The organism is Agarivorans sp. 2_MG-2023, assembly GCF_030548085.1.
In the GTDB taxonomy this organism is placed as follows: Bacteria; Pseudomonadota; Gammaproteobacteria; order Enterobacterales; family Celerinatantimonadaceae; genus Agarivorans.
Window position 1 is genome coordinate 1 of the sequence record NZ_JAUORQ010000015.1, and the last position, 87,397, is coordinate 87,397.

73 protein-coding genes, 5 tRNA genes and 1 other annotated feature are annotated in these 87,397 nt (G+C 44.7%); of the genes, 41 read left to right on the forward strand and 37 right to left on the reverse strand.

The genetic code is table 11. The annotated features are described in order from the left end of the window. The first annotated feature begins 107 nt into the window (after positions 1–107). From Q4549_RS18785 to Q4549_RS18810, 6 genes are all read left to right on the forward strand, one after another. A tRNA-Gln gene (locus Q4549_RS18785) sits at positions 108–182 on the forward strand. 126 nt (positions 183–308) lie between these two features. Beyond that, positions 309–383: transfer RNA gene (locus Q4549_RS18790), tRNA-Gln, on the forward strand. Positions 384–524: 141 nt separating this feature from the next. Next, a tRNA-Met gene (locus Q4549_RS18795) sits at positions 525–601 on the forward strand. Positions 602–622: 21 nt separating this feature from the next. After that, positions 623–707, forward strand: a tRNA-Leu gene (locus tag Q4549_RS18800). Between the two features lie 38 nt (positions 708–745). After that, positions 746–820 (forward strand) — tRNA-Gln (locus Q4549_RS18805). 133 nt (positions 821–953) lie between these two features. Then, complete coding sequence (locus tag Q4549_RS18810; RefSeq protein WP_303553931.1) at positions 954–2,798, forward strand: hypothetical protein; 1,845 nt, start codon at positions 954–956, stop codon at positions 2,796–2,798. A gap of 4 nt (positions 2,799–2,802) precedes the next feature. Here Q4549_RS18810 and Q4549_RS18815 read toward each other — a convergent pair whose 3' ends face one another. After that, a complete protein-coding gene (locus Q4549_RS18815) occupies positions 2,803–3,957 on the reverse strand; it encodes an FAD-dependent monooxygenase (protein WP_303553932.1) in 1,155 nt (384 codons plus the stop codon). Between the two features lie 215 nt (positions 3,958–4,172). Between Q4549_RS18815 and miaB the strand changes: the two genes are divergently transcribed. Genes miaB through lnt form a run of 5 tightly spaced genes read left to right on the forward strand, consistent with a single transcriptional unit; the run spans position 4,173 to position 9,648 of the window. Beyond that, the gene (miaB, locus tag Q4549_RS18820) at positions 4,173–5,600 is read left to right on the forward strand and encodes a tRNA (N6-isopentenyl adenosine(37)-C2)-methylthiotransferase MiaB (protein WP_137671530.1); all 1,428 of its coding nucleotides are present in this window, start codon (positions 4,173–4,175) and stop codon (positions 5,598–5,600) included. 59 nt (positions 5,601–5,659) lie between these two features. After that, the gene (locus tag Q4549_RS18825) at positions 5,660–6,721 is read left to right on the forward strand and encodes a PhoH family protein (RefSeq protein WP_137671531.1); all 1,062 of its coding nucleotides are present in this window, start codon (positions 5,660–5,662) and stop codon (positions 6,719–6,721) included. A 2-nt stretch (positions 6,722–6,723) separates the two neighbouring features. Then, positions 6,724–7,170: an rRNA maturation RNase YbeY gene (gene ybeY, locus Q4549_RS18830; RefSeq protein WP_137671532.1), complete on the forward strand. Its 447-nt coding sequence runs from the start codon at positions 6,724–6,726 to the stop codon at positions 7,168–7,170. 35 nt (positions 7,171–7,205) lie between these two features. Continuing rightward, the gene (corC, locus tag Q4549_RS18835; RefSeq protein ID WP_137671533.1) at positions 7,206–8,090 is read left to right on the forward strand and encodes a CNNM family magnesium/cobalt transport protein CorC; all 885 of its coding nucleotides are present in this window, start codon (positions 7,206–7,208) and stop codon (positions 8,088–8,090) included. A 1-nt stretch (position 8,091) separates the two neighbouring features. Further along, the gene (gene lnt, locus Q4549_RS18840; protein WP_303553933.1) at positions 8,092–9,648 is read left to right on the forward strand and encodes an apolipoprotein N-acyltransferase; all 1,557 of its coding nucleotides are present in this window, start codon (positions 8,092–8,094) and stop codon (positions 9,646–9,648) included. A 78-nt stretch (positions 9,649–9,726) separates the two neighbouring features. On the opposite strand, the gene Q4549_RS18845 is transcribed toward lnt, so the two are convergent. Beyond that, positions 9,727–10,221 (reverse strand): hypothetical protein, encoded by a 495-nt coding sequence (locus tag Q4549_RS18845; RefSeq protein WP_137671535.1) that lies wholly within the window; start codon positions 10,219–10,221, stop codon positions 9,727–9,729. A 175-nt stretch (positions 10,222–10,396) separates the two neighbouring features. Between Q4549_RS18845 and leuS the strand changes: the two genes are divergently transcribed. The 14 genes from leuS to lipA all read left to right on the forward strand — a co-directional run bounded on the left by leuS (position 10,397) and on the right by lipA (position 24,114). Next, complete coding sequence (leuS, locus tag Q4549_RS18850) at positions 10,397–12,976, forward strand: leucine--tRNA ligase (RefSeq protein ID WP_303553934.1); 2,580 nt, start codon at positions 10,397–10,399, stop codon at positions 12,974–12,976. Between the two features lie 46 nt (positions 12,977–13,022). Then, positions 13,023–13,517, forward strand: a complete 495-nt coding sequence (gene lptE / locus Q4549_RS18855) for an LPS assembly lipoprotein LptE (RefSeq protein ID WP_137671537.1) — start codon at positions 13,023–13,025, stop codon at positions 13,515–13,517. After that, positions 13,518–14,528 carry a DNA polymerase III subunit delta gene (gene holA / locus Q4549_RS18860; RefSeq protein ID WP_303553935.1) on the forward strand — a complete coding sequence of 337 codons (1,011 nt, stop codon included), beginning with the start codon at positions 13,518–13,520 and terminating at the stop codon, positions 14,526–14,528. Continuing rightward, positions 14,515–15,162, forward strand: coding sequence for a nicotinate-nucleotide adenylyltransferase (gene nadD, locus Q4549_RS18865; protein WP_303553936.1), 648 nt, complete (start codon positions 14,515–14,517; stop codon positions 15,160–15,162). Before holA ends, nadD begins: the two co-directional genes overlap by 14 nt. 57 nt (positions 15,163–15,219) lie before the next feature. Next, a complete protein-coding gene (rsfS, locus tag Q4549_RS18870) occupies positions 15,220–15,564 on the forward strand; it encodes a ribosome silencing factor (RefSeq protein ID WP_303553937.1) in 345 nt (114 codons plus the stop codon). After that, positions 15,561–16,031, forward strand: coding sequence for a 23S rRNA (pseudouridine(1915)-N(3))-methyltransferase RlmH (gene rlmH / locus Q4549_RS18875; RefSeq protein ID WP_303516428.1), 471 nt, complete (start codon positions 15,561–15,563; stop codon positions 16,029–16,031). The genes rsfS and rlmH overlap by 4 nt, the downstream gene beginning before the upstream one ends. 10 nt (positions 16,032–16,041) lie before the next feature. After that, positions 16,042–17,904: a penicillin-binding protein 2 gene (gene mrdA, locus Q4549_RS18880; protein ID WP_303553938.1), complete on the forward strand. Its 1,863-nt coding sequence runs from the start codon at positions 16,042–16,044 to the stop codon at positions 17,902–17,904. A gap of 2 nt (positions 17,905–17,906) precedes the next feature. Next, positions 17,907–19,019, forward strand: a complete 1,113-nt coding sequence (gene rodA / locus Q4549_RS18885; RefSeq protein ID WP_303516426.1) for a rod shape-determining protein RodA — start codon at positions 17,907–17,909, stop codon at positions 19,017–19,019. An 8-nt stretch (positions 19,020–19,027) separates the two neighbouring features. Further along, positions 19,028–20,005, forward strand: coding sequence for a lytic murein transglycosylase B (gene mltB, locus Q4549_RS18890; protein ID WP_303553939.1), 978 nt, complete (start codon positions 19,028–19,030; stop codon positions 20,003–20,005). Further along, positions 19,995–20,816: a septal ring lytic transglycosylase RlpA family protein gene (locus Q4549_RS18895; protein WP_303553940.1), complete on the forward strand. Its 822-nt coding sequence runs from the start codon at positions 19,995–19,997 to the stop codon at positions 20,814–20,816. Before mltB ends, Q4549_RS18895 begins: the two co-directional genes overlap by 11 nt. 94 nt (positions 20,817–20,910) lie before the next feature. Next, the gene (locus tag Q4549_RS18900; RefSeq protein ID WP_303516422.1) at positions 20,911–22,089 is read left to right on the forward strand and encodes a serine hydrolase; all 1,179 of its coding nucleotides are present in this window, start codon (positions 20,911–20,913) and stop codon (positions 22,087–22,089) included. Positions 22,090–22,229: 140 nt separating this feature from the next. Continuing rightward, entirely contained in the window at positions 22,230–22,493 is a 264-nt protein-coding gene (ybeD, locus tag Q4549_RS18905; RefSeq protein ID WP_137671546.1) for a DUF493 family protein YbeD, read from the forward strand. Next, positions 22,493–23,149: a lipoyl(octanoyl) transferase LipB gene (gene lipB, locus Q4549_RS18910; protein WP_303553941.1), complete on the forward strand. Its 657-nt coding sequence runs from the start codon at positions 22,493–22,495 to the stop codon at positions 23,147–23,149. Before ybeD ends, lipB begins: the two co-directional genes overlap by 1 nt. Next, complete coding sequence (lipA, locus tag Q4549_RS18915) at positions 23,146–24,114, forward strand: lipoyl synthase (RefSeq protein ID WP_368411621.1); 969 nt, start codon at positions 23,146–23,148, stop codon at positions 24,112–24,114. The genes lipB and lipA overlap by 4 nt, the downstream gene beginning before the upstream one ends. Before the next feature lie 62 nt (positions 24,115–24,176). Here the strand turns inward: lipA and Q4549_RS18920 are convergent, their stop codons facing one another. After that, entirely contained in the window at positions 24,177–24,422 is a 246-nt protein-coding gene (locus Q4549_RS18920) for a hypothetical protein (protein WP_137671548.1), read from the reverse strand. Positions 24,423–24,532: 110 nt separating this feature from the next. Continuing rightward, entirely contained in the window at positions 24,533–25,123 is a 591-nt protein-coding gene (locus tag Q4549_RS18925; protein WP_137671549.1) for a PEP-CTERM sorting domain-containing protein, read from the reverse strand. A gap of 735 nt (positions 25,124–25,858) precedes the next feature. On the opposite strand from Q4549_RS18925, the gene Q4549_RS18930 reads away from it, so the two are divergent. Further along, positions 25,859–27,202 carry a glycosyl hydrolase family 8 gene (locus Q4549_RS18930; RefSeq protein ID WP_303553942.1) on the forward strand — a complete coding sequence of 448 codons (1,344 nt, stop codon included), beginning with the start codon at positions 25,859–25,861 and terminating at the stop codon, positions 27,200–27,202. Between the two features lie 49 nt (positions 27,203–27,251). Here Q4549_RS18930 and Q4549_RS18935 read toward each other — a convergent pair whose 3' ends face one another. Continuing rightward, complete coding sequence (locus tag Q4549_RS18935; protein WP_303553943.1) at positions 27,252–29,021, reverse strand: sigma-54-dependent Fis family transcriptional regulator; 1,770 nt, start codon at positions 29,019–29,021, stop codon at positions 27,252–27,254. A gap of 251 nt (positions 29,022–29,272) precedes the next feature. Between Q4549_RS18935 and Q4549_RS18940 the strand changes: the two genes are divergently transcribed. Beyond that, positions 29,273–30,793 (forward strand): aldehyde dehydrogenase family protein, encoded by a 1,521-nt coding sequence (locus tag Q4549_RS18940; protein ID WP_303553944.1) that lies wholly within the window; start codon positions 29,273–29,275, stop codon positions 30,791–30,793. Between the two features lie 78 nt (positions 30,794–30,871). On the opposite strand, the gene Q4549_RS18945 is transcribed toward Q4549_RS18940, so the two are convergent. After that, positions 30,872–31,594, reverse strand: coding sequence for an SDR family oxidoreductase (locus Q4549_RS18945; protein WP_303553945.1), 723 nt, complete (start codon positions 31,592–31,594; stop codon positions 30,872–30,874). Between the two features lie 136 nt (positions 31,595–31,730). Here Q4549_RS18945 and Q4549_RS18950 point away from each other — a divergent pair, with 136 nt between their 5' ends. Then, complete coding sequence (locus tag Q4549_RS18950) at positions 31,731–32,573, forward strand: LysR family transcriptional regulator (RefSeq protein WP_303553946.1); 843 nt, start codon at positions 31,731–31,733, stop codon at positions 32,571–32,573. A gap of 7 nt (positions 32,574–32,580) precedes the next feature. Here Q4549_RS18950 and Q4549_RS18955 read toward each other — a convergent pair whose 3' ends face one another. Continuing rightward, positions 32,581–34,995, reverse strand: coding sequence for a glycoside hydrolase family 2 protein (locus Q4549_RS18955; protein ID WP_303553947.1), 2,415 nt, complete (start codon positions 34,993–34,995; stop codon positions 32,581–32,583). Positions 34,996–35,445: 450 nt separating this feature from the next. Between Q4549_RS18955 and Q4549_RS18960 the strand changes: the two genes are divergently transcribed. From Q4549_RS18960 to Q4549_RS18970, 3 genes are all read left to right on the forward strand, one after another. Then, a complete protein-coding gene (locus Q4549_RS18960) occupies positions 35,446–36,906 on the forward strand; it encodes a hypothetical protein (protein ID WP_303553948.1) in 1,461 nt (486 codons plus the stop codon). Positions 36,907–37,037: 131 nt separating this feature from the next. Beyond that, on the forward strand, positions 37,038–37,409 hold the full coding sequence (locus tag Q4549_RS18965) for a RidA family protein (protein ID WP_303553949.1): 372 nt from the start codon (positions 37,038–37,040) through the stop codon (positions 37,407–37,409). A 147-nt stretch (positions 37,410–37,556) separates the two neighbouring features. Continuing rightward, a complete protein-coding gene (locus tag Q4549_RS18970; RefSeq protein WP_303553950.1) occupies positions 37,557–37,934 on the forward strand; it encodes a hypothetical protein in 378 nt (125 codons plus the stop codon). A gap of 102 nt (positions 37,935–38,036) precedes the next feature. Here the strand turns inward: Q4549_RS18970 and Q4549_RS18975 are convergent, their stop codons facing one another. The 6 genes from Q4549_RS18975 to Q4549_RS19000 form a co-directional block, all read right to left on the reverse strand. Beyond that, positions 38,037–38,564, reverse strand: a complete 528-nt coding sequence (locus Q4549_RS18975; RefSeq protein WP_303553951.1) for a histidine phosphatase family protein — start codon at positions 38,562–38,564, stop codon at positions 38,037–38,039. Between the two features lie 64 nt (positions 38,565–38,628). Next, positions 38,629–39,882, reverse strand: a complete 1,254-nt coding sequence (locus Q4549_RS18980; RefSeq protein WP_303553952.1) for a glutamate-5-semialdehyde dehydrogenase — start codon at positions 39,880–39,882, stop codon at positions 38,629–38,631. Between the two features lie 9 nt (positions 39,883–39,891). Continuing rightward, positions 39,892–41,001, reverse strand: a complete 1,110-nt coding sequence (gene proB, locus Q4549_RS18985; protein WP_303516396.1) for a glutamate 5-kinase — start codon at positions 40,999–41,001, stop codon at positions 39,892–39,894. 106 nt (positions 41,002–41,107) lie between these two features. Then, the gene (gene crl, locus Q4549_RS18990; RefSeq protein WP_303516395.1) at positions 41,108–41,542 is read right to left on the reverse strand and encodes a sigma factor-binding protein Crl; all 435 of its coding nucleotides are present in this window, start codon (positions 41,540–41,542) and stop codon (positions 41,108–41,110) included. 34 nt (positions 41,543–41,576) lie between these two features. Then, entirely contained in the window at positions 41,577–42,806 is a 1,230-nt protein-coding gene (locus Q4549_RS18995; protein ID WP_303516393.1) for an alpha/beta hydrolase, read from the reverse strand. A 97-nt stretch (positions 42,807–42,903) separates the two neighbouring features. Continuing rightward, on the reverse strand, positions 42,904–44,193 hold the full coding sequence (locus tag Q4549_RS19000) for an NCS2 family permease (protein ID WP_137671563.1): 1,290 nt from the start codon (positions 44,191–44,193) through the stop codon (positions 42,904–42,906). A 403-nt stretch (positions 44,194–44,596) separates the two neighbouring features. On the opposite strand from Q4549_RS19000, the gene Q4549_RS19005 reads away from it, so the two are divergent. Together Q4549_RS19005 and Q4549_RS19010 are read left to right on the forward strand one after the other, a co-directional pair. Next, positions 44,597–46,060, forward strand: a complete 1,464-nt coding sequence (locus Q4549_RS19005) for an aminoacyl-histidine dipeptidase (RefSeq protein ID WP_303553953.1) — start codon at positions 44,597–44,599, stop codon at positions 46,058–46,060. Between the two features lie 194 nt (positions 46,061–46,254). Further along, positions 46,255–47,646: an SPFH domain-containing protein gene (locus Q4549_RS19010; protein ID WP_303553954.1), complete on the forward strand. Its 1,392-nt coding sequence runs from the start codon at positions 46,255–46,257 to the stop codon at positions 47,644–47,646. Between the two features lie 5 nt (positions 47,647–47,651). Here Q4549_RS19010 and dinB read toward each other — a convergent pair whose 3' ends face one another. Next, positions 47,652–48,731, reverse strand: coding sequence for a DNA polymerase IV (dinB, locus tag Q4549_RS19015; RefSeq protein WP_303553955.1), 1,080 nt, complete (start codon positions 48,729–48,731; stop codon positions 47,652–47,654). 164 nt (positions 48,732–48,895) lie between these two features. On the opposite strand from dinB, the gene Q4549_RS19020 reads away from it, so the two are divergent. The 3 genes from Q4549_RS19020 to Q4549_RS19030 all read left to right on the forward strand — a co-directional run bounded on the left by Q4549_RS19020 (position 48,896) and on the right by Q4549_RS19030 (position 52,405). Beyond that, positions 48,896–50,773, forward strand: a complete 1,878-nt coding sequence (locus Q4549_RS19020; protein ID WP_303553956.1) for a hybrid-cluster NAD(P)-dependent oxidoreductase — start codon at positions 48,896–48,898, stop codon at positions 50,771–50,773. 57 nt (positions 50,774–50,830) lie between these two features. Continuing rightward, entirely contained in the window at positions 50,831–51,286 is a 456-nt protein-coding gene (gene gloA / locus Q4549_RS19025) for a lactoylglutathione lyase (RefSeq protein ID WP_303553957.1), read from the forward strand. Between the two features lie 159 nt (positions 51,287–51,445). Then, entirely contained in the window at positions 51,446–52,405 is a 960-nt protein-coding gene (locus Q4549_RS19030) for a sensor domain-containing diguanylate cyclase (RefSeq protein WP_303553958.1), read from the forward strand. Here Q4549_RS19030 and Q4549_RS19035 read toward each other — a convergent pair whose 3' ends face one another. The 6 genes from Q4549_RS19035 to Q4549_RS19060 all read right to left on the reverse strand — a co-directional run bounded on the left by Q4549_RS19035 (position 52,406) and on the right by Q4549_RS19060 (position 58,549). Then, positions 52,406–53,029, reverse strand: a complete 624-nt coding sequence (locus Q4549_RS19035; RefSeq protein ID WP_303553959.1) for a sulfite oxidase heme-binding subunit YedZ — start codon at positions 53,027–53,029, stop codon at positions 52,406–52,408. It lies immediately after the preceding gene. Between the two features lie 11 nt (positions 53,030–53,040). Continuing rightward, positions 53,041–54,048 carry a protein-methionine-sulfoxide reductase catalytic subunit MsrP gene (gene msrP / locus Q4549_RS19040; protein WP_303553960.1) on the reverse strand — a complete coding sequence of 336 codons (1,008 nt, stop codon included), beginning with the start codon at positions 54,046–54,048 and terminating at the stop codon, positions 53,041–53,043. A 54-nt stretch (positions 54,049–54,102) separates the two neighbouring features. Next, positions 54,103–55,374, reverse strand: coding sequence for a CinA family nicotinamide mononucleotide deamidase-related protein (locus Q4549_RS19045; protein WP_303553961.1), 1,272 nt, complete (start codon positions 55,372–55,374; stop codon positions 54,103–54,105). Positions 55,375–55,387: 13 nt separating this feature from the next. Next, a complete protein-coding gene (ltaE, locus tag Q4549_RS19050; RefSeq protein ID WP_303553962.1) occupies positions 55,388–56,401 on the reverse strand; it encodes a low-specificity L-threonine aldolase in 1,014 nt (337 codons plus the stop codon). Beyond that, positions 56,401–57,234, reverse strand: coding sequence for an SDR family oxidoreductase (locus tag Q4549_RS19055; RefSeq protein WP_303553963.1), 834 nt, complete (start codon positions 57,232–57,234; stop codon positions 56,401–56,403). Before Q4549_RS19055 ends, ltaE begins: the two co-directional genes overlap by 1 nt. Positions 57,235–57,529: 295 nt before the next feature. Further along, a complete protein-coding gene (locus tag Q4549_RS19060; RefSeq protein ID WP_137671575.1) occupies positions 57,530–58,549 on the reverse strand; it encodes a LacI family DNA-binding transcriptional regulator in 1,020 nt (339 codons plus the stop codon). Positions 58,550–58,746: 197 nt separating this feature from the next. Here Q4549_RS19060 and pdxH point away from each other — a divergent pair, with 197 nt between their 5' ends. Continuing rightward, positions 58,747–59,400, forward strand: a complete 654-nt coding sequence (pdxH, locus tag Q4549_RS19065) for a pyridoxamine 5'-phosphate oxidase (protein WP_303553964.1) — start codon at positions 58,747–58,749, stop codon at positions 59,398–59,400. A 132-nt stretch (positions 59,401–59,532) separates the two neighbouring features. Here pdxH and Q4549_RS19070 read toward each other — a convergent pair whose 3' ends face one another. The 6 genes from Q4549_RS19070 to Q4549_RS19095 all read right to left on the reverse strand — a co-directional run bounded on the left by Q4549_RS19070 (position 59,533) and on the right by Q4549_RS19095 (position 69,323). After that, on the reverse strand, positions 59,533–61,476 hold the full coding sequence (locus Q4549_RS19070) for a transglycosylase SLT domain-containing protein (RefSeq protein WP_303553965.1): 1,944 nt from the start codon (positions 61,474–61,476) through the stop codon (positions 59,533–59,535). Between the two features lie 35 nt (positions 61,477–61,511). Then, entirely contained in the window at positions 61,512–63,083 is a 1,572-nt protein-coding gene (locus Q4549_RS19075; protein WP_303516372.1) for an ABC transporter ATP-binding protein, read from the reverse strand. 9 nt (positions 63,084–63,092) lie between these two features. Further along, entirely contained in the window at positions 63,093–64,145 is a 1,053-nt protein-coding gene (locus Q4549_RS19080; protein ID WP_303516370.1) for an ABC transporter permease, read from the reverse strand. A gap of 1 nt (position 64,146) precedes the next feature. After that, a complete protein-coding gene (locus Q4549_RS19085; protein ID WP_303553966.1) occupies positions 64,147–65,241 on the reverse strand; it encodes a microcin C ABC transporter permease YejB in 1,095 nt (364 codons plus the stop codon). A 7-nt stretch (positions 65,242–65,248) separates the two neighbouring features. Further along, positions 65,249–67,021 carry an extracellular solute-binding protein gene (locus Q4549_RS19090; RefSeq protein ID WP_303553967.1) on the reverse strand — a complete coding sequence of 591 codons (1,773 nt, stop codon included), beginning with the start codon at positions 67,019–67,021 and terminating at the stop codon, positions 65,249–65,251. Between the two features lie 91 nt (positions 67,022–67,112). Continuing rightward, positions 67,113–69,323, reverse strand: coding sequence for a bifunctional diguanylate cyclase/phosphodiesterase (locus Q4549_RS19095; RefSeq protein WP_303553968.1), 2,211 nt, complete (start codon positions 69,321–69,323; stop codon positions 67,113–67,115). Between the two features lie 270 nt (positions 69,324–69,593). On the opposite strand from Q4549_RS19095, the gene raiA reads away from it, so the two are divergent. Beyond that, on the forward strand, positions 69,594–69,959 hold the full coding sequence (gene raiA, locus Q4549_RS19100) for a ribosome-associated translation inhibitor RaiA (RefSeq protein WP_137671583.1): 366 nt from the start codon (positions 69,594–69,596) through the stop codon (positions 69,957–69,959). A gap of 86 nt (positions 69,960–70,045) precedes the next feature. Then, positions 70,046–70,173: a sequence feature (Phe leader region), on the forward strand. A 16-nt stretch (positions 70,174–70,189) separates the two neighbouring features. Further along, positions 70,190–72,193 carry a 3-deoxy-7-phosphoheptulonate synthase gene (gene aroF / locus Q4549_RS19105; RefSeq protein ID WP_137671584.1) on the forward strand — a complete coding sequence of 668 codons (2,004 nt, stop codon included), beginning with the start codon at positions 70,190–70,192 and terminating at the stop codon, positions 72,191–72,193. A 58-nt stretch (positions 72,194–72,251) separates the two neighbouring features. Here aroF and Q4549_RS19110 read toward each other — a convergent pair whose 3' ends face one another. Then, positions 72,252–72,668, reverse strand: coding sequence for a GNAT family N-acetyltransferase (locus tag Q4549_RS19110; RefSeq protein WP_303553969.1), 417 nt, complete (start codon positions 72,666–72,668; stop codon positions 72,252–72,254). A gap of 99 nt (positions 72,669–72,767) precedes the next feature. Then, positions 72,768–74,168: a signal recognition particle protein gene (gene ffh / locus Q4549_RS19115; protein ID WP_303553970.1), complete on the reverse strand. Its 1,401-nt coding sequence runs from the start codon at positions 74,166–74,168 to the stop codon at positions 72,768–72,770. A 142-nt stretch (positions 74,169–74,310) separates the two neighbouring features. Between ffh and ccsA the strand changes: the two genes are divergently transcribed. Next, the gene (gene ccsA, locus Q4549_RS19120; RefSeq protein WP_137671587.1) at positions 74,311–75,102 is read left to right on the forward strand and encodes an inner membrane protein YpjD; all 792 of its coding nucleotides are present in this window, start codon (positions 74,311–74,313) and stop codon (positions 75,100–75,102) included. A 72-nt stretch (positions 75,103–75,174) separates the two neighbouring features. Further along, entirely contained in the window at positions 75,175–76,461 is a 1,287-nt protein-coding gene (locus Q4549_RS19125; protein WP_137671588.1) for an HlyC/CorC family transporter, read from the forward strand. Positions 76,462–76,534: 73 nt separating this feature from the next. Here Q4549_RS19125 and luxS read toward each other — a convergent pair whose 3' ends face one another. The 9 genes from luxS to Q4549_RS19170 all read right to left on the reverse strand — a co-directional run bounded on the left by luxS (position 76,535) and on the right by Q4549_RS19170 (position 86,967). Beyond that, a complete protein-coding gene (gene luxS / locus Q4549_RS19130; RefSeq protein WP_137671589.1) occupies positions 76,535–77,044 on the reverse strand; it encodes an S-ribosylhomocysteine lyase in 510 nt (169 codons plus the stop codon). Between the two features lie 52 nt (positions 77,045–77,096). Then, complete coding sequence (locus Q4549_RS19135) at positions 77,097–77,741, reverse strand: hypothetical protein (RefSeq protein ID WP_303553971.1); 645 nt, start codon at positions 77,739–77,741, stop codon at positions 77,097–77,099. Next, the gene (gene gshA, locus Q4549_RS19140; protein WP_303553972.1) at positions 77,728–79,305 is read right to left on the reverse strand and encodes a glutamate--cysteine ligase; all 1,578 of its coding nucleotides are present in this window, start codon (positions 79,303–79,305) and stop codon (positions 77,728–77,730) included. Before gshA ends, Q4549_RS19135 begins: the two co-directional genes overlap by 14 nt. Before the next feature lie 84 nt (positions 79,306–79,389). Then, complete coding sequence (locus Q4549_RS19145) at positions 79,390–82,236, reverse strand: pitrilysin family protein (protein ID WP_303553973.1); 2,847 nt, start codon at positions 82,234–82,236, stop codon at positions 79,390–79,392. Between the two features lie 17 nt (positions 82,237–82,253). Then, the gene (locus Q4549_RS19150; RefSeq protein ID WP_303553974.1) at positions 82,254–82,685 is read right to left on the reverse strand and encodes a YqaA family protein; all 432 of its coding nucleotides are present in this window, start codon (positions 82,683–82,685) and stop codon (positions 82,254–82,256) included. Between the two features lie 9 nt (positions 82,686–82,694). Beyond that, entirely contained in the window at positions 82,695–83,300 is a 606-nt protein-coding gene (locus Q4549_RS19155; RefSeq protein WP_303553975.1) for a beta-phosphoglucomutase family hydrolase, read from the reverse strand. Between the two features lie 480 nt (positions 83,301–83,780). Further along, entirely contained in the window at positions 83,781–84,914 is a 1,134-nt protein-coding gene (locus Q4549_RS19160) for a sodium ion-translocating decarboxylase subunit beta (protein ID WP_137671594.1), read from the reverse strand. Between the two features lie 12 nt (positions 84,915–84,926). Beyond that, complete coding sequence (oadA, locus tag Q4549_RS19165) at positions 84,927–86,705, reverse strand: sodium-extruding oxaloacetate decarboxylase subunit alpha (RefSeq protein WP_303553976.1); 1,779 nt, start codon at positions 86,703–86,705, stop codon at positions 84,927–84,929. A gap of 19 nt (positions 86,706–86,724) precedes the next feature. Beyond that, positions 86,725–86,967: an OadG family transporter subunit gene (locus Q4549_RS19170; RefSeq protein ID WP_235836132.1), complete on the reverse strand. Its 243-nt coding sequence runs from the start codon at positions 86,965–86,967 to the stop codon at positions 86,725–86,727. Positions 86,968–87,397: the final 430 nt, after the last annotated feature.

The window sequence follows — 87,397 nt, forward strand, 5'->3', positions numbered from 1 at the left end:
GGTAGACGCGCTAGATTTAGGTTCTAGTATCGCAAGGTGTGAGAGTTCAAGTCTCTCCTTCCGCACCATTCTTCTCTTAGAGAAGAAGCCAAAAAGTAACACCCTGTAGGGATATCGCCAAGCGGTAAGGCAGCGGCTTTTGATGCCGCCATTCGTTGGTTCAAATCCAGCTATCCCTGCCACCATTTATAGCTTGAGTATGTATACTTGAGTTAAGCAATTAGAACTTAGGTTTTAGATTGCCAGTCTAAATTGAAAGATTAAGACACAGAAACACGGTAGCAATACGCGTTTCGAACAGTTTTTGCAGGGATATCGCCAAGCGGTAAGGCAGCGGCTTTTGATGCCGCCATTCGTTGGTTCAAATCCAGCTATCCCTGCCACTTTTATTGTGCTCAGGTTTATAATTTGAGAACGCAGTAACTGAAGGGCAATTGCCCTGGTAAGAGAATAAGTACTATGTCGTAGACTAGCATTTATACCCTGCCAAATATTTGTAGCTTCACTTAAGTGAAAATACAGATGGCTATGTAGCTCAGCTGGTTAGAGCACAGCACTCATAATGCTGGGGTCGCAGGTTCAAGTCCCGCCATAGCCACCATTAGTTTTAGAAGTATTTCGTGCGGAAGTGGCGGAATTGGTAGACGCGCTAGATTTAGGTTCTAGTATCGCAAGGTGTGAGAGTTCAAGTCTCTCCTTCCGCACCATTCTTCTCTAATGAAGAATCCAGTTCAAAGAGTTTTGTAGGGATATCGCCAAGCGGTAAGGCAGCGGCTTTTGATGCCGCCATTCGTTGGTTCAAATCCAGCTATCCCTGCCACCTTAAAAGGCCTGCTTTTTAGCAGGCCTTTTTTCTTTCTAAAAGATCGACTTAACAGTTCAATACTCTACGTCCCAAAATAATCTTGTAAAATGCTAGCATTCATTTGTTGATGAAATTATTTTTAGGGTGAATGATGAAGTTATCTCAAGTTCTCGCGCATACCAATCAAGTAGAACGCTCCAAATTCGTTAATGTCATAGATAGGCTATGCCAGGAATCTAAGGGTGACAAAGCCCTCGAAAAACAACTCAATAATTTAACAGGCCAACTTAAGACTGCTTCTGGTAATGAAATCACCCAACTGTTCTGCTTAGTAAAAGAACATTTAAAAAATTCAATTCGCGACCAAATATCACTAGGCGGTGCGCAGGTATCACTTTTAGTTAACATCCTAATTCGCGATGGCAACTGCCTTGCCTCGATGCCATGGGTTGAAACACTTTTTAGCCAAGAGCACAAATCCATTTGTGAAACGGCCTCATTATTGATAAAAGAAATTGACTCATCAGAAGAGGGTCAGTTCAATCGAGCAGAAAGATTGAGTATATATAGTCAATGCGCGAAGACAGCGTTTACTAATGATTTAAAGGCAAACCGAGAAGCTAAAATATCTGACGATGAACGATCTATCTTGAATACCCTGGCAAGTAAACTAGCCATGACAAGAGAGGAAGTTTTTGCAATAGAGCACTCTATCGACCCAATTTCAGAAACAGGCATAGATAAAGCATTAGAGTATTTGAGAGAAGCAGGCGTCATTTTAATTAGTAGGCGCCGGATGGAGGTAATGATCCCTGAAGAGATCGTAGAGCTCCTTCATGAAATTTTAGGGAAAGAACTTCACGACAAGTATATTCTTCGAATTTTAAGATCTCTAAGCGACTCCGAGTTATCAAATATTTTAAAGAACCACGGCTACAAAATTCGTGGAGTGGATAGGCAGGAAAAGATAAAGACTGTTTCAAAAATGGGAGTTGGCATACGAAATATTTTAGCGTTCGACCTCCATGCCGAAGAGTCGACGCAAAATCAGCGCAAAGAGCGATTAAAACAACTTATTGAGGATATGGAAATCCCAGTCGCTAAGCTCGGAACTCGCCTACAAGAAAGAATCGATGTGTTAATCGATAGCTTAAAGAAAAGTGAAGAGGATGAATTTAATGCTCTTAGTGCTAGTGGCTATAAAGAGCTTCTGGATACTCTGACTCCGTTCTCAGACCACCCTGTGGAAAAAAGAATAAGAGATGACTTTGAAATTGAGAACAAGGAAACCTTAGACCCTGACAGATTAAAAGCTCTAGGGATTACTCCTTTAGATATCCTTTACCTTTATACAAATGAAGAAATCAAAGAATTAAGAAACAGTCTAAATTTATCTAGAAAAGGAAGCCCGAGACATCAAATTTTACATAGTTTCGCAAGTGCTAATGATAAGCTCATTGAAAACTATGAATTACTGGCCACTAGAGATTTGGCAGCCCTTAACGAAGCCGGAATTGATATCAAAGAAGCAGACTTAGGTGTCAAATTTGAAGAAATTACCAAATCAATTTTTGAAGAGCTTGGGTTAACGGTAGATGAAGATTTGCGTAAAGAAATAAACACTGCAAAAGACAAAGCAGACATTATCATATCTTTAGCAAACGGCGACATTATAATCGGCGAAGTAAAATCATTTAAGAACGGGGATTTCTCGAAGTACTCAGCAACATCTAGACAGGTAAAGGCTTACGTCAAACGTTGTGAAAATAATGGCCATCGAGTAGCTCAAGTTTTGATTGTCGCGCCAGCATTTTCTGAAAGCTTTGTTGATGCTGCGGATATGGACACAGAAATAAACATATCTTTGCTAGAAGCGAATGGGCTGCAAAAAATACTATCCGCTTTCAAGCAAAGACGAACACCTAACTTCTCTCCAAAACTACTTACAAAAGGTGGTTTGTTAAAAGCTGAAAAAATAGCTGAAACAATTTAGCAAATTACAGCTCCCCTAGCGCATATTTCAGGGTCCAGTTTTTTATGGGCCCGCTATGCTGCATTCCTTTAATCGCTAACTTACGTAGCTGTTGCAACGGCGATAGGGAATTAGAAAACATTAGGTAGAATACATCCATGCTGGTTTGCATGCTTAAGTTATCTGGCTTGCGGCGTACTTCAAAACGGCGTAATGCTTTATCTAGCTCCTCTAAACCACAATGTTCTACTTGCTCCAGTAAGCACTTCACGTCTCGATAACCCAAGTTTACCCCCTGCCCTGCCAATGGGTTAATGGTATGTGCAGCATCGCCAATCACTACTGCGCGGTGCTTTACATATTGGTTAACGTGGCGACGAGTTAGTGGGAAGCTGGCACTATCTAAAATATCGAAGTCTCCCGGTAGAGCAGGAAACTCGGCTTCAATACGGTGTTTAAGCTGGGCGTTGCTTAACTGCTTTAAACCGCGAATAGTGTCTTTGCTGTCGTACCAAATTAGCGCAGCGTGCTGCTCGGCTAAAGGTAACAAGGCGCGCGGACCACTAGGGTAAAATTGCTGCCAAGTAGCCGTTTGCTGGGGGGCATCCAGTTTAATGTTTATAGCAAAACAGTCATGCCGGTAATCCCAAGCGCTAATGCCTAAACCAAGTTGTTGGCGCATATTTGAGTTGGCACCATCGGCTACCACCATCAATTTAGCAAACACTTTAGTTTCATCGATTTTTAGGCTGACACCTTCAGCGGTATTAGTTTGAAGCTGAGTATTTTGAACGATTCTACGAGTAACACCCGCTTGTTCATTGGCCTGCCATAGTCCAAGTTGAATAATTCGATTCTCAACCATGAACCCTAATTCGGGTAAGTCTAGCTGCGCGCAATCAAATATCAGTTTGTCTTGTGGGTCTTCCCACACTTGCAACTGCTGGTAAGGGCACAATCGCATTGCACTAATGGCTGACCATGCGTCGAGTTGCTTCAGCAAATTTACACTGGCTTGGCTAATGGCACTTACCCGTAAATCTATAGCTTGGCTGGTGTCAAAGGCTTTAGGCTGGTAAGACTCTAGCATCAGCACCGACAAACCTTGCTGAGCAAAGCCCTGCGCGCTAGCGGCACCGATCATGCCACCGCCAATCACCACAACATCAAAATTTTCCATGGTATTTCAATTCATTCTCACTATTTATTGCAGTGTAACCCGAAGCCGTAAAAGGTTGCGAATCTTGCTGATGATAATGTGGAGTCGCTTGCTGGCTTTGCACAGCGGCCATTTTTTAATCTTTTTCTGGCAAAGCGCCGATTGTTACTAGTAAGGCTCAACATAAACCAGTAAAATACGCGTCCTTTTTTAGCGATGTAATGATGAGTAAAACGATGGGAAATAAGCTGCATATCAAAACTTGGGGCTGCCAAATGAACGAGTACGATTCGTCGAAGATGGCCGACCTACTCGATGCGACCCATGGTTTTCAGTTAACTGAAGAAGCCTCCGAAGCAGATGTTGTATTGCTAAATACCTGTTCTATTCGTGAGAAAGCTCAGGAAAAAGTTTTTCATCAACTTGGTCGCTGGAAAACCCTAAAACAAAAGAACCCTAACTTAGTGATTGGAGTTGGCGGCTGTGTTGCATCGCAAGAAGGTAAAGCCATTCGCGAACGCGCACCATACGTAGATATTGTATTTGGCCCGCAAACCCTGCACCGCTTGCCAGAAATGATAAAGCAAGTAAAAGGCGGCGAGAAATCAGTCGTTGATGTGAGCTTTCCAGAAATTGAAAAATTTGACCGCTTACCTGAGCCACGTGCCGAAGGCGCAAGTGCTTTTGTGTCAATCATGGAAGGTTGTAGTAAATATTGTACTTTCTGTGTGGTGCCTTATACCCGTGGTGAAGAAGTTAGCCGACCATTGGATGACGTACTCTACGAAATTGCTTCACTCGCCGAGCAAGGCGTGCGCGAAGTCAATCTGTTAGGGCAAAACGTAAATGCCTACCGAGGATTACAACACGACGACAGTATTTGTAGTTTTGCTGAGCTACTGCGTTATGTTGCTAGTATTAACGGCATCGACCGCTTGCGCTTTACCACGAGTCACCCTATTGAATTTACCGATGACATCGTTGAGGTTTACGCCGATACGCCTGAGCTAGTGAGCTTTTTACACTTACCCGTACAAAGTGGCGCCGACCGTATTCTTAACTTAATGAAGCGCGGCCACACGGCCATTGAGTACAAATCAATTATTCGTAAGCTTCGTAAAGCGCGCCCTGATATTGAAATTAGCTCTGACTTCATCGTAGGTTACCCAGGCGAAAGTACTGAAGATTTTGCTGATACCATGAAGCTTATCGAGCAAGTAAACTTTGATATGAGCTACAGCTTCGTATACAGCGCTCGCCCTGGTACGCCAGCAGCCGACTTGCCTGACGACGTCACTGAAGAAGAAAAGAAACAGCGCCTTTACATATTGCAAGAACGCATCAACCAACAAGCCATGCAAGTGAGCCGTCGCATGCTCGATACCGAGCAGCGTATTTTGGTTGAAGGCCCTTCAAAGAAAAACCCAATGGAATTACGCGGCCGAACTGAAAACAACCGGGTAGTGAACTTTGAGGGCAGCCATGACGTAATAGGTCAGTTCGTGGATGTAAAAATTGTTGATGTATTCGCCCACTCATTGCGTGGCGAGTTACTAAGAACAGAGCAACAAATGCAGTTGCGTAATGACGTTGCGCCTGCCACTATTATCGACAAAACCGATGGGCAAGCTAACCACTTAGGCGTGGCCAGCTTTACGCCTTAGTCGCAGATACGCTTTTAAGGAGTTGCGGCTGGCTTTAAATAGCCAGCCCATAAAACAATTTGAGTAATAAAATCAATTCTATTGAGATCTACTTAGAGCCAGCCTCTAGCCCTCGCCTCGCGCAACTTTGCGGTCCACTTGATGATAATTTGAAACAACTAGAGCGCCGTTTAGGTGTAGAAATTAGTTATCGAAACAATAATTTTCAAATTACTGGTCGCCACGGCATGTGTTTGATTGCGGGCACTATTTTGCGCGCCTTATACATAGAAACCGCCCCGCTTAAAGGCGGCGATATCCCTGAGTTAAGCCCTGAGCAAGTGCATTTGGCAATTCAAGAAAGCCATGTGCTTGATCAGGATGATGAAACCACTCAGCATTACGGCAAAGAACTCAATATAAAAACCAAACGCGGAGTAATTAAACCGCGTACTTCTAACCAAGCCGCCTATATTGGCAACATGCTAGGTCACGATGTCACCTTTGGTATTGGCCCTGCTGGTACAGGTAAAACTTACTTAGCTGTAGCTTGCGCAGTAGACGCATTAGAGCGCCAAGAAGTACGTCGTATTTTGCTCACTCGCCCTGCGGTAGAAGCCGGTGAAAAGCTGGGTTTCTTACCGGGTGATTTAAGCCAAAAAGTAGACCCTTACTTACGCCCTCTATACGACGCACTATTCGAAATGCTTGGTTTTGAAAAAGTAGAACGGTTGATTGAGCGTAACGTTATTGAAGTAGCGCCGTTAGCTTACATGCGTGGCCGTACCTTAAATGATGCCTTTATTATTTTAGATGAAAGCCAAAACACCACCGTAGAACAAATGAAAATGTTCTTAACCCGTATTGGTTTTAACTCACGTGCGGTGATTACTGGTGACATCACTCAGGTTGATTTACCTCGCCACCAAAAATCGGGCCTGCGCCACGCCATTGAAGTATTAGGTGAAGTACCTGCGCTTAGCTTTAACTTCTTCCAAGCAGCAGATGTAGTGCGCCACCCTATTGTGGCCGCCATTGTTGAAGCCTACGAAGAACAAGATGAACGCGACCGCATTGCTGAAGAAAAACAAAAGCAGCGCCGCGAAGCCGCCCAAAAGCTAAACCAGCGAGACGATGACTAAACATGCCTTACGTTGACCTGCAAATTGCCACCGGCGATGAAGAGAACCTGCCAACCATTACCGCTTTTGAAGCGTGGTTGCATGCAACCTTGGTAGAACATGATCAAGATACTGAATTAACCATTCGTATAGTTGACGAAGCCGAAAGCCAAGCGTTAAATTCGCAGTACCGTAATAAAGATAAACCAACTAACGTGTTATCTTTTCCTTTTCAAGCTCCTCCCGGCGTAGAGCTGCCTTTGCTAGGTGACTTAGTTATCTGTCGCCAAGTAGTAGAACGCGAAGCCGCAGAGCAACAAAAAGCAGTGTTTGACCACTGGGCGCACATGGTTGTACATGGCAGCCTTCATCTGCTAGGTTATGATCATATCGACGATCAAGAAGCAGAAGAAATGGAAGCACTAGAAATAGCAGTGCTCACCAAATTGGGTATTAGTAACCCTTACTAATATTCGTTATAACAAACTAGGTAAAACGAAAGAATATGAGCGACGACAACCCTCACTCGAGCAGCGGTTCCACTAAAAAAGGTTGGATAGAGAGAATCATTCAACTGGTGCAAGGGGAACCGAAAAGCAAAGAGGAATTGGTAGAAGTTATTCAAGATGCCAATCAACGAGAACTGATCGACCAAAACACCCGAGAAATGATTGAAGGTGTACTTGATGTATCAAGCCAACGCGTTCGAGACATCATGATCCCCCGCTCGCAAATGGTGACCTTAGATGTCAATCAAACCATTGCCGAAAGTTTACCTACGCTTACCGAAGCGCGTCACTCACGCTTTCCGGTGATCAACGAAGATAAAGACCATATCGAAGGCGTATTGCTTGCTAAAGACTTGCTTAAGTTTGCCTTTACCGAAGAAGCCTCAACCACTCCCCTGAGTGAAGTGATTCGCCCTGCTGTCGTTGTTCCCGAGAGTAAACGCATCGACAAACTGTTGAAAGAGTTTCGCAGCGAGCGCTACCACATGGCCATTGTAGTGGATGAGTTTGGTGGCGTATCTGGCTTAGTAACCATTGAAGATATTCTAGAGTTAATTGTTGGCGACATTGAAGATGAGTTTGCCAACGAAGAAGACTTACAAGACGATATTCGCCGCATCAATGACAAAACCTTTGCGGTTAACGCCCTTACCGACATTGAAGATTTTAACCAATACTTCGGCTGTGAGTTTAGCGATGAAGAAGTGGACACTGTGGGTGGTTTAGTCACTCATGCCTTTGGCCACTTACCAGGGCGCGGCGAAAAAATTGAAATTGAAGGTTATCACTTTAAAGTTCGCACTGCTGACCGCCGCCGTGTGGTTCAGCTTCAAGTGAGCATTCCAGAAGAGAAAGCCTTGCAGCTGAGTATTCAAGAATAACATGCCTGTTTTAACACCGCGGCTACGCCTGTTAGCCGCTTTGCTTAGTGGCTTAATTGCCCCCTTCGCCTTTGCTCCCTATGGCCTCTGGCCATTAATGCCGCTTTCACTACTGTTTTTGCTGCTGCTGTTAAAACCTGAGCAATCGGGTTTTAAATTAGGCTTGTGTTATGGCTTAGGCTGGTTTGGTTACGGTATCCACTGGGTACATGTGAGCATGGCTGAGTTTGGTGGAATGCCGCTTTTAGTCAGCCTAGCGCTGATGGTATTGCTGGTTGGATATCTTTCGCTATACCCCGCGCTGGCTTGCTGGTTAGCCAATAAGTGGCAAGGCAAACGCTCGGCAATGTTCTACCTACTATGGTTTCCCGCCTGCTGGTTATTAAGCGAATGGTTGCGTAGTTGGGTACTCACCGGATTTCCTTGGCTTCAACCCGGGTATAGCCAAATTGATTCGCCACTATCCACCATTGCACCAATATTTGGACTGTATGGTGTCACTTGGTTGGTGCTGCTACTGGCTGCCGGTGGCGTACTGATTATCCGTCAATCAGGTAAAACTCGCTGGCTAGCCAGTGCCGTTATAGTGACACCGCTATTAATTGGTTTGATCTTCAAAGGCCATAGCTGGACAACCGCTCAACAGCCGCTCACTGTAGCCTTAGTGCAAGGTAACGTACCACTAGATATAAAATGGTTACCTCAAAATCGCGCTGCTAGCTTGCTTATGTATCAACAAGAAACGCTAGCCATTGAAAATGCCGATGTGATTGTTTGGCCTGAGTCAGCAATTGCCGCACTAGAATATGAGGTCATTGATTTTCTGCATGAACTGGATGGCCAACTACTGAATAAACAACAAGCGCTGATTACCGGCGTTATTGCTCATAATTTACAAACCAATGCCTATTACAACGCCTTGGTCACCTTGGGTCAGCAATCTAAAGAAGCTGGTGCAAGCTCAGCGTATTATTACGAAAACCCAAATCGCTACTACAAAAACCACCTATTACCAATTGGTGAATTTGTGCCTTTTGAAGACTTGTTGCGCCCACTCGCGCCTTTCTTTAACTTGCCCATGTCCTCGTTCAATCGTGGCGATACACAGCAAACCAATTTAGAAGTAAAAGGACATCAGTGGCTAGCCGCTATCTGTTATGAAATAGCTTTTGGCGAACTGTTACGCCCGCAACTTAGCGAGCAAACCGATGCCATTGTAACGGTGAGTAATGATGCTTGGTTTGGCACCTCGATTGGCCCTAAACAGCATTTAGAGATAGCGCAAATGCGCGCCTTAGAATTTGGTCGCCCAGTGGTTCGCTCAACCAATACTGGTGTTACGGCGATCATTGACAGATTTGGCAAGGTGCAGCAACGCGCACCAGAGTATCAACAACTCACCTTGAGTGGCGAAGTTACACCAGCCACCGGTATCACCCCATATCAACGCTTTGGTTTGTGGCCAATAAGCTTGGTAGTATTGCTTGGCTTAGCCAGTGGTTTAGTGCCAAGGCTAAGGCAGCGTTTACTTAAACCAGCAGCAGACAAATTAGCATAGAGCTACACAATTACATGTAGCGTTCGCCTATTATCTTTAGTTTGCTCACGACCCACGACTATGCGGTGTTAAAGTAAACTAGGCCGATTGCTCACTAATCGGGTGGCGATAAAAACGCTTCCCTTGGCAATGCTCACATCGACTAATAACGGTAGGGTGCCACAATGGCACCTTATCGCCACATTCGGCGCATTCAATCACCCCTAAGCCAATCAGCTCTCCACTGTGATAAATACCTTGATGCTGTAAATCGCCAATCAGCTCATGCCACTCAACTTGGCTTTGGTCGCTCATTTTCGCTAACCAATACCAAATACTTTCTTTAAGCAGCGCCATGCCGGGGCTTTCATCGTAAGCACGGCGATAGTCGTTACGCCAATCGCTTAAATCACGGCGAACATAATTAGCAATTAGTTGCCATTCGTCTTGACTTAAATCGCTGGCTGCTTGTAGGTATTCTTGGGTGGTATCAATCAGCTTAGACAGCTCTTCTTGACCCACTTCCCCGCTCTCTTGGATGCGTTTTTCTAAGTCTTCAACAAACTCTTGATAGGCTTTAACTCGCTTTGGCATAAATCACCCACTGTCTAAAGTGCATCATCATTATTAAGCATAGACCTTTTGTTTCACTGCAAATGTGCGCTAGCTATTGTTGTCGGCAGGCGGACTCGGTATCCTATGCGGATCGAGTACAGTAGCCGAGTGCTACTCAGTCCAAATTTTTGGTTATTTCTGGAAGATTCCTTAGATGCAAGAGCAATACAGTCCACGTGATATAGAAACCAAAGTGCAACAGCACTGGGAAAAAGCGCAAACCTTTAAAGTTGTAGAGCAACCAGGCAAAGAAAAGTTTTACTGCCTGTCAATGTTCCCTTACCCAAGTGGCCGTTTGCACATGGGTCACGTGCGCAATTACACCATTGGTGACGTAGTCTCTCGCTACCAGCGCATGCAGGGTAAAAATGTTATGCAACCAATGGGTTGGGACGCATTTGGTCTTCCAGCAGAAAACGCCGCCATTAATAACAATACTGCGCCTGCTAAATGGACCTACGAAAATATCGAATACATGAAAACTCAGCTTAAGCAGTTGGGTTTTGGTTACGACTGGGATCGTGAACTTGCTACGTGTAAACCAGATTACTACCGTTGGGAACAGTGGTTCTTCACTAAGCTTTATGAAAAAGGCTTAGTTTACAAAAAAATGGCCACGGTAAACTGGGATCCAGTAGACCAAACAGTATTGGCTAACGAGCAAGTGATTGACGGCCGAGGCTGGCGCTCAGGTGCCTTAGTTGAACAAAAAGAAATTCCTCAGTGGTTTATTAAAATCACCGATTACGCCCAAGAGTTACTTGACGATTTAGACCAGTTAGACGACTGGCCAGAGCAAGTTAAAACCATGCAGCGCAACTGGATTGGTCGCTCTGAAGGCGTAGAAATGCAGTTTGGTTTAGAGAACAGCGAGCAGCTTGTTCCGGTTTACACCACCCGTCCAGACACCGTAATGGGAGTAACCTACGTTGGTGTTGCTGCCCAGCATCCACTCGCCTTAGAAGCCGCGAAAACAAACCCTGAGTTAGCCGCGTTCATCGAAGAATGTAAAAACAACAAAGTAGCCGAAGCCGACATGGCGACCATGGAGAAGAAAGGCATGGCCACCGGGCTAAATGCTGTTCATCCTCTTACTGGTAAGCTGGTTCCTATTTGGGTGGCTAACTTTGTATTAATGGGTTACGGCTCTGGCGCTGTAATGGCCGTACCGGCTCACGATCAGCGTGACTTTGAATTTGCTCATGCTTACGGTTTAGACATTGTTGGTGTTATTAAACCAAGCGATAGCGAGTTAGATTTAACTGAAGCAGCCTACACCGAGAAAGGCGTATTGTTTAACTCAGGTGAGTTTGATGGTTTAGAGTTTAGTGCAGCTTTTGATGCAGTGGCCGCTAAGCTTGAGTCTATGGGTAAAGGTAGCAAACAGGTTAACTTCCGCCTGCGCGATTGGGGGGTAAGCCGCCAGCGTTATTGGGGTACGCCAATCCCAATGCTAAACCTTGCTAACGGCGACGTAGTGCCAGTACCTGAAGACCAATTACCGGTGGTATTACCAGAAGACGTAGTGATGAATGGCGTGACCTCGCCAATCAAAGCTGACCCTGAGTGGGCAAAAACTGAATTTGAAGGCCAAGAAGCCTTCCACGAAACCGATACTTTCGATACGTTCATGGAATCTAGCTGGTATTACGCCCGTTACTGTAGCGCCAACAACGAAGACATGATGCTTGACCCAGAACAAGCAAACTACTGGCTACCTGTCGATCAATACATCGGCGGTATTGAGCACGCAATTTTACACCTATTGTATGCGCGCTTCTTCCACAAGTTGTTACGTGATAGCGGCTTGGTTGACTCTGACGAACCCTTCAAACGCTTGCTGACTCAAGGCATGGTATTGGCAGATGCCTTTTACTATGAAGATGAGAAAGGCGGCAAAGTGTGGGTATCGCCAGTAGATGCGGTAACCGAGAAAGACGAAAAAGGCCGTATTACCAGCGCTAAAACCGCCGAAGGAAAAGCCTTGATTTACGCGGGCATGAGCAAAATGTCGAAGTCGAAAAACAACGGCATTGACCCACAAATAATGGTAGATAAGTACGGCGCTGATACCGTTCGCTTATTCATGATGTTTGCCGCACCAGCAGAGCAAACTCTAGAATGGCAAGACAGCGCTGTAGAAGGCTCATTACGTTTCTTACGTCGCGTATGGAAACTGGCTTACGACCATATCAATGCCGGAGAAGCGGGTGCTGTAGACATCGCTAGCCTCAACGCTGCTCAAAAAGACTTGCGCCGAGATGTACATAAAACCATTGCCAAAGTGAGTGATGATGTTGGCCGCCGTCAAACCTTCAATACTGCTATTGCAGCAATTATGGAGTTGATGAACAAGCTGACTAAAGCTGACCAAACCGATGCCAATAATCGCGCGGTAACACGTGAAGCGATTAACGCAGTGGTATTAATGCTGTCGCCAATTACACCGCACATTTGTGACCAACTGTGGACACTACTAGGCAATGCTGGTGACATTGATACCGCACGCTGGCCAGAAGCCGATGCCAAAGCCATGGTTGAAGACAGCAAGCTTATCGTTGTTCAAGTAAATGGTAAATTGCGCGCTAAATTAACAGTGGCAGCCGACGCTGACCAAGACACCGTTCAAGCATTAGCCATGGGCGATGAAAACGTCAGTAAGTTTGTGGATGGGAAAACCGTTCGCAAAGTAATTTATGTTGCCGGCAAGTTGCTAAACATTGTAGCCAACTAAACCTTACGGCGGGCTATTAACCCGCCGTTTTTTATTGCGAGATAGCATGACTTTAAAAACTTTTAGTTACGGCTTTTTAATATTGAGCATCAGTTTATTAAGTGCTTGTGGCTTTGCTCCACGAGGCAGTTATTTACTCGATGATAAACTCACCCAGATTTATGTTTCTTCCAGCGATGAATTTAGCCCATTGGTTCGTGAGGTAAAACGCCAGCTCACTCAAAACAATGTAGCAGTATTTGAGTTTCCGCAAGGCGACGTACCCACCCTTCACTTAAGCGGCGAAAATATTAGCAAACGTACACTTTCACTCTTTGAAAATGGCCAAGTAGCGGAATACGAGCTGAGCTATCAAGTGGGTGGCTACCTACAAATTGCTGAAGAAGGTAACTACCCGATTAGCGTACAACTGCACCGAGACTTCCAAGATAACCCGCTAGCCGCCTTGGCTAAACAACGCGAGCGAGAGTTACTGTACGATGAATTGCGCACAATGGCCGCCGACCAAATCATGCGTCAACTTGCCACGGTAAGTTGGTAAATGAAAGTTTATGCCGACCGCCTGTCACAGCAAAATGCAGCTAAATTTAGCTGCTATTTGGTGGCGGGAGAAGAGCCTTTAATCAAAATCGAAAGTATTGATAGCATTCGTCAGCAACTGCAACAGCAGGGTTTAGCCGAAGAACGCTTAAAATTTACTTTAGATGCAGAGTTTCAATGGTCGAGCATATTTGACGCCATGTCGGAGCTATCGCTATTCAGCCAATATCGACTGATTGAGCTGCAATTAGATCGCGTGCCAGACAAAGCCATTCAAAATCAACTGGATGAGCTACTACCGCTGATCAATCCAGAAACACGCTTGTTATTAAGTGTGCCTAAAGTAACCAAAGCCAACGAAAAGCAAAACTGGTACAAATTTATTGACCAGCAAGGTTTGGTTGTGATGATTTACCCTCCTGAGGCTGGGCAGCTACAAGCTTGGGTTAGACAACGATTAGCTCAGCAGCAACTTCCAACAAATAACGACTTAATCGCGTTATTGGTGCACTACTATGAAGGAAACCTGTTAGCGCTTAGCCAAGCAATTAACAACATTGCCTTGCGCTGGGGGCAGGAACTTCCTCCTTTAAAAGAAATTGAAGCGGGCTTGTCTCATGCCAACCACTTTTCCAGCTTTCAATTAGTTGATGCTTTGCTCGCTGCTGACTTCCAACGCAGCCTGTTAATTATCAAACAACTACAGCTAGAAGGCGAAGAGCCTACCCTGATTAACTGGGGTTTAGACAAAGAGTTTAAGTTACTGCAACTGCTTCAAGAACAGCCCACTAGCCACCATTCAAGTTTATTTAAGCAACATGGTGTTTGGAACAAACGCCAGGGCTTAATAAGCAGCGCAGCAAAACGTTATAGCGCTAAGCAAATTAATCAAGCGCGCTTGCAAGTTGCAGCTATTGACCAAGCCATTAAACAATTTGCCGGTGACTTAGCTTGGCATCAATTAGAACGCTTAGTATTCGAGCTTGCTTCGCCATCTCATGAGCACGCTTAAGCTTTTTTTTGGTGGATCATTTGACCCCATTCATCTGGGTCATATTCGTAGTGCAGAGCTATTACTAGCAGCCACTCAAGCACTAGATATTACTTTGCTCCCCAATGCGCTATCGCCGCTAAAAGCCAAACAATTTAGTTCGCCTTTACATCGCAAGCAGCTGTTAGCAGCCTCGCTTGAAGCCTATCCTCTACTAAACCTAGATTGGCGAGAGGTAGAACGAGGAGGGGCCTCTTATACTAGCGATACCTTGGCCGAGCTTGCCGAAGAGTTCCCCAATAATCATATCGCCTTTGTGATGGGTTTAGACTCTTTTAATCACTTAGATAAATGGCGAGATTGGCAAAACCTCACCAAACATACCCATATCATTGTCATTGCTCGGCCCGGTTACCAGCTGGATATATCTTCGCAACTTAGCGCTTGGTTAGCACCAAAGCGATGTGAAAACATTGAGACATTACATCAACAACAAGCGGGTCACGTGTATTTTTGCGAATTACAACCAATGGCAATATCTTCTAGCCAAATTCGCTTACAACTCGCCCAAAAAGCTGAGCTTGAATCATTGAAAAATCAACTGCCTAAATCTGCCGTAAATTATATTATCCAACATAAGCTTTACGGTGCTTAACCTAGCCTGACAGAGCGTGATATACTTATCTTTTAGTCCAAAATTGGGGTTCTTTTGTTGCAAAACCAACAACTGATTGATTTTGTTGTAGACAAAATCGAAGATATGAAAGGTCGAGATGTTCAAAATCTAGACGTAAGACAACTCTCTAACGTAACCGATACAATGATTATTTGTAGCGGTAATTCAAAACGCCACGTTAAATCTATTGCCGACAACGTCATCAGAGAAGCCAAGCTATCTGAATTAGAAGTGATTGGCATTGAAGGTGTTGATGACTCTGAATGGGTATTGGTTGATCTAGGCGATGTGGTATTACATGTAATGCAAGACAGCGCGCGTGACTTCTACCAATTAGAAAAGCTATGGGCTCCTGCTGTTTCTGAGTCTAAAGCTGGATGAAAATCCAGTTAGTGGCGGTAGGTACTAAGATGCCTGCCTGGGTTGAGACTGCCTATCAAGAATATGCACGTCGCTTCCCAAAGGATATGCCGCTAGAGTTAATCGAGGTAAAAGCCGGAAATCGCGGTAAAAATGCCGATATAAAGCGCATACTCGATAAAGAAGGTGAAGCTACCTTAGCGGTTATTCCTAAAGGCAACCGAGTGGTAACCTTAGAAGTCACCGGTAAAGCTTGGACAACGCCACAGCTCGCTAAGCAATTAGACGCATGGAAAATGGACGGCCGCGACGTAAGTTTACTGATTGGCGGGCCAGAAGGCCTTGCCCCTAGTTGCACAGCGATTGCCGAGCAACGCTGGTCTTTGTCAGCCTTAACACTGCCTCATCCCATGGTACGAGTGATAGTAGCCGAAACGCTATATCGCGCTTGGAGCGTAACAGCCAATCACCCCTACCATAGAGAATAATCACTAAGATATGGCAAGACAACGCGTCGCAATGCGGGACCACTCGGCGGAATCACGGTTATTTAACCGCCGCTCACTCGTCTCGATTATTGGTACTTTTGCCTTAATCTGTGTATTACTTGGTAATCTTCATTACCTCCAGTTTGAGCAACACGACACCTACACCACCCGCTCAAATGATAATCGCATTAAAGTACTGCCATTAGCGCCACCTCGTGGGCTGGTGTTTGATCGCAACGGTGCGCTACTGGCCGAGAATCGCCCTAACTTTAGCTTAGAAATCATCCCCGAAAACGTCGACGACTTGGATCAGATGATCCTTGAGTTATCCGAATTGCTGGAACTGAGCGAAAACGATATTGAACGCTTTGAGCAAAACCGTAAACATACTCGTCGCTTTAAACCGGTAGTGCTTAAATCGCAACTTAGCCACGAACAAGTGGCAATGTTTAGCGTGCAGCAACACAAGTTTCATGGGGCAAGCATTGATGCGAGTTTAATTCGCTTCTATCCCTACGGCGATAGCCTTACTCACCTACTCGGTTACGTTGCCCGAATTAATGCGAAAGACTTGGAGCGCCTCGAAAAAGAAAACAAACTGGCTGAGTACGATGCGACTCGCACCATTGGCAAGCAAGGCATTGAGCGTTACTACGAAGAAATTCTGCATGGCAGCGTTGGCTACCAAGAAGTAGAAGTAAATAACCGTGGTCGTATTATCCGCACCATGAAAATCGTGCCGCCAATTCCCGGCAAAGACCTCTACCTCAACGTAGATATTCGCCTACAATTAGAAGCCCAGCGTTTGTTGGCTGGTCGCCGAGGTTCTGCAGTGTTATTAGACGCTAAAACCAGCGGCGTATTAGCGATGGTATCGAGCCCGAGCTACGACCCGAATCTATTCGTAAATGGCATCAGTAGTAAGAACTACAATAAACTACTCAACTCTACCGACCGCCCTCTCATCAACCGCGCAACAAAAGGGGTTTACCCGCCAGCTTCAACCGTAAAACCGCAGCTAGCGGTAATGGGCCTAGAACTGGGTAAAATTAGCGTAGAGCAACGTATTTGGGATCCAGGCTGGTTCCAAATTCCTAATACCAAGCGCCGTTTTCGTGATTGGAAGCGTTGGGGTCATGGTTGGGTAGACGTATATAAAGCCATTGAACAAAGTGTTGATACCTACTTCTACAAATTGGCTTACGAAACCGGCATTAATGAAATGCATGCTTATATGAGCAAGTTTGGTTTTGGTAAATATACCGGCGTTGATATTCACGAAGAAAGTCGCGCGAATATGCCCAGCCGCGAGTGGAAACGTGCCCGTTATCGCCAACCTTGGTGGCAAGGTGACACGATTTCGGTAGGCATTGGCCAGGGTTACTGGACAACCACTCCTTTGCAGCTAGCCCAAGCAACCAATATCTTGGTTAACAAAGGTAAAATTATTACCCCGCGAATACTTAAAAGCGTGGGAGATGCCAACTCACACATTGGCTTGCCGCCACAGGTACAAGCACCAATCGCACTAAACAGCGAGAAGAATTGGCAAGTAGCCTTAGATGGCATGTATGGGGTTATCAATAAAAGCAACGGCACAGCGCGTAAAGCGTTTAAAGATACAAGCTACGTAGCAGCTGGTAAGTCGGGCACCGCGCAAATTGTAAGCATCGCCGATGACGCGGAATATGATGCAGAAAGCCTAAAAGAAAAACACCGAGATAACGCTATGTTTGTTGCCTACGCCCCTTTTGAAAAACCCGAGATTGTGGCCTCTGTGGTAGTAGAGAACGCCGGTGGCGGCAGTTCAAATGCAGCGCCGGTTATCCGTGAGTTATTCGATAGTTATTTTGACGCTAAGGATCAATTGTAAGCATGGGCAACTACAGCCAAGAGCAAAAAAACTCTTTATGGTGGAGGCTGCACCTTGATTGGCCACTACTACTAGGCTTAGTGACCTTAATTGGTTTAGGTCTGTTTGTTTTATACAGTGCCAGCGGCGAAAGCAGTGCCATGCTAAACCGCCAATTCGTGCGCATTTCTTTAGCCCTTGTAGTGATGTTTGTACTGGCACAAATTCCCCCCGATGTTTATATGCGATGGGCGCCGCTATTCTTTTTTAGTGGCCTGCTTATGCTTATTGCGGTTTTAGTAGTGGGTGATGTAGGTAAAGGAGCACAGCGCTGGTTAGATTTAGGCGTGATACGTTTTCAGCCTTCCGAAATCATGAAGTTAGCGGTCCCTCTAATGGTGGCCCGTTATATCAGCCAACACCCTCTTCCGCCAAGTTTTAAACACTTATGTGTTGGTGCAGCCATCGCCATTGGCCCTACGTTATTAATTGCTAAACAACCTGATTTGGGCACCTCTTTATTGGTAGCCGCATCGGGTATTTTTGCTTTATTCCTAGCAGGTATGAGCTGGCGTTTAGTGGCGGCTGCAGGCGGTTTAGTGGCAGCCTTCATCCCTCTATTATGGTTCTTTTTGATGCGTGACTATCAGCGTCAGCGAGTACTAACTTTGCTGAATCCTGAGAGCGACCCGCTAGGTGCCGGCTACCACATTATTCAGTCTAAAATTGCTATTGGCTCGGGTGGTTTTACTGGTAAAGGTTGGCTACAAGGCACCCAATCACAGCTAGATTTTTTACCTGAGCGACATACTGATTTCATCTTTGCGGTGTTTGCCGAAGAGTTTGGTTTTATTGGTGTGGTGTTATTAATGTGTTTGTACTTTTACATTATTGGCCGCGGCTTATTTATAGCCACTCAAGCACAAACCGCTTTTGGCCGCTTACTGGCAGGCTGTATTATCCTTACCTTTTTCGTTTATATATTTGTAAACATTGGAATGGTAAGTGGTTTATTGCCAGTCGTTGGGGTTCCCCTACCTTTAGTGAGTTACGGTGGCACTTCGATAGTGACACTGATGGCAGGATTTGGCATTCTGATGTCTGTCCACACCCACAAACGGCTTTATGCCCAATAAGGATTGTTATGCGCTTATGTTGTTGCTTAGTACTTGCCTTGTCTCAACTTTGGTCGAGCACCGCTCTCGCCAATAACGAACAACAGCAACGTATTGAAGTATTAAGCCAAGAACTCAATATTCCGCTCGCCAGTTTAGAGCAAGCGGCAGAACAAGCTACATATCAGCAAGCAGTGATTGATGCGATTACTCGTCCTTGGGAAGCCAGACCTTGGCATTTGTATCGCGATCTATTTCTCACTGAAGAACGGTTAGAAGCCGGCCTTGCCTTTTGGCAAGAGCACCAAGCCACCATTGAACGAGCTGAAAAAGAGTTTAATGTCCCGGCCCAAATTATCGTGGCGATAATTGGCGTAGAGACCTACTACGGCCGCCATAAAGGCACTTACCCAGTGATTGACGCCCTATATACTTTAGGCTTTCACTACCCTAAACGCGGCCAGTTTTTCAGTAAAGAGTTCGCCTACTTTATTCGCCTAGCAGAACAGCAAGACTGGCAGCTAGATGAAGTAAAAGGCTCTTATGCAGGCGCAATGGGCTTTGGCCAGTTTATTCCATCAAGCTACATTCATTACGGTGTCGATTTTGACCAAGATGGTGAAATTGATATGCTAAATAACCCTGTTGATGCCATTGGCAGCGTAGCAAATTACTTTAGCGAACACCGTTGGAAACTGGGTGAACCAGTGGTGCATTCTGCGCAATCTACTGCCACTCAAGCGAAACCTTGGTTAAGCAGTGACTTAAAGATAAAAGATAGCTGGCAACAACTTGAGCAAAGCGGCATTACCAGCACTACAAAGCTTGCTGCTGAAACCCCAGTCAAACTGCTAGAGTTAGAAGAAGCCAACGGACATAGCTACTGGCTTGCCGAGCACAACTTTTATGTAATTACTCGCTATAACCGCAGCCCATTATATGCAATGGCCGTTTATCAATTCAGCGAACAGTTAAGAGAAGCCAAGGCAAAGCTAAATGCAAAATAAGCGTTTATTAAGTGTGCTGTCACTAAGCCCTTATATGGCCAGTGTAATGCTGGCCTTAACGCTTAGCGCATGTAGTTCTTCGCCCAGTAGCAACCAGCGCTATGGCATGAGCAACGACCAAGCCCCAGATTCCGCGCCCGAATTAGCACATTTAGAAGATCCAATCCCTCGCTTTGAGGCATACAGCCGCCAAGGGAATCGAGATTACACGGTGCGTGGTAAAAGCTACAAAGTATGGCGTGAAATAGAAGAACACGAAATAGAAGGGGAAGCCTCTTGGTACGGTAAAAAATTCCATGGCCATCTCACTTCCAATGGCGAGATTTATGACATGTACAGCATGTCGGCGGCCCATAAAAATCTACCGCTACCGAGCTATGTTGAAGTGACAAACTTGGCCAATAACAAAACCGTTATTGTGCGAGTGAACGACCGCGGTCCCTTCCACCAAAAACGTATTATCGATTTATCCTACGCAGCAGCCTATAAGCTAGATATGCTCAAATCTGGCACAGCTAAGGTTAAAATAAAGCTACTACGCTTCGACAACAATAAAGAGCTAGATGCCGCTTCTGGTGATGGTAAGCAGTATTACGTGCAACTGCTGGCCAGCAAAAATCAGCAAGTTATTAAACAACACCAAAACCAACTAGAAGCCGATGGGCTGCCCACCCAACTCATTGATGAAAACGGTTGGACAAAGCTTCGTTTAGGGCCTTATTACGATGTACTTAGCGCCGAAAAGTACTTAGCTAATATGAAAAAAGGCCACTATAAAGATGCCTATATTATTAATCTAAAAGCAAACTAGCGGATTTACAGCAGGATACTAACAAACACCGCCTAAGTTTTGCTATAGTGTTTGCCGTCCGTGTTTTATTGACTAACAAGCCAAAGAGCCAACCATGATTAAAAATGTATTTCAGCGTGTTAGCTGCGCCTCAGCGCTTCTGATTGCAAGCAGTGTGAGCGTGGCCTTCGCGGCTCCACAAGTCATTCCCAACGCCCCTATTATTTCAGCCAAAGCCTACTACCTAGTCGATTTCGATTCAGGTCGAGTACTGGCTTCAGAAAACGAAGAAGATAGCCTAGCGCCTGCCAGCTTAACCAAAATAATGACCAGCTACATTATTGGTAAAGAGATCAAGTCAGGCAAACTTAACCCGAACGATATGGTAACTATTAGTGAAAAGGCGTGGTCGAAAAACTTCCCCGACTCTTCAAAAATGTTCATTGAAGTGGGTAAGCAAGTTCAGGTCGCCGATCTTAACCGTGGCATCATTATCCAATCTGGTAACGATGCCTGTGTAGCCATGGCCGAGCACATTGCCGGTAGTGAAGACTCATTCGCCAGCTTAATGAACTCGTGGGCCGACCACCTAGGCATGGTGAATACTCACTTCGCCAACAGCCACGGCTTAGATAGCACAGAGCAATACACTACCGCGAAAGATATGGCTGTATTAGCCACTGCTATGATTCGAGATGTGCCAGACGAGTATGCCATCTACAAAGAAAAAGCGTTCACCTTTAATGGCATTACTCAGCATAACCGCAATACCCTACTTTGGGATAAAAGCCTAAATGTAGACGGCATGAAAACCGGCCACACCAGCAAAGCGGGTTACAGCCTAGTATCGTCAGCTACCGATAATGACATGCGTTTAGTGGCCGTTGTGATGGGCACCAACTCATCAAAAGCACGCGCAGCGGAAAGTAAAAAACTGCTTAACTGGGGATTCAGATTCTTTGAAACCGTTAAACCTTATCAAGCAGGCGATAGCTTTGTAGAGCAAACTGTGTGGATGGCTGAGCAAGACTCTGTATCACTCGGCGTTAATCAAAACATCGCGTTAACTTTGCCACGTGGTCAAGCGGCACAACTAAAAGCCAGCTTTGAGCTAAAAGAAGAGCTAAAAGCCCCACTGAGTAAAGGCCAAACTGTTGGTTCTGTTTACTTCCAAGTGGGTGATGAAGACGTGGCAGAATACCCGCTAGTGGTTCTTCAAGATGTAGAACAAGGCGGCATTTTCAAGCGTTTACTCGACTACATAAAACTGTTCTTTGCTTCATTGTTTAGCTAAACCCAATAGCCCCCTGCATACTCGCTAAAGCGATATGCGGAATTCTTAGGCAAAGATCACAAAAACGCGTTAGAATAACGCGTTTTTTATTTTTAGCTCGACTCAACGTCGCTGCTTAAATCAGTTTTCTTAGGTCAGATATGCAAACCAAATTCGATGAGTATTTAGAATTCCCGTGTGATTTTACGTTCAAAATCATGGGGGTAAATAACGACACACTAGAAGATCAAGTACTAAGCGTAATCCAAAGCTTAGCACCTGGTGACTACAGCCCTAAAACGCGCCCAAGCAGTAAAGGTAACTACAAAGCAATTTCTCTCGTCGTAAAAGTGACGAGCAAAGAGCATATTGAAAACCTCTACACGCAAATTGGCGCTATTGAAGACGTACGCCACGTACTGTAATGCCTGACCAAAACACCCTAGTAGTTCGCCATTTAGGCTTACAAGAATACAATCAAGTCTTTCAAGCAATGCGTGACTTTACTGATCAACGCGGTGCCGAACAGGCTGATGAGTTGTGGCTGGTTGAACACCAAGCGGTGTTTACCCAAGGCCAAGCGGGTAAACCAGAACACTTGCTAGCCAGCAGCGATATTCCGATTGTTCAAGCCGACCGAGGTGGGCAAGTAACCTATCACGGTCCTGGCCAATTAGTGGCTTACCCACTGCTGAACATTCGTCGTCGCAAACTAGGTGTGCGTGATTTAGTCACCATTATTGAACAGAGCATTATTGAAACACTGAGCGCTTACCAGATTGAAGCCTATGCCAAAAAAGATGCACCCGGCGTTTATGTAGATCACAAGAAAATTGCTTCTTTAGGCTTACGTATTCGCAAAGGCTGCTCTTTTCATGGATTAGCATTAAACGTAGACATGGACCTAAGTCCGTTTTTGCTGATAAACCCATGCGGCTACGCCGGCCTAGAAATGGCTCAAGTCAGTGACTTTAACAAGACCCTCACCGTTGAGCAGCTTGCCACAACCCTTACTCAAGTATTGGTTTCGCAACTGGCTTACAACAATACAGAACAGCAACAAGGACTGCCCACACTATGAGTGCAAAAAAAGCGCGTATGGAGCCCGGAGTAAAACTTCGAGATGCCGACAAAATGGCATTTATTCCAGTGAAGGTAATACCCTCTGAAAAGGAAACCATGTTACGCAAGCCAGAATGGATGCGTATCAAACTTCCATCAGACAGCACCCGTATTAACGAAATTAAAAGTGCAATGCGTAAGCATAACTTGCACTCGGTGTGTGAAGAGGCTTCTTGTCCTAACTTGGCAGAGTGTTTTAACCACGGCACCGCTACCTTTATGATTATGGGCGACATATGTACGCGTCGCTGCCCGTTCTGTGATGTTGGCCACGGCAAACCGCTTGCCTTAGATGCCGACGAACCAACCAAGCTGGCTGCTACCATCGCGGATATGAAACTGAAATATGTGGTGATAACCTCAGTTGACCGGGATGATTTACGCGACGGCGGTGCTGCCCACTTTGCAGAGTGTGTAAGCGAAATTCGCAAGCATAGCCCGCATATTCAAATTGAAACCCTAGTGCCAGACTTTAAAGGTCGTATGGATCGCGCATTAGAAATTCTTGATAAAACTCCACCAGATGTTTTCAATCACAATCTAGAAACCGCACCTGGTTTATACAAGCAAGTACGCCCAGGTTCAGATTACCAATGGTCACTCACCTTGCTACAACGCTTTAAAGAGCTACACCCAGAGGTACCGACTAAATCGGGCTTAATGATGGGTTTAGGCGAAACCAACGAAGAGATTTTGCAAGTGATGCAAGACTTACGCGACCACGGCGTAACCATGCTAACACTAGGCCAGTACCTGCAACCTAGTCGCCACCATTTGCCTGTTGAGCGCTATGTACCACCAGCAGAGTTTGAAGAGCTAAAAGCTAAGGCAGAAGCCATGGGCTTTACGCATGCTGCTTGTGGCCCATTGGTGCGTTCAAGCTATCATGCTGACTTACAAGCCAAAGGCGAAGAAGTTAAGTAAGTACCACTAAATTAAAGATAAAAAAAGAGAGCCTCAAGGCTCTCTTTTTAATTTATAAGCGACTAATTTGGCGAGGCTGTTAAACCACCGCCGCCAGGGCCACCACCGTTACCTGGTAGGCTAGGCACAAAATCGGGTAAACCAGCGCTAGCCAATAAATCAGCAGTGCTAATTGGAGTACCCGCATTGATCGCCGCAAACAAATCACTTGGAGACGGCAACGTAGCTGCCGCTGGCGCATCAACCGCCATGGCATAGCCGCTTGAAAACAACAAAGCCGCTGTCAAAGTCCGTTTCAAATAAACCATAATTGGCTCCTTCAGTTACAACATCGAATAAAACATAAAATACATATAAAAACACCTACTGACAAGATTAATTAAATGACCATTTAATGACCTTGCCAATCGTTATATGTTTATTTAGCAAAAAAAGTATTGCGTGTTTTTCTTCCAAAAATAGCCAGTAAACCAAACAACGCTAAGGCGTAGCTCGCAGGCTCAGGAACAGAAAACTGCTGCCCGCCTACTACCGCGCCCTCAACGGCTGCAACTACTGTCCATTCGCCACTAGTCACTAGACCAGCATCAAACAAAGAGGTATCACTCCATACCGACAGTACATCAAAATCTGCTTGCCAATCTTCAATTTGAAGCCACGTGTAAGGGTTGTAGTTTTGCCACACTAAATCGCCGCCATTAAACCAGTAAAACTCTAGGTCCAATAGTCCGTTTAAGTAGCCACCTGTTCCTTCATCTTGCGTTTGATCCAACATATCAAGGTCTAACATGAATGCGGCACGAATATCACTGCCTACATCAAATACTGTTTGAGCCATTGGAACACCGATAACTGAAGCTGGGTCACTAAAAGGTGTTGGAAAATCACCTAAATAAGTTGCCACTCCCGGTGCTTGTGCTGGATTTTCACTGGTTAACATCACTGTTGCATTTGCATTTATAGACACGGCCATCAAGAGTGTCGTTAGGGTTGAAAGTAGTGCTTTCATCGCTCAAGTCCTTTGCTGTTGAAAAAAAGTCTTCCTTTTATGCACCTCAACTATCGCAAGTACTAAGCCAGTTCTAAAAAAAACCTGAAAACCCATATAAGATATTGTTTTATATCGTTAATTAACTATTCACTCAAAAACAGACAGTGATCCACATCACATCTAATGTAAGTTTAACCGACACAATGCTTATAACTAAATCTTCAATAAAATTAGGGGATTATATGACAATTAATCATTATGACTAAGCAGATCGGCTATAAATGCTCACTACTGATAATTTTAAAAATTCGGAATGATTGAAAATATAAAGCAAGAAGCACTGGCTTCTACAAGATAAAATTTAAAATGCAGAACAATCCATCGCTTTATTAAAAACCTACAAAATCACTACTTTTACACTATTTTTTTATGAAAAGTTTATGACTAGAGCTGAATGACTAAAAACTCCATTTATTGCTTAAATTACTACAAAAGCACAACTGTAAAGAAACCCGACACTTTACTAAGATAGGTGCTTACAGACCTTTTTTTGTAAATAGCGAACATGAAAAAACGTAAATCGCGTTATGAGAAGCCACGCAAACAATCCAGATTTCACAGGATTTTACGCAAATTCACAGTATGAGCAATATCACAGTTACTCTAGTCTGGAGTAGAAATACGAGTCAGTTCCATTCCCAAATAGACCCGTAGAAAACCAATAACCTGAGTAAAAAGGTAGCGAACGTTATTATGACAATGAATATTTCGAGTACTCAAAGCAATGCTTTAATCAAGCTTGTAAAAACGGTGGCGTTTTGCGCTTTACCGCTAGGCCTAGCCTCTTGCGCTGCGCCAGTAGAGAAGTCGTCAACACCAGCACAAAGCACAGCTGTAGCGAATGTAGCAAACACCGCGCCTGGTGCATTTTACAGCGGTGAATACCGCAATGCATTTGTCGAGTTAGGTATTGCTAGCCCAGAACAAGTGAGCAAAAAAGTTAACGATACTTACCAACAGCTCTTTTATTCAGACTCTCGTAGCGAAAGCGGTGAAGCAGTATTCTTCCCTGTTGGCGACGACATGGGCTTTATTAAAGACATTGGTAGTAACGATATTCGCTCTGAAGGTATGTCTTACGGCATGATGATCGCCGTGCAAATGGACGACCAAGAAATGTTTAACAAGCTATGGAAGTTTTCTAAAACTTACATGCAACATAAAGACGGTTGGTACCAAGATTACTTTGCATGGCACCTTAATGCGACAGCGCCATTTGGTCACAAATCAGAAAACCCAGCACCAGATGGTGAGCTTTACTTTGCCATGGCCTTATTCTTTGCAGAAAACCGCTGGGGCGCAGGTGAAGGGATCAATCAATATAAACACGAAGCTAACGTGATTTTACAAGCGATGGTAAACAAACAAGAAACCGACTCGCAAGTAACAATGTTCAGCCGCGATGAAAAACAAATTTTGTTTGTGACTGAGAAAGGCCTAGGAGTTTACACAGACCCTTCTTACCACGTGGCGGCATTTTACGAGCTACTAGGTCGCTGGGCAGATGAAGACAATCAACTATGGTTAGATGCTGCGCAAGTTAGTCGTGATTACTTATACAACGCTGCACATCCTGAAACAGGTTTGTACTCAGAGTACGCAGCCTTTGACGGTACCCCGCAAGAAACGTCATTTAACGATATTAGCCATAAATCAGGTTACGACGCATTTCGCGTGATTGGTAACATTGCCATGGACCACCATTGGTTTAACGCTGACCAAAGACAGCAAGAACTCGCTGACCGCATGATTGGTTTCTACGCGGATGAATACAAGCGTAAAGGACAAAACTACGCAGTCCATGAAATGGATGGTCGTATTGTTTCTGAATGGGGCAGCTCTGGCCAAAATGCCATGAACGGCACCGCTGCTATGATTACTAACAGCCAAGAAGCAAAAGAGTTTACCGAACGTTTATGGAAGCAAGCCACACCAACCGGTAAATGGCGCTACTACGACGGCTTATTACATATGTTCTCGGTGCTGCAAATGGCAGGTGAGTACCAAATTTACGGCCCAACTGACGCAACTCAATAAATTGCATTAAGTAGGCCTAATAAAAGAGAGCTTCGGCTCTCTTTTTTGTTTAGCGTTTTAATTTCAGCTTACGTAGTTTTCTATACAGCGTATTGCGGCTAATCCCCAACTGCTTGGCGGCTTTAGTGATGTTGCCTTGGCAGCGTTGATACACCGACACAATATTCTCATCAATGGTTTGTTTAAGATCGTTTGGTGGTGAATCACTGCTTAATGGCAAATTCGCTAACTGCTTTTGTAAAGACTCTGGTAAATCATTCCAATTCAACTGGCTTTGCTGCTCGGTCAATAAACACGCAACCTGCATAAAGTTATCTAACTCTCGCATATTTCCTGGCCATTCGTAAGCCAGCAGCTTCGCAAACAGTGCAAGGTCAATGCTTTGTTCATTTGTGCAATAACGCTGATGTAACTGCCTGAGTAACTGGCTTCTATCACTGCGCTCTCGCAGTGCTGGTAAGCAAATCTGTAAACCGTTCAGCCGATAATAAAGATCTTCTCGAAACAAATCGCTCGCCACGTGCTCAGTTAGATTAACGTGAGTAGCCGCCACCACTTGCACATCTACAGGAAAGGCTTGATTACCGCCAATAGGCACCACTTCCCGCTCTTGCAGCACACGCAATAATCGGCACTGTGCGGCTAAGGGCATTTCGCCAATTTCATCTAAAAACAAAAATCCACCATCGGCTTGGCGAATTTTGCCAATAAAGCCTTTTGGGTTAGCGCCGGTAAAAGCGCCTGCTTGGTAACCAAACAACTCCGCCTCCACCAGTTCATTGGGTAAAGCGGCACAATTAACGGCTTGCAACAATTTACCCGAGCGCTGGCTTTGCTGATGCAAGCGTTTAACAAAGCGTTCTTTGCCTACACCGGTTTCGCCCAAAATTAACAGTGGAATCGATTTGCTCACTACTTTTACAGCATGCTGCCAAGCCTTATTTACCGTTGGGTCAAGGCTAAAATCTTGCTCGCTGTCTGCGTGAATCACCTCATACTTGGCAGTACTTGGTTTAAGCGCTCGAGTATGCAAATGTAATTTGGCTTTATCAGATTGCCCCTCACTACTCCATCGCTCACCTAAGTGCTCAGCTAAAGATTCACCAATACTGAGCTGCTTAATAAGCTGCTGTGCCATTGGGTTATGACCAACAATCTTGCCTTCACTATCTGCAACAACAATGCCCTGCCAGCCAGAGTTAAGTAAGTGAGCTTGCGCCGCCAAATCAATTCTGTAGTGGCTTTGCGGTAGCTGACACAACAAGGCTGTTTCAACTTGCTGAGCCAAGCTGCTACTAAGGTGCATAGTTTGTTGATTATGTCGCTGCTGTTCACTGGTGATATCTAACACCGCTATCATCTCTCCACTTGGCGAAAAAATAGGGCTAGCGGTGCAGCTCATAAAACGATGTTGCTTTATAAAATGCTGTTCACCAATTACTGCCACCGCTTTTTGGGTAGCAATAGCGGTACCAATTGCATTGGTGCCTTTGTATTGCTCCAGCCAATTCACGCCAGTTTCTAGCGCAATGTTCGCCAACTTATCGCTGTAGCGCTCAATTCCCCAATACTGAATCACATAGCCATCCATGTCTGACAAAATCAAACGGCTCGATGTATGTGCCATAAGCTGTTCAAACAAAGGATAGGCGTAACGCTCTACCAAGGTAATGAGCTGTTGGTTTTGGTAGTGGCGCTGTTGAAGATCACTGGACGATAAGCGTAACTCGGTAGGTGCAGCTTGCTCAGATAAACCCGCATGCTGGCTGCGAAGCCAAGAAGCATCAATAGAGCGAGGTAATTGCGGCTTGCTAATCATGGCGTTGTTCCAAAATGTAACACTTCCACTGTGTCAGATAATGACAGTGTGACACGCTAAGTCATTCCGCTGCTTTATAGCCCGTCACGCCCAAGAAACTTGTTTACCTTGCCAATCATAACTTTACATTTCATTAACAACAAGTTTCTACAACTTGGTGCAAGCCTTGCTCTATAGGGTTAGCGCGCACCATAAGCGCGCCACAAAATGAAACACTTTAATAACAAATAGAATTATAAAAGGAATTGACGATGCTATATGCACAGCCTGGTACGAGCGGTTCATTAATTACATTTAAAGAGCACTACAACAATTTTATTGGTGGTGAATGGGTCGCCCCAGTAAATGGACAATATTTTGATAATCCTTCACCAGTAAATGGTGAAGTATATTGCCGGGTTGCTCGCTCAGATGCCCAAGATATCGGCCTCGCGCTAGATGCTGCCCATGCTGCCAGAGAAAGCTGGGGCAATACTTCGGTAGCTGAGCGCTCAAATATGTTATTGCGTATTGCCGACAGGGTTGAGCAAAACCTTGAGTATTTGGCAGTGGCAGAAGCATGGGAGAACGGCAAAGCCATTCGCGAAACACTAAATGCCGATTTACCCTTGGTGGTTGACCATTTCCGTTATTTTGCTGGCTGTATTCGGGCTCAAGAAGGCGGTGCTGCCGATCTAGACGCCAATACAGTGAGTTATCACTTCCCAGAGCCATTAGGCGTAGTGGGTCAAATTATCCCTTGGAACTTCCCAATGTTAATGGCGGCCTGGAAGCTAGGCCCAGCCTTGGCAGCAGGTAATTGCGTGGTGCTAAAACCCGCAGAGCAAACTCCGGCGTCCATTTTGGTATTAATGGAGCTAATTGAAGATATAGTGCCCAAAGGCGTCATTAACATTGTTAATGGCATGGGGGAAGAAGCTGGCCAAGCCTTAGCCATTAGCCCGCGTATTGCTAAATTAGCCTTTACTGGCTCCACCGAAATTGGCCAACACATTTTAAAATGTGCGGCTGAATCACTGATCCCATCTACCGTGGAACTTGGTGGTAAGTCACCCAATGTCATCTTTGCCGATGTCATGGATCACGAAGATGAGTACCTAGATAAAACCATTGAAGGTTTGCTATTGGCGTTCTTCAACCAGGGTGAAGTATGTACCTGCCCGTCTCGCGCATTAATTCAAGAATCTATTTACGACAAATTTATGCAGCGAGTATTAGAGCGTGTCAAAACCATTAAACAAGGTGACCCTCTTGATACCGATACCCAAGTAGGCGCACAAGTCTCTAAAGGGCAGCTAGACAGAATTATGAGCTACCTCGAAATTGGCAAAAATGAAGGCGCCGAGCTATTAACCGGAGGCGTTACCGCTAGCTTAGAGGGTGAGCACAACAACGGTTACTACGTTCGCCCTACCATACTAAAAGGCACCAACGACATGCGGGTATTCCAAGAGGAGATATTTGGCCCGGTAATCTCTGTCACTACTTTTAAAGATGAAGCCGAAGCACTAAAAATTGCGAACGATAGTGAATATGGATTGGGTGCCGGAGTGTGGACCAGAGACATGAACCTAGCTCAACGCATGGGGCGGAAAATTGAAGCAGGCCGCGTATGGATAAATTGCTATCACGCCTACCCTGCTCACGCTGCCTTTGGCGGCTATAAACGCTCGGGAATTGGTCGCGAAACCCACCAAGTGGCGATATCGCACTACCAAAATACTAAAAACTTATTAGTAAGTTACGACGTAAACCCGCTAGGCTTTTTTTAGTTCTTAACAACAAACACTCAAAGCAATCCAAAAAGCAAAAAAGAGAGCCTAGGCTCTCTTTTCTTTCAACGGCCAATACTAAGCAGGTTGCCCAGTAGCCGCTAATACTACTTCACGAATACACACATTTTGCGGTTGTCCGTAAGCATAAGCTACAGCGTCAGCAATGTTTTGAGTATTCAGTACACCGCCCATTTCTTCTTTCCATACTTCGTAACCGTCTTTAATTTCTTGGCTAGTAGTATGGCTAAGCAGCTCGGTTTCTACCGCGCCAGGGGCAATAACGGTTACCCGAACATTGTCTCCCGCTACTTCTTCACGAATGTTTTCACTTACCGCGTGAACAGCAAATTTAGTACCGCAGTATGCCGCATGGCTTGGGAAGATTTTACGACCAGCAATAGAGCTAACGTTAATAATGGTACCTTGCTGGCGCTGCTTCATGCCCGCCAATACAAGATGAATACCGTTTAGTAAACCCATCACGTTCACGTCTAACATGGTTTTCCACTCGCTTGGTGCTTGCTCGTGAGCAGCTCCTAGCAACATTACACCCGCGTTGTTCAATAACATGTCTACTGGGCCGTATTGTGCTTCGGCGTCTTTAATCGCCGCTTCAAAATCACCCAGTTCAGTTACGTCTACTTTACGGCAAAGGGTATTCGGTAGGTTTAGGGCTTCTAGTTTCTCAATGCGTCGAGCGACCAACAACAAAGGGTGTCCGGCTGCAGACAATGTTTTTGCACAAGCTTCGCCAATACCAGAACTTGCACCCGTAATAACCACTAAAGGCTTAGACATAGTAACTCTCCAAATCTACATTTATTTAGGACTCAAACAGCTAAAAAATGTTGCTGCTCGGTAATGGCGCTAACTATAGTTCTGGTTTATATAGGTGTAAAATATCGTTTTCCTCTGGTTACCATAGGTTTTAATTATGGATGTACGTTTACTTAAATGTTTTGTGGCAGTATTTGAAGAACGCTCGATGACGGCAGCGGCCGAGCGCTGTTTTGTGTCGCAACCGTCACTGTCTTCGGCCATTAAACAACTGGAAGCAGAGCTAGAGGTGCAACTGTTTGTGCGCCACAAACGCGGCGTAGATTTAACCGACCTAGCTCACCATTTATATCCTTTGGCAGTTCAAGCGCTGGGGCAGTTGAATAAAATGTCTAGTTTGTTTGCCAACCTACCGGCTAGCTTGCCGCTAAAGCTCGCTAACTTTCACGATATTAGCCCCAGCTTGTTTGCTAAGTTCATCGCTCACTGTAAGCAACAACAGCCCTTGTTTAAATTTGAATTATTGGACGATCAAGATACTCAAGCGCAAGCTCGGTTAAGCCTTGATGTATTAAAGCAAGAAGACGAATTATTTATTCCACTGTGGGATGAAGATTACGTATTGTGTGTACCTCAGCAGCACGAACTTGCCAAGCAGCAGCAAGTAGAGATTGCCGCGCTAAACAACTACGACTTTATTGAATGCGTGGCCTGCGAAGCTCATCAGCAAACCTTAAGCTTGCTGGCCTCGCAAGGATTTGCAGTAAATCTAGTGGCCAAGGCCCAACATAAAACCCAAGTAAAACACCTGGTCAGCGCCGGTGTAGGCATATCATTCTTGCCTACTGGCGTATTAGAAACCTCCGCCGATTTACAACAAGTTAAGTTACTCGCGCCACGTATGTATCGCAGCATTGGCTTGTGCATAAAAGCCAGTGCCAGCGCAAAGCCAGAGCTAAGCGCACTGCTAGACGCGGCTAAAACTTGGGAACTTAACTAATCGGGCGCTAATAACTGTCAGCCAAATGATAAATCCTAAGGCTAGCCGCCATGCGCTCAAACTCATCACCAATATAGTTAAGGCTTATTGGTTGCTGTGGCAGCAAAGTGAAACTTGAATCAGAAAAACGGCCACTGGCGTCGCTTTCTAAATGAACAAAAAAAGCAGGTTTGTCGGAGCTTAAAGTAATGCGTTGGTTTGCCTCATCGAGCTGAACACTCACTTCTGCTTTGGCTATCGCTAAGCTTTTATAGGTTTCGCCCACCCAAGTGTTTTGCAGTTCGTCTCCGTTTGAGCGCCATTGCACAATGTAAAAGCCTTGAGTACGCTGTTTCTCAAGCTCAGCCAAAGGCATCGTCCAAACCACATCGTTAGCATCGGCAGCTATATTAAGCTCTAGCGCCTTACTAAAACTTACCCCTCCTTGCCAACTAACAAACTGCAATTGGCAATCTAATACACTAGCACTCGCGCTATCGTTAATAAGGCGCAACTCCAAAGCCTTATCGCTTTCTACAAAGCTTAGGTATTGCGGGGCGAAGAAGCGTTTTGCATGGTAATGCAGTTGCTTCCAGCGGCCGCTGTATTCAATGCTCGACCACGAACTGACTGGCCAATTATCGTTAAGCTGCCAATACAACATGCCTCGGCAAACTGGGCTATTAGCCCGCCAATAATCACAAGCGGTTTTAATCGCCAAGGCTTGTTGCACTTGGCTTAAATACAACATCTGCTCAAAAGAGCCAGGAAAGCGAAACAGTCGAGTAAACATCTCAGTAATAATGCTATTACCGCTTGGATTCTTTTGATGATTCTCAAAGGTGGGCGAAGTTACGTTCCAGTCTTCAGGCTCCACAAAGGTTTTTACCTCGGCCAAGGATGGCCAAGATTGATAACCAAACTCAGAGCAAAAACGTGGTTTTATGGTTTGATAAGCCGCAAAGGATTTACCCGAATGCCATACATCCCAATAGTGCATATCGCCTTGGCTATCATCATGCCACGCATCACCGTAATCTAATGCGCCATTACAAGGTGAACTGGGCCAAAATACGCGGCTAGCATCGTGTTGCTCAACCACTTGTTGAATCGCACGGTTAAGCCTGTCGTAATTCACCACATAACGTTCACGATTAGCTTTAGATTCGGGATACCAATTAATGGCGCCAATCACTTCGTTGTCACCACACCACAGCACAATACAGCTATGGTCGCGTAAGCGCTGTATTTGGTCGGCTAACTCAAGCTGCACATTGGCCACAAAGTCATCGGTAGAGGGATACAATGAACAGGCAAACATCATGTCTTGCCACACCATTAAGCCCAATTCATCACACAGCTGATAAAAGTCATCGGCCTCATATTGGCCGCCGCCCCACACACGAATCATGTTCATGTTGGCAGCTTTAGCATCACTTAACAGCTGCCTGTAGCGTTTTGGTGTATGCCGTGATGGCATCGCATCCAGCGGGATCCAATTAGCACCTTTGGCAGTTATGGGGCAACCGTTAATAATAAAGGTCATGGCAGCACCATGTTGATCTTTTTGAGTCTCTAACGCCAAACTTCGCAAGCCAATTTTTTTCTCAATAAGCTGCTCAGCCAACTTAACTTGCAGCAAATATAAAGGCTGCTCGCCGTAACCTGCTGGCCACCACAGCTTTGGGTTGTCTAAATGAATGCGCGCCACGCTGGTCTGGCTATCAAGCTCTGGGATAACCTCTACATGTTGGTCGTCAAAGTTAAGGTGAATAGGCTGCAAGCAATCAAGGTCATGCTTTATGGTAATCACCAGCTCAACAGCTTGCCCTTGCCAGTGCTGCTCTACTTGGGTACTTAACAATCTCGCTTGATTGGCCAGCTTAATTTGCACCGGGTCATAAATACCACTCACCATTAAACAAATGCCCCAATCCCAACCCGCGTGGCATTGGCTTTTACGCAAACTGTTCATATAGGGGATTTGGTTATTGCCCATGGACGAAGGCACAACAAAAGGCAGGGTGTCAGCGCGTTGCTTAGCGGCAACATCGGCGCGATGAAAATACACCCGAAGCTGATTAGTCCCAGCTTTAACAAACGGCTTAATGTTAAAGCGCCATAAGCGAAACATATTGTCGCAACTGGCCAGTAATTGGTCATTTAAGTAAACGTCGGCCACCGTATCTACTCGGCTTAAGGACAGCTCAATAAAATCATGATTTAGCTGTTCATCACTTAGCTCAAACTCAGTACTCAGTTGCCAATCGGCTTGCCCTACCCACTGCACATCTTGTTCGTTACATTTCGAGTAAGGTTCTGGTATCAAGCCTGCGTTTAGCAAGGCTGAATGATTATCACCAGGGATTTGGCAGGCGATATCAATTTCAGGGTAATCAGGAGAAGTTAACCGCCAATTTTGGCTTAGGTTTAGATGAGTCATTTAGCCCCTTACTGAGCGTTACCGCTTTGTTTTATTAAGCAGCCTACGCATAGGGCATAAAGGCGACAACTTAGATTAAAATGCTTTGTGGGAAGCATCAAAAATTACTGGTGTTGGCTGACGGAGTTTCAAGAGAAAGAAGGTAAATTTATAAACTGCTTATGCTTATGCTCATAACCAATATACTTTAGCCCTGACTGATACTTCCCGGCATCCAACTTTCCCTTCCTTTTTTACTTTTTTTCGAGCAAGACCCCTTCGTTTCATGACGCTAAACGGCGATTCCTTCTTTCCCCAAAAGGCTTACATTCTTTTATGCTGATGTTTTTGTTATTTTTCGATCTAGGTGACTGATGTAGTTCAGGAAAGGTGATAATCTGGCCTTTATCAATTATATAATAAGTTGTTATATGCCAACGTTAGCCATTGCAGATAAAAATAGGAAGTAGTATGAGTCGTTGGACTGAAACATTTGAGAATCATCCTTTTCAGACCAATTGGAAAGGAATAGTAGAAATTGTAGAAGAAGTTATCGTTGATGATGAAACTATTGTTACAAGTGTTGAAGAGATTGCAAGGCTAAATAAAGTGGTAGTATTTTTAAATAGCCTGCTAAAGTCATGTGATCCAGAATTAATCCCTGAGTCCACTTGGAATAATTTCCATTCTCAGTCTAGCTCATGTTTACAGCAAGTAAATCACTATCAAAGTAATAGGAATATTGGCCATATTACTAATGCAAATAATCATTTAGATAACTTGTTAACGTACATTAGACCCTATCAAGTTGTAGCTGGAAAAGCGGCTCAATCAGCTAGTGCTTCATTTGGAGCATATACAAGGGCAATAAATTCCAATCTTTCTTCTTTTCAAGCCGAAGCTAAGGAATTATTAGCGGAACTTGGTGATTTTAAAAATCAGGCTGAGAATAATGCTATAGAATCTGACGCTGCAAAAGTCAGAATCAAAGAGCTAGAGAGCAGTTATTTTGATGATACAGAAGAAGAAGGTTTAGAAACTAGAATTAACAGTTTTGAAGAAAAGCTAGAAGAAAATTATGAGAGAATTCAAAAGTATCGAACTGAACTACTAGATGGCGATTCTGAAAATGAGTCGATTTCGTCAGAAGTAAAGAATGCCCTAGAGTTAGCTGAAAATGATTCTGAAAACATAAAAGAATTACTTAATGAAGTAAAAAGTAAGTTAGCAGACTTCAAACAATACCACACAGATGTTTTTGGTGTTAAGAATGAAGAGGGAGAGCATGAGGGGGGATTAAAAGCCGAAATAGTCGCACGAGAAAAGCACTTAGAAGCATTTAAAAAACAGCAAGAGTTAAAGTATAAGACTTTAAACGATGAAATTGAGAGTCTGTTACCTGGTGCTACAAGTGCAGGTTTAGCAACAGCTTATCATGAGCTAAAAGAGTCATTTGATACCCCAATTAAAACATACTCTAGACTTTTTTATGGTTCAATAACCGCTTTAGTTCTAGTTGCATTTTTATCAATAACTAAAGAGGTGGGGTGGTTGTTTATTAGGTTCGTAGAAGTTACCGACCTTAGTAAACTTGTTTCAAATATTTTATATAAATTACCTATTGTGCTTCCTGTTTTATGGCTAACTCTATTTGCATCTAAAAGAAGAAGTGAAACACAAAGGTTACAGCAAGAGTATGCACATAAAGAAGCTTTAGCGAAGTCTTATCAAAACTTTAAAATGCAAATTGAAGCACTAGAACAATCAGATCCAGCATTAATGAATAAGCTATTAAGTTCTGCTATTGACGCAGTTTCTAAAAATGCCTCAGACACGTTAGATAAAAAACATGGTGATAAAACCCCAATGCATGAGGGAGTTGAAGGCTTTGTAAGTTCCTTAGAAAGGGCAAAAAAGGTTTTCTCGCAATAGGCATACAACAAGACGAAAAAACAGATAAGACCAATAAAAACACAAGCTTATATCCGCTACCGCTCCACATTTCAGTCTATTTGACGCGGCGTTAGGTGATACAACGAAAATTACTAATATCGAGGAGTATCATGGGTGAAATTAAAAGGTGTGATGTAAATGATGAATGGGCTCACTCAGGTTATGTTGTGGCAGGAGACTACATTTTTCTAGGGTATTGTGTAGGCAATGTTGGAGAAAGTGTCGAAGCGCAAATAAATGGAGCTTTCGACGACATGGCTAGAAAGCTACAAATGGAAGGCTTAACTCTCGATAGCGTAGTGAAGATAGATGTCCTGTTTAGAGATGTATGGAATATTCCTTTGTTAGAAAAGGTCATGAAAGAACGTTTTACAAATGGCTATCCAGCTAGGAAAACCATTTCAACTGACTTCGCTCATCAAGGTGGAGAGTCAGGGCTCCATGTCCAAATAGATGGTATTGCCTATAAAAAAGGTAAGTGAAAACGGTCTATCGCCATAGCTACTAACAAAGCAAATCAATCAGCCGCTGTAGTTGAACCGATTCAGGAGACACTTCACCCAAGCAAATAAGGTGTTTATGCCAGCTTATAAGACAGGTAAAAAACTCAGCAATACTCGGTAATAAAAATGGATATGGAACAGAAACTAAAAGAATTCTCTCTCGACTTCCTTGAGTCAAAGCTCAACTCAAGTGAGTTTGATTTAAAGGTTAAGGACTATCTTAAGGCAGAAGCTCTGTTCCGATTGAAACCGTTAAAAATTGATTGGTTATCCAATAATTTCTTTTATCTGTTTGCTCCCAAACATAAGCTCATTCGTAAAGCCATTAAGGCTCTTAAGTTGACGGCAAAATCCCGCTTTGTACAGAGTGCCCCTGATAATTTTAGCGCTATAGAGTTCAATACCGGCTTCCTACTCACTTCCAAGGGAGAGTTGGTGGCGGTTAGTTACCTAACGTTGGAATCAGGTGAAAAGTATCAAGTAGATATGCTTGTTAGTGCATAACAGGCGTTTCGTAGCCACAACCCCGGCAAGACGCTGTTTGGTCCCCTTACGACAGCGCTCATTCCAAGCAACTAGAACATATCCGATACCCCAAAAACAAACCTATAGCCTTTCGGCCAACTTCTTAGGTGTATCAAACAAGCGTAAACAGGCACTGTACTCGCTCCAATTCTGCCATTCTAAATCAGCTTCCATCAACGTTAGGCTCGCGGTAGGAAACTTGATTAAGTCTTCACCCGTTAGGTAATTAACCAAGTCTTCAAAGGCAGGGTTGTGCCCTACCAAAGCAATCTTGTTTATTTGATTAGGTAAGGCTTGAATATGTACCAGCAAATCGGCCCAGCGAAAGGTATATAAGCTGTTTTCACAGCTTATTTGAAGGTCGACTTCTAGAGCACTTCCTTTAAGGTATTGGCTGCGCTGTTCTAACCAATATTCGCAAGTTTGCTGGGCGCGCAGTGCTGGAGAGTAATGCACGAGTTCTAGTTGCGAGAACTGCTTGGCATAGTGGCTAGCCATTAACTGCGCGGCCTTATGGCCTCGCGGTGCCAAGGGGCGTTGCTTATCTGCCAAATGGGGCTCATCCCAACTGGATTTAGCATGGCGAATTAACCACAGCTGTCGCGACATTAAAACTCCTAAGCGCTAAAAAAAAAGCCTGCAATGCAGGCTTTTAGTGTAAGGCAGTTGCTGCTTACGGGCGAGCTAACATGTCGCCAATGCCCACCCACTTGTAGCTGGTGAGTTCTTCTAAGCCCATTGGGCCGCGAGCGTGCAGCTTTTGGGTAGATACTGCCACTTCGGCGCCTAAACCAAACTGAGCGCCATCAGTAAAGCGCGTAGAGGCATTTACATATACCGCGGCAGAGCCTGCTGCATTTACAAAGCGCTCTACGGCATTTAGGTTGTTCGACAATATTGCATCTGAGTGGCTAGCATTATGGGTACGCATGTGAGCAATCGCTTCTTCTACGTCTGCCACTACCTTCACCCCTAGGGTGTAGCTTAGCCATTCGGTATCAAAGTCACCTTCGCCCGCAGCTTGCAAGTCTTTGGCATTGGCTAAACCCGCCATGGCGTTTTCGGTAGCCACTAATTTAACCGATGAATTGTTCATACACTCGGCCAACATTGGCAATAACTCTGCGGCAACGTTTTGATCAACCAATAGGCTGTCTAGCGCATTACAGGCAGAAGGACGCTGAACTTTGGAATTCTCAATAACATTAAGAGCTGCAGACAAATCGACCGAGTTATCTACGTAGATATGGCTAATGCCAAAACCACCAATAATCACTGGAATGGTGCTGTTCTCTTGACACATTTTGTGCAGACCCGCACCACCACGCGGAATAATCATATCCACGTAATCGTCTAAGCGCAGTAATTCGCCTACTAATTCGCGATCAGGTTTTTCAATGTATTGCACTGCTGCCGCTGGCAAACCTGTTTGCTCTAAGGCAGATTGAATGACCGACACTAGCGCCATGTTTGAATGGAAGGTTTCTTTACCGCCACGCAAAATACTGGCGTTGCCAGTTTTTAAACATAAAGCAGCAATATCAATGGTTACGTTAGGGCGTGCTTCATAAATGACCCCTACTACACCTAATGGCACACGGCGGCGTGATAAACGCAGGCCGTTTTCTAATACGCGGCAATCCATCTCGCTGCCGATAGGGTCGTTAAGTGAAATAACGTTACGCACGTCGCCAGCAATGCCCGCTAAGCGCTCGCTGTTTAGCATTAAACGGTCCAGCAAAGCTTCAGATAATCCATTTTGGCGTGCTGCGTCTACATCAATTTTATTGGCCGCAAGAATGCGCTCTTGTTGAGCTTCTAACTGATCGGCAATGGCCGCTAGCGCTGCATTTTTTTGGCTAGTACTTAAGGTTGCTAAATCAAAGCTAGCTTGTTTGGCTTGTTGCCCTAGTGTTTGTAAACTCATTTGGAATTCCTATTTCAATACTAAATCGTCACGATGAACAGCAACAGGCCCGTAGCCATACCCCAGGGTTTCTTCAATTTTCTCTGAATGTAAGCCCTTTATTAAGTCCATCGCTTTGGCTTGATAGCGACAAACACCGCGAGCAACTTCTAAACCTTTGCTATCGACAATACGCACTACATCTCCGCGACTAAACTTGCCCCGAATAGCGGTGATGCCTTTTGGTAACAGGCTTGAACCACAATCCATAATCGCCTTACAAGCACCATCATCCAATACCAACTCACCTTCTGGCGGAAAACCGGCCAAAATCCACTGTTTGCGATTTTCGAGGGAGGTATTGTCGGTAGGGAACCGTGTACCCACGCTTTCCCCTTCAACTAAACGGGTAATCACATTTTCAGCATGGCCTGCAGCTATAATTACTTCAACCCCTGCTCTGCCAGCAACTTCGGCAGCTTGCAGCTTGGTAGCCATTCCACCGGTACCTAAGCCCCCCACACTGCCACCAGCCAAGGCAACAATAGACGCGCTAATTTCCGGTACGACTTCAATCAATTTAGCATCTGGGTTGTTGCGAGGATCAGCGGTATATAAACCGGGTTGGTCGGTTAACAGTAGTAGCTTGTTTGCTTCACCCAAAATAGCGACTAGCGCCGACAAGTTATCATTGTCGCCAACCTTTATTTCAGCCGTTGCCACTGCATCGTTTTCATTAATGATTGGCACAATACCGTGTTTTAACAACGCTTTGAGTATATCTTTGGCGTTGAGAAAGCGTTCGTGATCTTCTAAATCTGCTCGCGTGAGTAGCATTTGCCCAACATGCATATCGTAGATGCCAAACAGGCTTTCCCAGGTTTGAATTAATCTACTCTGGCCTACCGCTGCCAACATTTGCTTGTTGGCAATAGTAGGCGCAATGTTATTGTGCGTGAGCGAAAGGTGTTCTCGCCCTGCCGCAATGGCACCTGAAGAGACCACAATCAGCTGATGACCGGCTTTACGCAACAATGCACACTGTCGCACTAACTCAATCATATGGGCGCGATCAAGCTTAGAGGTGCCTCCAGTAAGCACACTGGTGCCTAACTTAACTACAATGGTTTGCTTCAACATGCTTGTTAATTATTCCAACTCGGCTAAAACGCAAAGCGAGTATTCTACCTGATATTAATAAGACGCACAGACTCTGTGCGCCATTTTTTTTGCGGAACTCTTCGGCTTAAGCTGCCGGGAGAGCCAAATTGGGGGATAACGAGGGAGCAGCGCTAACGCTAAGTTCTAACTTTTGTAGGGTATCTAGCAGCTTTTGGTAAAACACGTCTAAAGAGTCTTGAACTTCTTTTTGGTGTTTTGCTGGAATGGCGCCTTCTTGCCACTCACCCTGCTTGTCATATAGTCCGAACCAGTAATGGTATTCAAAATTGTCTTCGCTCACACGTAGCTCTAACCACCAGCCAAAAAACTCACGTTCTTCTGCTGCTGGTTTGTCGCTAACACAAGAGGCTAGGCAATCAAAAAAGTACTGTTCTTTACTACTATGTTCCTTGCGAAAGTACGGCCCCATAGCGGTAAATCTCGAGGTCAACTTTCCATGGCTTGGCCAAGTCACTTCCATGCGCTTAATCTCTCCACAGTGATGGTTGTTCAACAACATTTGGTATCACCATAATGACCACAATTAACTGAAATCACAATTGCTTTTGTAGCCAATGCGTGACCTTTGTGAAGATTTGGTTGTAATTTTCTAGTGAATCCACCTCTTTTAGCATTTCAACTTCACAATGAGATGAAGCCATATTTAACAAAGAGATATCGGTTTGCGGGCTAATTGCATCATTCTTACGCCCCACCACAAACATAGGTAGCTTGGTGCGTGGCCCACCTAAAATACCTTGGGTTTTGAGGGACAAGGGCAAACAACGATAAAACAAGCTTTCGGTATTGCCTGCATTGCTCCCGCTGCGATTGGCTAAACAGTCTTGATACATTTGTGGCAAGTTTTGGAAACGCTGAATATCGGTAAACAATCGGTCTACTGGGGCACCCACCGTCACTACTGCGCGCAAACGTTGCGAGGCGATAAATGCCAAACGTGCTGCTACGTTGCCAGCAAATCGATAACCCAACATGGCAACACGGGCATGATCAACCCATGGCACTTCAGGGAGATGATCTAGCACGGCTAAGTGGATCTTGCTGCTGTCTTGTTGCAATTTCCAGTGAGAGCAATGCCCTGCTCCAGGCAAATCGATACACAGCATGGCAATGCCGGCCGGTGCTAAGAATCGCTCAAAAAACGGATACAACTCGGTTTGAATGGTATCTAATCCGCCGCTTACTAACACCACCGGTTTTACCGAATCGGTATCAGGTAAATGCAAATAACAAGGCACTTGTTTGCCTTCAATAGGTACATTAATAATTTTGCATTGATACTGGCTGTGCTCCATAGCAGACACAAAATTACTATGAGCAAGCGCATGTGCAGAAGTGGCTAAATCGTCCCCTTTAAAGTGCGGATAAGCCGCTACAGTGGCACTGTAGCTGGCTTGTAAAAACTCACTGTAGGCCTGCTGTTGTTCACCTTCTTCGGCGGCTTGTTTAGCCTTAACTTGATGCCCTACCGCACGCTGCATCCACTCATAATTCCAGTTACCTGGTTGGTAACCACCGATGGTGTCTAACAACTCGCTGGTACGTGGTTTGTCGCACATGGCGATACTGGCAAACAAACGCTCGGTTTCAATGGGGTCTAAGCCTAACCATGCCCAGTATTCTCGGCGTAACAAGCGATACCAGTTTCTGCCATCTTCTTGGCCTATAGCGGTTGATTGAGCAGCATTAGAGTTTGAAACAGTGGAGGTTTCTACCACATTAATACGTGGCTTAAACAATACTTCGGATAGATTTTCCTTCACAACAACTTACTCGCAGTCTTATTAATGAATAAAATATACCATAAAAAAAGGTCGCCACATTGTGACGACCTTGCTTGTTATGAGGTTTTAGTCAGCTTTAGAAAAATGCAAACTTAAGTACAAATACTACAGCCAGTACCCAAACGCTTAACGGTACTTCTTTATGGCGACCAGCTAACAGCTTAATCGCGGCGTAAGAGATAAAACCAATTGCAATACCGTCGGCAATAGAGAACGACAGCGGCATTAAAATAGCCACAATTGCAGCCGGAGCGGCTTCGGTTAAGTCGGTCCAGTCTACGTTAATAAGGCCCGATAGCATTAAAGTACATACGTAGAACAAGGCACCAGCGGTAGCGTAGGCAGGGATCATTCCAGCCAATGGCGAGAACAATAGCGCTAAGATAAATAGCACACCAACCACTACAGCGGTAAGTCCAGTGCGGCCACCCACTTCTACACCCGCGCCACTTTCAACGTAAGAAGTGGTGCTAGATGTACCCAGCATAGAGCCTGCAATAGTGGCACTAGAATCAGCTAACAGTGCTTTTCTAAGGTTTGGTAGATTGCCGTTTTCATCCAGCAATTTACCGCGCTGAGCAACCGCAGTTAAGGTGCCAGCTGTGTCGAATAAATCAACAAACAAGAAAGCAAAAATAACACTGATCATGGTCACATCTAAAGCGCCCATAATATCTAGCTGCATAAAGGTAGGAGCTGGATTAGGTGGCATAGAAACAATACCGCCATATTGGGTGTAACCCAATACAATCGACAATACCGTAATCGCCAAAATAGAAATAAGCACGCCACCTTTAACTTTGCGGTACTCAAGGCCAATAATCAGGAAGAAGCCTAATGCTGCTAGAATCATCTGATGTGGGTTCTCGTGACCTAAGCTCACCAACGTAGCTGGGTTGTCTACCACAATGCCAGCATTTTTAAGGGCGATAAAACCAAGGAACAAACCAATACCGGCAGCAATACCTACACGTAATGTTTGCGGAATTGAGTTGATGATCCACTCACGAACTTTAAACAAGCTCAAGCAAATGAAAATAACACCCGATAAGAACACCGCACCTAAGGCCACTTGCCAGCTATGACCCATGCCAAGTACAACGCCATACGTGAAGAATGCGTTTAAGCCCATACCCGGCGCTTGAGCGATAGGATAGTTGGCATAAAGGCCCATAATGAAACAACCAACCGCTGCAGCTAAACAAGTCGCAACAAATACTGCGCCTTGATCCATCCCTGTGGCAGCCAGCATGCTAGGGTTTACAAAAATGATGTAGGCCATGGTCAAGAAGGTGGTTAAACCCGCAATGACTTCTGTGCGCACATCAGTGCCATGCGCTTTCAATTTAAATAGTTTCTCTAACATAGCAGTGTATGTTCCTTGGACAGACAGTGGTTTAGTTGGCCGTTGTTAGGCATTCCATTAAAGCTAACAGCGGAAATCGCGAGGCATTATATTCGTGGCCTAAGTAAGATGCTACCGGATGATGAAGCCAACCTGCGCTAGATCAGCAAAAAAACCTAAAATCACCAACTCACAGCGTTAATATCCGCTAGAACAGCACATTTATTTGGATTATCTGCCAGCGTTAGGACTTTCTTGATAGTGATTATCATGCTAACCATCAAGACGAATTTAATGCACTACTGAATCAGAACTTGTTTATAAACAATTATTCCAGCTAAATAGCTTAATACAGGCTTATATTCATATAATTGAGCTGCTACAGTCTCATTCATTCTACAAATACAGATTTTAAGGTGACTTTGTGTCTACACTATCTTCGCTAAAACCACAGGCCTTGTGGCAGCATTTTGAAACCATGTGTTCTATTCCTCACCCTTCTAAGCATGAACAAGCCATGATCGATTGGGTGACCGGTTTAGCTACTGAGCATCAGCTTGAACATTTTCAAGATGCTGTTGGCAATGTGATCATTAAAAAGCCTGCTACCGCTGGCATGGAGAATCGCCAAGGTGTGATTCTACAAGCCCATTTAGATATGGTGCCGCAAGCGAACAACGATACCCAACACGACTTCACTAAAGATCCTATTCGCCCCTACATTGATGGCGACTGGGTTACCGCTGAAGGCACCACTTTAGGCGCTGACAACGGCATTGGTGGCTCGTCTATTCTAGCCGTGCTTACCAGCAACGATATTGCACACGGCCCAATCGAAGCACTATTTACCATTGATGAAGAAGCGGGCATGACCGGCGCTTTTGGCCTACAGGCGGGTGTATTAGAAGGCAAGCTGCTAATCAACACCGACTCTGAGCAAGAAGGCGAAGTGTACATGGGTTGTGCGGGTGGCGGCGATACCAGCATTAGCTTTGCTAGCGAATATCAAGCGACCAACACCCAACAACTAGCGATTGAGTTAAGTGTTACAGGCTTAAAAGGTGGTCACTCTGGCTGTGACATTGATACCGGTCGAGCCAATGCTAATAAACTGCTAGTTCGTATTGTAGCGGCCATGCAACAGCAAGGTTTTGAACCTGTATTGTGCAATATTCAAGGCGGTAGTTTACGTAACGCTATTCCACGCGAAGCTAGCACTAAGCTGGTTTATAAAGCTGAACAACAGGCCGCTTTAGCGCAGTTTATTGCTAGCCAAATCGACGACATTGTCGGTGAATTTGGTGCAGTAGAAACTGACTTAGAGATCACCGCTGCCGCTATTGATACGCCAAGCCAAAGCTTAACTGGCGAGCTTTCTCAGCAAATTGTTGCCAGCTTAAATGCTTGTACCAACGGCGTTGTTAGCATGAGCCAAGCAGTTGAAGGCGTGGTAGAAACATCACTTAACCTTGGTGTAATTAGCCAAAGCGCTGACAGCATCGATATTAAAGTGTTGGTGCGCTCGCTAATTGACTCTAGCCGTTTACAAGTAGAAGCCAGCCTAGCCTCTTTGTTCAGCCTTACTTCAGCTTCCGTTTCGTTCTCTGGTGCATATCCAGGTTGGAAGCCAGAAACTGACTCGGTAATGAAAACTCTCGTTCAAGACAGCTACCAAGAACTGTTTGGCAAGTGCCCGAATGTCATGGTGATTCACGCAGGACTAGAGTGTGGCTTGTTTAAAAGTGCTTACCCTGAATGGGATATGGCGTCTTTTGGGCCAACCATCAAGTTCCCACACAGCCCAGACGAAAAAGTAGAAATTGCCGCTGTAGAAAAGTACTGGCAGCTATTGGTAGCTGTATTGAAAAACGCTCCCGTAAAAGTGTAAGCGCTACTTACCAAGCTGGCGCCCTGCCAGCTTGGTATCTTAATTACTCGATACATTTTCAAATCAACTAGCCCCTCTCGCTTTCTTCTAAACTTTTTCTCTATTTTAATGACATTTCCATCAAGCATTAATCAACTTGTGCTAGTATCCTGCGCCATTAAATATCGATATAAAACAATTAGAAGGATCTAGTAATGAGTGAAGACACCTTAGATAAAAAGCTAAGTTTGGATAAAATCAATAAGCTAAGCAGTGGTTTCAAATTTAACGTTAAGTTTGTGGCTGGTTTAGTGATGATTGCGGGACTCATTTACACCTTAAGTAACTCATTCTTCTACGCTGAGCCAGGTTACATTTATCACGTAAGAACAGTAACCGGTAACGAAGCGGTAGTAACCGAGGTCGGCTACAAGTTTTACCCTTTTGGTCGATATAATTCATGGAAAAGAGCCATGACAGTTCAGGCCTTATCGGGCTCATCTACCAACTCAATTCGAGCCGAAAAAGATTCTGACAATTCTTCAGCTAGCTTGCCACCAATGAGCATCATGTTTTTGGACCAAGTTGATGCCCACGCAGAAGCGACGGTGCGGTTTTCAATCCCTTCAGATCATGAATCTTTTCTCCACCTAGCCCACGAGTTTAGATCACCAGAAAACTTGCTACGCACCGCTCTCATTCCTGCATTTAAAGAAACCTTGCAAGCCAACGCATCTTTAATGGCTGCAGAGGAGTATTACGCAGGCGGACGCACCGAGTTCAACTCTGAATTTGAAAACCAAATGAACAGCGGTATTTTATTGGTTAAACGAGAAGAAATTATCATTCATTCTAAACAATCAACAGGCAGTGCTAATGCCGCTTTAGGTACCGACCAAGATGAGTATGGCGATAATAGCAAAACCGTTTTTGTGGTAAATAAAGTACTTGGGGAAGACGGACTACCTTTACGTAAATCACAACGGTTCACCGATTTTGGAGTAACCGTAGTATCTGCTCTCATCACCGATATGCGCCCTAATGCTAAATTTATCGAGCGTATGCAATTAAAACAAAAGGCATCAGCCGACCGAGCAATCGCCAGAGAGCAACGTGTTCAAGAAGAAGAGCAACGTTTATTAGCCATCGCTCGCGGTGAGCGTGAAGTTGCCGAACGTCAGGCCAAAGCGAAAGTAGAGCAAATACAAAAAACCACTGAAGCACAAACTGATAAGCAGTTAGCGATTACCAATGCTGAAAAATTAAAAGCTCAAGCGAAAATTTCTAAAGAAACCGCTGAAATCAATTTAGAAAAAGCACGTATTGAAGCCGAAACCCAGCAAACATTGGCCGAAGCTGAAGCCTATCAAAAACGAGTAATTTTAGAAGCCGATAACGCCTTGGCGCAAAAACTGGAAGCGGAAGTGAAAATTCAAGCGCTTTGGGCTGATGCTTTTGCTAAACGCAATGTGCCCACCAACGTATTTGGTGCAGGGAGTAATTCAGGCACACCATCAGGCAGCGATGCAGAAACTCGTGCCTTTATGCAAATGCTAACGCTAGATGCCGCTAAGCGATTAAGTTACGACCGCGAGATAACTAAATAACAGAACTAAAACGGCAAAATCAGTTGCGGTGACTGATTTTGCTGCTCTGGCGCTAGGCCAATATGCAAACCAATCAATCGTACGGCTTTGCCCTTACCTCTTGCTAGCGCTTCGTTAAACAACTCCAATAAGGTTGTTTCATCAATTTGTTGGCATTGCTGCTCTTTGGTGGTTTGCTGAAAATCAGCGAATTTCACCTTTACGCCTAATTTATTCATTTTGGCTTGTTTAAGGTGCTTTTCACTACGGCGTTGTAACTCTGGCAGTAAAGCCATTAAACGTTCCACCAAAATACCTTGGTCGCCTTCGTCTTGCGCAAAGGTACGCTCCACCGTTACCGATTTACGTTGCCGGTCGTTACTGACCGCCCGCTCGTCCACGCCTTGGCAGCGCATCCATAACATCTCACCAAACTTGCCAAAAATTTGTTTTAGTTTATCTCGCTCCGCGCGACGAATATCTCCCCCCGTGTAAAGCCCTTGGTGATGCAGTTTTTCAATGCTCACTTTGCCTACACCAGAAATCTTTTCTAGGGCTAAGGTTTCAATAAATTCGCTCACCTGCTCCGGTTTAATCACAAATAAGCCATTGGGTTTGTTGAGGTCTGAAGCAATTTTGGCCAGAAATTTTACAGGAGCGACCCCCGCCGAGGCGGTTAAACCGGTTTTATCAAAGATATCTTGCCTAATTTGCTCGGCAATTAAGGTGGCTGAACCACGGCAGGCTTGGCTACTGGTTACGTCTAGGTAGGCTTCATCGAGAGATAATGGCTCTATTGCGTCAGCATAATCATGAAAAATGGCCTGCACTTGCTGGCTGGCATCTTGATAGGCGGCCATACGTGGCGGCACTAGCACTAAATCTGGGCAAAGTTGCATAGCTTTATGAGTTGGCATCGCCGAGCGAATACCATATTGACGGGCAATGTAATTACAGGTAGTTAATACGCCTCGGCCGCTACGCATACCGCCAACCGCCAGTGGTACATTGGCTAATTCTGGCTGGTCACGCATTTCCACAGCCGCATAAAAACAATCCATGTCTACATGGATAATCTTACGCTGAATTGAAGCTAGTGTTGTCAATATGCTGCACTCATAACTGTATATACAAACAGTATAAAGCTGATATGCGGAATTACCAAGTAACACTGAGCAGTTTTTAGCATGGTAACCAGCCAAATTACTATGGCTTGAACGCAAGAGCTTGAGTAGTATTGAAAAACCAATTTGCTGAAGGAAGAAAAACTGTGAGTGATGCACGACTAAGCCAACTGAGTGTTTATCCCATTAAATCAACGGCCGGTATCCACCTTAATCATGCTTATGTTGAGGAACACGGTTTAGCTTTTGACCGCCGATTTGTTGTTTGCCAGCCAGACGGCATACAGATTACCGCAAGAACTCACCCTAAGTTGGCACAAGTCCATAGCGCGCTAAATCGCGATGGTTTGCATTTGCGCGCACCTAATATGGCAGCGCTTGATATTATTTATAGCGAGTTCTCAGAGGATTACCGTGAGGTAATGATTTGGAAAGACAGCGTACAAGCGCAACATTGCCACCGCTCTTACGATGCTTGGTTTAGTGAGTATTTAGGCGAACCTTGTCACTTGGTGTTTTTTGGTCAGCAATCTCAGCGCAAAGTAAAACAACGAGAGAGTCAGGTTTCTTTTGCCGACGGCTATCCATTACTACTGATTTCTGAAGCGTCTCTTGAGGATCTCAATTTACGCTCTAGCGCTCGTCACAGCATGGAACAATTTCGTCCTAATATTGTGGTAAAAAACACCGAGGCTTTTGCCGAAGATGGCTGGAAGCGCTTTAAAATTGGTGAAGTTGAATTTGAAGTACAAAACCCTTGTTCTCGCTGTATATTCACAACTCTCGACCAAGCCAGTGGTCAGTTTCATCCGAATAAAGAGCCGCTTGCTACCTTCGCTAAATATCGCCAAGGTGACGGCGGTAATGTGTATTTTGGGCAAAATGTTGTGGCTTTAAATAGTGGAAAAATCAGCTTATACGACAGCATTGAGGTACTAGAAGCGCGCCAAGCAGAGGTGTATCCAGATACCTCTGAAAAACGCCAAGCTACTAGCACTCCCTCAGCTCAACAGTGGCAGCAAGGTGAGGCGGTTAAGCTAAGTTGCATTGCAGTTCAGCAAGATACCCACGATGTAAAAACCTTTGTCTTTGAGCCACCTAAACACATACAAGCTACTTACTTACCCGGCCAATACATGGGGCTTGAACTTGAGATCGACGGCAAGCCTGTTCATCGTAATTACACTTTATCAAGCTCGCCCAGTCGCCCTTATCGCTTAGCTATAACCGTAAAACGAGTAACCGACGGCCAAGCCTCTAACTGGCTGCACGATAACCTTAAACCGGGTATGCACTTAAACACTCACGCGCCAAGTGGCGACTTTCACCTAGAGCAAAGTAACAACGAAAAGCTGCTATTGCTGTCTGCTGGCAGTGGCATAACGCCTATGCTATCGATGCTTCGTTACTTAAGTGACATGAATATCGAAAAAGATATCGTGTTTTTACACAGCGCTCATAGCGAGCAGGACTTAATTGCCGAAACGGAACTAGCCCAGCTCAGCAATAACTTTAAACATTGCAGTATTCGCTACACCCTTACTCAGAACGCCCCTGCCAATTGGCAAGGTTACCAAGGCCGCTTAAATCGCGGCATGTTAATGGACATTGCTGACTTAGATCAGCGAACAGTGTTTGTTTGTGGCCCACAAGCCTTTATGCAAAGCGCCAAAGAGCAGCTACTGGCTCTTGGAGTGTACGAGTCAGATTACTATGAAGAAAGCTTTGGCCACCAACTCACAGAGAAGGTGGAGACCAAACCCGTCAATATTCTGTTTGATAGCTGGGATACTTATGTTCAAGGCAATAATCAGCAGAACTTATTAGAGCAAGCCGAACAGGCTGGATTAAACTTAAGCTATTCTTGCCGCGGCGGATTTTGTGGAAGCTGTAAAGTAAAACTGCAAAGTGGCGACGTTAAGGTATTGGAAGATAGCGGCTTAACCGACGATGAAAGACAACAGGGCTATATTCTTAGCTGCAGTTGTATTCCAACAAGCGATGTTTGTATTACTCAAGACTAATATGACATTCAGTAACTCATAAATTTATAAACGTTTACATACGATAGGAAGATAAAAATGAAGTTTCTTCACACCATGGTTCGAGTAAAAGACCTCGATGAATCACTTAACTTTTATTGCAACTTGTTAGGGATGACCGAAGCCCGTCGCTACGAAAGCGAACAAGGTCGCTTTTCTTTAATTTACTTAGCCGCAGATGAAGACTTAGCCCGCGTAAAAGCCGAAGACGCACCTTGCCTAGAGCTTACTTACAACTGGCCAGACGAAAATGGCAATCAAGAAAGCTACAGCGGCGGTCGTAACTTTGGTCATATTGCGGTATCGGTAGAAGATATTTACGGCTTATGCGAAAAGCTACAAAATGCTGGCGTTACCATTAACCGCCCGCCTCGTGATGGCCACATGGCATTTATAGTATCGCCAGATGGGATTTCAGTAGAACTTTTACAACAAGGTGAGTCTTTACCTGCACAAGAACCTTGGTTGTCTATGCCTAGTACGGGTTCATGGTAATTTTTAGCAGACACTAACACCATATGTAAACCAAGTGATACACCAAAAAAAAGTGAATCACTTGGTATATTTGACCGAGCAGTCAAAAGTTGTATGGGAATGACATACCGTTTTTTGATATGCTGCTTACAATTGTAAAACTATTGTAAAGTCGAATTTATGGATGAAAGCGACAATATTATCGCTCAATTAAGAGAGAAAAATCGTCAACTGACCCACCAGTTACAAGACACCCAAAATCTTCTCAATATCACCTTAAATGACAGCGGTTTAGTACTATGGGAGCAACATATCCCTAGTGGCCGGCTGAGCCTTTACAATTCTGAATACGGAAAAATTTGTGGTATATCCGCCACAAAACAAGAAGCGCTATACGAAAACTGGAAGTCTAATCTTCACCCAGAAGATAAAGAACTGGCGATAAAAGCCTTTGATTCGATGATTCATGGCCATAGCGATGAGTACAATATTGAATATAGGATGCTTCACCAAGACGGCAGTACTCGCTGGATAAAAGACCGCGGCACGGTTCAACAATATGATGACGATAACCACCCGCTAAGAGTGATTGGTACCCATATAGATGTTACCCAGTTGCGCTTGGATCAACATCGTTTATCGAAACTGGCCCATCAAGATAACTTAACTGGCTTGCTAAACCGCCATGCCTTTGAAGCGCAGTTTAATGACTACTGCCAAAACATTGGGGATGAAGGCGGCACCTTAATGTTTATTGATTTAGACAAATTTAAACCAATTAATGACCAACATGGTCATACCGCAGGAGATCATATTCTTAAGGCTTGCGCGGCACAGATTCAAAATAGCTGTCCGACTCACGGCAAGTGTGGGCGGATTGGTGGTGACGAATTCGCCCTGCTCGTCCCTTATAGCGAACCACAAAAGCTAGAACAGCTTTGCCATCAATTGCTCAAAAGCTTTGACCAGCCCTTTAAATACAACCATATCGAAGTGGCCGTGAGTTTAAGCATTGGCGTATGTAGTTTTCACCGTCACAATGAAGATTTCAGCCAAATACTTCACCGTGCCGACCAAGCGATGTACCAAGTAAAACACAATGGAAAAAACAACTTTGCATTTTGGAATGCGAAAAGTTAACTATTTAGCAAAGCTGCTTAACCAGCGCTGAATTTGCACTTTACGCATAAAAAACAAAACGCCAATAATCGCTAAATATATCACCGGCTCCAGCCAACCAGATTTAAGCGACCACCAAAAGTGAATCACCACCAATAAAGCAATTGGGTAGATAAAGCCGTGTAATTGCAGCCACCGGCGCCCTAACCCTTGCTGTAGCTTTTTAAGCGAGGTAATACTCATTGCCAGTAACACCACAAAACCCAGCATGCCTAACCAAATATACGGACGCTTAATGGTTTCCTGCCAAAACAAGCCCCAGTCTAAGCCTAGATCTATGAGTAAGTAAGCGGCCAAGTGCAACAAGGCATAAGCAAACACATACAATCCAATAAGCCGTCTAAACGCTAACAAGCTTGGCAATTTAAAACGTCGTGACAAAGGCGCTAAACACAAGGTAATCAGCAGTATGTTTAGCGCGCTGTTAGCGAAATAATGAATAATAGCTTGCACAGGATCACCGCCCCACCACCCATTAAGAACAGCTGTTACGCAGTATGCAAAAGGGCTGAGTAGCAATGCATGCAGAGCGAGCCGCGTTTGCCATTGATACTTGGCTAAATACTGGTTAATGCGCTTATTCACATCGGCCCCCATTAATAATAACGACTCAAATCCATGTCTTTGTACATATGGGCTACCTGTTTGCTATAGCCGTTAAACATTTCAGTGTCGATACGTTTGCGCCCAAGCAAGCCAGCATCGTCAATGCGTCGCTCCGAGGCTTGGCTCCAACGAGGGTGGTCAACCTGAGGATTTACATTAGCGTAAAAGCCGTATTCACTGGGCCCTAAAAGATTCCAGGTTGTTGGTGGTTGCTTATCTAAAAAGCGAATTCTTACAATAGATTTAATACTTTTGAATCCATATTTCCAAGGCACAACTAAACGCAGCGGCGCACCATTTTGCGCAGGTAGAGTTTTGCCATACATGCCCACCGCCATAAAGCTGAGTGGATTCATTGCTTCATCAAGGCGTAAACCTTCTACGTAAGGATAATCTATACCGCCACCGACAAAGCGGCTTTTTTGCCCGGGCATTTGCTCTGGATCGTAAAGAGTCTCAAAGGCAACATACTTGGCCGAAGATAAGGGTTTAGCCATTTTCAATAAGTCGCTAAGCGAAAAGCCTACCCAAGGGATGACCATCGACCAGGCCTCAACACAGCGTAAGCGATAAATCCGTTGCTCTAAGGCCATTTTGGTCATCACATCGTCGAGATCTAAAGTGACTGGTTTTTCGACTAAGCCATCAATGGTGATAGTCCAAGGTGTAGGGTTAAAGTTGCGGCTGTTCTTTGCTGGGTCGTCTTTAGCGGTACCAAACTCATAGAAGTTATTATGGCTAATGGCTTTGGATTCTGGAGTGAGCGCATCATTGTGCAGCGGCGCAATATCGGTTTTCTGTAAGGCTCTACGCACAATGGCAGCCGGTTCATCGTCGTCACTACCAAACCACGAAGCCGCATGGCCAGTAACCGGCAGTAAACTACTGGCACCGGCGACACCTAAGCCTTTGATAATATTGCGGCGTTGTTTAAACAACGCCTCGGGGGTTACGGAAGATTCAGACTCTTCCCAATCACGCTTAAATTTCAACCACATAGCATCTCCTTTTTATAACAGACCACGTATGTATTGAATAAATTTCGTGGTGGGTTAATTTCTGCTGGCTATCCGCTTTAGGTGTTGATAGTCACCTGCGACAGGTAAATCCGTAAGGTAACGGCGTAACATATCCATTGCCACAGCTGTAGCCATAATACGTACTACAGAGCGACTTCGATTACTTAATAGTAACTGTTGGCTAATACAGCGGTCGCCTTCGACTAAAGTAAAGCACACCGTACCCACTGGTTTTTCCTCACTGCCACCCTCTGGGCCAGCAATACCAGTAATGGAAAGTGCTATATCGGCATGGCTGTGTTGTAACGCCCCCAAAGCCATTGCCTGACTAGTTTCGATAGATACTGCCCCAAATTGCTCAATAGTTTCTTTAGCAACACCTATGCTCTGCTGCTTGGCTTCATTGCTGTAAGTAACAAAGCCACGCTCTAAATACGCCGAACTCCCCGCCACTGCGATTAACTCCGCGGCTAGCATGCCGCCAGTACATGACTCGGCCAGCACCAGCTTTTTCCCTTGAGCAATCATCATTTGCTGTATGTGCAACGCCCAGTTACCTTGGTCTTCGGTAAATACGTGCTCCGCTAGCTCATGGCGAATATGTTGGCTAAGTTGAGCAAACTGCTCATCTTGGCGGGGGTAAAACAACTTTACTTCAATACTTGGTCTTGATGAGCGATAACCTAAACGCGCCCCTTCCGGTAATACCAAATCATTAAAGCGATCGTTCAGAGAAGACTCCGACAAACCAAAAGTATAAAAGCGCTTAACTTCGCCTTGAGCACTTGGCGCAGCCGCTTTAAGCATAGGAAACCACTGCTCTTTTAGCATACGTTTAAACTCACTTGGCACACCTGGAGTAAACAATAACTTTGCTCCCGCATGCTCAACAATAAAACCACAGGCGGTACCAATGGGGTTATCAACCAGCTCTGCTCCAGCGGGCAACATAGCTTGCTTAATGTTGCTCTCTGGCATAATGACATTTTGATCGCTATACCACTGCTGCAACTTATCTAACCAACGTTGGTTAAGGGTAAGCGCTTTGCCTACCAGTTTGGCTGCAGCATCAGCACTCAAATCGTCTGAAGTTGGGCCTAAACCACCATTTACTAATACCCAATCGCTACGTTCTGCGGCTTGATTTAAGGCATCAACAATATCGTCTAAGTTATCTGCGACCGTTTGGCGGCGGCTAAAGCTTAAACCGAGATCATTTAACTCTTGGCCACACCACGCGGCGTTGGTATCAGCAATATCGCCTTGCAGCACTTCATCGCCAGTACTCAGCATTTCAATCTTCATGGTTCGCCTTAATTTAGTGACTAACGTAAAACTGTTTTATGGCCGCAATGAGCGTTTGAATGTCTTGTTGATTCACATTTAAGTGGGTTACAAAACGCATCGGCGAGCCAGCCGTCATCAGTATGCCTTGTTTAGCCAGTTCCTCCGCTAAAGGCCCCGATTGGTTCCTGCGGCAATTAGCGTAAACAATATTGGTTTGAACAGCGCTTGGGTCACACTCAAGTTCTTCTATACTCGCCAACTGTTCAGCTAAATAAACAGCATTAGCATGGTCTTCAGCTAAGCGTTTCACATTATTCTCTAAGGCATAATGACCAGCGGCGGCAATAATCCCGGCTTGGCGCATACCGCCACCTAGCATTTTGCGAATACGAGTGGCTGTAGCGATTAACCCTTCACTGCCCAGTAACAATGAACCGATTGGCGCACCTAAGCCTTTAGACAAACAAATTGTAAAGCTATCGAAAGGGTCAACCAGTTTACGTTCATCTTGGCCACTTTTTACAATGGCATTAAAAACACGCGCACCATCTAAATGTAGTGCCAAATTGTGCTGCTCTACAAAGGGACGCAAACTGTTTAGATAGTCCATGGGCAGTACTTTCCCACCAATGGTGTTTTCCAAAGATAACAAACGGCTTTTAGCAAAATGAAAGTCGTTTGATTTAATGGCTGCTTTAACTTTGCTTAAACACAAGCTGCCGTCACTGCTGTTCTCTACCGGCTGCGGTTGCACGCTGCCTAATACAGCGGCTCCACCGCCTTCGTATTTATAGTTATGCGCATTTTGACCACAAATATACTCATCGCCCCGCTGACAGTGAGCCATAATGGCCAACAAATTAGCTTGGGTGCCCGAGCTACAAAATAACGCAGCCTGTTTGCCCATTCGCTCTGCAGCGTAATCTTGTAGTTTATTTACCGTGGGATCATCACCATAAACATCATCTCCTACAGGCGCACGACTCATTAAATCCCGCATTGCTTTACTAGGCTGAGTCACTGTATCACTTCTAAAATCGCTCATTATTCTGCCTCTTGAATATTAGCCTGTAACCATTGCATGGGATCAGGGTAGTTAAATTGATAACCTAAGGTTGTTTTAATTTTTTGATTGGAAATAACTTTATTGGAACTCGCCCCTTCAACAAAATGAGGAGGCGGAAGCGTTAGCTGCTCGGCGGCTAACTGGTAAAACGCTTGCTTGCTGGGGTGTTCACTAGCACTGGCATTAAAATCTTCTCCCCATTGGTCACGCTTGATCAGCTGAGTGATTAAGCCAATACAATCACTTCGATGAATAATGTTAATAGGGCTTAAAGGGCCGCTAACGGTTTTTCCCGACAAAAATCGGCCGGGCTTACGCTGCCCACCTACCAAGCCTGAAAAACGCAACACCGTTGCTTGGAATGCAGAATGACTGAATATTTGATCTTCAATCTGTTTTAAAGCCCTACCTGAAGTGGTTTCTGCCAAGCGTTCGCTTAGCTCATCAACTACACCTTGTTGAGATCCATACACTGAAGTGGAGGATATAAAGAGAATTTTCTTAACCGCCTGCTGCTCGGCTGCACGTAACAGCGCGTTTATTTGTGCGATATGGAATTCAGCAGTATTAGTTTTTCTGCCAGGAGGAATATTAATGATCAACAAATCGCAGTTAAGTAAGCCCGCTATATCATTAGACTCCACCTGGGGATTTAGCTCTAATTGATAGGCCTTAATGCCCTGCGCCTGCAGCTCAGCGAGCTCGTGCAACTCACGTTTAGAGCCGTTCACTGAGTAACCATCTTTTATCAGGGACTTTGCTAGTGGCAAGCCTAACCAGCCACAACCAACAATACTAATTCGTTTAATCACTTACTTTCTCTTTTCACCTTACTTAGCACCATTATGCAGTGAAACGCAGGCAAAAAAAAACGACCTAATGAATTAGGTCGTAACAGCAAGTTTTTTAGAATTGTTGATACCTAGAAAAGCTAAGTAATTCAAACAACTCTATACAGCGGGAAAGTTTCAATTAAGTCATCTCAAACTCAATCTTCAAATGCGGCTAACAGTTTGCACTCGATATGAAAACGATACCAGAAAAGGGTTTCAAGACAAGTCATAAAAAAGGCTGCAAGCAGCCTTATTAATGTTTATTTGAATTAGATCACGATTTTTTAGCGGCTGAGTCGCGAACGATCAACTCTGGAAGGAATTTTAGATCCATAACATTTGGACCGATCTCTTGACCTTTAGTCTCTAAAATATCAATGGCTAACTGCGCAGCGCGTTTACCCATATCTTCAATTGGGTAACGAACCGTAGTCAGCTTAGGATGAACAAAACGCGCATAGTGATTGTCGTCGTAGCCTACTACCGAGATTTGACCAGGGATATCGTAGCCCTTATCACGCAGAGCAGATAAGGCGCCAGCTACCATTGAGTCGTTGTAACCCACAATGGCACTAAACTCTACGCCACGTTCAAGTAGCTTCTCTACTGCTTGGCTGCCACCTATTTCATCTGGGTAAGCGCGAGCAATTAACTCTTCGTTTAACGGACCAGACGATTCTTCCATGGCATGACGGTAACCCGACAAACGCTCTACACCATCGGAGAATGACAAATCATCAGTGGTAATAAAGGCAATGTCTTTATGCCCTTTTTCCAACAAGAACGATGTGGCTTTGTAACAACCTTCATGATTATCTAAATAAACACAACGATGCTCAAAACCTGGAATTAAGCGATTGATAAAAATAAACGGAGTATCGCAATCTGCAACCTCTCGTAATTCTTGGTCACTTAGTGCCATAGAGTGAACAATCACTGCATCACATTGACGCTGCAATAAAATGTCGATGGCATGGCGCTCTTTTTCTGCGCTATGGTGACCAGACATCACAATCGTGTACTTGTCAGACTCATCAACAATTTCTTCAATGCCTTTCATCATTTGCACGAAGAACGGACCACCGCCTAAATCACCAACAATAAGACCAATACAGTCGGAGCGTTTGCTCACTAAGGCTTGGGCAAAGCTATTTGGGCGATAATGCAGTTCTTCCATCGCTCTGAGTACGGCCTCTCGTTTCTCGGGTGCGACTTGAGCAGTATTGTTAATAACACGAGATACTGTTGATATCGAAACATTCGCCAACTGAGAAACATCTTTAATTGTGGCCAAATTACTTACCCTCTATTCGTCTGCAAAGCAGAATTAAACTTGAAATCCGAACCAGGCAAAACTATACCAAGCCAAAGCAAAACTTGATAGTTAAACTGTGTTTCTGAGTGTAAACTATGATCCAAAATCGGCTATTCACTTTTTATCTCTTCATGCAACATTTTGTTCGTTGCATCAACCAATTAAGCTAATTGATTATGTCACTGTTAAGTAAAATACGTTGCGCGTTAACCTTAGGCCAAGGCGTACTGTTGTCACCACCGGAGCCAACAGGAAACGAAGATCCATTTGAATTGTTTGGCGAGTGGCTACAGCAGGCAGAGAAGTCTGGCATTGTATTACCAGAATCGATGACGGTATCGTCAGTTGGGCCAGATGGCCGCCCCTCTGCCAGAGTGGTATTACTCAAAGAATTTGATGAGCAAGGCTTTGTTTTTTATACCAATTATGGCAGTAGAAAAGGCCAAGAGTTAGATCATCAACCACTAGCTTGTATCACTTTTCACTGGAACATCCTACAACGCCAGGTTCGAATTGAAGGTCGTGTAGAACGAGTGAGCCACCAGCAATCTGAAGCGTACTTTCACAGTCGTGGCCGTGGCAGCCAAATAGGTGCCTGGGCAAGCCACCAAAGCCAAGTCATTGCTGAGCGTGAAGTGCTAGAACAACAAGTACAACACTACAAACAAGAGTTCGCTAGCAAACCCATTCCTTTACCCGAGTTTTGGGGCGGCTATAGAGTGGTGCCAGACAGCATTGAATTTTGGCAGGGTAAAGCCGATCGTTTACACGACAGGTTTCGCTACACCAGTGATGCAAAAGGCTGGAAAGTCGACCGCCTTAGTCCCTAGGCTGCTTTAGAGCGCTAAACAAAAGGCGTAAGCTCTCGCTATACGCCTTTCATAACTCTATTAACTCAACCATCCCATCACGGCTTCCATAGCGAAGCAAAACACTTAAACCCAATGTTCAGTACTAATGACTTAGCCTTTCGGCTTGCCATAAGGGTAAGCCAGTTCTTTTGGCGTTAGGAATGGCGTAATCTCTTGCTGGCGCCGATATTGATACACCACCTGATAAGCTAATACACTTTGCACGTAGTGGCGGGTTTCCTTAAAAGGAATAGACTCTACCCATACATCGGCAGGAACATCTCCCCTATCGGCTAACCATCGGCTCACCCTATGTGGGCCTGCATTGTAAGCTGCGGCGGCCAAAATTCGATTGCCTTTATATCGATTAAGCAAACCATCTAAATACGCACTACCCAATCTAATATTGTCTTCAGGCGTAAATAGCTGCGTGCGTGAGCGGTATGTAAAGCCAATTTTACGCGCAGTTTCTTTAGCGGTTGCAGGCATCAACTGCATTAAGCCTCGAGCACCTACAGTGCTTTGAGCTAACGGATACATGGCACTTTCCTGTCGTGCAACTGCGAATAACAAGCTAGCTTCTACTTGGCGCTTATTAGCAAAGTACTCAAACTCTTTAGCAAAACTTAAAGGGAAGCGCATTTCTAGCTGATCCCACTGCTTAGCAACAATAGAGGCTTGAACGGCAAAATCTTGCCAATTATGGCTTAAGGCTAATACCCCTAAATCTAACTGACGTAACAAGCTTGAGCGACGCAGCAAGGTATCCCACTCTGTGCGCGCCGAGTAATACTCCTCAAGTGCCAATAACTCTTTCACTTTAAGTACCACTGGGTGCTGATTTAGCTGCACTAAAGTATCGTCAGAGGTTTGATGGAGTTGTTCCCCTAACTGATAATCTTGACCCAAGTACTGAGCGGCTAGAAATCCATGATAGCTACGTTCTTCGGCCAATTTTTCTATGGTTGGAGTGGCGCGTTCTTTTTGGCCAAGTGCCACTAGCGAGCGAGCCTGCCAATAAATCCAACGTTCTTGCTGCTGTTTAGCCTCAGGCAAACGCGCAATCCATAAACCAATTTGGTCCCATTGTTGCTGCGAAATGGCCAAGCGGATCCGCCGCTCTATCGTACTGGTATGGGGTTGTAAACGTAGCTGGCGGTCGGCCCATTTGAGCAACTCTGGGCTGGGATCACTCATTACCCTACCAATTAAGTAACGCTCGGTACTATGGAATAGAGAACTCGATTTGCTTAAGGGCTTCGACCAACGTTCGATATGCTCTACCGCAGCCACTAAATCTTTGCGCCCTAGGCGTTTTATGGCTAACAATGCAATTTCTTGATGGCGGCTAGATTGGTTTATTTTAAGTTTACCGGAGCTGATAACAGCCATTGGTTTGGAGTAGGCATCAATCAACAACTTGGCATCAGACTTTTTTGAATCTGATAAAGATTTAGAGAGGTATTTGAGTAAGCTAACTTGATTCGCCTGAAAACTCAGTAACATCCGCTGCCAACGTAACTTGTCGCTAATATTGCCAGCTTTTTGCCAACTATCGAATAAAGGGTCACAAGACTTAGGACGAGAGCGCCCATGTAGCCACAAGCTTTCGGCACCTTGCCAAGCGTATTCAGCGTCGCCAACTTTTAAATTGGCGTAATAGTGATAGCACTGTAAATCTGTGCTGTTGGGTAGTTTAGGGTAAAAGTCGAGATAGCTTTGCCACTCTTTGCGCCGAGCCAGTTCCACCATAAATCGCCGCTGAATGGCGTGGCGAAGGTAGGACTGTGGGTTATCTTGCATGAATTGTTCTACCTGGTCTTGAGAGACCTTACGCATTTGGCCGCGTAACTGGTAATACTGAAGGTAATTATAAAGAGGATACTGACTTAGTTTAGCGAGAGACTTCTCCGCTTTATCCCACTTTTGGCTGCGCTGCAGCTTTCTTACTTCATTATAAGCTTGCTGTTGCGGAGTCAAATCAACAGCCTGCGCTAAACTCAGGCTGCTTCCACAAATCATACAAACTACTACTTGCCACAACCGCTGAAGCATTGCTTATAGCACCCTATCACTGAGTCTACTGATATTTAGATTAACGCAGCATTGATTAATCGGCGAGTATATTCTTGCTTAGGTTGCGAAAAAAGTTGTTCGGTTTCGCCTTGCTCAACCAATTGCCCATGTTGCATCACCATCACTCGGTGACTTAAGGCGCGAATAACCGCTAAATCGTGGCTAATAAACAAGTAGCTAAGGTTATATTTTTGCTGAAGTTTTCGTAGTAACTCCAACAATTGCTTTTGTACCGTGCAATCTAATGCCGAGGTAGGTTCGTCGAGAATCAGCACTTCTGGCTTTAATACTAGCGCGCGAGCTAAAGAAATACGTTGCCGCTGCCCACCCGAAAACTCGTGAGGGTAACGATGCATGGTATCGGGCTCTAGACCGACATCAATGAGCGCCTCTGATACCCGCTGCTTAAGCGCTTGTTCGTCTAAATCGAAATGAAGATTCAAACCTTCGCCGATAATTTGCAATACCGACATCCGCGGGCTCAAGCTAGAAAAAGGGTCTTGAAAAACAATCTGCATGAAGCGCCGCAATGGGCGCATTTGTTTAACGGAATGGTCTTGAATAAACTCCCTTTTAAAGGCAATGCTTCCTTCACTGTCGGTAAGCCTTAATACAGCTTGAGCTAAGGTGCTTTTGCCAGAGCCACTCTCGCCAACAATGCCTAGAGTTTCTCCACGCTTCAAATGAAAATCTATACCATTGACCGCTTTAATGTGATCAACCGTGCGCTGTAAAAAACCGCGCTTTATTGGAAACCATACTTTGAGTTTGTTTACATCAAGCAACATCTCTTGCTTGGCCTCTGGCAAAAACTCTCGCACTGGCTCTGAATCGAGCAGCATTTTGGTATAAGGATGTTGCGGCTCTGCAAATAGCGCTTTGCAGTTATTCACTTCGACTAGCTCACCACATTTCATTACCGCGACACGGTCGGCATAACCGCGCACTACATTTAGGTCATGAGTAATCAACAATATCGCCATACCCAATTTTTGTTGAAGCTCTTGCAGTAACTCTAAAATTTGTTGCTGAATGGTAACGTCTAAGGCTGTGGTAGGTTCATCGGCGACCAGCAGTTTAGGCTCTGTCGCTAATGCCATGGCAATCATTACTCGCTGCCGTTGTCCACCAGATAGCTGATGAGGGAAACTCGATAAACGTTTCTCTGGTTCAACAATACCCACTAAATCAAGTAGCTCTAGCACGCGCTCCCGCGCTTGCTGCTTATGCATGCCACGGTGCACACACAATACTTCACTAATTTGTTTTTCAACACTATGCAGTGGGTTTAGCGACGTCAGTGGTTCTTGAAAGATCATCGCAATTTGATCGCCACGCAGCGCTTGCAACAATTTAACCGGTTGATTAAGCACCGATTGCTGATTAAGCAAAATGTCGCCTGTCACTTCAGCATTTTCACCCAGTAAGGATAGTATCGATAAAGCGCTTACCGATTTACCAGAGCCACTCTCGCCCACCAAGGCCAAAGTCTCCCCTTGAAATACATCAAAGCTCACTTTCTTAACTACTGGTTCAGGCAGGCCAAAGCACACCGATAGCTGTTTTACTTCTAATAACTTATTCATTGCAGCTACCTATACTCGTTTTCGCGGATCAAATGCATCTCGCGCCGCTTCGCCAATAAACACCAACAGAATTAAAATTATCGACATAGAGAAAAAAGCAGTAATACCCAACCATGGAGCCTGCAGATTATTCTTTCCTTGAGCCACCATTTCACCTAGTGAGGGAGAGCCAGGAGGCAAACCGAAGCCTAGGTAATCTAAGGCCGTTAATGCTGTTAAGCCGCCAATAAAGATAAACGGCATAAAGGTTAACGTAGCGATCATTGCATTAGGCAGAATGTGTCGAGCCATAATCGCCCGATCGCCCACGCCTAACGCCCGTGCGGCTTTTACATATTCTAAGTTTCGGCCGCGTAAAAACTCTGCTCTCACTACATCCACTAAGCTCATCCAGCTAAACAGCAGCAAAATACCTAATAGCCACCAAAAGCTAGGCTGTACCAAGCTAGACAAAATAATCAGCAAGAACATTTGTGGCATGCCCGACCAAATCTCAATAAAGCGCTGGCCTAGCAAGTCCACTCGCCCACCAAAATACCCTTGCATGGCACCTACCGCTACGCCAATCACAGAGCTGCTTATTGCCAATACTAAAGCAAACAACACAGACAACCTGAAGCCATAAAGCAAGCGAGCAAATACATCTCTGCCTTGGTCGTCGGTGCCTAGCCAATTGATTAGCGTTGGTGGCGACGGAGAAGGTTCGGTGAGATTGTAATTAATCGTATCATAAGAAAAGTGCACCGGAGGCCAGATCATCCAGCCGCCTTGCTCTTCAATCAGTTCTTGAATGTAAGGGTCTGAATAATCGGCTTCTATATCTAAATCACCACCAAACTCAAGCTCGGTATAGTGACTAACAATAGGCATCATCCATTGCTGTTGATAGCGGATTAACACTGGTTTGTCGTTAGCAATAAATTCTGCAAACATACTTCCCACAAACAACAGTAAGAATAACCAAAAGCTCCAATATCCGCGTTTATTAGCCTTAAACTGTAACCATCTTCGCTGATTAAGCGGGCTAGCTTTAGCGCGTTTCCATTGTGCAACTACACCCATGCTATTGCCTCCCCTCAAAGTTGATTCGAGGATCGATCATGGTGTAGGTAATATCACTAATAAGCTTCAAGATAAGACCAATTAAGGTAGACATATACAAGGTGCCAAATACCACCGGGTAATCACGATTCACCACGGCCTCAAAGCCCAACAAGCCCAGACCATCAAGCGAAAAAATCACTTCAATCATGAATGAACCCGTTAAGAAAATGCTTATAAGAGTGGCTGGCAAACTGGAGATAACCAACAACATAGCGTTACGGAATACATGACCGTAGAGCACGCGATTTTCGGTTAAACCTTTAGCACGTGCGGTCAGTACATATTGCTTGTTAATTTCATCTAAAAAGGAGTTTTTGGTTAACATGGTTAAGGTAGCAAAACTGCCAATTACCATGGCGGTAACAGGCAAGGCTAAATGCCAAAAATAATCGCCCACTTTACCCAGTAAACTGAGCTCTTCCCAATTAGTGGAGGTTAATCCACGCAGCGGGAACCAATCCCAGTAACTGCCTCCAGCAAATAACACAATCAACATAATTGCGAACAAGAAATTAGGAATAGCAAACCCGACGGTAACCAATGTCGAGCTCCAAACATCAAAGCGACTGCCATGCTGCACCGCTTTGCGGATCCCCAAAGGAATAGAGATACCGTAAACCAATAGTGTGGTCCATAAACCGAGTGAAATAGAGACGGGCATTTTCTCAAGTATGAGATCTACAACTGAGCTATCACGATAGAAACTGTCACCAAAATCAAAGCGCAGATAGTTGCCCAGCATATCAAAGTAGCGCTCGTGCACTGGCTTATCAAAACCATAAAGTTGCTCAAGTTCTTTGACTAACTCTGGCGGTAAACCTTGAGCTCCGCGATATTGGCTAGAGCCGCCGCCACCGCTGTTAGTTTGAATAATCTCGGTGTCCACGCCTGAATCAACGCGGCGAGTTGCCGAGGTATCAATACCTTGAATTTTGGCAATGGCTTGTTCAACGGGCCCACCAGGGGCCGACTGAATAATCACAAAGTTAAGAGTCATAATCCCCAACAAGGTAGGGATCATCAATAAAAGGCGACGCAGAATGTAGCTAGTCATTGAGGTTTTATTCTACCCACCAGCTATCAAGACCTAAGGCGAATTTTGGATTACGCTCTGGGCGCTTAAGCTTATCCCAATAAGCCACCCGCCACGCGTTTAAATGCCATTGCGGTACCACGTAATACGACCACAATAATACGCGATCTAAAGCGCGCGTAGCATCAACCAATGCTTGTCTATCATCAGCACCAATCACCGCTTCAATAAGTTTGTCTACTACCGGGCTATTTACCCCAATAATGTTACGAGAACCTACATGCTCTGCGGCTTTACTTCCCCAAAAATCGCGTTGTTCGTTACCCGGTGAAGATGATTGGCCAAAGCTGCCTACCACCATATCAAAATCAAACTTTTGCACTCGGTTAACGTATTGCGATACATCCACTACCCGTACTTCAGTACTAATACCGATTTTCTGCAAATTACGGGTATACGGCAGCACTATGCGCTCAAAGGTTTTTTGATAAATTAAAAACTCAATGTGCATTTGCTTGCCGTTAGCATCAACTAATTGGCCTTTACTCAGGGTCCATCCTGCGCCTTTCAGCAGAGCCAAAGCCTCACGCATTTGCGGGCGAATATTACCGTCGCCGCGGGTTTTCTCTAGGCTAAATTCTTTAGTGAATACTTCTTCAGGCAATTGGTCTTTAAAAGGTTCTAATAAGGCTAACTCGCCACCTTGCGGTAAACCGGTAGCGGCTAACTCTGAGGCGGCAAAATAACTGTCGGTGCGTTTATAAGCACCATAAAAAAGCTGTTCGTTGGTCCACTCAAAATCAAACAACAAACCAATGGCCTTGCGTACTTCTGGTTGGTTGAATAAGGGGCGGCGAGTATTAAAAACAAAGCCCTGCATACCCTGCGGGTTTTCGTTTAATAACGTGTCGGTGTGGATTTTCCCGCTATCAAACATTGGCCCTGTATAAGCTGTTGCCCAATCTTTAGCACTTGTTTCTATGCGGTAATCAATTCGCCCTGCTTTAAATGCTTCAAGGGCAACTGAAGAGTCTCGGTAATACTCATAGTTAATGGTTGCGATATTATTACGGCCACGGCTAATGGGTAAGTCTTTAGCCCAGTAGTCTTTTACCAAGGCGTAACTCACTGAACGGCCAGTATCAAATTTGGCTATTTGATAGGGACCAGAACCCAGTGGCAAGGTAAGATCGGCTTTAGAAAAATCATGCTGTTGCCAGAAGTGTTTAGGCAAGATGGGTAATTGCCCCAAAATAAGCGGCAACTCACGGTTAGTACCGTCAACAAAATTGAAGCGCACGCTTTGTTTCGATTCGGCGACCACTTCCTTCACACTGCCATAATAAGCACGATAAAACGGCGCGCCTTTTTCTAGCAGTAAGTTGAAGGTAAATACCACATCGTCTGCGGTCACTGGCTCACCATCGTGAAAGCGAGCTTCAGGGCGCAGGTTAAAGCGCACCCAAGAACGGTCTTCTGGCATATCAATGCTTTCAGCTAGCAAGCCATATTGGGCAAAGGCTTCATCATTATTAGCGGTGAGCAAGGTATCGTATATTTGGCCTACACCAGCGGCGGGATTCCCTTTAACAATAAACGGGTTAAAGGTATCAAATGTACCTTGCGCTTCATGAGTCATGCTGCCTTGTTTGGGCGCATTCACATTTACATAGGGAAGCTGCGTGAAATCAACAGGTAAGGCAGGCTCACCGTGCATCACTAAAGCGTGAGAACGACTAAATTCCTCGGCATGAGCAAAACTAAAAACCAATATACAAAAAGCCGATAACAGCCGTTTCATGATGGGCGCTTCCTTATTGAGTGAGTTGAAACATCAACTTAACTAATATCTACACCTAGTTATACCCGACTCGAAAGCAAAAGATAAAGGGCTATTGGGAATATTTCCGCTGAAAACGTTGAATATATCGCTCCATTGCGTCTGCAGGGATTGCTTTGCTGGATAAATAGCCTTGATAAAAGGTACATCCTTGTTGTTTAAGGAATTCCAATTGCTGGCGAGTTTCCACTCCTTCGGCGGTAACAGTAAAGCCTAAGTGATTAGCCATGGCTAACACCGCATCAACAATGGCCATGTCTCGACTATCTCGTGGAATATCTCTAATGAAGGAGCGGTCAATCTTGAGCTCATCCACTGGCAAGCGTTTCAAATAACTTAAAGAGGAATACCCAGCACCAAAATCATCTATTGAAAAACGCAAACCAATATCTTTTAGCTGCTCCATTTTGCGAATGGTATCTTCAGCATGCCCCAGCACCACCGATTCGGTAATTTCCAAATTGAGCATCGCGCTATCCAATTGATAACGAGACATAAGCTCTTCAATTTTATCGACAAAATCAGGGTGGTGAAATTGCTTAGCACTCACATTTACTGATAACTCAGGTAACAACAGCCCCATCTTCTGCCACTTAGCCATGTGTTTACAGCTTTGCTCTAATACCCACATTCCAATATCGATAATCAGGTCAGATTCTTCCGCCATAGGAATAAACTCGGTGGGCGAAACAATGTTTTTTCCCTCAGGCTGCCAACGGACTAAGGCCTCTGCACCCACTAATTCACCAGTGGACACCATATGTTGCGGCTGGAAATAAAGCAGCAGTTCTTGATTAGCCAAGGCGTTGCGTAAGGCATTGTTCATTTGCAAACGTTTATCGGCTTGGCGCTGCATGCCATCATCAAAGAACATTACAGTGCGTCGCCCGGCCGATTTAGCTTGATACATGGCTGTGTCAGCTTGCTTTAACAAATCTTCAGCGGTTTGGCCTTTACCTGGAAATAACGTAATTCCCACGCTGGCGCCTATATGCAGCGATTGACCATCAAATGGATAAGGAGCAGAAATAGTTTGAATCAGTCGTTTTCCCACAATATTGGCTTGCTGCTCAGCATGAGGCGGGCTCTCTCCCAAGTCAGCCAGTAGCAAAACAAATTCATCTCCGCCTAAACGCGCTAAAACATCCCCTTCTCGAATCAAATCTTGTAAACGATGAGCCACTTGTTGCAATACCCAATCCCCTGCGGCGTGCCCCAACGAATCATTAATATTCTTAAAATGGTCAAGGTCGATAAATAGCAAAGCACCAATAGCATGCTGCTTTTTGGCGCGACTAAAACATATCGATAGCTCTTCATGCAGCTTACGCCGATTAGGTAAACCAGTGAGCTCATCATAAAAAGCTAAGTGCTGAATTTTTTGCTCTGATTCAATACTGGCAGAGATATCTTGAATACACACAACATAGTGAGTGACTGCCGAGCCTTTATTATGCACCGCAGTTATGGTTTCCAATTGAGTATATTGCTGACCATTTTTGCGGGTTCGCTGCACTTCGCCTTTGCGCCGAACCGTGCCGTTAACTTCTTCAATAAAAACCGGATTAGGGCTGGCAAATATTGCGCTTAACTCACAACCTAATACTTCACTTGATGGGTAACCGGTAATTTGAGCGAAAGCCTTATTTACTTTTACAATACGATAATTGGCGTCGGTAATAATAAGGCCTTCATTACTTTCAAAAGCCACAGCCGACAGGCTCAATGCCTCATTCTGTTGATATTGCAAAAATTCCGCGTTTAAACGGGCGATAAATGGTTGGCACAAATGGCTTAGCCGTTCAGCGTCGAAGTCTTCATCAATAAAGCTAAACGCCATATAACCAACAACCCTATCTTGCTCAACAATTTGCTGCGCCCAAAAGCCATTTATGTTGACCGTAAGTTCGGGTTGAACACTGGCATAATCGGGATAACATGCAGAAAAATCGCTAATTGTCAGCCTTGAATGTTGTCTAATTGCCGCCAACAACTTGGGAGTAGCAGGGCTCAGTTTGTTTTGAACAAACTGACCACCGCGCCAATAAGCAATACAGGGTAATTGAGGAGCGCGAGAGTCAAAGCGGGCTATATAAGCTTCATAAGCATTACAGCGCTTGGCTAACTGGGAAAGTATCTCATTAAAGAAACCCTCGCTAGGTTGGGCCGCTAAGGCCAGCGCGAGTTGGGAGAGGGAAGCAGTAAACTCAGAAGATGAAAAAGAGGAGTTCAGTACAGCTTTAATGGGCTTTTTACTGTCCATAGTGGTTAAAGATAAAGCTAGTTGTCCTTAGGTTTGAGAGAAATTCTAACTACCGACTAACATCAACCGCTTGTTATCTATTCCAATGTGCCGAATTAGCCATCAAGATTCAAGCGATTTTGAGGAATTTATAATACTTTTTGCTAAGCAGTCACATTGCTTAATCCGCTAAAGCTAACCCTTAAGAAATAGTGATCTAGATCTGGTTTTTTATTTCTTAAAATCGTATTCTGGAAGTGAAATAATTACTAGATAGTCTTTGGGAGGCTTATGATTATTGATATTACCAGTAAAACCATTTCTATTACCCCAACCATTCGCGAGCACATTGCCGCGCGCTTTGAAAAATTGGAAAAAAACCAAATCCCGCTCATTTCACCAAAAGTGACCATTACCACTGACAACAAAAAGGTAAAAATAGAAGCGAAGATTAACCTGCCAAACGGACAACTGTTTGCCAGTGATGCGCACCAAGATTTGAGTGTGGCCATTAACAACCTAGGGCAAAAGCTGGAACGCCAATTACACCGCTTCCAAGATAAGCCCAACGCTCACCGCGCTAGCCGCTCAGGGAAAGATTTCTTACGAGAGCCCGTTGAAGACGAGCTGAGTACCGAGGATGAACAAGCCGCATAAGGCTAAGTAATACAGGTAATGCCAAGTAACTAATCGCTTGGTATTACTTGACTTTACAGTGATTGCTTTTTAGTCTGACAGCATGAAATTATTAAACACCCGATTTTTGTTTGGTTTCTTTTTTACTCCACCCTTTTAGGGAGGCGGACGGAATTGGTGTAAAAAAGAAAACACACAGAATCCATAAAGCCTCCTACTAGGGGGCTTTTTTTTTAGACAGGGAATACAACATGGCTGACTTAGAGCAGATCCGAACAAAAATAACAGAGCTCGATCAATCGCTATTAAATTTACTCACCGAGCGTCGCCAACTTAGTGTAGAAGTAGCCAAAAGCAAAATAGAAAACCCAAAAGCGATCCGCGACCAAGAGCGCGAGCAACTGCTTTTAGTAAAGTTAATCAATAAAGGCCGCGAGCTGGGTTTAGACGCTCACTATGTGACTCAGCTTTATCACACAATCATTGAAGACTCGGTGCTCTCACAGCAAGCTTTTTTGCAAGGTATTACCAACCCAGACATTCACGCCCAAGCAGTTCGAGTCGCCTTTTTAGGCAATAAAGGTTCTTACAGCAACATTGCTACTCATCAGTATTTCTCTCGTTACAAAAAGCAAATTGTTGAGTTTGGCTGCAGTGGTTTTCAAGACATTGTTGATACTGTGGAATCTGGCCAAGCAGATTACGGTATGCTACCGATAGAAAACACCAGCTCAGGCAGCATCAACGAAGTGTACGATGTGATGCAGCACACCAGCTTGTCGATTGTAGGTGAACTGTCTATTGCCATCGATCACTGCATATTAGCCCACCCTGCCGCCAACCTAGAACAAATTACCACCTTATATGCACACCCACAGCCTTACGCACAATGTAATTTGTACTTACGTACTTTGGCCAGTACCCGCGTCGATTTTGTAGATAGCTCATCAAAAGCCATGGAGGTTGTTGCCAGTGGCGATGATCTCACAGTAGGTGCGATTGGCAGTAAAGTGGGGGGCGAAATGTATGGCCTACAAGCCCTTAAAACCGACATTGCCAATCAACAGCAAAACTATACCCGCTTCATTGTGGTTTCTCGTAAACCGGTGGAGGTTGCTGAGCAAGTACCTGCGAGAACGACTTTTATTATGTCAACCGCGCAACATGCAGGCTCTTTGGTTGAAGCACTATTAGTACTTCGCGAACACGATATAAACATGAGCAAGTTAGAGTCTCGTCCGGTTCAAGGTAATCCCTGGGAAGAGATGTTTTATGTGGATGTATCTGCCAACGTTAAGTCAGCGCAAATGCAATCGGCCTTGGCCGAGCTCACTCGCCTAACCCGTTATATAAAAGTGCTTGGCTGCTACCCCAGTGAGAATGTTGACCCAACCCTAATTCCACTAGAAGCACTGGCCAACAAACGTGACCAAAACAAAGTGGCGCCAAGCTTGATTAGCACTATCCAATCTGATGGCGCGCTATCAAGTCGCTCACATAAATCAACCAGCACCATAGTTCGAGTTGGCGATGTGAAAATTGGTGACGGCGGGTTCGTGACCTTTGCTGGCCCAAGTGCGGTGGAATCAGAACAGCAGATTATTAACTGTGCAGGCGCAACCAAAGAAAGCGGCGCTGCGGTTTTAGCTGCCGGCTGCTTTAAACCACGTAGTTCACCGTATAGCTTCCAAGGTTTAGGCGAAGAAGGGTTAAATTACTTAAATGCTGCAGGTAAAAAGTACAAGCTGCCTACCATGACCGAAGTAAGTGCTGTTGATCAAGTTGTCACTCTAGCTGCCAAAGCCGATATATTGCACGTGCGCTCTCGTCATATGAAAAACTTCAACCTGCTAAAAGAGCTCGGTAAATCTACTCGCCCTATACTGCTAGAACGCAACAATATGGCCTCTATTGATGAATGGTTACATGCCGCCGACTACATTCTGGCTCAAGGTAATCAACAAGTTATTTTGTGTGAAGCTGGCGTAAGAACCCTCGAAGGCAAAAACAAAGTCACTTTAGATTTAGGCGCCATTAGCTTGCTACGCGAACGCACCCATTTACCGATTGTAGTAAACCCTGGCGAAGCGGTAGAAGATTTAAGCTCGGTAGCTCCAATGGCCAAAGCCGCCAAGTTATTAGGCGCTGACGGCATTGTGTTATGCGCTCACCCATCACCGAGTGATGCCAGTGTAGATGCTGATAAATCACTAGACTTTAGCCAACTACAACAATTAATGGCTGAACTTTACTAGGCTAGATCAAAACTAAAAAAGCCCAGCATCTAGCTGGGCTTTTTATTGGGAATAATCTTTACTTTAAGACTTTTGTTAACACAAACATTGCCGTTGAAACCGGGTAATTATCTAGCGTCATTTGGCATTGGTAACCTTGTTTTTCGTAAAAGGGCTTAGCCTGAAAACTAAAGGTATCCACATGAGCATGGCGGCAACCTAAACCAATAGCATGTTGCTCTAGTTGCGAGATTAACTGAGTGGCTAAGTGTTGGCCTCGATGAGACTCCTTTACCCAGAGCAGCTTAATCAATAACCACTCGCCAAATATTTCTGCGGTTATTCCAGCGATTTTCTGCTCATGCTCATCGTAGCTAAAAAGAGCAAGAGATTCCTCTTTAACCCCCTTGAGGAAGGGCTGATTAAAGCTAATTAACTCAGTTCTAATCTCTTCTATCTCTTCTTTGCTAGCGTGGGTTTTCAGTTCAAACCTCATTAGCCCGTCCCCTGCTTCCAGTAGTATCTAATAAGGTAGTGTTATTACACAAAAAAGCCCAGCATCTAGCTGGGCTTTTATCATCTTTTTGATAGCAACTTAGAATCGGCCGCGACCACCGCCGCCCATACCACCCATGCCGCCCATTCCACCTGGAGGCATCATGCCTTTCATTTGGCTCATCATTTTACGCATTCCGCCTTTACCCGACATTTTCTTCATCATTTTTTGCATTTGGGTAAATTGTTTCAGCAGTTTGTTTACGTCTTGGATCTGAGTACCAGAACCTGCCGCGATACGGCGTTTACGTGAGCCTTTAATGATTTCAGGGCGCTTACGCTCACCTGGTGTCATTGAGTTAATAATGGCTTCCATTTGATTGGTGAGCTTATCATTCATTTGATCTTTAACATTGTCTGGCACTTGACCCATGCCTGGCAATTTATCCATCATGCCCATCATGCCGCCCATGCTTTTCATTTGCACCAGCTGCTCACGGAAGTCTTCTAAATCAAAGCCTTTGCCTTTTTGTACTTTCTTGGCCAACTTTTGCGCTTGGTCTTTATCAACCTTACGCTCAACTTCTTCGATTAAAGACAGTACGTCACCCATGCCTAAAATGCGTGAGGCGATACGATCTGGGTGGAAAGGTTCTAAGGCGTCGGTTTTCTCACCCACACCCATAAATTTAATTGGCTTGCCAGTAATATGGCGAATCGACAATGCTGCACCACCGCGGGCATCACCATCTGTTTTGGTAAGAATGACACCAGTGAGTGGCAAGGCTTCATTAAAAGCTTGAGCGGTGTTGGCAGCATCTTGACCGGTCATGGCGTCTACCACAAACAAGGTCTCTACTGGCTCAACAGCCTGGTGGAGCGCTTTAATTTCGGCCATCATGTCTTCGTCAACATGTAAACGACCGGCAGTATCTACAAGCAATACGTCAGCAAATTGAGTTCTGGCTTCAGCAATCGCGCCATTCACAATATCAACCGGGTTTTGTTGCTCAGTACTTGGGAAGAAAATAGCGTCTACTTCAGCAGCCAGTGTTTCTAACTGTTTAATCGCGGCAGGACGATAAATATCGGCACTCACCACCATCACTTTTTTCTTTTCGCGCTCTTTTAAATATTTAGCAAGTTTGGCTACCGAAGTGGTTTTACCCGCACCTTGTAAACCAGCCATCATCACAACCGCTGGCGGCTGCGCAGCTAAATCTAGACTTTCGTTAGATTCGCCCATGGCGGCTTCAAGTTCTTGTTGAACAATCTTAACAAAGACTTGACCAGGACTAAGGCTCTTATTGACTTCTTGACCTAAGGCGCGTTCTTTTACTCGTTTGACAAACTCACGAACAACCGGCAGGGCTACGTCGGCTTCTAGCAAGGCCATACGCACTTCACGCAGCGTATCTTTAATATTGTCTTCAGTTAATCGGCCGCGGCCACTGATATTTTTTAGCGTTTTCGAGAGTCTATCAGATAAGTTTTCAAACATGCTTTTTCCTGTTGATCATATAGCGAGCATAGTTCAGCGGGCACATTATACCTTAGCAAGGATATTCTAAAAGCTAATTCTAGCCCTGACTGTATTGGGCGCGTATACTGAACCCAAACAATCAGTTAGTTAGCGTTAAATCATGAATGTATTGGTTCTTCCTACCACTGTGTTTTATCTGTTGGCCGCGTATGTCTGCATAACCGGTTTACTAAATAAACGAAGTGGCGCAAATAAGTGGCTTTGGCTAAGTGCCGGCTGCGCCATGCTGCTGCATGGTATTTGGGAATTCCAACATTTGTTTTTGGCGCAGGGCCAAGATTTAAGCATTTTTAACGTAGCGGGTTTAGTAAGTTTACTTATCACGATGACCGTAACAGCGTTAGCCAAGCCCTTTAAGTTGTGGTTTGTTCTGCCGGTTGTGTACCTATTTGCCATTGTAACGATGCTACTCGCGGTACTTATCCCCAGTGATTACATCATTCATTTAGAGCTTAAACCACAAGTTCTAATACACATTAGTGTAGCTCTTGCAGCCTTTACAGTGCTGATGATAGCGAGTTTATATGCCCTACAAATGGCCTATTTAGACTGGACCTTAAAGCGCCACAAACCAGGGGCCATTCATCCGGCTATGCCTTCATTGATGGGCATTGAGAAACAATTATTCACGCTAATTAGAGTTGGTTTGATATTGCTGAGTATTTCTTTGCTTAGCGGTTTTGTATTTCTCACCGACTTTTTTGCTAATGGCCGCGGCCATAAAGCTATCTTTAGTTTAATCGCTTGGTTTATCTATTCAGCATTACTTTGGGGCCACCATTATCGAGGTTGGCGGGGTAAGTCGGTGGTGATCTTGACGGTAATTGGTTCAATCTTGCTGAGTTTAGCCTATTTTGGCTCACGCTTTGTTAAGGAAATCATCCTTAGCTAACAATCTAACCTTGACAGCCCTTGAAGCCAGCATATAAATTAGGGCGGTTATATAAATCAAGGATTTTCCTGCTTGGACGACATATCTACGAGTAGCTTACTGATACTGCTCGTATTCCTCATTATTTGCTCTGCATTCTTTTCTAGCTCTGAAACTGGCATGATGTCGCTTAATCGCTATCGCCTGCGTCACTTGGTGAATACCAAACACAGCGCAGCGAGCCGCGTCGACAAATTACTGCAACGTCCAGACCGCTTAATTGGCTTAATCCTTATTGGTAATAACTTGGTGAATATTCTCGCCTCGGCAATTGCCACTATTATTGGATTACGCTTGTTTGGCGATGTGGGTGTAGCCATTGCCACCTTAGCGCTCACTTTTGTTATTTTAATTTTTGCAGAAGTCACGCCTAAAACCATGGCGGCACTTTATCCAGAGCGCATTGCGTTTCCTGCTTCGCTTTTGTTGCGCCCGCTCATGAAGTTACTGTTTCCGGTAATATGGGCCACCAATGGTGTTACTAATGGCCTACTTCGCTTATTGGGAGTAAATCCTAACAGCAAAGACGACGAAGCCCTTAACCCTGAAGAATTACGCACCGTGGTGGATGAAGCCGGTACGCTGATACCTAAGCGCCACCAAGACATGCTGTTAAGTATTCTTGACCTAGAAAAAGTTACCGTGGATGACATTATGATCCCACGTAACGAAATTGCCGCCATCGACATTAACGACGATTGGGACAGTATTCTTCGGCAACTAACTCAAAGTACCCATACTCGAATTTTATTGTTCCGCGATAGCATTGATGACTCAGTGGGTTTTGTGCATTCAAGAGATTCATTACGTTTGTTGTCTCGCGAACAGTTTGATAAAACGTCCATGCTGCGTGCTGCCAAAGAGATTTACTTTATTCCCGAAGGTACACCGCTGAATGTTCAACTGTTGAAGTTTCAACGACGCAAAGAGCGAATTGGGCTGATAGTTGACGAGTATGGAGATATTCAAGGCTTAGTGACGCTAGAAGATATTCTAGAAGAGATTGTGGGTGACTTTACCACTAGCATCGCACCTGCGCCGAGTGAAGAAATCCACCCGCAAATCGACGGTAGCTACCTAATCGACGGCACGGTGAACATTAGAGATTTAAACAAAGAGATGAGCTGGAAGCTACCTACCGATGGCCCCAAAACACTCAATGGCTTGATTGTAGAGCATCTGGAAGATATTCCCGAGGCTAACTTGTGCTTACGCTTGGCTGGATACCCTATCGAGATTGTAGAAATAGAAAACAATACCGTGAGCTTAGCGCGAGTGATGCCAGCCTTTTACGCTAAGCCAAAAGAGAAAACCAATTAGCCCACAATAATTGGATAAAATTATCTAACAAAAAAGCCAGCGTTAAGCTGGCTTTTTTAATCGCAATGGTTAATTACAACTTGCCTAAAATCTCATCCGACAAACCTAGTTCGTCGTTCTTATTTACGCTAATGCCGCGGTCTATGATGTTCTTAGCAATGCTTTTTGCTTCATCTAACGAGTGCATAGAGTAAGTACCACACTGATATTCATTTAATTCTGGAATGTCATTTTGCTGTTCTACCGCTAATACGTCATGCATAGACGCTAGCCACGCTTCAGCAACCTGAGATTCATTAGGGCTACCAATTAAGCTCATGTAAAAACCAGTACGGCAGCCCATTGGTGAGATATCAATAATCTCTACATTGGCAGAATTTAAATGCTCGCGCATAAAGCCAGCGTAAAGGTGTTCTAAAGTATGAATGCCTTTTTCTGACAGAATTTCTTCATTTGGCACACAGTAACGAAGGTCAAACACAGTAATGGTGTCTTTGCTTGGCGTCGCCATGGTTTTTGCTACGCGAACTGCAGGAGCATGCATACGTGTATGGTCTACGGTAAAACTATCTAATAAAGGCATGATTATCTCTCTTCAAATCCTAGCTAAGCCAAGATGACTTAATGGGGTGTATTCAACCAAAAAACAGTCGCCATAGCCAGCTACTATCTAGATCTTCTTTACATTTATTATACTGTGCGGCGTAACGTTTAGAACGTTGGTCTACCGTACCGGCTACTTTTACTAACCATTGTTTCTGGTGATAAGTACCGCGTTTATAGCCACCCCATCCCTCATGGTAGTTCAAGTATTGGTTGCGCGCGTCCCACTTAGATACACCGTTTATTTTATGGGTTTTGTTGGTAAACCAGCCCATAAAATCAATCGCATCATCAAAGTTAGTGCGAGAAGACCAAGAGTTGCCTGTTTCCCGCACATAATCATCCCAAGTCATGGTTTTGGCTTGGCTATAACCGTAAGCGGTACTTGCTCGACCAACCGGAATAAAACCAAACCAGTATTGCATCGGTGGGCGAGCATTATGCTTAAAGCTAGACTCTTGATACATCATTGCCATAGGAACATGCACTGGGGTTCCCCACTTCTTGTTCATTTTCTTGGCTGATTTATACCAATCGCGCTTTTCTTCAAAAATACTGCACAAGTTTTCTGGGTCTTGCGGCGGCGCACTACTGCATCCCGCCAATACACTTAAACCTAGAATGACCACCAAAGCCTTGGCGAACTTAACTACAGGCACTTCCTTATCTATTGGCATTCTCAAAGTACTTCACTAAAAAGTCATCAAAATCGAGGTCATCACCAGCTTCTATTGCTTGTTGCTCAATAAAGCTTTGCTCAGCCATCGCGCTAAAGTCTTGATCTTGCCAGTTAATACTCGTATGACCAAGCATCTCTTCGCGATATTGTGCAGCCCATTGCAAGCCTAAGCCGCTGTTATCTTGAGCCTGAGCTTTAAGCAAACGTAAGAAACGAGATGAATAGGTATTGTCATTGCTGATATCAGCAATCACCTCTTCTAGAGCATTCGAGAAGTCAGGGGCTTCACGTTGAACATCTAGCAATTCAGCTGCTTTACTCATCTGCTCAAGCAGCTGCTCTATATGCTTAGGTAAGCCTTGAGTTTGCCCGGCAATGGTCATCTCTAGTGCCGGATTACGTCCCTGAATAGCCACTGTATTAAAGTTATCTCGGCTTTGCTGTAACTCGTTTTGGTCCATCTCTGGTGAGTCCATCAATACACACGCTAACAATAAACTATCAATCACTCTAACTTGTGACTCTGTTACGCCTACACCACTAAACGGGTTAACATCTAAAGCACGAATTTCGATATATTCAATGCCGTCTTCAGCCAAGGCTTGAGAAGGTGTTTGCCCAGGTTTAGCCACCCGCTTAGCGCGAATAGGTGCGTATAACTCATTTTCGATTTGCAAAATATTAGCGTTAAGCTGGCGGTATTCACCCTCAACTTTCACACCAATATTGGCAAACTCATCGGAGTGAGTGCTTACAGCTTTACGGACACTTTTAACGTATTCACTAACGCTGTTGTAGTTGATGTCTAATTGATGCTGAGCCGAGCTGGTATAACCTAAATCACTTAAACGTAATGACGTAGCATAAGGCAAGTACAAGGTACCTTTACCCATGGTTTCAAATGCCAGTTCACTGTCGCCTGCATTCATAAACGAGCCACATAAAGCCGGTGAAGCACCATATAGGTAGGCAACCATCCACCCGTAACGATAAAAGTTACGAATTAAGCCCATGTAACGCTGAGAGATAAATTCAGCAATATCTTGCTGGTCACCCTCCACTTTTTGCAGATTCTGCCAAAAGCTCATCGGCAATGAGAAATTATAATGCACACCCGAGATCACTTGCATGGCACTGCCATAACGATGGCGCAATCCTTGGCGATAGGCGTGTTTCATTTTGCCAATATTAGACTGACCATAGTCAGCTAATACAATGTCTTCTTCATCACCAATGTAACAAGGCATGCTCAACGGCCATAAACGCTGGCCGTCTAACTGCTTCATCGTTTCGTGATGAATATCGGTAAGCCGCGACAACACCTGTTCTACGCTATCTGATACTGGCGTAATAAACTCCAGCAATGTCTCGGCGTAATCGGTAGTAATGAGAGGATGCGTTAAAGCAGCGCCTAGTGCTTTAGGGTGGCCATTTGGCGCCAACTTCCCTTGTTCACAAATACGTAATGCTTCACGTTCAATACCACGTTGTATGCCTAGCACACCGGTATCAGCCATTGCTGCGCTCAGTTGCGTCAGCCGAGTTGTAAACTGTTGAGTCAAGTTGAACTCACTATTTGTTGTAACGCGTAATGTGGCAAAGCATAGCGAGTTCACTCACCTTTTGCCACCGTCCGCGTAGGTCCTTTACAATGCAAGTTCTTGAACTGGCATACCTATTTTCTTTAATTCGGGTAACAGCTGTTCTTTGTCACCCACCACAACCACTATCATTTGCTCTGGTGAAAAGTACTTTGCAGCTAACTGCTGTAATTCACTTTGGCTAATAGTGGCGGTAATTTGGTTTTGCGTGGCCACAAACTCTGGGGTTAGATCGAAGGCCAGCATTTGCATCAAAAACGAGGCTTTTTGCGAAGGCGTGGCATAGGCCAACGCTTCTTGTTGTGATACGGCGCTGCGCATATAAGCCAGCTCTTGCTCACTAGGGCCATGCTTTGAATAGGCGTCTAACTCTGTCAGCAGCTCTTTTATCGCTGGCGCCGTTGCGTCTTGGCGCACATCGGTAGAAATCACAAAGCTACCACCGTCTTTAAAGCCGCCAAAGCCGCTGCTCACCCCATAGGTGTAACCCTTGTCTTCACGTAGATTCATGTTGATACGACTATTGAAATTGCCGCCAAAGTTAAAGTTCATCAAATTGGCTTTAAAGTATTCGCCGGTCGCGTCGTAGGGCATCGCTGAACGACCAATTCTTATGACAGACTGCACCGCACCGGGTTTATCAAGTAGATAAATGGTGTTGTTGCTGGCCGATTTCTTCGCTACTAAATGCGCAGCTTGGCTAGCTTTACCCTGCCACTGTTGTTGTAGAGGCGTAAGTGCTGTTTCAAGTTGTTGCTGGCTTAAGTTACTCACCGCAACCAATTGGCTTCCGTCAGGTTGGTAATGTTGTTGCCAAAACTGTTTCACATCTTCAAGGCTTAGCGACGCAATACTCTCGCGACTGCCATAACTTGAAGTGGCTAAACGGCTACCTTCACCAAAGAACAAGCCTTGGCTAGCGATGCTGGCTAACCAACTGGGCTGATTAAATTTTTGCTCAATACTTTGCAGATGGCGTGCTTTTTCTCGTTCAAACTCTTTTGGGTCAAAAGCGGGAGTTAATAAACGTTGCTCTAACACATTTAAGGCTTGAGGCAATGTTTCTATCAATGATGTTAAATTAATATTCTGACTGTACAAGCCGCCACTAAAACTGACCGATGCACCTAACTCAACCAATTCATCGGCTAAATCTGCGGCTAAGGTTTGTTGAGTACTTTGCATCAGCATTTGCGCAGTAAGTTTAGCTAAACCTTCTTTACCCGCAGGCTCCGATACACTGCCACCGGCTAAGCGAAACTGCAGAGTTACGGTAGGTGTAGCTTGTTCTGAGGTGCCTAGTACTTGCAAACCGTTACTCAATTTAGCTTGCCATAAGTCTGGTAGTTTTACAGCAACCGCTGGCCCAGAGGCTGGCTCAACACTTCTATCAAAGTTATCGGTGACCTCACGCAGCGCGAGTTGATTATCATCTAAATGCTGGTGTTCAGGCAGTTGGCGCGGCTCTGGTTGGTAGTTATCAGGCCCTGCAATCAGTTGTATTTGCCCTTTAGGCACTACGCTCATCACCACCCGAGGTTTGTTTATAATGTATTGCTGATAAGCTTGCTGAACCTGCTTGTCATCAACATTTTTAAACTGTTCTAGCACTTGGCTAATATACAAAGGCTGACCAAAGAAAGTTTCACCAAAGGCGAGCTGAGTGACAACATCAGAAACACTTTCTAAGCTGTAAATGGTTGAAGCTTTTAATGAAGAACGCACTCGCTGCAAATCTTCGGCATTTACGCCCCGTTCAGCAAAATCATTAATTGCTTGGTCTACGTCTTGTTGTAGCTGCGCCAATGTTAAACCGGCTTGCGGATTGGCGCGTACGTAAATTGATAAAGTACAGGCCATTTCACGGCAATAATGAGAACTACCCGCCGATAGCGCTTTACCACTTTCGACCAAAGACTGATGCAACAATGAGTTTTTGCCGCCACCTAGGATCTCAGAGAACATATCTAGCGCAACTTCGTCATCTGCACCTGCGTAAACCGTTGGGTAGCTAATGTATAACAACGGAATATGCACTCTGTCTTCCAAAGAGATATAGCGAGTTTCGCTAAGTTGTGCAGGTAGAGGTGTTATCTCAGGTACTTCGGGCCCACTTGGAATACTGCCAAAGTACTGAGCAACCCAAGCTAATGTTTGCTGTTCATCAATGTCACCACCAATGCTAATGACCGCGTTATTTGGCCCATACCAGCGAAGGAAAAAAGCTTTTAGGTCGTTAACATCTACCCGATTTAGGTCTTCAATGTAGCCAATTGGCTGCCAGGAATAAGGGTGTTCACGAGGGTACAAGGCTTCATCAACACGTTCCGACAACAAACCATAAGGAGCGTTATCTACTCGCTGGGCCCGTTCGTTTTTAACGGTATCTCGTTGGATCTCGAATTTCTTTTGGCTAACCGCCTCAAGTAAAAAGCCCATTCTATCGGCTTCTAACCACAGTACTTTTTCTAACTGATTAGCCGGAACAGTTTGGTAGTAGTTAGTACGATCTTTGGTAGTGGAACCATTCATGGTACCACCCGCCTCGTTGATGATACGAAAATGCTCTTGATCACCAACATGTTTTGAACCTTGAAACATCATGTGTTCAAAGAAATGTGCAAAACCTGATTTACCTGGCTCTTCGCGATTTGAGCCTACGTGATAGGTCACATCAACATGTGCCAATGGTGCGTTATCATCTTGATACAGCAATACCGTTAAGCCGTTTTCCAAACGGTACTTTTTATAAGCGATTTTAATATCACTATTATTGGCCTGCGAAGCCTCTATTAATTGGATTCCCTTAGGCAGGGTATCGCCGGGCTTGGGATCTATCTGAGTACAAGCTGCTAACCACAAGATGCTAAATACACTTAACCATCTAAGCACTATAATTGTCCTCTCTCTTATAAATTAGCTACAGAACTGCCCAGCCATATTAGCAAGGCGTAGCGAATGGTTTTACCAATCAACATTGCAATAGTACTTTGCCATACCGAAAGCTTGGCGGCTCCCGCAACAAAACACAACGCGTCTCCAATAACCGGTGCCCAACTCATTAACAAGCTCCAAGCACCGTATTTTGTTAACCAAGGTTTAGCTTTGGCCTGCTCACTTAAGTTAGGTAACCAAGTAAAATGTCGATTACCGTAATTAAAAGCGCCCCAGCCCATGGCGAAGGTAACTAATCCGCCAATGGTATTGCCAATACTGGCAACCACTAATAGGCTAATCCACTGCTCTGGCACCTGGCTCACTAAACCAAGCAATAACACCTCTGAGCTACCCGGTAGCAAAGTGGCGGAGGCAAAGGCGCTAAAAAATAATAAGGCTAACAATAGAACGACTTAATCAACAAAATAGTTCGCCGGCCATAAATTTCTTACATCTACAACATCCATACCCGCGGCATTAGCAGCAGCGACGCCTGCATCGGCATCTTCAAATACCAAGCAACCTTGCGGCTGAACGTTCATTAACTCTGCGCATTTTAAAAAAGTATCTGGTGCTGGTTTGTGCTCGGCGACGAGATCTGCCCCCACAATCGCTTCAAACTGCTTAGCAATACCCAGATTAGCCAATATCAACTCAGCTTGCTGCTGACTAGCACCAGTGCCCACCGCCATTGGTTTTTTACCAAGGTAGTACTCAAATACTTCAATCAACGGTGTCGCCAATACCTCACTGTTCATCAATTGGTGATAACGCTGTTCTTTTGCTTCTGCAACTGCAGCAATATCAATATTGCTTATATGGGCATCGGCAAGCAGCTTTTCAACCGATAAGCCCGTAGGCATACCGCTCATGGCCAGCATTTGTTCGGAGGTATAAGGGATATTGAACTGTTGTAAAGCAAACTCCCAAGCCTGTTGGTGTTGCTTCATTGAGTCGATGAGGGTTCCGTCCATATCAAAGATAAAGGCTTCATAATCTTGGTATTGTTGGATATTCATTGAGCACTCGTAAACTACTCGGACTGAACAGCAGCCGATTCATGCTGCATCATACCAATAAGCTTTAACAAAGGTGGACTAAATTCTAAGCAAGCAAACAGCAAAGGCCTCAGATAATGAATATCAAGCAAAGAGATAAACTAAAATGATTGTATGTGAAGCCAAACGAAGTTGTAGCGTAAAGCGCTTCTATTCAGCGTTAATGCAGGTAAACTAAAAGCTGTTCAAACACTTAAGCGAATGAATAGGTAAGCCTATGGTGCGTTTTTTCTTAATACCTTTGTTGTTGACGATATTGTGGACGCTATTTCTTTTTCATTTTGGCTTGAGCTTTAAACAAGGCCGAAAAGGCTACTATTGGATTATTGGTTTGAGTACTGCGCTGATCGGTTTCTTCTCATTGATGATATGGATAACCCATTAATTAGCCAATAAAAAAGCTTGCCGAGGCAAGCTTTTTTGTTTCAACTAATAACGTGTTTAGCCACCAACAAGCGACAACAATACACCCGCCGCTACAGCACTACCTAGTACTCCGGCCACATTCGGACCCATAGCATGCATAAGCAAGAAGTTATGAGGGTTAGACTCTAAACCAACCTTGTTAACCACACGGGCAGCCATAGGAACCGCTGATACACCAGCCGCGCCGATAAGTGGGTTAATTTTACCACCGCTCAAGCGGCTCATGAGTTTAGCCATTAATACGCCTGAGGCAGTACCAATACCAAACGCCACAGCACCTAAGCCAAGAATACCCAAGGTTTCTACGGTCAAGAATTTGTCAGCAGACAGTTTAGAACCTACAGCTAAACCTAAGAAGATAGTCACAATGTTGATAAGTTCGTTTTGAGCAGTTTTGCTCAAACGATCCACCACCCCACTTTCTCGCATCAAGTTACCTAAACAGAACATACCGACAAGTGGTGTTGCTGCTGGTAAGAACAAGATAGTTAAGCCAAGCACTGCAATTGGGAAGATAATCTTCTCACGCATGCTCACCGGGCGAAGCTGCTCCATTTGAATTTCGCGTTCTTCTTTTGTGGTTAGCGCTTTCATGATCGGTGGTTGAATAATCGGCACCAATGCCATGTAAGAGTATGCAGCTACCGCAATAGCGCCGAGCAGGTCTGGTGCTAGTTTAGATGCCAAGAAAATCGCTGTAGGGCCATCGGCACCACCAATAATGGCAATGGCCGATGCATCAGCAAGGCTAAAATCGAAGCCCGGAATGGCGTTTAGTAAAATAGCGCCAAACAAGGTAGCGAAAATACCAAACTGCGCCGCAGCACCCAATAACAACATTCTTGGGTTGGCGATAAGCGCACCAAAATCTGTCAGCGCGCCAACTCCCATAAAGATCAATAATGGGAATACCCCAGTTTCAATCCCTACATGGTAGATGTAGTAAAGCAAACCACCTTCATCATTGAATCCCGCGTTTGGAATATTTGCTAATACTGCGCCAAAACCAATTGGCAATAGCAGCAATGGTTCAAACTTACGCACGATAGCTAAATACAATAACAGTAAACCTACCGCCATCATGACTAGCTGACCAAACTCAAAGTTAGCTAGGCCTGTTTCAGACCATAGCTTAATTAATCCTTCCACTTTATGGCTCCCTTACGCGATGCTTAGCAGGACTTCGCCCACTGCAACCGCATCACCTTCTTTAACTAGAACCTCGTCAACAACCCCGGTTTTAGCGGAACGGATCTCAGTTTCCATTTTCATTGCTTCCATAATCAGCAATACGTCACCTTCTTGAACATTGGCTCCTGGCTTAGCCAGAACCTTGAAGATGTTACCCGCAAGTGGAGCTGGTAGCGCCTCACCATTGCCACTAGCGCTGCTCGCTACTGGCGCGGAGGCTGGTGCACTTTGAGCAACGGCTTTAACACCATCAATTGAGCCTTCAGGACCAACATCAACACTGTACACTTGACCATCAACCCGCACTGAGTAAGTTTCTACTGCACCGGCTTTAACAGGAGCGGCAACCTTTACGTCATCAGCGCTTGGTACCGGTTCAAAGGCATCAGCATTGCCGCGATTCTCTAAGAACTTCAAACCAATTTGTGGGAATAAGGCATAAGTAAGCGCATCATCGATTACCGCATCAGCCAATTTAAAGCCTTTGTCTTTTGCGTGTTGAACAACCTCTGTTTCAAGACGCTCCATTTCTGCTTGCAGTAAATCAGCAGGGCGACAAGTAATTGCTTCGGCACCGTCTAATACGCGCGCTTGTAGCTCGGCGTTAATTTCGCCCGGCGCTTTACCATATTGACCACTAAGAATACCGGCAGTTTCTTTAGTAATCGTTTTGTAACGTTCACCAGTTAAAACGTTAAGCACAGCTTGGCTACCAACAATTTGCGAGGTTGGTGTAACCAGCGGAATGTAGCCCAAATCTTTACGTACTTTAGGGATCTCTAACAATACTTCATCAAGCTTGTCGGCCGCGCCTTGCTCTTTTAACTGGCCTTCCATGTTGGTTAACATGCCGCCTGGTACTTGAGCGATAAGGATGCGTGAATCAACACCTTTTAAGCTACCTTCAAACTTCGCGTACTTCTTCCGCACTTCACGGAAGTAAGCGGCAATAGACTCTAGCTTAGTAAGGTCTAAGCCTGTATCGCGCTCAGTGCCCTCTAGCATCGCTACAATGGTTTCTGTTGGACTGTGGCCGTAAGTACAGCTCATTGACGAGATAGCCGTATCAATAATGTCTACGCCCGCTTCAATGGCTTTTATATGCGTAGGTAAGCTCAAGCCGGTTGTTGCATGACAGTGCAGTGCAATTTCTACATCGGTTTCAGCTTTAAGGCGTTTAATTAGCGTTTCGGCTTCGTAAGGCTTTAACAGGCCTGACATATCTTTAATTGCAACAGAGTGACAGCCAATATCTTCTAAACGCTTGGCTAAATCTACCCAGTTATCTAAGGTATGAATTGGGCTAGTCGTGTACGAAATCGTACCTTGGGCGTGTGCGCCACAATCTAACGCCGCTTTAACTGCTGTTTGAAAGTTACGGGGGTCGTTCATCGCATCGAAGATACGGAATACGTCCATGCCGTTTTTAACAGCACGTTCTACGAAACGTTCTACTACATCATCGGCATAATGACGGTAACCTAATAGGTTTTGTCCACGTAACAACATTTGTTGTTTAGTGTTAGGCATCGCCTTTTTAAGTTCGCGTAGGCGCTCCCAAGGATCTTCACCAAGGTAACGAATACAAGCATCAAAGGTAGCGCCGCCCCAAGTTTCTAAAGACCAATAACCAATTTGGTCAAGTTGCTCAGCAATAGGCAACATATCTTCGATACGAAGACGAGTTGCTAGCAATGATTGATGCGCGTCGCGCAATACAACATCGGTTAATGCAAGTGGTTTAGACATTGCGTTAAATCCTCTTTAGTTATTGGGCCTTCCGGTACTGTTGAACAGCAGCAGTAATTGCAGCTACAACAGTGGCATTGTTGGCGGGTTGGGGAGACGTTGGCAAAGCTTGGCTAGGTTCGGGAATGTCAGCTAAAGGTGGTGCAAGTTTAGCTAAACCCATTACAGCCACAATTAATAGCGACAAAAACGAGAATACGGCGATCATCCCGACCCCCATTAACGTTGCTGCTTCTAAGAGCACCTCAGTCATATCCATCATATTATATAATCCACATCCTTTGAGATTGGCGTAAGAATTACATGTCAAACGACAAAAATCAAACTTGAATTTTGAATAATTATTCAAAACCTTGGTATTGTTAACTTTATTTTATCAATGACAAAATCCGCAATAATCCAAGACTTTAGCTCTTATACAGGGTAAACGCCCAAAGCTTAACAAATGATTAACATGCTATTCACAGTAGCTTGACAGCGTATTACTGTTAGTAATTTAGCAGCTTAACTACTCCAAAAGTAGTAATCGCGATCACAAGAGTTGGAAATTTGAGGTGCATAAGTGGTGAATAGTGATCTAGGGGTATTAAGAGAATGGATAATAAAACAAAAAAGATGGCGCGCGTGGAAGGATTCGAACCTCCGACCGCCTGGTTCGTAGCCAGGTACTCTATCCAGCTGAGCTACACGCG

Excerpts from the sequence above, each read along its gene's own strand:
- Q4549_RS18810 (WP_303553931.1), top strand. The coding sequence starts at position 954 with ATGATGAAGTTATCTCAAGTTCTCGCGCATACCAATCAAGTAGAACGC.
- Q4549_RS18815 (WP_303553932.1), bottom strand. The coding sequence starts at position 3,957 with ATGGAAAATTTTGATGTTGTGGTGATTGGCGGTGGCATGATCGGTGCC.
- miaB (WP_137671530.1), top strand. The coding sequence starts at position 4,173 with ATGGGAAATAAGCTGCATATCAAAACTTGGGGCTGCCAAATGAACGAG.
- ybeY (WP_137671532.1), top strand. The coding sequence starts at position 6,724 with ATGCCTTACGTTGACCTGCAAATTGCCACCGGCGATGAAGAGAACCTG.
- corC (WP_137671533.1), top strand. The coding sequence starts at position 7,206 with ATGAGCGACGACAACCCTCACTCGAGCAGCGGTTCCACTAAAAAAGGT.
- lnt (WP_303553933.1), top strand. The coding sequence starts at position 8,092 with ATGCCTGTTTTAACACCGCGGCTACGCCTGTTAGCCGCTTTGCTTAGT.
- Q4549_RS18845 (WP_137671535.1), bottom strand. The coding sequence starts at position 10,221 with ATGCCAAAGCGAGTTAAAGCCTATCAAGAGTTTGTTGAAGACTTAGAA.
- leuS (WP_303553934.1), top strand. The coding sequence starts at position 10,397 with ATGCAAGAGCAATACAGTCCACGTGATATAGAAACCAAAGTGCAACAG.
- lptE (WP_137671537.1), top strand. The coding sequence starts at position 13,023 with ATGACTTTAAAAACTTTTAGTTACGGCTTTTTAATATTGAGCATCAGT.
- holA (WP_303553935.1), top strand. The coding sequence starts at position 13,518 with ATGAAAGTTTATGCCGACCGCCTGTCACAGCAAAATGCAGCTAAATTT.
- nadD (WP_303553936.1), top strand. The coding sequence starts at position 14,515 with ATGAGCACGCTTAAGCTTTTTTTTGGTGGATCATTTGACCCCATTCAT.
- rlmH (WP_303516428.1), top strand. The coding sequence starts at position 15,561 with ATGAAAATCCAGTTAGTGGCGGTAGGTACTAAGATGCCTGCCTGGGTT.
- mrdA (WP_303553938.1), top strand. The coding sequence starts at position 16,042 with ATGGCAAGACAACGCGTCGCAATGCGGGACCACTCGGCGGAATCACGG.
- rodA (WP_303516426.1), top strand. The coding sequence starts at position 17,907 with ATGGGCAACTACAGCCAAGAGCAAAAAAACTCTTTATGGTGGAGGCTG.
- mltB (WP_303553939.1), top strand. The coding sequence starts at position 19,028 with ATGCGCTTATGTTGTTGCTTAGTACTTGCCTTGTCTCAACTTTGGTCG.
- Q4549_RS18895 (WP_303553940.1), top strand. The coding sequence starts at position 19,995 with ATGCAAAATAAGCGTTTATTAAGTGTGCTGTCACTAAGCCCTTATATG.
- Q4549_RS18900 (WP_303516422.1), top strand. The coding sequence starts at position 20,911 with ATGATTAAAAATGTATTTCAGCGTGTTAGCTGCGCCTCAGCGCTTCTG.
- ybeD (WP_137671546.1), top strand. The coding sequence starts at position 22,230 with ATGCAAACCAAATTCGATGAGTATTTAGAATTCCCGTGTGATTTTACG.
- lipB (WP_303553941.1), top strand. The coding sequence starts at position 22,493 with ATGCCTGACCAAAACACCCTAGTAGTTCGCCATTTAGGCTTACAAGAA.
- lipA (WP_368411621.1), top strand. The coding sequence starts at position 23,146 with ATGAGTGCAAAAAAAGCGCGTATGGAGCCCGGAGTAAAACTTCGAGAT.
- Q4549_RS18920 (WP_137671548.1), bottom strand. The coding sequence starts at position 24,422 with ATGGTTTATTTGAAACGGACTTTGACAGCGGCTTTGTTGTTTTCAAGC.
- Q4549_RS18925 (WP_137671549.1), bottom strand. The coding sequence starts at position 25,123 with ATGAAAGCACTACTTTCAACCCTAACGACACTCTTGATGGCCGTGTCT.
- Q4549_RS18930 (WP_303553942.1), top strand. The coding sequence starts at position 25,859 with ATGACAATGAATATTTCGAGTACTCAAAGCAATGCTTTAATCAAGCTT.
- Q4549_RS18935 (WP_303553943.1), bottom strand. The coding sequence starts at position 29,021 with ATGATTAGCAAGCCGCAATTACCTCGCTCTATTGATGCTTCTTGGCTT.
- Q4549_RS18940 (WP_303553944.1), top strand. The coding sequence starts at position 29,273 with ATGCTATATGCACAGCCTGGTACGAGCGGTTCATTAATTACATTTAAA.
- Q4549_RS18945 (WP_303553945.1), bottom strand. The coding sequence starts at position 31,594 with ATGTCTAAGCCTTTAGTGGTTATTACGGGTGCAAGTTCTGGTATTGGC.
- Q4549_RS18950 (WP_303553946.1), top strand. The coding sequence starts at position 31,731 with ATGGATGTACGTTTACTTAAATGTTTTGTGGCAGTATTTGAAGAACGC.
- Q4549_RS18955 (WP_303553947.1), bottom strand. The coding sequence starts at position 34,995 with ATGACTCATCTAAACCTAAGCCAAAATTGGCGGTTAACTTCTCCTGAT.
- Q4549_RS18960 (WP_303553948.1), top strand. The coding sequence starts at position 35,446 with ATGAGTCGTTGGACTGAAACATTTGAGAATCATCCTTTTCAGACCAAT.
- Q4549_RS18965 (WP_303553949.1), top strand. The coding sequence starts at position 37,038 with ATGGGTGAAATTAAAAGGTGTGATGTAAATGATGAATGGGCTCACTCA.
- Q4549_RS18970 (WP_303553950.1), top strand. The coding sequence starts at position 37,557 with ATGGATATGGAACAGAAACTAAAAGAATTCTCTCTCGACTTCCTTGAG.
- Q4549_RS18975 (WP_303553951.1), bottom strand. The coding sequence starts at position 38,564 with ATGTCGCGACAGCTGTGGTTAATTCGCCATGCTAAATCCAGTTGGGAT.
- Q4549_RS18980 (WP_303553952.1), bottom strand. The coding sequence starts at position 39,882 with ATGAGTTTACAAACACTAGGGCAACAAGCCAAACAAGCTAGCTTTGAT.
- proB (WP_303516396.1), bottom strand. The coding sequence starts at position 41,001 with ATGTTGAAGCAAACCATTGTAGTTAAGTTAGGCACCAGTGTGCTTACT.
- crl (WP_303516395.1), bottom strand. The coding sequence starts at position 41,542 with ATGTTGTTGAACAACCATCACTGTGGAGAGATTAAGCGCATGGAAGTG.
- Q4549_RS19000 (WP_137671563.1), bottom strand. The coding sequence starts at position 44,193 with ATGTTAGAGAAACTATTTAAATTGAAAGCGCATGGCACTGATGTGCGC.
- Q4549_RS19010 (WP_303553954.1), top strand. The coding sequence starts at position 46,255 with ATGAGTGAAGACACCTTAGATAAAAAGCTAAGTTTGGATAAAATCAAT.
- gloA (WP_303553957.1), top strand. The coding sequence starts at position 50,831 with ATGAAGTTTCTTCACACCATGGTTCGAGTAAAAGACCTCGATGAATCA.
- Q4549_RS19030 (WP_303553958.1), top strand. The coding sequence starts at position 51,446 with ATGGATGAAAGCGACAATATTATCGCTCAATTAAGAGAGAAAAATCGT.
- msrP (WP_303553960.1), bottom strand. The coding sequence starts at position 54,048 with ATGTGGTTGAAATTTAAGCGTGATTGGGAAGAGTCTGAATCTTCCGTA.
- Q4549_RS19045 (WP_303553961.1), bottom strand. The coding sequence starts at position 55,374 with ATGAAGATTGAAATGCTGAGTACTGGCGATGAAGTGCTGCAAGGCGAT.
- ltaE (WP_303553962.1), bottom strand. The coding sequence starts at position 56,401 with ATGAGCGATTTTAGAAGTGATACAGTGACTCAGCCTAGTAAAGCAATG.
- pdxH (WP_303553964.1), top strand. The coding sequence starts at position 58,747 with ATGTCACTGTTAAGTAAAATACGTTGCGCGTTAACCTTAGGCCAAGGC.
- Q4549_RS19070 (WP_303553965.1), bottom strand. The coding sequence starts at position 61,476 with ATGCTTCAGCGGTTGTGGCAAGTAGTAGTTTGTATGATTTGTGGAAGC.
- Q4549_RS19075 (WP_303516372.1), bottom strand. The coding sequence starts at position 63,083 with ATGAATAAGTTATTAGAAGTAAAACAGCTATCGGTGTGCTTTGGCCTG.
- Q4549_RS19080 (WP_303516370.1), bottom strand. The coding sequence starts at position 64,145 with ATGGGTGTAGTTGCACAATGGAAACGCGCTAAAGCTAGCCCGCTTAAT.
- Q4549_RS19085 (WP_303553966.1), bottom strand. The coding sequence starts at position 65,241 with ATGACTAGCTACATTCTGCGTCGCCTTTTATTGATGATCCCTACCTTG.
- Q4549_RS19090 (WP_303553967.1), bottom strand. The coding sequence starts at position 67,021 with ATGAAACGGCTGTTATCGGCTTTTTGTATATTGGTTTTTAGTTTTGCT.
- Q4549_RS19095 (WP_303553968.1), bottom strand. The coding sequence starts at position 69,323 with ATGGACAGTAAAAAGCCCATTAAAGCTGTACTGAACTCCTCTTTTTCA.
- raiA (WP_137671583.1), top strand. The coding sequence starts at position 69,594 with ATGATTATTGATATTACCAGTAAAACCATTTCTATTACCCCAACCATT.
- aroF (WP_137671584.1), top strand. The coding sequence starts at position 70,190 with ATGGCTGACTTAGAGCAGATCCGAACAAAAATAACAGAGCTCGATCAA.
- Q4549_RS19110 (WP_303553969.1), bottom strand. The coding sequence starts at position 72,668 with ATGAGGTTTGAACTGAAAACCCACGCTAGCAAAGAAGAGATAGAAGAG.
- ffh (WP_303553970.1), bottom strand. The coding sequence starts at position 74,168 with ATGTTTGAAAACTTATCTGATAGACTCTCGAAAACGCTAAAAAATATC.
- ccsA (WP_137671587.1), top strand. The coding sequence starts at position 74,311 with ATGAATGTATTGGTTCTTCCTACCACTGTGTTTTATCTGTTGGCCGCG.
- luxS (WP_137671589.1), bottom strand. The coding sequence starts at position 77,044 with ATGCCTTTATTAGATAGTTTTACCGTAGACCATACACGTATGCATGCT.
- Q4549_RS19135 (WP_303553971.1), bottom strand. The coding sequence starts at position 77,741 with ATGCCAATAGATAAGGAAGTGCCTGTAGTTAAGTTCGCCAAGGCTTTG.
- Q4549_RS19155 (WP_303553975.1), bottom strand. The coding sequence starts at position 83,300 with ATGAATATCCAACAATACCAAGATTATGAAGCCTTTATCTTTGATATG.
- oadA (WP_303553976.1), bottom strand. The coding sequence starts at position 86,705 with ATGTCTAAACCACTTGCATTAACCGATGTTGTATTGCGCGACGCGCAT.
- Q4549_RS19170 (WP_235836132.1), bottom strand. The coding sequence starts at position 86,967 with ATGATGGATATGACTGAGGTGCTCTTAGAAGCAGCAACGTTAATGGGG.